The sequence below is a fragment of the Yersinia sp. J1 genome (genome assembly GCF_050586585.1).
GTDB lineage: Bacteria > Pseudomonadota > Gammaproteobacteria > Enterobacterales > Enterobacteriaceae > Yersinia > Yersinia entomophaga.
The window spans coordinates 922,747-1,038,089 of the sequence record NZ_JBOBDP010000001.1; the positions used below are offsets into that span (position 1 = coordinate 922,747).

The window sequence follows — 115,343 nt, forward strand, 5'->3', positions numbered from 1 at the left end:
CACCTTGCCCCTGCGCCACTTTACAACCGTCGTAAATGGTTTTATGGGCCCGACTGTCCAGATAAATTGCGCCAGTACCGCTGAGGAAAGGAATCACTGAAAGATGGATATGAGTGATAGTCGGAAAGGCCAATATATCCGGCGCTTGGGTCAAGGCCGCTAACTCGCGCTCTATATCCCTATAAGGCGTGGGCGTACCAAGCATTCTCGACCAGCTCGGATGAGTACCCCATTGACGCACCAGAGGTAATATTGACGCCTGAACCTGCGGATTTAGATCCAAACCCAGATAGTTACAGGAGGCAAAATCAATCAGTTCACGTTCGCCAATCACTATCTTGCGTCCGTCAATACCCTCAATAACGGCATCAACCATAGGGTGAGCGGGAGGTGTAAGTGGAGAATGAGCGAAATGTGTGTCCAACCATTTCGCCATCCAGGATGGGACGGTTTGCTGATTCATCATTAATTCCTATAGTGATGCGTTCAGAATTATTCACCTTGATACGATGAGAGTGCCCACTAGTATTGTGATAACCAAAAACTATAGGAAAGGACGGTAAAAGCAGCAATTGCTCAATTATCGTGCAACGTAAAGCTAGAATGACACAATGAGTAATGGGGTTATAATTGCTGTTATTTCCCCCCAATCGGTATAAACACAAGAGCCGCGAACGATGGCACGATTTGCGATCGAGCTGTAGCCGCCTCTGGTCACTGCGGCCCCACGTCTAGAATGAATCACCATGCCATCCTGAATGTTAGAATGCGCACCGATCTGATCTGAGGTCACTGGCCGAAAGGATTTTTACGCCGCATGATTAATACCCTCGCTACTGATAACGGCGACGGCGTTGTGGGCATGCAGGCTTTCCTGATGCTCCACCCTAACTGAAAATGCCGAATAGCGGCATTGCTTACGCAACATGGCGTACAAACGGCGCGCCGCGTCCTCGCAGAACATCAGATTTTGTCCATTAGCCAATGCAAACGCCTGCTCATCCTGACGTTTCACTAAAGTTTGTACCGGTGTTCCCAGCGTATTTTCAATTTGGTTAATTAATTCCAGTACCGGAAAATTCATCTCAGTGGATTTAAGTGACACCGTCACTCTTGCCCAGCTGCGTTGACTGTGCGGCGTTGCTGGCATTCCCTGCGTTCCAAGCCAATCCAGCACCTGTTGCTGGGTCAGATTTTCCTGCTGTTCAAAATCCAGTTGAAACTGCTGCTGAGCAGACTGAATACTCAACGCTACCGAGCTGGGACAAGTGGAAGAATAAGGTACGGACAGAGATAGCCGGAGCTGAAGCTGTTGTTCGAGCTGGGCGTCAATCGTCAGTGGGTAGGCCTTCCAGCCTCTTTGCGGGGATAACATCGCCGGTCGCGAGATAAAAATATCGCTGGCAATATGCAAGCTAGCGCTGGCGGCTAGATCGGGTTGAGAAGCTAAAAATGCGGCTAACGTGGTGTGAATGCGCTGGGGCGTTAATTCCCCTTGAGTCAATTCATCTAATGCCAAGTATATACGGGACATATGAATTCCCTTGCTCTGCCCTTTAGCTTTGACACCAATCCCGGCATTCACTTTTGCAGATAGCGGCCTGCCAACGATGTCTAACGGTAACGCAATGCCTTCCATGCCGACCCAATCCAGCTCCATATTGCCAAAATCAATGTATGAAGATTGTACATCTGGTAACGCCGTTAGCGATTGATTCGCAGCTATTTTCATGTCGTCCTCTATGTGTGCTTTATTAATATCAAATAAAGGTAACATGCAATTGTTATAGTATAACATATCGAAGTTGCGTTTTTTTGCTCTCTTTCGGCGCTTTTGCGCATAATTACAGCAATATCCCTGAGATCAGTGAGTTGTTTTGCTCAATGGATTGGGGGGATAACCAGTTTACGGTACACTAAGTCTATTGCTTACTTACAGTTGAAGCGTTTTATGCGTGGTTTACTCATTTGGCTGCTGTCGCTTGGCTGTCTAGCGACACCAGCGCTGGCACAAACTCAGCCAGCCCCCCAAGCGATTCAACCGCCGCCGGATATCCGCCAGCGGGGTTTCGTCTATTGCGTCAGTGGCGTGTTGAATACTTTCAACCCACAGATGGCCAGCGGTGGCTTAACCATCGATACGTTAGCGGCACAGCTTTACGATCGCCTGCTAGACGTTGACCCTTATACCTATCGTTTGGTGCCGGAGCTTGCTGATAGCTGGCAAGTACTGGACAACGGTGCTACTTACCGTTTCCATTTGCGTAAAGATGTGCCTTTCCAAACCACCGAGTGGTTTAAGCCGACGCGCATGATGAACGCCGACGACGTTGTCTTTAGCTTCCAACGGGTATTTGACCAAAACCATCAGTACCACAACGTTAACGGCGGGGATTATCCCTACTTTGATAGCCTGCAATTTGCCGACGCAGTACAGAGCGTGAAAAAACTGGATGATTACACGGTAGAATTCCGCCTAAAAGCGCCAGATGCCTCTTTCCTGTGGCATTTAGCCACCCATTACGCGCCGGTGCTTTCCGCTGAATACGGCGATATGCTGGCTGCCAAAGGCAAAAAAGAGCAGATTGACCGCGAACCCTTAGGTACCGGACCATTTATGCTCAATGAGTATCGTTCTGGTCAATATATTCGGCTTTCTCGAAACAGTAATTATTGGAAGGGCTTGCCGCGTATGCCGCAGGTCATTATCGATCTGGGCGCTGGTGGCACCGGTCGCTTGTCTAAATTACTGACCGGCGAATGTGACGTACTGGCCTATCCGGCGGCCAGTCAGTTGTCCATTTTGCGAGATGACCCGCGTTTACGCCTGACACTGCGACCGGGCATGAATATCGCCTATTTGGCATTTAATACCCGTAAACCGCCGTTGAACGATGAACGCGTTCGTCAGGCCGTCGCTTTGTCGATTAATAATCAACGGCTGATGCAGTCGATTTATTACGGCACCGCAGAAACCGCCGCATCGATTCTGCCGCGCGCCTCCTGGGCTTACGATAACCACGCGCAGGTAACCGAATACAATCCCGGCAAAGCCAGAGAAATACTGAAAGAGTTGGGGATCAAACAGTTACAGCTGAATCTGTGGGTGCCAACTGCTTCGCAGTCTTATAATCCCAGCCCGTTAAAAACCGCCGAACTGATACAGGCGGATTTGGCGCAGGTTGGCATTACTGTGAATATCGTGCCGGTGGAGGGACGTTTTCAGGAAGCGCGGTTGATGGAAATGAACCATGACCTCACGCTCACCGGGTGGTCAACGGACAGTAATGATCCCGACAGTTTCTTCCGCCCGTTATTAAGCTGCGCTGCAATACGCTCGCAAACCAACTATGCTCACTGGTGTGACCCAGCTTTCGATGAATTACTGCAAAAAGCTCTGCGATCGCAGCAGATATCGGAACGCATTGACTATTACCAACAGGCGCAGCGCATTTTGGAGCAACAGTTGCCACTGCTGCCTCTGGCTTCCTCCTTGCGGCTACAGGCGTATCGTTACGACATCAAAGGTCTGGTGCTCAGTCCCTTTGGCAATGCGTCCTTTGCCGGGGTGTTCCGCGAAAGTGACGAGGGTAAAAAACCATGATTATCTTTACCTTACGTCGCCTGTTGTTATTAGTTATCACGCTAATCATGCTGTCGCTGGTGAGTTTTAGTCTGAGCTATTTTACGCCCCACGGCCCATTGAGCGGCGCTTCCCTGTTCGATGCCTACCGTTTTTATTTGCATAGCCTGATGCAATGGGATTTTGGCGTTTCCAGCATTAACGGCCAGCCGATTAGCGAACAGCTGCGGGAAGCTTTTCCCGCCACGATGGAACTCTGCGTATTAGCATTCAGCCTCGCGCTATTCATCGGTATTCCTTTGGGTATTATTGCCGGTGTAATGCGAGGAAAATGGCCGGATGTCGCTATCAGTTCTCTGGCACTGATCGGTTTTTCCATCCCCGTATTCTGGCTGGCGCTGCTGCTGATGCTTTTTTTCTCTCTGCATCTGGGCTGGCTGCCGGTCTCCGGGCGTTTCGATCTGTTATATCAGGTCAAACCCGTGACTGGGCTGGCACTGGTAGATGCCTGGCTATCCAATTCCCCTTATCGCAAGGAAATGATATATAGCGCCTTGCAGCATATGATCCTGCCGATAACCGCGCTGGCCGTGGCGCCAACCACGGAAGTCATTCGTTTAATGCGCATCAGTACCGATGATGTGATCGGGCAAAATTATATCAAAGCCGCTGCGACCCGCGGGCTGTCGCGGCTGACCATTATTCGTCGTCATGTGCTGCACAACGCCCTGCCGCCGATTATTCCCAAATTGGGCTTGCAGTTCTCCACCATGTTGACGCTGGCTATGATTACCGAAGTGGTATTCAGCTGGCCGGGGCTGGGACGCTGGTTGATTAACGCCATCCGTCAGCAAGATTATGCGGCGATTTCTGCTGGCGTAATGGTGGTGGGAACGTTGGTGATCGTGATTAACGTGTTGTCGGATATTTTGGGGGCGATGATGAGCCCGTTAAAGCATAAGGAATGGTATGCCCTTCGATAATGTCTACCGCGAAAAGAAAATGCCTAGCCCCCTGCTGTATACCTGGCGCATTTTCTACGCCGACACTTTGGCAATGACCGGATTTTATGGGGTTATTGCCCTGATTTTGCTGTGCCTGTTTGGCAATATGCTGGCACCCTATGCTTTGGATCAGCAATTTCTCGGCTATCAATTGCTACCGCCGTCCTGGTCTCGCTACGGGAATGTTTCCTTCTTCCTCGGCACCGACGATCTCGGCCGCGATATTCTTAGCCGTTTATTGACCGGCGCAGCCTCCACCTATGGTTCAGCGCTGCTAGTGACCGTTGCCGCCGCCCTGTGCGGCGTGGTGTTAGGCGTGCTGGCGGGCGTCACTCACGGTTTTCGCTCCGCGATTTTGAATCATATATTAGATACCCTGCTTTCTATTCCGTCTCTACTGCTGGCGATCATTGTGGTGGCCTTCGTTGGCCCAAGCCTGCAACACGCCATGTTTGCGGTCTGGTTAGCATTGCTGCCGAGAATGGTTAGAACGATTTACAGCGCAGTTCATGATGAGCTGGATAAAGAATACGTGGTTGCGGCGCGGCTGGACGGCGCTTCAACGCCTTATATTTTGCTGTATGCCATTTTCCCCAATATTGCCGCCGTGCTGGTGACCGAGTTTACCCGCGCCCTCTCGATGGCGATTCTGGATATTGCCGCTCTGGGCTTTTTGGATCTCGGCGCGCAGTTACCTTCGCCAGAATGGGGCGCCATGCTGGGGGATTCGCTGGATTTGGTCTACGTTGCACCTTGGACCGTGATGTTACCGGGCGCGGCGATTTTGGTGAGTGTGCTATTGGTTAACCTGTTAGGTGACGGTATGCGCCGGGCGATTATCGAGGGAGTGGAATAATGCCGTTACTGGATATCCGCAATCTCACTATTGAATTTATGACCGCCGAAGGGCCGGTAAAAGCCGTCGATCGCGTCAGCATGACCTTGACAGAAGGCGAAGTTCGCGGCTTAGTCGGCGAATCAGGATCGGGAAAAAGCTTGATTGCCAAAGCAATTTGCGGCGTGAGCAAAGATAATTGGCGAATCACCGCCGACCGCTTCCGCTTTGATGATATCGACTTGCTCCAGCTCAGCCCACGCCAACGGCGTAAGGTGATCGGCCATAATATTTCGATGATTTTTCAAGAACCACAGTCCTGCCTGGATCCTTCGGAAAATATCGGTAAGCAGCTCATTCAGGCCATTCCGGGTTGGACCTATAAAGGCCGCTGGTGGCAACGATTTCATTGGCGTAAACGCCGGGCTATCGAGCTGTTACACCGCGTCGGAATTAAAGATCACAAAGACATTATGCGCAGTTATCCCTACGAATTAACCGAAGGGGAATGCCAAAAAGTGATGATTTCTATTGCGCTGGCCAATCAGCCACGGTTATTGATTGCCGATGAGCCGACCAACGCCATGGAACCCACTACGCAGGCGCAGATTTTCCGATTGCTGGCACGATTGAATCAGAATAACAACACGACCATTTTGCTGATCAGTCATGATTTACAAATGATGAGTAAATGGGCAAACCGGGTAAACGTACTTTACTGTGGGCAAACGGTGGAAAGTGCAGTCTGCGAAGAATTACTGGCCGCCCCGCACCATCCTTATACTCAGGCGCTGATCCGCGCCATGCCGGATTTTGGCCGCTCTTTGCCCCATAAAAGCCGTTTGAATACCTTGCCCGGCGCGATTCCCTCGCTGGAACATCTGCCTATCGGCTGCCGCTTGGGGCCGCGTTGCCCTTACGCGCAAAAAACCTGTATTGAAACCCCGCGTCTGCGGATGGCAAAAACTCACGCCTATGCCTGCCACTTCCCACTGAATCTGGAGGAACCGTGATGACCGAAACCTTGCTTGAAGTGCGCAATCTGAGCAAAACCTTCCGCTATCGCACCGGCCTGTTTCGTCGTCAACACGTTGAAGCGGTGAAATCCGTCAGTTTTACCCTGCGGGAAGGCCAGACGCTGGCGGTCATCGGTGAGAACGGCTCCGGTAAATCTACGCTGGCGAAAATGCTGTCCGGTATGATTGAACCAACCGAAGGCGAGCTGCTCATCGACGATCATCGATTAAGCTACGGTGATTACGCTTATCGTAGCCAACGAATTCGCATGATTTTTCAGGATCCCAGTACCTCGCTGAATCCCCGTCAGCGGATCGGCCAGTTGCTGGATGCACCGCTGAAACTGAATACTGATCTGGACGCCAACGCCCGTGAACAGCGTATTTATCAAACGTTGCGGCAGGTCGGTTTGTTGCCAGATCACGCTAACTATTACCCGCATATGTTGGCCTCCGGGCAGAAACAGCGTATCGCTCTGGCTCGTGCCCTGATTTTACAGCCGAAAGTGATAGTGGCGGACGAAGCCTTGGCGTCGCTGGATATGTCCATGCGCTCACAAATTATCAACCTGATGCTGGAATTGCAGGACAAACATGGCATAGCGTATATCTACGTGACGCAGCATTTGGGCATGATGAAGCACATCAGCGATCAGGTGATTGTGATGCATGAAGGCGAAATCGTTGAACGTGGCAGCACCGCCGAAGTGCTAGCCGCCCCGCTACACGATTTGACCAAGCGCCTGATTGCCAGCCACTTTGGCGAGGCGCTCACCGCCGATGCCTGGCGACGTGACGGCGGGCGCTTTTAGGCGTCCCCACTGCTCGGAGCAGTGGAAAAGCACCATATTCAGTCCGGGCGTGATAGAATCGCTCGGTTTATTAACGCAAAACGCGCTGGTTAAGTCGATGTTTCAACAAATTGTTTTAATATTCGTCACCACTCGCGTCAGCACGCAACAATGACCACAAGGATTACTGCTATGGGTTTTCTAACCGGCAAACGCATTCTGATTACTGGCGTCGCCAGCAAACTGTCTATTGCCTACGGTATTGCACAAGCAATGCACCGCGAAGGCGCTGAACTGGCTTTCACCTATCAGAACGAGAAACTTAAATCCCGCGTTGAAGGCTTTGCGGCAGAGCTGGGTTCTACCCTGATCCTGCCTTGTGATGTAGCTGAAGATGCCAGCATCGACGCCATGTTTGCTGAACTGGGAAAAGCCTGGCCTAAGTTTGATGGTTTCGTTCACTCTATCGGTTTTGCTCCAGCAGACCAGTTAGATGGCGACTATGTTAACGCCGTGACCCGTGAAGGTTTCGGTATTGCTCATGACATCAGCTCTTACAGCTTCGTGGCGATGGCCAAGGCTTGCCGTTCTATGCTGAACCCGAATTCCGCGCTGTTGACCCTGTCTTATCTGGGCGCTGAGCGTGCGATCCCTAACTACAACGTTATGGGTCTGGCGAAAGCCTCTCTGGAAGCGAACGTGCGCTACATGGCTAACGCTATGGGTCCTGAAGGCGTTCGCGTTAACGGTATCTCTGCTGGCCCAATCCGTACTCTGGCGGCATCTGGTATCAAAGATTTCCGTAAAATGCTGGCTCACTGCGAAGCCGTAACCCCCATCCGTCGCACCGTAACCACCGAAGACGTGGGTAACTCCGCCGCTTTCCTGTGTTCCGATCTGGCGGCTGGCGTTTCCGGTGAAATCCTGCACGTTGACGGCGGTTTCAGCATCGCTGCGATGAACGAACTGGAATTGAAATAACCCGCAGCGGATTTATTCGCTCAAGGTTATCCGAATCCGCTGCCTCATCGCAGCGGATTTTTTTTGGCTTCGATGAGTTCTTTGCTCAGATTAATTCCATCAATTAATCGTTTTTTGGCAAAGTTATGGCCATTTTTGTTATATCAATCCATATGTTATTACTTTTGGTTATGGAATATGGTTTAACATTATTTTATCTCACTAATCCGATCGGCAATGATATCCACTGCGTTTACCTCATCGAACCACAGGATATCTTACCGATGTCGATGCCAACTCCGGTCTTCTGCTATTTATCCGGCAACGGCTTAGCTGGCAACGTTCATTTGTTGTTCTTCTGTGTTTGCTCAATTGATTCGGCTACAGCCCCTGCTGTTGCTGCCGTTTTTATCAGTAAAACAAGGAGATCTTCATGGTGCAGTTTCGACGTCAGGATAATGCCCACTGGTATCACGAGACTCAACGTAGCGTAACAGACGACGCATTACGGGAGGGCGTTTGTACCAGCGGCCATTACGGACACGATGATTTCTCGGCCTTAAGCAATAGTGAGAATCTGGCTAATGCTTTTTCTGATAAAAGCCCTTTCTTATTGGGATTAGAAGCGCAGGTCAATCCGGACTTACAGGATTTGTTACAGCAGCGCGACGAAACGCTACGAGCCTCGCACCGCATGTATCAAACGCTGTTCCCACCCCAGGTTTCCCTCTCTACCGAGCTGACTCTGTCTCTCTACGATCGTTTAAGCAGCGCCTTAATCGTGGCTCAGGTCACCGGTGTTCAACGTTTGTGTAATCACTATGCCGAACGTCTGATGCCGTTATCCAGCGATGACGCTTCGCGAGAAAGCAATATTCGCCTCACGCTACTCACCCAGTACGCCCGGCAGTTAGCCAGTCAGCCGACGCTGATAAACCGCCGCGCATTGCAGCAGCTCAGCGATTCTGGGCTAACATCACTGGATATTATTCTCTTCTCGCAAATTATTGGCTTCGTCGGCTATCAGGCGCGAGCCGTCGCGGCAGTTTCTGCGTTAGCGGGTTATCCCACGGTGCTGTTGCCCGGTTTTCCTCGAATGGAAGATGCGGAAAGCGCGAATTTTAGTGATGAAGTGACGGGCTGGCAGGCCTGGCTGCCGGATCTGTCTTTAGAAACGGAATCGCAGGAACAGGAACAAAACCTGACCTTAACCGATGTGTTAAACAAGCATCCTCATAGCCAGCAGGTTTACGCTGATATTCTTTTGCGCATACCGGATCCCGACCATCACCCGCAGCCGGCGTTACTGGAATTGGCGGCTCTGGTCAGTGCGCGAATCAACGGCAGCGCCTGTTGCCTGGTTCACCATCGTCAGCGCTACTTGCAATTAAAACCAGACATTACTCTCATCAATAAATTACAGTCAGGCATTAGCCAGAATTTGAGCCAAAGTTCGACGGAATCAGTGGAAAGCTCGGTGATTCATCTAGCGGCGGAACTCACCCGCGCGCCGGAAAGGTTTGGTCCGCCGATACTGGCTCCGTTGCAAGAGCGCGGTTTTTCACCGCTGCAACTGATGGACACCTTATTCAGCGTAGCGCTAGCAGGCTGGACCAATCGATTAGTACAAACATTGGGGTCGCCTCGCGGCGCATTGCAGCAGGCCTGGACCGATTAAACCGGTGCCAACCACTCTCTGGCGGCGTCAAAGAAATGCTGAGCCAACGGCGTCACGCGCCCCGGCTCGGCAACCACCACGGCCGCACGGCGACTCATACTGACAATATTCACCGGCCGTCGCATCAGCGCCGGTGACATATCCTCCAACAAGCTTCCACGTGGAAACAATCCGCAGCCTAAACCGACGAAGATCCCCTGTAATAACTGAAATATTGAGGTAGTTTCCAAGCGCGCATGCAGAGAGAAACCCGCGTCGCGAAAGCTGTTATCCAGATAACGACGGAAATAACGCGTCGGCTCCGCTAGACACAGTGGTAATTCCGCGACCTGAGCCAGTGACAACGGAGTTTCATCCACCAAATCAGGGAAGTGCTGAGGGTGAAAAATCAAATCTACACCGCTGTCTTCCAAAGGCTGAGACTGAAAATGCAGCTCATTCAGCGTGGAAAGCTCGAAAAAACCTATTCCCACATCCACTGAGTGACCGGTTAACGCCTCCAATAGCTGATCGGCACTCAGTACCGAAACCCGATAATCCAACTGCGGATAGCGCTCGCTGACCCTTTTAAGCAAATCTGACAGGGAAATGCTGCACTGCGGCACCACGCCAATCCGCAGAGTCCCGTTCAAACCGTGTTTGAGAGACTCAACTTCCAGCTTCAACCCTTGATAAACCGAAACAATCTCCCGCGCCCAGGCCAGCACGCGTTCCCCTTCTGGAGTAAAACCTTCGAAATTATTGCCCCGATTGATCAGCGAAACACCCAGTTCTCGTTCCAGATTTTTCAGGCGCATCGACAAAGTCGGCTGACTGACAAAACTGGCCTCGGCTGCCCGCCCAAAATGACGAGCCTGTTCCAGATTGCACAAATAGATCAGTTGTTTGATATCCATTACTGCGCTCAATATCGCGTTATTTATTCCAGTATATCATTTTGCTCCCCTATCTCAGCGGCCTGAGGCGGTTTTGCAGCAAAGCCTGTCTGAACTGCGCTATCCGCGCTCAGCGACTCTTTCTACACTTGCTCAATCCAATCAAGCAGCTCTCACCCAACATTAAAAACCATTTGGCAGACAAATAAGACTTTCTGCAATTTTTAGCCGATTTGTGAAGTTCATGGCGATTAACCCGGTCAAAAAGATGGGTTTCAGGCTGAGAGTCAGGAACAGAGAGTTTGCAAGACAAAATTTTACTTAAATTTGATAACTGGATCACATTTCGTTATCAGGTTAACCGCATTCTGTTGCATAACAATTCACTCAATTTTGGATAATTATGGAAAATCCTGTATATGCACAACATTTAGCGGGTCATTTAACCATGTACAATGTGATGAGCTATTGATGAGCCAAATAGCAGAATATATCACTAAATAAAATCCGCTCAGCTTTTAATCAAAATAAAAAATCGGTAAACCGCGAAAACATAAACGTTAATACTGCATAACATTTGTAACATGGGTTTATTCCCCTGCCTCGCTTATATGTAACAGAGTATTACAAAGCGCTTGTCTCATTGACAAAGATAGTGAACATTAACCGCCGCCATTCATCTTATAACAACGCAAAAGGATGCCGTTCCGCGCATCACATTTGCAAATTCCTGTCATTTTATGGCCGGTAGTAAAAATTAGAGGTCCCTGTGACAACTGCAAACAACAACAGCAACGAACCTGAAAGCATCAGTATGAATGCTTTCAAACAGCCGAAAGCTTTTTACCTAATATTCTCCATCGAACTTTGGGAACGTTTCGGTTACTACGGCCTACAAGGGATCATGGCCGTCTATCTGGTGAAAATGCTCGGGATGAGCGAAGCCGATTCTATCACCCTGTTCTCATCATTCAGCGCACTGGTCTATGGCTTCGTCGCCATCGGCGGTTGGCTGGGTGATAAAGTGCTCGGCGCAAAACGCGTTATCGTGTTAGGCGCGCTGACGCTGGCCGTGGGTTACACCATGGTGGCCTATTCTGGACACGATATTACTTGGGTGTATATCGGCATGGCGACCATCGCCGTAGGTAATGGTTTGTTTAAAGCCAACCCGTCCTCCCTGCTTTCAACCTGCTATAACAAAGACGACCCGCGTTTGGACGGTGCATTCACCATGTACTATATGTCCGTCAACATCGGTTCGTTCTTCTCCATGTTGGCCACTCCGTGGTTAGCAGCAAAATACGGTTGGAGCGTGGCATTCTCTCTGAGCGTGGTCGGTATGTTGATCACCTTGGTGAACTTCTGGTTCTGCCGTAAGTGGGTGAAAAACCAAGGTTCTAAACCAGATTTCGCGCCACTGCATTTCAGAAAACTGCTTATGGTGCTGATTGGTGTGGTTGCGCTAGTGACGCTGTCTACCTGGTTGCTGCACAACCAAATCGTGGCTCGCTGGGCGCTGGCGCTGGTTTCCCTAGGTATCATTATTATCTTCGCCAAAGAAACCTTCTCTCTGCACGGTACTGCTCGTCGTAAGATGATCGTTGCTTTCCTGCTGATGCTGGAAGCCGTGGTGTTCTTCGTGCTGTACAGCCAGATGCCAACTTCCCTGAACTTCTTCGCGATTCATAACGTTGAGCATTCCATTTTTGGCCTGGCGTTTGAACCTGAACAGTATCAGGCTCTGAACCCGTTCTGGATTATGGTTGCCAGCCCGATTTTGGCGGCGATCTATAACAAAATGGGCGACAAGTTACCGATGCCGCACAAATTCGCCTTTGGTATGATGCTGTGCTCCGCAGCCTTCCTGGTTCTGCCTTGGGGCGCCAGTTTTGCCAACGAACACGGCATTGTGTCAGTTAACTGGTTGATTCTGAGCTACGCCCTGCAAAGTATCGGTGAGCTGATGATTTCAGGTCTGGGCCTGGCGATGGTTGCACAATTGGTTCCGCAACGTCTGATGGGCTTCATCATGGGTTCATGGTTCCTGACCACCGCCGCTGCCGCACTGATCGCCGGTAAAGTTGCCGCGCTGACAGCGGTGCCAAGCGATGTGCCTGATGCCCATGCTTCCCTGGCTATCTACAGCCATGTATTTATGCAAATCGGTATCGTCACCGCCATTATCGCTATTCTGATGATGCTGACCGCGCCAAAACTGTATCGCATGACATTAGATCTGCAAAAGAAAGATAAAGACGCGACTCCGGTCACTGCTGCATAAGCAACCCATTAGTTTCGTTAGTCAAAACGCCTCGTTATGAGGCGTTTTTTGTTTTGATGCAAACCCTGTGGATCACACATCAAAGTCGATACTCGCAAGGTGACAATCAGCTAACGGCGAACACTGCAGATACAGGATGGGCAGTACCGCTAGCATTTAATTTCGTATTAACTTCCGCGATTGTGCAACGTAATCCTCATATTCAACCCTACCGGCGAAATCTCTACGATAACAGGACGAAACGATCCAGCCGCCGACGTAATTGCGCGTTTTCTTTCTTGAGTTGCTCAACTTGCTTCAGTAGCGTCAAGGTCATCGCCACGCCGTGCCAATCCAGATCCAACTCATTTTGCAATCGACGGGCGCGCTGGAGATACATTAACGCTTCCGCGTCAAATACCCAGAGAGAATCACCGGGATCTAGCGGAACAATCACTCCCAGCTCAACCACTTCTACCAATTCGTCCTGCAAAATGCCCGTTGTCTGGCATAATTCAGTCAGCGTATAAGTAATCTGTACTTCGGCCATAATCTGTTACTCCCATCCAGTCCGAGGATTAAATGCAGCCTGTTCAGACAGTTGTTGCCACAGTGCCCGTGCCTTCTCGTCCGGTTTTGGCGGCATAACCACCTTGAGAACCGCATACAAATCGCCAGTGCCTTTTTTGCTCGCCAACCCCTTACCTTTCACTCGTAACCGCTGACCGCTCTGACTGCCGGAGGGAATAGTCAGATTGATTTTCCCTGTAAGAGTGGGAACTTCAACGCTGGCTCCCAGCGCCGCTTCCCAAGGTGCGAGCGGCAACACGATTTGTAAATTCTGCCCGTCAATATCAAACAATGGATGCGGAGCGATACGAATGACCAGATAGAGGTCACCATTGGCGCCGCCACCGAATCCCGGAACGCCTTGCCCTTTCAAACGAATACGCTCGCCATCCCCAACGCCGGCAGGAATTTTCACCTTCAGCGTTTTGGTTGAATCGGTTCTGCCAAGGGCATCATAAGTTGGGATTTGAATTGCGCGCGTCTGCTCGGAAAGCGTTTCTTCCAAGAAGATTGGCAACTCCATCTCAATGTCCTGCCCGCGCATACTCTGAGAAGATTGATGGGAGGAATAATGAGCAGAGGCGCCGCGATTGCCGAAGAAAGAGTCGAAGAAGTCGGAAAAATCATGGGTATCACCGCCACCTGCACGACCCTGCCACTGTTGCCCGCCGCCATGATAACCTGCCTGCTGGCCAAAATGAGGATCGTTGCGATGTAACCTCAGTTCGTCATATTCAGCTCGCCGTTCAGCGTCTTTTAACACTTCGTAAGCCTCGGCGATTTCCTTAAACTGACTTTCCGCATCTGGCTCGGTGCTGACATCTGGGTGATATTTCCGCGCTAACCTGCGATAAGCTGTTTTGATCTCTTTCTGCGAGGCCGTTGGCTCAACGCCCATAATCACATAGTAATCTTTGAATTCCATACGGCAATATCCTTAAGTTTAATGTGCCATAGATATAAGATATCCCCATCTAACTTTTATAAAACAAATTTATGCATATTTCTATCCGTACTCCCACGCGCCAATCCACCTGTAAACTATAGCGCTGACCTGGGTTTACGGACTCCCCTCAAGACATTTGGCGGGAACAGCCCTTGTTCATCCGTATCAAGCGCTCAACAGATGCCTGTTAATGCATAAAAAGAACGTCACTGACATGGAAAACCACCGAGTAAGGTGACAATCTGCCAGGTCAATTGCCCTTTCAACCTTATGTTATTAAATGAATTACGTGGTAAAGTGAGCGCCAAAATAAGCGATGCAATCACAATTTAAGCAACGGATAAGTCATGAATTTAAGAAACCGGACATTTCTTTTTTGGGGAGTGATGGATCTCTACGCGGTGTTATATATCGGTTTACAGTATTTCCTACAGGAAAGAATTCCTTTGGTAGCTGAAGTGCAGTACCTGCTGGATACCGGTTTTGATAAGTATCCGCTGATTTACACAATGATTACCCTATCGATCATTTTTAAAATATCGCTGGTAATGACCACAGTTCTGTTTCTGACTCGCAGCCAATATGCCATTAAAGCGGCATTTATTCAGGAGCCTTTACGCCTACTGTTAGTTATTCCCTCTCTCTCGATGATTACGCCGGTTCTGAAAGAATTCAACATTAAAATTCTTACCGTGAGCCTAACGCTATTGCTGATATCTGAAGTATTCAAAATCGTTTCTTTATATAGAGTGCAAATAAAGACCGAGCCCAATAAAACCACTCCCTTCATCGTCTGATTCGGGGGAAAACAGCATTTTCGCGCTATTGGCAAAACGAGTCGCTCAGTGGGAGCCAGGCCAATGCCCTGTTATGCCGCAGTCTGAGTCATTTCACCACGAGTACCGCCGCCAGGTTATCTCGCTATTTCGCTAATCACTTAGAATCAACCCAACCCTAGTCAGCTCAATATTGATTACATGCCCGTTTGGCGGGCATGCGGATGACCGTAATTGACTGACTCATAGAAGATAGCTTTACTTACTCCGCCGACCATACCGCTAACTGGTAGCCATCCGGATCGAGAAATTGAAAGCGACGACCACCGGGGAAGGAAAATATCGGTTTAACCATCACGCCGCCAGCTTCAACGACTCGCCGTTCGGTTTCTTCCAGATTATCAGCATACAAAATGACCAACGGCCCACCGGCTGCTGTCACGACCCCATCTGTGGTGAAACCGCCAGTCAGGCGACCATCGGTGAATTCGCAATAGGTTGGGCCATAATCGGTAAAGCGCCAGCCAAACAGGTTACCGTAGAAATTTTTTGAGCGAGTGATATCTCCCACTATAAATTCAATATTATCAATTTGACCCTTCTTGCCTGATACAGCCATAACACCTCCGGAGAAAAATGCACACCGCGTATTTTGCAAATAGACGCCCGCTGAGCCAGCCTGTTTGGCTGGAAAACCATACCATTAATCCTATACGTGAAATCCGTAATATTCTCAGAACTGTCGCCCATATCGCTTATCGCCGCCAGAACCCAAAGCGTGATAAGGAATAAGTAAAATTCACCCTATCGCACCGAAGCAGAAATAATCCTGTATAAGAAATAAACTATACTGTGATCACGGCTGCAAAATATGTCGGTAGTTTCAGACATAACATAATTTTCAGCCTTGGCAGAAGAAGTATGGCATAGAGGTTAAATCAGCCCGTGAGAGAGAGTCGGTAACGGGCAAGGAGGTATCTCATGGTCAATCATGTTTGGGGACTTCTGGTGCATCCCAGTCAGGAAATGAAACAAATCAAAAGTGAATCGGAAAGTATTCCCCACTTTTATACTCACCACGTCCTGTTGATGGCTGCAATTCCCGTGATCTGCGCATTTATTGGCACCACCAGAGTGGGATGGAATTTTGGTGAGGGTCAGGTGATTAAAGTCTCCTCGCTTACCGCTTTCTACGCCGCCGTAATTTTCTATGTGATGATTCTTGCCGCCGTGGCTTTAATGGGGCGAGTGATTTACTGGATGGCACGCCGCTATGAAAGTCGCCCAAGCTGGCAAAGCTGCACCTTGTTCGCCGGTTATGCCGCCACACCGATGTTTCTGAGTGGGATTGTGGCGGTTTACCCTTTGCTCTGGCTGTGCTTGTTCGCCGGGATTGTCGGGCTGTGTTACGCCGGTTATTTGATGTACCTCGGCATTCCAACCTTCCTGAATATCGACCGTAGCGAAGGTTTTATCTTCTCCAGTTCAACGCTGGCCATCGGTGTGCTGGTTCTGGAGCTATTACTCGGTTTCACCGTTCTGTTATGGGGTTATGGCGTCAGGCTAATCTGAGCAATTCTTATACCAACACCCTGCACCGTAGATCTCCTACGGCGTAGGGTGTATCTCTATTTCATCTTCCATGTTACTGATAATAGAGAGATTAACCTTATGAATAGACAGCGAACATTCGTTATTGCACTTATTTCCCCCCTTCTCTGCAATTCCTTCCCTGCTATGAGCGCTATTCCTATACAGGATGGGATTACTGAGCAAACTCTGATTTTCGTTCGTCATGCAGAGAAACCTGAGGCAGGTTTTGGGCAGATAAATTGTCAGGGTTTAAATCGTTCCCTGGCATTACCTAAAGTGATAAAAAATAAGTATGGCAAACCTGACTTTATATTCGCCCCAGATCCAACGCGAAAAAAAGCGGATTTCGGCCACTTCTTTTATTATCTCCGCCCGTTGGCGACCATTGAACCGACGGCTATCTACTTCAATATGCCGATAAATATCCGTGTGGGTCAGTCAGAAAGTGGCTGGCTTATCAACCAATTAGAAAAACCAAAATATTCAAGCGCTAAAGTGCTTATTTCCTGGGCGCATCATGAAATCATGGCTATCACTAAGGCACTAATGACCGAATATAACGGCGAGCTTGGACAAATACCCGAATGGGAAAATACTGATTTTGACAGTATTTACGTTCTTAAAATCGTGCGAAGTGAGGGGGCAAACCAGATTAGTTTTACCCATGACCAACAGGGGCTGAATGGATTACCGCTTGACTGCCCTGAAATTTCCCTGCCGCGATCTAATTCATTACCGGGCCGAGTTCCCGACAATAGCTGATAATAATAACTCTTTTTTATCTCGATTTTTTAACACTGGATAGCAAATTCTCTGTTTTTGGGTCATTAACAGCCTTTGAATCATATTAATGTCGGTGAGATCGCAATCTCTTACATCACCCCGACAAATAAGGTTGTACACTAATTGGGAAAAATAAAAATAAGGCGACGAAAATGAAAAAGCTGACTGTAAAAGAAATGACCGCAAGCGAACAACGCGACGTGAAAACCCAACTTGATAGAGCCAGGATCAACATGGGACGCGCACTCACCAATTCAGAACAAAACAAAGTGAAAGACGAAGCCATCGAAAAAATCATGCAAGCCCGAGCACTGGTCGCCAAAGCCAACCGCCCTGAGAAAAAAACCAAAAAAACGGCACCGAGCACCACCACCTTTAGCTGGTCCTCTTCCATCAGCAGCCGTCCACCACGTTGAGTCTTTCCCCCGTCAGGTTTTTGCCTGACTGGGCACCCAATTTCTAGTAGCGGAGGTCATCCTCCGTCACTATCGGATTGTTATGATTCCTGCCGTTAAATATGTTAATTCAATAGCTGATTTTCCCTCACGACTGTCCTAGTATGGCTAATGCTGTATTCCGTTAGTCCGCCCCGTGCACTATTAAGGAGTTTGTTGATGAAACTGTTTTATAAACCTGGCGCTTGTTCCCTCTCACCACATATCGTCCTGCGTGAGACCGGGCTAGATTTCAGCGTTGAACGCGTTGATTTGGCAACCAAAAAAACTGAAAGCGGCAAAGACTTCTTAACCATCAACCCCAAAGGACAGGTTCCTGCACTGGTGTTGGATGATGGCAGCCTGTTAACCGAAGGCGTCGCCATTGTGCAGTATCTGGCCGATCAGGTGCCATCGCGCAATCTGATCGCCCCCGCAGGCACCCTTGCCCGCTATCATGCTATTGAATGGCTAAACTATATTGCCACCGAATTGCACAAAGGATTCAGCCCACTCTTCAACCCGAAAACACCGGACGAGTACAAAACCATCGCCCGCGAGCGTTTAGACAAACAATTTGCTTATGTCGATAGCGTGCTGGCGAAGCATCATTTCCTGCTGGGTGATAAATTCAGCGTAGCGGATGCCTATCTGTTCACTATTCTGGGTTGGGCAAAAGCCATGCAGTTCGATCTGCCGCAGTATAAAAATCTGACGGCCTATATCGCCCGGGTTGCGGCACGCCCAGCGGTAGACGGCGCTCTGGTTGCGGAAGGTCTGAAGTAAGAAACGTAAAGAAAGAATGATATCCCCCGGCAATGGCAGACTTGCGCTTTTGACCGGGGGAAAATGATTAGAGTTTTACTGCCGTAAACTGATGAACCGGATTGACGATAAGATCCTGTGCAGCCACGATTTGTAATTCATACTCGCCCATTTGCTGGGTAGTCAGCATCACGTCATAAACTGCGGCGGTGACGTGCTCCAGCGCTTTATCTAACGCTTCGCCTTTTAGCAAATTCACCAACAGTAGGCCGCTGGTTAAATCACCGACGCCCACCGGCTGACGGCTGCCGAAATCCACCAACGGACGGCTGATATGCCAGGCATCTTCCGCTGTTACCAGTAGCATTTCAAAGCTGTTCAGGTCATAACCCGCGCGGCTAAGATGCTTAACCAGCACCACTTTCGGCCCTTTAGCGCACAGGCCGCGAGCTACCGTCACGGCTTGCTCGACGTTTTCCACTCGCGTTCCGCTCAGCTCTTCTAACTCAAGCAAGTTCGGCGCGATAATATCGCTGGCCGGCAATGCCTGCTTACAGAAGAATTCCGCCACGCCCGGCGCGACGATGCAGCCTTTTTCCGGATGGCCCATGACCGGATCGCAGAAATACCACGCCTGCGGATTGGCTTCCTTCACGCGTTTCACCGCAGCCAAAATATGGCCGCCCTGCTCCGGCGAGCCAATATAGCCGCTCAGCACCGCATCACAGTCTTTCAAACGGTCAACATCGGCAATGCCCTGCACAATTTCAGTCAAATGGCTGGCTGGCATCACGCAGCCAGTCCAATGACCATACTGAGTGTGATTGGAGAATTGAACGGTGTTCAACGGCCAGACATTAACGCCCATGCGGCGCATAGGAAATTCCGCAGCGCTATTGCCTGCATGACCAAAAACAACGTGGGATTGAATGGAAAGTATATTTTTCATCGGTACGGCCTAAAGTTAGGGGCTGCTCGGCCCTTTCAGTAACACCATTATCACTGCGTGTTTGCCCGCAGTTAATCGTTGACCATAAAAAACAAGGGACACCAGGCCCCTTGTTTTCGCACCGATTTAGATCCAGCTCACCAGGCAGTAATGTTTTTTGCCCCGGCGCAGTAAGGTAAAGCGGCCAAACAGACGATCCGCATCGCTAAAGGTGTATTCCGGGTTCGCCTGTTTCTCGCCGTTAATGGTCACGGCATTGGAACCAATCAGGGTACGCGCCTGACCGCGGGACGGAGCCAATTCCGCATTCACCAGTGCCTGTTGCAGATCGGCATCGCGGGTTAACTCAATCGCCGGCATACCGTCTTGGGCCAGTTGGGCAAAGTCGGCTTCGGTCATGTCGTTCAGATTGCCGGAGAATAGGCTGGCCGTAATACGTTTTGCCGCCGCCAGACCTTCAGCACCGTGAACCATACCGGTCACTTCTTCAGCCAGCACGTACTGAGCGCGCGGCGCTTTGCCGCTGTTTTTATCTTCTTCTTCCAGCGCATTGATCTCTTCCAGACTCATAAAGGTGAAGAATTTCAGGAAGCGATACACATCCGCATCGGCGGTGTTAATCCAGAACTGGTAGAACTTGTACGGGCTGGTTTTTTTCGGGTCTAACCATACCGCGCCACCTTCGGTTTTACCGAATTTGGTGCCGTCAGCTTTGGTAATCAATGGCACAGTCAGGCCGTACACTTGCTGCTGATGCAGACGACGAGTTAAATCTATCCCGGAGGTAATATTGCCCCACTGATCGGAACCGCCGATTTGCAGAACCACATTATGCTCTTTATTCAGGCAGGCGAAATCATAGCCTTGCAACAGATTGTAAGAGAATTCAGTGAAGGAAATACCGCTATCATCGCGATTTAGACGTTGTTTTACCGCTTCTTTGTTAATCATTTGGTTAACAGAGAAGTGTTTACCGATATCACGCAGGAAAGTCAGCACATTCATGCCGCCGAACCAATCGTAATTGTTGGCGGTAATCGCGCTGTTCTCGCCGCAGTTGAAATCCAGGAACGGGGAAACCTGATGACGGATTTTCTCGACCCATTCATTAACGGTATCCGCGGTGTTCAGCTTACGTTCCGTGGCTTTGAAGCTAGGATCGCCGATCAAGCCGGTCGCCCCACCCACCAGCGCCACCGGGCGGTGACCCTGTAACTGAAAACGCTTCAGGCACAACAACGGAACCAAATGACCCAAATGCAAGCTGTCTGCGGTAGGATCGAAACCGCAATACAGTGAAATTGGCCCTTGCGCCAGTCTCTCTGCTAACGCGTCTTCATCCGTAACCTGGGCAACGAGGCCCCGCTCTTGCAATTGTTTAATCAGGTTGCTGCTAGTCATTAACGACTCCATTGTCTTATGCAATATATTTATCTGGTTAACGTTTAACGGGAACACTTGCCATCGGGAAATGTTGTCGTTTATCGGCGTAATGCCTGCGTGCCAGATGGCACCCCATCAGGATGCGTTCAAGGAAGGGTATAGAATAAAGCGCCCGCCCCGCGAGCGCTAGGTTTAACCTCAATATTTCATCGTTCTCAGGGGGCTAAACGGTCAATTTTCCACGTATCGGCGTCTCGTTGGTAGAGAAAACGGTCATGCAGGCGATGTTCGCCTCCCTGCCAGAACTCAACCGAGTCGAAACGAACGCGGAATCCGCCCCAGAAACTCGGCACCGGTACCTCTCCCTGCTGGAATTTTTGTTTCAACTCCAAAAATTTGCTTTCCAGCACGCCGCGCGCGGAAATCCGCGAGGATTGCTGAGAAACCCAGGCACCTATTTGGCTATCTTTAGGACGGCTGTTGAAATATTTAAGTACTTCGAAGGTCGACAAACGTTCGGCTTTGCCGAGGAAAATCACCTGGCGATCCAGCGTATGCCAAGGGAATAGCAGGCTTATATGGGGGTTTTCAGCCAATTGCTGAGCCTTTCGGCTGCCTAGGTTGGTGTAAAACACCATGCCTTCGTCATCGAAATGCTTTAGTAATACAATACGTTGAAAAGGTTGACCATTGGCATCAACGGTCGCCACGCACATCGCCGTCGGGTCTGCGAGACGCGCTTCACAGGCTTGTTTCAGCCAGCGCTCAAATAAATCCAGCGGGTTAGCAGTCAGGTCCTTGCGGCGCAGACCGCCACGGGTATATTCACGTCGTAGGTCTGCAACATCAAACTCATTATTTTCAGTCATATACACTCTGTAACGCGCTGAAACTCAGTGGATTATTATTGTGCCTCTGTGACGCCAAGATCTCAATCGCCCTGACGTCACTGCCTGTTTCTAGTAGTCAATCACTTCGAGGGCACGAGCACGCAATCATTCATCACGATTTTATCGCCCCGCTCGATAAAGGCGCTGTCACCTTTCGACCAGAACGTATAATAACCGTCACTGTATCGGGTGCCCGAAGCAGCAACTACCTGCGGCAGATTCAGTTGCTTGCCATCCATCACAAACCTAACTTTGTCCTGCTTATTATCCAGCGCTACCGTCAACTGGGTACCCCCGCATTGATAGTGCAAAGTTTCACTTTTCTGTGAAAACTGGCTACATCCAGCCAAAGTCAGTACGGCAATCGCCGTGAAAACGGATTTCATTGCCTTATCTCCTGTCATGAGCTTCTCCCGCAGCCTATCACCCGTAGGCTGGACTTACCGAATATATTGAATTGCAGAATAAATTGAATCACCTAATATCCTAAAAGCGTCGCCTTATCGCCCTGGCTGTATGACCGGGTAAATCGCGCCCAAAACGGTTTCACAGCTGGCTCCGGTAACCGACGGTAAATTGCCCGGCAGGCCTGAAAGCGTGCGAAATGCTAGCCAGGCAAAAGCCAGGGCTTCCATATCGTCGCCACTGACGCCAAAGCTGTCGGTGGTCGCGACTTCAGTGCCCGGCAACATCGTCGACATTCGCGCCATCAATAGTGGATTCCGCGCACCGCCGCCGCACACCAGCAAACGCTCGCAACCTCCCGCCAGTTGAACCTGTTCGGCAATGGTCACCGCCGTCAGCTCTGCCAGCGTCGCCTGCACGTCTTCAGGCGCTATTCGCGGCATAATCTTCAGCTGCTGTTCCAGCCAGGCGGCGTTGAAATACTCCCGCCCAGTGCTTTTCGGCGCAGGTTTGGCAAAGTAAGGATCGGACAACATTTGCTTCAATAGCGGCTGATTGACCTTACCGCTCAACGCCCATTCGGCATCGCGGTCGTAAGGCAACGAGCGATGACGCCAAATCCACGCGTCCATCAACATATTTCCGGGGCCGGTATCAAAACCTCTGACCGGAGAATCAGGGATCAGCATGGATAAATTAGCGATACCGCCAATATTCAGCACCATCCGCCGTTCGGCATTATGCGCCAGCAATGCGTGGTGGAAAGCTGGCACCAGTGGCGCCCCTTGGCCGCCATAGGCCATATCCCGTCGCCGAAAATCCCCGACGGTAGTAATCTGCGTTATCGCCGCAATGCGATTATTGTCCCCTAACTGCAGAGTAAAACCTGGCTCTCCCATCGGTTCATGCCAGACAGTTTGCCCGTGACAACCAATTGCGGTGATGTCCTGCGGCGACACGCCGGTTTTTTTCATCAGCGCCAGCACCGCTTCGGCAAACAGCGTGCCCAACTGCGCATCTAGCCTGCCCACCGCCGATAAGGTGGTTTCTTGCCCCTGACACATCGCCAGAATATCTTTTTTCAACTGAAGCGGTATCGGGTGGCTATAAGTGGCCTGCTGCGCCACCATTCGCTCATTGATCGCAGCCAGAACCACATCGATTCCATCCAGGCTGGTACCCGACATCACCCCAATAAAGCGGCCTGATTTCATAGCAATGACCTTATCTCCCGCTGCGGGAGTACAATGACAAAAAAAAAACAACAACCCCCAATGAGGTTACTAAACCAGAATAATAAAATTAACACCATGAAAAGATGTAGTTTTTAGAGTGTATCCCGCGCTGTCTTCCCCTATATAATGCAAGGCTGGTTTTGCCAGGCAGCTCACAGAAAATGGATGATTTTTTTCTTTTTCATTTCCTGCTTTTAGAAATTTAAACCACCGTTTAATATTGATTAAGGGAATACACGTTAGGCTAGCGATCAACTAACCGACAATGTGCTTCAATACAGTGTGGTGCGATAACTACAATGTGATGCAATAACTGTTGGGGTCAGCCATACTTTTATCTATACCCGAAATTAATTGGTTTCGCGTATAGGTAGACAGGACATAGTGAACCGAATATCGGTTATGCACTTTAAACTAGGAGTTTTTATGATTAAGCCTTTCCTCGTCATTGCTATCGCTGCGGTTACTCTGACCGGTTGTGCGAACAACAGCACGCTGTCTGGTGATGTATTCAGCGCGTCACAGGCCAAGCAAGTGCAAACCGTAACCTACGGTACATTGGTTTCTGTTCGCCCGGTAACCATTCAAGGCGGTGACGGCGACAACGTAATTGGCGCTATCGGTGGTGCTGTGCTGGGTGGTTTCCTGGGTAACACCGTTGGCGGTGGTACCGGTCGTAGTCTGGCAACCGCAGCGGGTGCCGTAGCCGGTGGCGTTGCTGGTCAGGGCGTACAGGGCGCGATGAACCGTACCGATGGCGTGCAACTGGAAGTACGTAAAGACGACGGCACCACTATTCTGGTGGTTCAGAAACAAGGCCCGACTCGCTTCAGCGTTGGCCAGCGTGTGATGCTGGCAAGCAGCGGCAGCACCGTGACCGTCAGCCCACGTTAAGTTTGGCGCGGACATAAAAAAACCGGGGATCACATTGATCCCCGGTTGTTTTCTTTTGCTGTGAATAGATTATTTGAACTTTATTATTTTTACTTACTGTGTAATTGATTAATATTTTGTTCAAGTTTCATTAGCACACCTGTTAACAAAATAACCTCCGCATCCGTGATATTCAACATGACTTCGCCTTGGATTGATTCAATGACGTGTTCGAGTTTTTTGATGGTCGAACACGACTCTTCCGTTAATTTAATCCGCTTAGCGCGGCGGTCGTTAGCACAAGTCTGCCGTGTGATTAATCCCTTATCCTCCAGTTGGTCCAAAGTCCGAACCAACGATGGCTGCTCGATACCAATCGCTTTTGCCAGTTGAATCTGCGATTGCTCCGGTGGTAAACGACTAATGTTATGGAGCGTAACCCAGTGTGTTTGGGTCAGTTCCAACGGTTTTAATCGATGATCGATTAAAGCGCGCCAAACGCGAACTAATCGTGCTAAATCAGATCCTAATGTCGATTCCAATTGCCCCTCCTTTTAATTAGCGTGCTAGCATAACTCCCAGAGTCCAGTCTATTTTGGGTAATTAACATTAAAAATACAAATGTATATATACCGCCGATGCAGTGTTAATAGCAATAAATACGAGAAATCCTTTAGAAAAGGTGAAGATTTCTTTAATTCTAACCCCAAAGGATTAACCCAATGCAAGTAACTCCTGTACCAATGGCATCACCCTTAACGGACTGGGTACTGGGTGCCTCGATCTATTTCCCGCCTCTCTTCAAGGCGGTTATGCTAGGTTTGATATTTTGGCTATTGATCCATCATTTACTACGGAATTGGATCTACTCTGGCGAGATCTGGCATCCAATGTTAATGGATTTGTCTATTTTTGTCATTGCCGTCAGCATTTCTTTGTGGATTTTAGTCAGTTGGTAAATTGAGATGAAATATCAATCGATAAAATATTTTTCCAGCGTGATCGTTTTTGCTATCGCTATGTTCGCCGGTGGGTGGATGTGGAATTATTATATGCAATCCCCTTGGACGCGAGACGGAAAAGTCCGCGCAGAATTAGTCAACATCACTCCAGAAGTGTCCGGCAGGCTTATTCAAATTGCGATACACGACAACCAATTAGTAAAATCCGGTAGTCTGTTATTCGAGCTAGACCCGATGCCGTTCCAACTGGCGTTGGATAACGCGCAGGCCGCATTGGATAAAGCGCAGTCCGATATGGATAAGGCCAATCATGAATTGGCTCGACGTCAAAATTTACCTAAAAACCTCATATCAGGCGAAGACCTGGATATTGCCAATTTAACCGCTCAAGCAATGAAAGCGGCATATCAGGGCGCGCTGGCTAATCTGGAACAGGCTAAATGGAACCTGAGTAAAACCCATATTCATGCACCGACTGAGGGATATATAACCAATCTACAAACGCGCATCGGAAATTATGCTACCGCGGGGACTCCATTAGTGGCTTTGGTTGATATTCATTCCTTTTACGTAATGGGTTATTTCGAAGAAACCAAATTACGACATATCAAAGAAGGCAACCGGGCAAATATTGTTTTATATAATGGAAATATACCCCTTCAGGGTGTAGTAGAAAGTATCGGGCGCGCCATTTACGATCAAAGTGTCGATACAAATAGCGACTTGCTCGTCGATGTTAAGCCGAATGTCCCCTGGGTTCGTCTGGCACAGCGCGTGCCGGTACGTATCAAACTGATCGATGTTCCGCCGGACGTAACCTTAGTGGCCGGCACCACCTGCACCATTTCTCTGGCTGACTGACAAAAATGCACTGGCTACCGCTGCAGTGGAAACGCACGCCCTGGGGGAAGGCCAGCGGGGCGCAGTGGCGCTATGCCTTGCGTAATTCGCTGGCGATGTGCTTGTCACTGTGGGTTGCTTTTACTCTCAATCTGGATGAGCCTTATTGGGCGATGACTTCCGCGGCGGTTGTGAGTTTCCCCACCGTCGGCGGTGTAATCAGCAAAAGTATTGGTCGGGTGATTGGTAGTCTGATGGGTGCCGCTGCCTCGGTTATTATTGCAGGTCACTGCCTGAATGATCCTTGGCTGTTTACCTTCGCTATTGCCGCCTGGATCGGCTGGTGTACTTTCGTATCCAACCATTATCAAAATAACGTTTCCTACGCCTTTGCTCTGGCCGGTTATACCGCAGCAATCATCGCTTTTTCAACGGTCAACACTACGGATACTCAACAAATTTTCGATATCGCTCAGGCGCGAGTCTGCGAAGTGATTACCGGTATTTTGTGCGGTGGCCTGATGATGATGCTGTTGCCCAGCACCTCAGACGGCGAAGCGCTGCTGACCTCGCTGCGGCGTATGCATTCCCGCCTGCTGGAACACGCCATGCTGCTGTGGCAGACCGAAGACGACCCGCAGATTCGTACCTCACACGAGGGCGTGATCGGGCAGATTCTGACGCTCAATCTGTTGCGCATTCAGGCTTTCTGGAGCCACTACCGCTTCCGGCGACAAAACAATACGCTCAATTTTATGCTGCATAATCAATTACGAACCACCAGCGTCATCGCCAGTCTGCGACGTATGTTGCTCAACTGGCCCAATCCGCCTGGCAATCTGAAAAAGGTTTTGCAAACGCTGATTACCGAGCTTCAGCAGCCAGATTGCGATAAATATCGAGCCGCCAAAATTTTGCAACAAATTATCCCGCGAGATAAAGATGATTACCGCCACCGCGCATTCTGGCTGCGTTTACGTCATTTCTGTTGGTTGTATCTGGAATCTGGCCATTGGTTACGCCAATTGGAACAACACAGTGAACGAACTACATTGCCCCTCCCCAAGGTTGCCACGCTGGCGCGTCACACCGATACCTACGAAGCGGCTTACAACGGGTTACGCACCTTTGTCTGTATCGTTATTGGCTGCGCATTCTGGATAAACACCCAATGGAGTGCAGGCAGTTCGGCGCTGGCTTTGGCCGCCGTCAGTTGCGTACTGTATTCCGCCAGCCCGTCCCCGACGGACAGCATCATAACGTTGCTGAAAGCCATCGTGTTGTTATCCATCGGCTGCTTTATTTTAAAATTCGGCGTCATGATTCGAATCGACGACTTTTGGTTGTTTGCTGCCGTACTCTTACCGATCCTGGTTACCATGCAGATGTTTAAGCAGCAAAATCCGCCCTACGCGGCGCTGTGGGGGCAGCTTATCGTTTTTATGGGTTCTTTCCTCAGTGTGACCAATCCGCCCAGCTACGACTATCAGGGCTTCCTTAATGACAACCTCGGCAAGTTGGTGGGCGTGATGCTGGCGGGCGTGGCTTTCCAGATTTTGCGCCCCAGTTCGGATAAACGAAAAGGCCAACGAATTATTCGCGCCCTGCGGCGAGACTTTATCGACCAGCTCAGCCCTTATCCGCAACAAAGTCAGCCACGATTTGAATCGCTGATTTATCATCGCATCAGCCAGTTAAATCTCAGTCAGGATCAGGAAGCGCGCATCTGGCTGTTACGATGGGGCATGGTCTATCTGAATTGCAGTCATGTGGTATGGCAGTTACGGGACTGGCAAACCACTGCGCCGCCGCTGTCTGCGGTGCGGGATTTGTGTATTCATTGTCTGAAAGGCAGCGTAACGGAAAAAGGCGTTGAGCCTGAAGCGTTAGCGGCAACGCTGCAAGAGCTACTGCGCATCAGCGAAACTCTGGCTCATCATCCGGACTCGTCGGGGCGAGAACTGGCGGGGCTGGTTTGGCGTCTGTACTGCTCGCTGACGCAACTGCAGCTCGCCCTCACCCCGCCGGCTATTTCTTCCCCTGCCTAAGGATTAGTCAGGGGAGATCAATCATCAAGGAACGTCATAACCCAAAGCGGCGCGGCGAATGCGGAACCACTGCTGACGGCTGAGCGTTAGGGATATCGATTTCCACGCGGCGGCAACGCGCTCAATCTTGCCTGAACCAATAATCGGCAGCGGCACAGAGGGCAAACGCATCACCCAGGCATAGACCACTTGCTCGATATTCTCCGCACCGATTTCTTCCGCCACGGCCTGTAATTCATCACGTAATGGCTGGAACTCCCCATCGTTAAACAAACGCCCACCGCCTAAACATGACCAAGCCATCGGTTTAATACGCAATTGCTGACACATATCCAGCGTGCCGTCCAGAATGGTAGGCTGATGCAACGGCGATATTTCCACCTGATTGGTCACTAGCGAGAAAGGCAGGCGAGATTGCAGCAGACTGAACTGAGCCGGTGTGAAGTTAGATACGCCAAAATGCTTCACTTTGCCGCTTTTGTGCAACTGAGTGAAAGCCTCGGCAACGTCGTCAGCCTCCATCAGTGGATCAGGGCGGTGAATCAACAGCAGATCCAAATAATCCGTGTGTAAATGAGTCAATGATTGCTCGGCGCTGCGGATAATATGATCGCCATCGGTATTGTAGTGACCCAAGGCGTGCTCTGGCTTAGCCGTCGTCGCGATGCCGCATTTGCTGACGATTTCCATCTTATCTCGTAGTGATGGTTGTAAACGCATCGCTTGTCCAAAAGCCTGCTCGCACTGGTAGCCACCGTAGATATCCGCGTGATCCACCGTGGTAATCCCCATATCCAGATGCTGCTGAATAAAACCCTGTAGCTGGGCGGGCGTCATGTTCCATTCGATCAAACGCCAGTAACCGCAAATCATGCGGGAAAATTCAGGGCCTTGCGGCGATAATTGGCTACGTGTATGCATTTTGACCACCTATATATGTTGAATGACCTTCAGCATACACAAGCGACAGAAAGGATCATCATCCTGACGCAAGGAAATGGCGGTTGATCGGTATCAAAAGATGAAATTTAAAATAATGACGGTTGTTCCGGTAGCGGTTCTTCCGGTTTTTTGTTGGCACGTAGCTGACGCAACAAACGTTGACGACACAGGCGCAGAACGTCGTGTTTTTGCATGTCGGTCATTTGCATCCAGCCAAAGCGCTCTTCCCGGCTGCGGAAACAGCCACGGCAAAAACCACGGTCATCTGCTTGACAGATACCGCGACAAGGACTGGGAATATCAAAAAACTCAAGCTGCTGAGCCACACAACCTCCTCGGATTACCCTTTCATTGAAGACGGCTTAACGGCGGCTGGCAAGTACAGATTCGCGATGTCGCTGAAAATAATCCCGCAGATAACGTATCACCTGACGATTTTTTTCCGGCATCGCCCTTTCCAGCGTCAACGCATGTAACCGCAGCGGCGTTGATTGCCACTCCGGTAGCAGCGTGATTAATTCTCCGCGTTGCAGCTCATCACCAATTTCATACAAAGGCAGCACGGAAAGCCCCATCCCTTCGCGAGTAAAATCGCGGATAACCGGCATACTACCGCTAATAACCTGCCCGTGATTCAGACGCAAAACCATCGTTTCTCCCGATGTGTGATGCAAATCTAAATGAATAGCCGAGGGATTATTCACCGAGGACATCCAGCGGTGCGCCAGTAAGTCCTGCGGCGTTTCTGGCACACCGTGCTGACTGAGATAGCGCGGTGCAGCGCAAATCACCATCGGCCACTCCGCCAACGGATGGGCAATCATATTGGCGTCCGCCAGCTGTCGATTGACTCGCAGAGCGATATCAACCCGCTGTTCGATCAAATCCACCACTTCGTCATTGGCCAGAATCCGCAGGGTTAATTTGGGATGAGCGTTTAGCAAAGGGGACAACGCTTCCGCCAGCGGGCGACCACCGATACCTACGGTAGTGGCAATGCGAATTTCGCCCACCAGCGTATCTCGTAGCTCCGCCAACCGCTGCTCGGCCTCTTTCGCCTGCTGCAACATGGCTTCGCAGCCGGGATAAAAAACCTGCCCGGCTTCCGTTAACGTCAGCCTGCGGGTTGAGCGATGCAACAAGGGGACGCCGAGCGCTTTCTCTAAAGAGCGCATATGCTGACTAATAGCGGATGCGGTCATACCCAACCGTCGCCCCGCTGCGGTTAGCGAACCTTCGGCCACTACGGTGGCAAAAATCGCCATTCGGTTGAGTTTATCCATGATTATGAAGTTTTACTTAAAGAAGAAAGCACAAATATGGCACTTATCAGCCAGTTTGTTAAGTATTAGAGTTAGCCCCGTCAACCCAACTTGAGGAATTAAACGATGAAACTGGCAATTATTGGTGCAACTGGTTTTGTAGGCCGTAAAGTCATCGACGAAGCTCTGGCTCGCGGTCATCAGGTTACGGCGATTGCCCGTCAGCCTAAAGATTTACCTAAAACTGATAACCTGACCATCGCATTAGGTGACATTGCTGATACTGACTGGTTAGCCCAACAATTGAGCGGTCAGGATGCGGTTATCAGCGCTTATAACCCTGGTTGGACCGAAGAAAATCAGTTTGAAAAATTCACGGCGGGAAGCCAGAAAATTCTGGATGCGCAGCAAAAAGCCGGCGTGAAACGCCTGTTGGTGGTCGGCGGCGCGGGCAGTCTGGAAGTCGCCCCTGGCGTGGAGTTGGTCGATACGCCAGACTTCCCGGATGCCTACAAGCAAGGCGCCTTGGGCGCCCGTGCGTTACGTAACAAGTTACGCGCTGAAAACACGCTGGATTGGACCTACCTGTCACCGGCGGCCTTGCTGGAACCAGGAAAACGCACCGGCCAGTTCCGTTTGGGTACCACTTCGTTGCTGATGAACGGCACGGCGCCAGCCAGCATCTCCGTGGAAGATTTAGCGGTGGCTATTTTAGACGAAATCGAAAATCCGCAGTTTATTAAAGCGCAGTTTACCGCCGCATACTAAGGACGAACCCGTTCTGCATCAGCCTCGCGCATGGCAGTCAAACCTACCCTCATAGGTGTGCCGTGCGCGGGGCTTTTCTTCTTTCCGCTTGTGTCACGTCTTTCCGCTTTTGTCACGTTTTGTTTCCAAACGCTAAGGTTATCTTAAGTTTGCTACTGTATCGTGCCAATCATTAATGAATAATTGGTTCTGATTAGCAATGAATGGACGATTCAAGTTACAGTGTAACGCAATCACCTTTATCTTAAGCTGCGCGCTATTTTTCACGCTGTTTCTCAATGCTCTTTTTATACACAAAGCCTGGTCGCTGATCGCCTTCGGCAGCCTAGATAGTTATGTGTTCGCCGCCACGATTCCGCTGGTGATATTCTGCGCGTTGAATATTACTTTCAGCCTGCTGTGCGTGCCATATCTGCGGAAGCCAATCATTATCACACTGCTGCTGGGCAGCGCGGCTGCTAACTATTTTATGTTTAGCTATGGCGTGGTGATCGACGGCAATATGATGCAAAACGCCTTTGAAACCAATGCGCAAGAGGCAACCGCCCTGCTCACGCCACGCATGGGCTGGTGGTTGCTGGGGCTGGGCATATTGCCCGCCGTCGCCATTTGTTTCACCCGGATTGAGTCCACCAAGCCTTGGTGGTACATGCTGGGTCTGCGGGCGGCCAATATTCTGTTATCCATGATGATTATTCTGCTGATCGCCGCGTTATTCTATAAGGACTACGCTTCGCTGATTCGCAATAACAAAAGCATCGTTAAAATGCTCACGCCGTCCAACTACGTTAGCGGTGTGATTGAGTATGCCAAACACAAATATTTCACCAATAACCTGCCACTCATTCGTATCGGTGAAGACGCGCATAAAGGCCCGCAGATTTTGGCGCAACAGAAAAAAACGCTGATGATACTGGTGGTCGGCGAAACTGCGCGCGCAGAGAACTTCTCCCTCGGCGGTTACGAACGGGAAACCAATCCGCGTCTGAAGCAGGATCAGGTGATTTATTTTAAAAACACCGCGTCCTGCGGCACCGAAACCGCCGTGTCCGTCCCCTGCATGTTTTCTAATATGCCCCGTAAAGAATACGATGCGACCCTCGCCAGCCATCAGGAGGGTTTACTGGACATTGTGGCGCTCGCCGGGGTGAATGTGCTGTGGCGGGAAAACGACGGCGGCTGTAAAGGTGCCTGCGATCGCGTTCCTCATCAGGATGTGACGCAGTTAAATCTGACACAGTACTGCGAAGGTGATGTTTGTATGGATGACGCACTGCTGCATAATCTAGACAATTATATCAATGGGTTAAAAGGCGACAGTGTAATTGTTTTACATCAAATGGGGAGCCACGGCCCAGCCTATTATCGCCGTACCACGCCGGAATTTCGCAAATTCACGCCAACCTGCGATAGCAATCAGATTCAGGATTGCAGCCCGCAAGAGCTGGTAAATACCTATGATAATTCCTTGCTGTATACCGATGCGACGCTGGATAAAACCATCAAAATTTTGCAGCAACACAGTGATACATTTAATACGGCAATGGTTTATCTGTCCGATCACGGGGAATCTTTGGGTGAAAACGGCATGTATCTGCACGGAACGCCCTACCTGTTTGCCCCAAGCCAACAAACGCACGTGCCTATGTTGCTGTGGATGTCAGCGGATTATGAAAAGAATTTCGCCATCAATCGCAACTGTTTAAACCAAATGGCGCAGCAGGCTGAGGTTTCTCAGGATAATCTGTTCCATACCATTTTAGGGATGATGAATATTCAGACCAAAGAATATCAGCCTTCATTGGATATACTGCACTCTTGCCACTCACCTGCCTGATGGAAAGAGATTAACGCTTAAAATGATGACCGCTGATGTTCGCCATCGGCGGTTTTATCTGAATAGCGGGACAAAGACCTTTTATCAAACCTATGAATGATAAGGTGATTATTTAAAATCACCTTATTTACAGCCTCGAAAAGCTCTCGGTGTATCTTTTTTTCTTGACCTAGACCAGTCGGTCTATTACGCTAATGGTCATGAACAAGATATTGCACTCTCAAACTGATACCCGCGAACATCTGTTAGCCACCGGCGAGCACCTGAGCTTACGTCTGGGCTTTAACGGGATGGGACTCAGCCTGCTGCTGACTACCGCTGGCGTACCAAAAGGTTCGTTCTATCATTACTTTAAGTCGAAAGAAGCTTTCGGCGAAGCCATGCTGCAACGCTATTTTGATCGCTACGATACTCAAATGCATAACCTGTTTTCCAATCCGCAGGGGGATCAGCGCCAGCACCTTCTGGGCTATTTTGCTCAGGGAATTGGCAATTTTTGCAACAGTGAGTGCCACAACGCCTGTCTGGCGGTCAAACTTTCTGCTGAAGTGAGCGATTTATCTGAGCCTATGCGCCACGCACTGGATACCGGCACCGCTCGGGTCATCCGTCGCTTACAGGACGCGATTGAAAAAGGCATTGAGGAGAAATCCCTGCGGGTGGTTTTATCCGCATCCGCCACGGCAGAAACGCTCTATGCCCTATGGCTCGGCGCCTCGCTGCGCGCCAAAGTGAAACGCTCCGTCGCCCCACTGACCTGTGCGTTAGAAAGTATCGAATTGCTATTACAACCGACAGCCTGATTTAACAGCCACTCATCTCGCCTGCGAGGTAAGTGTCTTACACAAACACTAGACGACTGGTCTATTATTACAGGAATTCTCATGAAGACAGCAAAATTGTTCTCTCCGCTAAAAGTTGGCGCTGTGACGCTGCCAAATCGCGTGTTTATGGCACCGCTGACCCGTTTACGCAGCATGGAACCGGGTGATGTTCCTACGCCGTTAATGGCGGAATACTACGCTCAGCGTGCCAGCGCCGGCCTGATTATTACCGAAGCGACGCAGGTGTCTTTCCAGGCCAAAGGCTATGCGGGCGCACCGGGTCTGCATACTCAGGAACAAATGGAAGCGTGGAAAGAGATTACTCAGGCGGTGCATGATAAAAAGGGTCATATCGCGGTACAACTGTGGCACGTAGGCCGCATTTCACACAGTAGCCTGCAACCGAATCAACAGGCACCGGTCGCCCCTTCGGCTATCGCTGCGGATTCTCGTACCACGGTGCGGGATGAAAACGGTGCTTGGGTGCGCGTTCCTTGCTCAACCCCGCGCGCGCTAGCCTTAGAAGAAATTCCAGGTATTGTGGATGATTTCCGTAAAACCACCGCCAATGCTCGCGAAGCTGGCTTCGATTTCATCGAAATCCACGCTGCTCACGGTTATTTGCTGCATCAATTTATGTCTCCGGCGTCCAACCAACGTACCGATGCCTACGGCGGCAGCATTGAAAATCGCACTCGCCTGACACTGGAAGTGGTAGATGCAACCGCCGCTGAATGGGGCGCGGAGCATATTGGCATCCGCATTTCACCGCTCGGCCCATTCAATGGTCTGGATAACGGGGAAGATCAGGAAGAAGCAGCGCTGTATCTGATCGATGAACTGAACAAACGTAAAATTGCCTACCTGCACATTTCCGAGCCTGACTGGGCGGGGGGTAAGCCTTATTCAGACGCCTTCCGCGACGCCGTGCGCGCTCGTTTCAACGGCGTTATTGTAGGCGCTGGCGCTTACAGCGCTGAAAAAGCTGAAGCGTTGATCGAAAAAGGCTTTATTGACGCCGTTGCCTTTGGCCGCAGTTATATTGCCAACCCGGATCTGGTACAACGTTTGCAGCAGCAAGCGCCCTTGAATACGCCGGACGGTGACACTTTCTATGGCGGCGGCGCTAAAGGTTACACCGATTATCCAACCCTATAATGCCGCGATTTAGCTAAACATCTTAATGCCGGTGAGCGTTTCTCTTACCGGCATTGCTGTATTTAACCGCCATTTGCGATTTCCTCTCGAGCAGCACGCTCATCGATTTACGCCGCGAACGCTGCGCCCCAATGTTAGAGTGTAGAGAAATTTGCCAGCGCTGTGCGGTATTTGACCAACCCGCGCCTGACTGGGCTTATCGGGGTATCTGTGGCGTTCAGGTGACGAGTATCGCGCAACAGCCCATGGAAGAAGCTCTGTCGCAACACATAGTATTGGTGTTTGGTTCAAAGAGTATTCAGAGTCGCGACGGAGGTATCCCCAGCCAGATTGCAGAGTGGATGAATCACCGTCGTAACAATTAAACGCCCTGCATGACGGTATGCCCATCCCTTTCCCGACCCGTGGAGTCAGCTGCTGGGGAAGTCATGGGCAAAGACGACGCTGACCGTCTGATGGGGCGCTTAGCGCCCTTTCTTCTTGCGACCGGGCTGGGCAAAACGCTTGCGGGAAGCGGTGTTATCCGCGGGTTTTTCGACGCTTTTCGGGCGGTTAACGCTCGGTTTTTTCGCGGCAGCAGGCTTGGCCTGCGCTTTTTTTGCCGGTTTCTCGTCAGAGGAGGAATTTTCAATCAGCTTGAATAATTCAATCAACTCATCGTCGGTCAAATCTCGCCACTCGCCCTGCGGCAACCCTTTCAGATTGACGTTCATGATGCGAGTACGCTCAAGTTTGGTGACTTCATAGCCAAAATGCTTACACATACGGCGAATCTGGCGGTTAAGCCCCTGCACCAGCGTAATACGGAACACAAAAGGCGCTTCTTTTTTCACTTTGCACTTTTTGGTTACCGTTCCCAACATCGGCACGCCGGCAGCTAAACCAAGAATAAATTCGTCAGTCACCGGTTTGTTAACGGTCACTACGTATTCTTTTTCGTGATCGTTCCCCGCCCGCAGGATTTTATTGACCAAATCGCCGTGATTCGTCAGGAAAATCAACCCTTGGGAATCTTTATCCAGCCGACCGATAGGGAAAACACGTTTGCTGTGATTCACAAAATCAACAATATTGTCGTGCTCGCCGTCTTCCGTAGTACAAATAATGCCAACCGGTTTGTTGAGTGCGATCAGTACCAAATCATCTTCATTACGCGGCTCAATCAGCTGACCGTTAACTTTCACCACATCCCCGACATAAACCTGATCGCCAACTGAGGCTCTCTTGCCGTTAATAAAAACATTTCCCTGTTCGACGTAACGATCGGCGTCGCGACGAGAACAGATGCCGCTCTCGCTAATGTATTTGTTAAGACGAATGGATGAGTTGGTCAGCATAGTTCTTCCGAAAAGGGCGGACTATACCTTATCCGCGCCGGGTTGCGAAGCCTGTAAAGCCCGATAATTTAAATGGTGCAGGCCCCGTCAAGTAGTGCGGTGCCATAAGAATTGTCGATAGTACATAACCAACGTCCGTCCGGTTCATGGCGAAAAACGTAAGTCGCTTATCGGGACGCTGTCACCGATCCTCCCTGTCCGTCAGGAAAATGCAACACCGTTTCCATCATCACCAATGTATCGCCCGATCCTGCAATAACCTGCATTTCACCCTGCTCAACCACCAGCCGATCCTGAAAACAATCGGAAATAGCAATAAAAGCCCGACGAATATTGTCCGTTCCTCTAGCAATCATGCCGGGTTTCGCCACCAGCGCCGTATCTTCCGCATAGTGCTGCATCAGTGCGTCAAAATCTCGGTTAGAAATCGCCTTATCGCAGGTTTCGATGATTAAGCGTATGGGATGCGTGGTCACGGATTTCGTCCTTATAAAGATAAAGGCTGAGCATTCCCTTACCTTGGCACCCTTCCGGCATCATAGCTCCGTCAACTACCCGCCTGCAGGACAGCAACATCGCCTGAACGCAAAAATACTGATTACAGCGTAGGCAAAAGAAATATCGGCTGCCCCACCAGGGTAGTGAGCAGGAAGATATTGCTATATCATTGATGACTAAGTTTGATTCATGATCACTTATTATTAATTAATTGATAAAAGAGGTATTTCTATGCGCTTACTTCATACCATGATCCGCGTCGGTGATTTGCAACGTTCCATCGATTTCTACACCAAGGTATTAGGGATGCGCTTACTGCGTACCAGTGAAAATACTGAATATAAATACTCGTTGGCTTTCGTTGGCTACAGCGATGAAAGCCAAGGTTCAGTCATTGAACTGACCTATAACTGGGGCGTAGACAGCTACGAAATGGGCACCGCATTCGGTCATTTGGCGCTGGGCGTAGACGACGTAGCGGCCACCTGTGAGCAAATCCGTCAGGCCGGTGGCAAAGTTACCCGTGAAGCCGGCCCGGTAAAAGGCGGCAACACCGTTATAGCCTTCGTTGAAGATCCCGATGGCTATAAAATCGAGCTGACCGAAAATAAAAGCGCCGGTCAGGGTTTAGGCAATTAATCGAGCTGCCCCGTGCTAAAAGCGCCCGAAAGCAATTTCGGGCCGTTGACGTGCAATAGCCGCGAATAGGAAATAGAAGGTCACTGGCGTTAAATCTGATGAGAGTTCCCGCTCGCACGTTCATACTTGCAGCTAACGCCTTTACTTCCCTGATTTTAGAGCAGGTTTTGATCGCGATCCGGCTTCAACCTTGGCGTCTCCCCCTCTTCTGATGATTCCTCCTGCATCGCGCGGAAAAGTTTGACATAATGCGCGCAATATTCGAATGAAGATAAGAAACTAATGGCAGAAAAAAGTGATGTTAACGCCCTGAGTGGCCGTTTTCGTGGGTATTACCCGGTAGTAATCGACGTCGAAACCGCCGGATTTAATGCCAAAACCGACGCATTGTTAGAAATTGCTGCGGTAACCTTACAAATGGATCAGGACGGTTGGCTAAAGCGGGATGAAACTCTGCATTTCCACGTTGAACCTTTTGAAGGCGCTAATTTGCAGCCTGAAGCGCTGGCGTTTAACGGCATCGACCCAACCAATCCGCTGCGCGGCGCCGTGCGGGAATATGATGCATTACACGCCATTTTTAAAGCCGTGCGCAAAGGGCTGAAAGATCATGGCTGTAATCGCGCTATCATCGTGGCTCACAATGCCAATTTCGATCATAGCTTTGTGATGGAAGCCGCCGAGCGTGCCAAACTGAAACGCAACCCTTTCCACCCTTTTGCCACCTTTGATACCGCCGCCCTCAGCGGTTTAGTATTAGGGCAAACCGTGTTGGCTAAAGCCTGCCTGACTGCGGGAATTCCCTTTGATAGCTCACAGGCGCATTCCGCACTATATGACACAGAACAAACCGCAGAACTCTTCTGCGAATTGGTTAACCGCTGGAAACGCTTAGGCGGCTGGCCGCTGGCTATCGCTGACGAATCTTGAGTACAACGGCTCCTTCCCCGAGACGAACGCCCGACTAACCGTCAACTGCCTCTTTAAACGAGGCAGTTTTGCGCGGATTGATTCAATATCAAACGCTCATCGCTTTAATCAATTCGAGCCAAATTCTCTTCGCTTTTTTGTTTGCTATGACTTGTCCAGATGACTCAATAGATTATCTCTATTACATTCAGTATCCATAAAAAATTTTAATTTTTTCTACTCACTTTATATCCGCTACTAGAAATATTTTATTTAATCTATTAAATATCGCTTTAAAATAAATAAAACTCACATATGGAATAACAAAAAAATATCAAATTAGAACTCATAAATTAGATCAAAAAATGATGGAAATAAGAAAAGAATTAAAAGTCACCACCACAACATCACAAACAAAGATCCCTCCTAGACAACAAAATAATAGCGTGATAATTTTGGCGGGATATTATTCATTAAGATAGCAGGATGTTATTCATATAAGTTAATACAATACATCACACAGATAGCATTCTTGATATCAACTAAAACAGCTCCAACGCCAATAAAGCGCAGTACAGTGAACTCAAGCCGGTTACAACTACAGCGCAGATGCACCACAACCTGTGGAACTCCGTAGTCTTACGGTCATAAACGTTTCTTCACGAGGAGGCATACGTAAGCAGGATATATGCTGGGAAATAGTGATAATTAATCAATGAATAAATCTGTGGAAATCATACTGGCAATACCAAAACAATAATCAATTGGCGCCGAGAATAGTAAAAACACGATTACCTCAGCGTGACTCAATATCTTGAAGAAACATTAACCAATAGAATTCACCTCTACCGGGTGATTTTTATTTCCCTGATACGACACAGTTAATCTATTTAATGGATCATTTAATTCTATGGATAAAAAACATATTAAAAATCAGATTTTCTCATGCAATGAGACAACGGCAATAACCCACTCCCCTTTAGCTAAAATATCGGCGTTTATTATTCTTACCTGCGGCGTTTCTGGCAGCACCTCCGTTCTGGCCGAATACGCGGAATTGGTTAGCGGTGATCAGGTTGTTAGAACAGGAGATGTTATTGATTCAGGCGATCGGCAAGCAGTGGAAAATGGCGGTAAAAGCCAAGACGCGACAATAAATCAACGGGGCGTACAAATTGTTCGCAAACACGGTACAACATATGGAACGACTATAAATAAGGATGGAGTCCAGAGCCTGTATGGCAATGGAATCGCCGACTTCACCACCATTAATCCCGGTGGAGAACAAGAGATTGGGTTCAGAGGTCTGGCTAAAAAAACCAAAATAAACGGCGGCACACAAACAATCCATGATGCGGGATTTTCCGCATATGCGGTGATCGAGCAAGATGGAACGCAGTCTATCCAAAATGAAGGGTTAGCCTACGGTACGACCATTGAAAGCGGAAATCAGCATGTGGCAAAAGGAGGTACAGCCGCTCACAGCACGGTAAAAGGCCGCGGCAGACTGAACGTAAGCGCCGGTGGCCGGCTTACGGGTAAAACACTCATCCTTGAACAGGGAACGTTAAACTTTACAGCCGAAAGCCCAGAGGATGTTTTACGCAATGACGGGCAACTGATATTTCAACGCGATGATTACACACTGGATTTTGGCTTAGGCGGGAGCGGCTCCAGCGCTGTGGTACAAAATAGTCCCGGCAACACATTAACCCTGACCCAACCGAGCCACTACTTCTCGGAAACAATAATCAAGCAAGGTACCGTTAAAGCCGCAGAAAAACATGTACTCAGCCCAAACTCTCAGTTTGCAATCCATTCTAATGCGACTCTGGACTTAGGCGGTTTTGATCAAAAGCTTATCGCCCTAAATAATAACGGGACAGTCAATTTCGGCCATTCAGATAAAAGGGGGACGACATTAATCGTCACCGGTGACTACAGCAGTCACTTTGGTCTGTTGCACATGAACGCGACGTTGGCAGGCGACAGCTCCCTTGGCGATAAGCTTATTGTGGAAGGTAATACGTCAGGCCATACGTACGTACAGGTGAACAATCTGGGCGGCAGTGGCGCAAAAACGCTTAATGGCATTGAGTTAATTACTGTAGCGGGCATGTCTGACGGTGTATTTGTTAAAAACAGCCGTATTGTGGCAGGCAGTTATGAATATGACTTACACAGAGGTTCGGGGGATAACCAATCGAATTGGTATCTCAGTAGCAACATGACTGATGACCATACGATAGGAGTCGACGACGTCGAAGCTGAAGAAAGTAGCCTCGATACCCCGCTGGCCCCCATTCCCACACTCACCGATGACGATGAGCTAATCGATGACAATGAGCTAACGGACGAAGAGCCAGAAACAAGCAGCCCAGACACCCCGCACGTTGTCGATCCTGAAATAAGTGTCTCTGAAATAAATGATAATGATATTGACGCATTACCTATCACAGATCCGGAAATAAACAATCCCAATACCACTCCCGTGTCAGAGATACCCAGCATTCCCGCCGGGTCTGATGCAGATCCTGATGTGGATACGAATGTCATGACCTTACGCCCGGAAGCCGCAGCCTACGGCGCCAATCTGTCTGCAGCGAATAATCTGTTTATAACGAGTCTGAATGACCGTTTAGGCGAAACACACTACACAGACGTACATACGGGAGAACGGAGAGCCACCAGCATGTGGCTGCGTAATGAAGGCGGACACCAACGCACCCGCGAATCGCAGGGGCAACTGAGCAGCCTGACTAATCGCTATGTTGTGCAACTGGGAGGCGATATTGCCCAATGGAGTGATAATGCCTGGGGGCATTTCCGGTTGGGGATTATGGCTGGTTACGGCAACAGCAAAAGTAAAACCGAATCCCGAGTCTCCGGTTATAACGCTCGTTCCTCCATCGACGGCTATAGCACCGGTTTATACAGCACTTGGTATGCCAACAGCGAAGAAAAAAGCGGTTTGTATTTAGACAGTTGGGTCCAATATAGCTGGTTTAACAACAGTATTAGCGGGCAGGAACTGGCAACCGAAAGGTACAAATCCAAAGGTCTGACCGCATCAGTGGAAAGCGGTTATACCTTCAAGCTCGCGGGAAACATGGCCAGAAATGCCGCGTACTTTATTCAGCCCAAAGCACAAATGATCTGGATGGGCGTCAAAGCCGATGAACACAAAGAGGAAAACGGCAGCTATATATCCGGTGTCGGTCAGGGGAACATCCAAACCCGTCTGGGGGTGAAAGCCTTTATGAACGGCTACAGCGATTTGGATAAAGGTAACAATAGGATTTTCCAACCTTTTATCGAAGCCACCTGGCTCCACAATACCAAAAGCTTCGGTACGACCTTGGATAGCATGACGGTACAACAGAGTGGAACAGCCAATATTGGCGAGCTGAAATTGGGCGTTGAAGGTCACATCAGTGAAAAGCTTGGCCTGTGGGGGAATGTTGGCCAGCAGATAGGTGGACAGGGATATAGCGATACCGCCGTCATTTTAGGCGTCAAATATCAATTTTGATCCATGAGTCACTCATCAACATTCTGGTAATCAAACCAATATCGGTTGTTCAGTATAGAACTCTCTAATCAGCGGCAATAAAAATGGGTGGCCTTGGCCACCCATTTTTTACGTTCTAACTTATCAGATAATCGCGCGCTTATTCAGCCGCCTGATCTTCCTGTGAACGGTATTTGTCAGCGGTTTCTTTTAATAATTGCTGCAATTCGCCACGTTGATACATTTCGATCATAATGTCGCAGCCGCCGATTAACTCACCGTCGACCCACAGCTGTGGGAAAGTTGGCCAGTTAGCGTATTTTGGCATTTCAGCGCGAATATCCGGGTTTTGCAGGATATCCACATAGGCAAAACGTTCACCACAGGCAGACAGCGCCTGTACGGCCTGAGCGGAAAAACCGCAGCTAGGCAATTTAGGCGAGCCTTTCATGTACAGCAGGATTGGGTTCTCTGCTACCTGGCGCTGAATTTTTTCAATCGTTGTCATCTCTTGCTTCCTCAAGCCATATTATGGCTAACACTGACGTCATTGCGCTTAGCCGTAATAACAATCTATTTGTTGCGTTCAGGTTATTGTAACGACTGTGGCGCCCCGAATAAAACGCCATTTTTTGCAGGGTTTTATCACATCGCGCCTATCTGAATAGGCTCCGCTACATAAATACTCATTGAGAATAACATTTTTACTTCAGCAAATTCAGGAATATCTTTTATAGCCCCCGATTCCAGGATGAAAGCTAACACTATGACAAATGGTTATTTATGACGCATTAGCTGCATAAAAAGGCGGCAATTGACAAGCCATTAACGTTTTCTCACAAAATCTATTAGAATCATATAGCTCTCCGCTTTTTTATACGGCGAGTTTCAGCAATACTGTGAGTCTTCCATCATCCATTTCAGGGTCAAGGTTGGTAGCGTTATTATGCGTTTATTCTTCACGCTCTTTGTGCTGCTGTTTACCCAGCTATTTTTAAATCTGGCACATGCTTCGCCGCAGGCGCGCGTATCTGCCGACCAGAAAAAAAGCCATGTGAGTCAGGCTAGCCCTGACGATCGCAAAAAACGGAAAGTCGATAATAAAAGCAGCAGTAAGAAAGTTAAGCCAGTGACCCAAATTAAAAAGAAAGTTACGGCTAAAACCGCGGCTAAATCGACGACGGGTAAAGTAAGCAAAACCAAAACAACCGCCAACGCGAAAACCTTAACCCAAAAGAAAAGCGTTACGGCTAAAAAAAGCGTTACCCGTAAAGAAACGAAAGTGGCTTATGGGCGACATCGAAATAGCACGAGCAAAAAAGCAGCGGCAGAATTACTCGCGAATAACAAACTAAAACTCAGTCCGGCACATAAAAAGCGCTATCAGCACGCCAAACAGACGGCGATGAGTAAGCTGATGAAACAAGTTGGGAAACCCTATCGCTGGGGGGGATCTTCGCCGAATACCGGGTTTGACTGTAGCGGACTCATTTATTATGCCTACAAAGATGTGGTCAGAATAAAAATGCCGCGCACCGCGAATGAAATGTACCACCTGCGCGATGCCGCGCCGGTTAAACGCGCAGAGCTGGAAAGTGGCGATCTGGTGTTCTTCAATATTGCTAATCGCGGCGTCGCCGATCACGTTGGAGTTTATTTAGGCAACGGGAAATTTATCCAGTCTCCGCGTACCGGCGAAGAAATTCGCATCAGTATGTTAGATAACGATTACTGGCAAGGCCATTACGTTGGGGCGCGCCGCGTCGTGACCCCTAAAACTATTCGCTAAAACTATTTGCTAAACGTACTCGTTAAAATCATGCTCTCAAACTTTCGCTCCGCCGGTTTATTGGCCGTCGGAGCGTTTCTACCCGGCTCTCAGCCCCTGTGTTCCACCAATCGAATAACCCATCGCCAATCACTTTAACTCTGTGTGGTTAAACCTGGTTTTCCAGTGGGAAATTGATAATATTGATACCCATAACAACTATATGACAATTATTTATCCGCTCGTCGCCACCGGGATCGCCCTGGCGCATCCGGTGATTTGATGGGCAAACACCCTGAGTCATCCCGAAAGGAGAAAGCAATGTCTTTTGAATTACCTGCACTGCCTTATGCAAAGAACGCCCTTGAGCCTCATATCTCGGCAGAAACGCTGGATTATCACTACGGCAAGCACCACAACACCTACGTGGTAAACCTGAATAATTTGATTAAAGATACCGAGTTTGCTGGTCAATCGCTGGAAGAGATCGTAAAAACCTCCACTGGCGGTATCTTCAATAACGCCGCTCAAGTATGGAATCACACCTTCTACTGGAACTGCCTGGCGCCAAACGCCGGTGGCGAACCGAAGGGCGCAGTAGCCGAAGCGATCGCCGCATCTTTTGGGTCTTTCGCGGAGTTCAAACAACAGTTTACCGATGCTGCCGTGAAAAACTTTGGCGCGGGTTGGACCTGGCTGGTGAAAAAACCGGACGGCTCGCTGGCGATCGTGAGCACTTCTAATGCAGCAACGCCGCTAACCACTTCGGATAAACCATTGCTGACTGTCGATGTGTGGGAGCACGCTTACTATATCGATTACCGCAATGCGCGGCCGACTTATCTGGAAAACTTCTGGGCGCTGGTTAACTGGGCGTTCGTAGAGAAAAATCTGGCCTGATTAGCTGGCTAATATCAAGGGCGGATAACGGCTCCGCCCTTCTCGCTCAAAATCTGTACAGTTCTAAAACAGTCAGGGTTTAGTTCATTACCGCTGTAAAGCTAAAGATCATAATCACTGCCAACGAACCAATAGTAGTAATCAATGACATTTTCAGATCAGTATCCATATAAACTCCTCAGTCGGTTAATTTGGGTGGATAAAGGCACATAGTTAGTGTGTAAAACGATTTTCCCACAGTTCGAGAATAAAATCTTGTTATCATTACTCACTTTATAACGTTGATTAGATCTTTCACTTTTTCTTTAAATCGGCCAAAATCCGCAGTTCATTACTGCGTACCGACCAATAACGCCTAAAAACCCCTTTCAGACTAGCGCGCTGACGAAAATAACCAGCGGAACTGATGATATCTGTCTGAAAGGGTTCGAACAACGCAGGCAAACGATTAACATAATACTTACCTGCTGTAACAGGTCAGTTTAGGAGTCATTCTTTTTATGGCAACGATTAAAGATGTGGCCAAACGCGCGGGCGTTTCCACCACCACCGTTTCGCACGTCATCAATAAAACACGTTTCGTCGCCGAAGACACCAAGGCCGCCGTGTGGGCCGCCATTAAAGAGCTGCACTATTCGCCCAGTGCCGTCGCACGAAGCCTGAAAGTCAATCACACTAAATCGATTGGTTTGCTAGCCACTTCCAGCGAAGCACCCTATTTTGCGGAAGTGATCGAAGCGGTAGAAAATAGCTGCTATAGCAAAGGCTATACGCTGATTTTGTGTAACTCTCATAATAATCTGGATAAGCAGAAAGCGTATCTGGCTATGCTGGCGCAAAAACGCGTCGACGGTTTGCTGGTAATGTGTTCCGAGTATCCAGAGCAACTGTTGGGCATGCTGGAAGATTATCGCAATATTCCGATGGTAGTCATGGATTGGGGCACCGCGCGCGGCGATTTTACCGACTCCATTATTGATAATGCCTTTGAAGGCGGTTATTTGGCTGGCCGTTATCTGATTGAACGCGGTCATCGCGATATTGGAGCCATTCCGGGGCAACTGGCTCGCAATACTGGCGGTGGGCGTCATCAGGGCTTTATCAAAGCGTTGGAAGAAGCCAATATTAAACTGCGTGATGAATGGGTGGTTCAAGGGGATTTTGAACCGGAATCCGGTTATAAAGCCATGCATCAAATCCTAACGCAGAAACATCGCCCAACCGCGGTATTCTGCGGCGGCGATATTATGGCTATGGGCGCTATTTGTGCTGCCGATGAATTAGGTTTACGCGTTCCGCAGGATATTTCGGTGATCGGATATGACAATGTGCGAAATGCGCGCTATTTCTCACCGGCACTGACCACTATTCATCAGCCAAAAGAACGTTTGGGCGAAAGCGCCTTTGCAATGTTGCTGGATCGCATTGTCAGCAAACGTGAAGATCCCCAAACCATTGAAGTACATCCAAAACTGGTTGAACGCCGTTCTGTTGCTGATGGTCCTTTCCGCGATTATCGTCGTTAAAACCGCTGTGGGAAGCCGTTTAGCCCGTTGAAACGGCTTCCCGCGTGTTTTCTACACCGTCCCCCGCTCGCAGCCATTCGGCATTCAGCGTTTCCGTATCCCCAAGGTACTCCAGCAGCCACGCCATAGCGGGCGAATGGTTGTTTTGCTCCCAGCTCAGGCAGCAAGGGCTATCTGGCAAGGGCTGAGCCAGCGTAATAATCACCAGTTTCCCCTGTTTGGCCAGCGGCTCGACGCGATGCGCCGGAACCATACCAATACATAAACCGTCACACAGACAGTCAATGCCCGTTTGCCAATCCGGTGCCACCAGCCGTCGCTGGTTGTCCAGCGTCCAGGTATCGCGCTTCGGCAGATTACGGGCAGTGTCCTCAATGCAGAGCGAAGGGTAAGGCCGCAGCTGATCGTCGGTCAAAGGGCCGCTCTGAGATGCCAGCGGATGAGTGGCACTGACCACGCAGTGCCAGTTCATAAACCCCATATCACGGAAGGTAAAGCGCCCACCGACTGGCACCGCACGCGTCGCACCAATAGCCACATCGGCACGACCATCCGCCAGCGCATCCCACACGCCGTTGAATACCTCAAAATGCACCCGCAGTTCGATATCGGGGAAATGACGATAAAAATCCAGCACCAACTGACGGCTGCGTAACGGCTTCACAATAATGTCGATAGCAATATCCAGATGGCCGCGCCAACCGTTAGCGACCTGCTGACATTGACGACGCGTATCAATCATTTTTTTGATAACAGTTCGCGCTTCTTTAATAAACAGCGCTCCCGCTGCCGTCAGTTCCACATCGCGGTGTCGTCGTTCAAACAGTGGCACTGCCAGCCATGTCTCGAGTTGTCTGACCGTATAGCTGACGGCAGAAGGCACGCGATGCAGTTCTTGTGCAGCAGCGCTAAAACTACCGGTTCTGGCAACCGCATCAACCACTTCCAATGAATATTCCGACCACATTGCCTTGCCTTCAATTATTTTCACACCAGTATGCAAATATTACCGTTTCACAGGGGAATAGCCAGCCGGATAGAATGCCCCCCGCATTAATTCTCCTGCAAAGATAACCTGCTTTCGGATTGTAGCCAGGCGGCAACGCCGCGAATCCCAAGGAACCGAGCCACTAAGTGACTGGGGTGAGCGAAGGTAGCCAACACCGCTGCGGTTCGAAAGATAACGGGTATACAGATAAACGAGATAAATAACGAAAATGAAAACATCCACTAGCTTTATGTTCTACCTCGCCGGTCTGAGCATGTTGGGATACCTTGCCACGGATATGTACTTACCCGCTTTTGGCGCCATGCAACAAGATTTGCAGGCTTCGGCTGGCTCGATCAGCGCCAGTTTGAGCATTTTTCTCGCCGGATTTGCCATTGCACAATTAGTCTGGGGACCTTTATCCGATAAATTGGGGCGGAAACCTGTGTTGTTGCTCGGTTTAAGTCTGTTTGCCTTCGGCTGTTTGGGAATGGTTTGGGTGCAAACGCCGGTACAACTGTTAGCATTACGTCTGGTTCAGGCCGTGGGAGTTTGTTCCGCTGCGGTGACCTGGCAAGCGCTGGTGATTGACCGTTATCGCGATGGCAAGGCCAATCGGGTCTTTGCCACTATTATGCCTTTGGTCGCCCTTTCTCCTGCGTTAGCACCCCTGCTGGGCGCCTGGTTACTGAACCACTTTAGCTGGCGCGCCATTTTCGTGGTGCTATTGGCGATTACTCTGCTGCTGTTGATTCCGACTGCTTTATTAAAAGAAAAGCAAAAGAATGCGCAAAGTAGTGAGAGCGAGAAAGATAATCTTAACTTCTGGCAGATTATTAAATCGCCGCTATTCAGCGGAAACGTGATGATTTTCGCCGCTTGCAGCGCTGGTTTCTTTGCCTGGCTAACCGGCTCACCCTTTATTTTGGGCGATATGGGCTATAGCCCGAATGTGATTGGCCTGAGCTACGTCCCGCAAACCCTGGCTTTCTTGCTGGGTGGTTACGGCTGTCGCAGCGCACTGAATTACATGAAAGGCAATACTCTATTACCGTGGCTTCTGGTTGGTTACGCTTTAAGCATGATCGCCCTGTATCTGGTGGCGACCCTAACAGAACCTAACCTGCTGACTTTATTAATTCCATTCTGCGTGATGGCGCTGGTCAACGGTGCCTGTTACCCGATTGTGGTGTCAAATGCATTAATTCCTTTTCCCAATAACACCGGGAAGGCCGCCGCATTGCAGAATACCCTACAGCTGGGAACCTGTTTTATTGCCAGCATGTTGGTGTCAGCCTTTATTACTCAACCGTTATTAGCCACCGTGACTGTCATGGTGTTGACGGTATTATTTGCAGCGCTGGGTTATTTCATACATTTATATGCCACAAATAAGGATGACTCTGATAATCAAAGAGAATTAATCTCAGAGAGTCATCATTCCTAAGGGAAATTATTACAGCCTTTCTAACGCGCCGAGACAGATTTATTATTGAGAAACCTTTCCGGCGCGCCTATACTCGATCCCAGTTATAAATAAAGCCGTTAGAAAAAAGTCATATTAGTTTCATATTTTGTACACGTTGATCGCGTTACATTTATCCTTAAGGATGAGTGAACCTAGTGCCAAACGCAGTAGATTTACTTCTTAATCTTCCTCTGTCCGTAGTTGGATATCAGACACCAAGGTAGCCAATACCTATTCGGTATGCGCCTGCAATTTTTTCGTTTATTGCGGGACATCAGTCAGAAGAAAGTGATGGAGAAACTATGAGTTCATCCTGTATAGAAGACCAAAGTATTCAAGAAAATCCGTGGTATCGCATTGTGAATGAGATGTTGAGCCAGGCCGATATTGAAATCAATGGTTCAAGACCTTTCGATATTCAGGTTCATAATCCTGATTTCTTTAAGCGCGCATTGCAGCAAGGCTCGCTGGGACTCGGGGAAAGTTATATGGACGGATGGTGGGACTGTGAACGACTGGACATTTTTTTCCAGCGCGTGCTACGAGCCGGTCTGGAAAAGAAACTCCCCCGCCATTTCAAAGATACCTTACGCGTCGCAACCGCCCGCCTGACTAACCTGCAATCGAAAAAACGCGCCTGGATCGTCGGCAAAGAACATTACGATCTCGGTAACGATCTGTTTAGCAGAATGCTAGACAGCCACATGCAATATTCCTGCGGATACTGGAAAGACGCCGCCAATCTGGAACAAGCGCAGGAACATAAACTGCGCATGATCTGTGAAAAACTGCGGCTGAAACCCGGCATGAAACTGCTGGATATCGGCTGTGGCTGGGGGGGATTATCCGCTTTTGCCGCCCGTCATTATGGCGTTTCCGTTCAGGGCGTCACCATTTCTGCCGAACAGCAAAAACTGGCGCAAGAGCGCTGCGCCGGACTGGATGTCACTATCCTGCTGCAAGACTATCGAGATTTGCATCAACAGTTTGACCGCATTGTTTCCGTCGGTATGTTCGAACACGTTGGGCCAAAGAACTATCCAACCTATTTTGAAGTCGTCGAACGCAATCTAAAACCCGATGGTCTGTTCTTGCTGCATACTATTGGCGCGAACCGTAGCAATCTGAGCGTTGATCCGTGGATTGACCGCTATATCTTCCCTAACGGCTGCCTGCCTTCGATTCGACAAATTGCCGACGCCAGCGAGTCGCGGCTCATTATGGAAGACTGGCACAATTTTGGCGCTGACTATGATCGCACGCTGATGGCGTGGTACGAAAAATTCCGCGCCGCGTGGCCAGTTTTGTCTGAAAAATACTCGGAACGATTTGAGAGAATGTTCAGCTATTACCTGAATGCCTGCGCCGGTGCGTTCCGCGTCAGAGATATTCAGCTATGGCAGGTATTGTTTAGCCCGCGCGGCGTTGATGGCGGTCTCCGCGTTCCTCGCTAACGTCTGATTCACGGGATCAAAAAAAGGGATACGGCCAAGGCTGTTATCCCTTTTCTTTTTTTCAGGCCGATTAAAGCAGCATTTGCTCCACAGCGCGGCGCTTGCTTCGATTCAGCGCTGTAATGTTAAGATTGCGCTTTAGCCGCCATGTCACTGGCCAAATGCGCCGCCGCGCCGGCGATATCCCGCTGAGCCAATATACGTTCTACCGTTTCGACCACCGCCTGGGTTTGCGGATCGATTTCAATATTGACGGTCTGCCCCAAACGTTTTTTGCCCAAAGTGGTGCGTTCCAGCGTTTCCGGAATCAAATGCACGCAGAAACGTTTCCCTTCTACTTCGCCAATGGTCAGGCTGATGCCGTCGATACCGATAAAGCCTTTGTGCAACACGTATTTCATCAAATCTTCACTTGGCATACGGAACCAGATCTGGCGATTATTTTCAGACGTGTAGATTTTGGCAATCTCGGCGGTGCAGGTAATGTGGCCAGACATCAGGTGCCCACCAATTTCATCGCTGAATTTAGCCGCGCGCTCCAGATTCACCATATCGCCAACCTGTAGCTGACCCAAATTGGTAATGCGCAGCGTTTCTTTAATCAAATCAAAGCTGACCAAATCGCCTTCCACCTTGGTCACCGTGAGGCAGCAACCGTTGTGAGACACAGATGCGCCTAAAGCCAGCTCTGGCAACATATCCGTAGGGAATTTGATGACGTGGGTGCGAAAATTGGCCTTTTCATCGATGGCCACAACTGGCGCGGTGGCCTTAACAATACCAGTAAACATAGGCAATGCCTCTTATTCGTTATCTATAGCGAGGAAAATTATCTTGATTGACCTCAGTTTGCCCTAGAAAAACCGGAAAACCAATTCGCGAAAGGTAAAAATCTGCAAGGTTATCTACTTCGTTGATAATAAGTTACAAATGATTGCTTAAGCTTTTAGAGACGGTACAATATTTGCCCTCAAGGACGATATTTTATCATCGTAACTATTAGCCTGCTTAATCCCAACATTATTAGAAAGGTGTGTACTTGCAAAAGTATCTAACAGAAGTCCGCTGCTTATTAGCGCTGGCTATTCCGGTGGTGATCGCCTCGGTATCCCAAACTGCCATGGGGGTGGTCGATACTATTATGGCCGGCTCGGTCAGTGCCACCGACATGGCGGCCGTCGCCGTCGGTACCTCAATCTGGCTCCCCGTTATCCTGTTCGGTCACGGCCTGCTCTTGGCATTAACGCCAACCGTAGCTCAATTAAATGGCTCAGGTCGCCGTGACCAAATCGCTCATCAGATTCGCCAGGGCTTTTGGCTGGCGTCGATATTATCGGTGCTGATTATGACTCTGCTGTATCACAGCGACCATGTCATCACCCGAATGCATAACATCGATCCGGTCATGGCAGAAAAAGCCGTGGGCTTCTTGCACGCGATTCTGTGGGGCGCGCCGGGTTATCTGTTCTTCCAGGTTTTGCGTAATCAGTGTGAGGGATTATCCAAAACCAAACCGGGGATGGTGATTGGTTTTCTTGGCCTGCTGGTCAATATCCCCATCAACTACATCTTCATCTACGGTAAGTTTGGCGCACCGGCGCTGGGTGGCGTGGGCTGTGGCGTGGCGACCGCCAGCGTGTACTGGGTGATGTTCCTGATGATGCGTTGGTATGTGACCAAAGCCCGTTCACAGCAGGATATCAAGCTGGAAAAAGGCTTCGCACCACCGGATTGGCATGTAATGAAACGCCTGAGCGGCCTCGGTTTGCCGATTGCTCTGGCGCTGTTTTTTGAAGTGACGCTTTTTGCCGTCGTGGCGCTGTTGGTCTCCCCCTTGGGGATTGTGCCGGTAGCTGGACATCAGATCGCACTTAACTTCAGCTCACTGATGTTTATGTTACCCATGTCTCTCAGCGTAGCGGCAACGATTCGCGTAGGACATCGTTTGGGCGAAGGCTCTGTTGCAGCCGCGCAGGTTTCGGCTTATACCGCCATCGCCGTCGGCCTGTGTCTGGCGATGATGACGGCGATATCGACCGTGATATTCCGCGAACAAATCGCCCTGCTCTACAACAAATCGCCGGAAGTGGTGATTATGGCGTCTCATCTGATGCTACTGGCGGCAATTTATCAGCTGTCTGACGCGGTACAAGTGATCGGCAGCGGCGTACTTCGCGGCTATAAAGATACCCGTTCTATCTTCTTTATCACCTTTACATCTTATTGGGTGTTAGGTTTGCCGAGCGGCTATATTCTAGCCCTGACCGATTATGTGGTCCCGGCGATGGGGCCAAGCGGTTTCTGGACCGGTTTCATTATCGGTCTGACCGCTGCGGCGATTCTGATGACATTGCGAATTCGTTGGCTGCAAAGGCAACCCGCCGAGTTTATTTTGCAGCGTGCCGCACATTAAACTCGTCGCAGTTATGATTCGGGAAATAAAGTTCTAAAAAAACCTGCGCCGGGTTATTCCGCCCGGTGCAGGAAAATCCGAATCAAAGCTGGAGAAAAAAACGTCGCAATGAGCGAAAGCTCAGCAATCGCGTGAAATTACGAATAAAATTGCGTTTTTCTCCTTGCCAGAGGACGGGCTGCCCGTTAATATTCGTCCCCGCCGTCACCTTTGATGGCCGGTAATAATCGATGCGTCCGTAGCTCAGTTGGTTAGAGCACCACCTTGACATGGTGGGGGTCGGTGGTTCGAGTCCACTCGGACGCACCAACATTATTATCAAGCATTGGCAGTAGATTGAATGATATGCGTCCGTAGCTCAGTTGGTTAGAGCACCACCTTGACATGGTGGGGGTCGGTGGTTCGAGTCCACTCGGACGCACCATTCAAACATCAGATTGACAAGATTATTCAGTGCGTCCGTAGCTCAGTTGGTTAGAGCACCACCTTGACATGGTGGGGGTCGGTGGTTCGAGTCCACTCGGACGCACCAAATCTTGATTCTTACCGCGCTTTCTCATTCATTCTTCTCATTCTCAACCGCTATTCTCATGACCCGCAAAATGCTTCAATTCGTTTTTCCAAGTTCCTGACGATCCAGCGCATTCACCTCGATTTTATTCGCTGTATAGCCCCTAATGTCACATAAAATTTACACTCTGTATGCTTAATCACTGACTGTTGCGCAACAAATCGCGCCGAGCGCCTCAGTTTGCGCTACATTTGCGTGATTTTTATCAAAACTGGTGATGAGAATTTGATTTTCATTTCATTTCCGGTCACTTACGCCGTATAATACGAACCGTCGTTTCAGTTGAATGGTTTCAGCATCTTGATCTATAGATACGCTAAAAAAATACAACTCCTCAATTGGCTGTCGCAGACAGGCCCAGCGCGAAGTCCTGCGCAAAAGTTTTCCGCTCGATCTCTTCAACTGTCACCTATTCTTAGTATTGTTTCATTACACCAGACACGCCCCACATTCCGTTCCGTCAGCCTAGCTGGCGGATTCTTTCGCTTTTTATCCATCACAACTTGTAGAAAAATCCGTCATGAAAAAGACTAAAATTGTTTGTACTATCGGGCCAAAAACCGAATCTGAAGAAATGTTGACCAACCTGCTGAAAGCAGGAATGAACGTCATGCGTTTGAACTTCTCCCACGGTGACTATGCTGAGCACGGTCAACGTATCAAAAATATCCGTGCGGTTATGGAGAAAACCGGTCTGAAAGCGGGCATCCTGCTGGACACCAAAGGCCCGGAAATCCGCACCATGAAACTGGAAGGCGGTAAAGACGTGGCGCTGGTTGCTGGCCAGACCTTCACCTTCACCACTGACCAGAGCGTGATTGGTAACAACCAAACTGTCGCCGTTACCTACGCTGGCTTCGCCGCTGACCTGAAAATCGGTAACACCGTGCTGGTTGATGACGGTTTGATCGGTATGGAAGTGATTGAAGTCACTGAAAGCACTGTCGTTTGTAAAGTACTGAACAACGGCGATCTGGGCGAAAACAAAGGCGTTAACCTGCCGGGCGTTTCCATCCAACTGCCTGCACTGGCTGAAAAAGACAAAGGCGACCTGATCTTTGGTTGTGAGCAAGGCGTTGACTTCGTTGCGGCTTCCTTTATTCGTAAACGTTCTGACGTGCTGGAAATCCGTGAGCACCTGAAAGCCCACGGCGGCGAACACATTCAGATCATCTCCAAAATTGAAAACCAGGAAGGCCTGAATAACTTCGACGAAATTCTGGAAGCGTCTGACGGTATCATGGTTGCTCGTGGCGACCTGGGCGTTGAAATCCCGGTTGAAGAAGTTATCTTCGCGCAGAAGATGATGATCGAGAAATGTAACCGCGCGCGTAAAGTGGTCATCACCGCCACCCAAATGCTCGATTCCATGATCAAAAACCCGCGCCCTACCCGCGCAGAAGCCGGCGACGTAGCTAACGCCATTCTGGACGGTACCGACGCAGTGATGCTGTCCGGTGAAAGCGCCAAGGGTAAATACCCGCTGGAGTCCGTGAGCATCATGGCGACCATCTGTGAGCGTACAGATCGCGTTATGCCTAGCCGCATCGAATCACTGAACGACAACCGCAAAATGCGTATCACCGAAGCCGTTTGCCGTGGTGCAGTTGAAACCGCAGAGAAACTGGGTGCTCCGTTGATCGTCGTTGCAACCGGCGGCGGCAAGTCAGCCAAGTCGGTACGTAAATACTTCCCAACCGCGACTATTCTGGCGCTGACCACCAATGAAGTGACTGCGCGTCAGTTAATTCTGACCAAAGGCGTTATCCCTTCCGTCGTGAAAGAAATTGCTTCTACCGATGATTTCTACCGTATTGGTAAAGAAGCGGCATTGGCAAGCGGTCTGGCGCAGAAAGGTGACGTAGTCGTGATGGTTTCTGGTGCACTGGTACCAAGCGGCACGACCAATACTTCTTCAGTACACGTTCTTTAATCCAACTCGGGTTGTTCTGCTGAATATATTTAAACGCCGCTTATTACAGCGGCGTTTTTCTTTTATCTTTTTGTTCCCGTCCTTTCTCAAAAAACATTTAATCCCGCCCCGGTTACAGGCTGTTTTATAAATAAGACTTGTCCCATGGAGTACATTGGTTTTGTTTTTATTTTTTAACGATTTTTTAAAACCAGACGCTTCTTTGAGCGAACGATCAAAATAAAGCTCATTAACATAAAAAATTTATTCTCTTTCGAAAAAAGTTTGTGTAATACTTGTATCGCTACATGGAGATTAACTTAATCTAGAGGGTGTTAATAATGAATCGTACTAAACTTGTACTGGGCGCGGTAATTCTGGCTTCTACTATGCTGGCTGGTTGTTCAAGCAATGCTAAAATTGATCAACTGTCTTCAGACGTTCAGACTCTGAACGCTAAAGTTGACCAACTGAGCAACGACGTGAACGCAATCCGTTCTGACGTTCAAGCAGCTAAAGACGATGCAGCACGTGCTAACCAACGTCTGGACAACCAAGCTCACGCTTACAAGAAGTAATATTACTTCAATGAAAAATGGCGCACATTGTGCGCCATTTTTTTTACCCCGAACAATCCCCTCACCTTCGTCATTTGCACTTTATCCTTATCCGGTAAGTCGATTTATTTATCTGCTGGAACAATGAAAGCATCCTTGCTTTCATCTTGTCCCGCAACGTCGAGGCGTTTATTTGCGGTGATTAGTGGGACTCAGAATAGATTGGGCCTGGCTGAGTAAGCTTAGGGATAGTCTGTTCTTCAGCCTGTGACGCTTCCAGAGGGGCTACAGCAGCCGGAGCGGCATCAGAGGCTACCATTCCTTTGCTGGCTAATACTGGCATCCCAGAACGGCGTACAATCGCACTTTCAACCACTGCGGTATCTGTCTCGCCATCGGCCATAAAGGCTTTCACACCGGCACTCAGCGCGATTGGCATGGTTTGCGGATCGTCATTGTCTGTACGGGACAGCGGCTGGTGAACTTCTACGTAGCGTTTACCGTCCGGTTCAACAGAATATTTGATCGGCTCATTGATAATCTGTACGCGGGTGCCTTTAGGTACCGAGTTGAACAGCGCCTGAATATCGTCAGGACGCAGACGGATACAGCCAGAGCTAACGCGCATGCCGATACCGAAGTTAGCGTTGGTACCGTGAATCAGGTACTCACCGGCACCGGCAGACAGACGCATCGCAAACAGACCCATAGGATTTTCCGGACCGGCAGGAACAACGGCCGGTAAAGTCACGCCTTGCGCCAGATAGTGCTTACGAATATTCGCCGTTGGCGTCCAGGTTGGATTCGGGATTTTCTGACTGACGGAGGTCGTCATAATTGGGGTGTTACGCCCTAACTGGCCGATACCGATTGGATAAACGATGACTTTATCCTGACCTTTTGGATAGTAGTACAGACGCAGTTCTGCCAGGTTAATCACAATGCCTTCACGCGGGGTGTCTGGCAGTATCATTTGCGTTGGAATGGTTAACACTGAACCCGGCTTAGGTAAGTACGGATCGGTGCCTGGGTTGGCTTCCAGCATACCCAATAGACCGATTTTATAATCGGCAGCAATAGCCTCCAGCGGACGGCCATCGTTTGGAACGGTAAAGGTAGTATTTTCACCAATAAGACGACTATTGGCCGGTGGCAGAGGATATTCAGTTGCATTGGCCGCAGTGATACTGCCTGCCATACAGGTGGCGAATAACATACCTATCAAAGTTAATGCACGTTTCATGCTTAGTTCCTACATCACTTCTTCAAATTCGGTTTATACGGCGAGCTAGTTCGTGTGATTTTCATAGCCAATAATTGGCAAAACTATACTAACAGTAATGATTCTAAAGGCAATTTATTTCTCTAAAAATCAAGGTGTTAGAAATTAATTTTTCTTTGCCTTTTTCGCCCCCCAGACAAGATTTAACCTGCTGAAATATCACCGTTTTAACACTGTGACTGACTTCGCAAAAATATTTTTATAACAATTATGGGTGAATAGATTAATAAATGATTAAGAAGGTTCTGAGAGGCAGACACGCTGCCTCGGAAGAAAGGTCACTCAGACTAATAATGATGCTTTATTACGAATTGCGCGAATCATTGCTTCCAATCCCTGGGATCGAGATGGCGTTAAATGCTGGCTTAGAGCCAAATCGGCAAAATAAGGGCGAACGTCCAGATCGATAATTTGCTGCGGAGTTAACCCCTGATACAGAATAAAGACGACCGCAACTAACCCTTTTACGATAGTCGCATCGCTGTCACCGGCAAAATGAATAGTGCCCTGCTCGGTCAAGGTCATGCTGATCCACACCTGGCTCTGGCAGCCGCTAATCAGGTTTTCTGGCTGGCGCTCGGTGTCGCTCAACGGCGGCAACATAGCGCCCAATTCGATCACGTACAGGTATTTTTCTTCCCAATTATGGCAGCGGGAAAAATTGCGAATCAATTTTTGCTTATCTGGCAACGTGGCCATGGAGAGGCTTCCTAATACGGTAAAAAATAAAGCTGACCAAGACGCTAGCCAGCTTTGATAACGGCAACGCTCTGACCAACAGGCGCTGCGGAGTTTGGCTTTACTTAGCCTAGCAAACGCTTGACCCGTTGTAACCCCGCCACCAGCCGGTTGATATCCTCTCGGCTGGTATAAACCGCCAGAGAAGCGCGGCACATGCTCGGCACGCCGTAGTGCTGCATCAATGGCATCGCACAGTGATGGCCGGTACGAATGGCAATCCCGTACTGATCGAGAAAACTTCCTACGTCAAAGGCATGATGTTGCCCCAGATTAAAGGCAATGACTCCCGCCCGTGACGCTGGACCGTACATGATTACCCCTTCAACCTGCTGCAGTGCTTCGACGGCGTAGGCCATCAGCTCATGCTCGTAGCGCTGTATGTTATCCAGCCCCAGTTCGCTCAGGTAGCTCATTGCCGCGCCTAACCCCATCATACCCGCGGTGTTCGGCGATCCGGCCTCAAAGCGCCCCGGCGCATCAGCGTAGGTGGTTCCTTCGGTCAGGCTGACGGTTTTAATCATCGCCCCACCGCCTTCCCACGGCGGCATTTGCTGCAACAGTTCGCTTTTTCCGTACAGAATACCAATACCGGTCGGTCCATACAGTTTGTGGCCGGAGAAAGCATAAAAATCACAGCCCAGTTTCTGTACGTCCACCGTCTGATGCATCACCGCCTGAGCGCCGTCCACCAGCACCAGCAAACCGGCGGCCTTGGCCGTTGCCACGATTTGCTCAATCGGGTTAACCGTACCCAATACGTTGGAAACGTGAGTCATGGCCAGCAAACGAGTCGAATCATCGATCAGGTGCGGTAGAACGCTCAGATCCAATTCGCCGCTCGCGGTAATCGGCCAGACGCGAATTTCAATGCCGCGCTCCTGAGCCAGCATCTGCCAGGGAACGATATTCGCGTGATGCTCCATTTCGGTGATGATAATACTGTCACCAGCTTTGAGGAAATGTCGCCCGTAGCTGTTTGCCACCAGATTAATAGCTTCGGTGGTGCCTTTCACAAAAACGATTTCATCCGGCGAGTTGGCATGGATAAATTCTGCCGCATGGCAGCGGACTTGTTCCATCGCCTGAGTCGCCTCAGCGCTGAGGGTGTGAATTCCCCGATGCACCGCCGCATAGCCGCTGCGGTAAAACTCTAGCTCGCGCTCAATCACCGCATTGGGTTTCTGCGCGCTAGCCGCGCTGTCCAGATAGGCCAGCGGCTGGCCGTTGACTTCCCGGGCAAGCAATGGAAAATCGGCGCGAATGCGTTCCAGCGGGTAACTCATAGTTGTTCTCTCATCATTATTCTCCCGCCAGACGCTCGGCAATCCGCTCCATCACCAGTTTACGGATGGTTTCGTTGCTCATCGCTTCGGTCAATTCCGCAGCGAAAGCAAAGATAATCATTTGCTGAGCATCGGCCTGACTGATACCGCGGGACTGTAGATAGAACAGCTGTTCGGCGTCAATCCGCCCGACGGTCGCACCGTGGCTGCACTTCACGTCATCGGCGTAAATTTCCAGCTGCGGTTTGGTGTCCACCTCTGCCAGTTTGCTCAACAACAGGTTGTTATTGGTCATCTGACCGTCGGTTTTCAGCGCGTGCTGTGCCACCTTGATCATGCCGTTAAACACGGCCTTGCCCCGCTCCCGCACCACGGTTTTATGTAGCTGACGGCTTTCGCAATAGCCTTTATTGTGTTCCAGATAGGTTCGGGTATCACAAACTTCGCGGCCAATAGGTAACAGCAGGCTGTTCATCGATAAACTTGCGCCCTCGCCGTTAAGCTGGGCGCTGGTGTTATGGCGAGTCAGGCCGGCACCCAGCAAGAAACTGTAGCTTCTGGCGCGAGCGTCACGTCCCATCACCACGTCATTATGAGCAAAGTGATAGCTTTGCGGCGTTTCAAAGGCCAGCTTGCAGTGGCTCAGTTGGGCATTGTCGCCGACAGAAATGGTCAGCCGCGCGCCGGTAAAGTGAGGCAAATCATTCAGGCTGACATAATGCTCGACAATATCAGCCTGAGTATTCGCTTCCAGCATCACATGGTGGCGATAGTGGCTGGTATTCACCAGCTCAGTATCTGCACCAGAGCTGATATGCAGCAGATATAGCGGTTTTTCCGCCTGTTTTCCCGCTGGCAGACGAACCACTGTGCCCTCCTGCGCCAGACTTTCCGTCAGATGCAGGAATACCTCAGATTGCACCGGGGCAGGCAATTCGGAGGCAGCAGTCAGTGGGCTAACCAGATAAACACCGAATTCGGTATCGCTCAGGCTGGCGTCGAAACGGCCGTCCACAAAGACCAGACGATAGGCGTCTAGCGGCAGCGCCAGCGCGGTTAACTGCTGTGAGCTAACCTGTGTCTGAGCAAAGCCAAAACGTTGTTCAAGCAAGTGGTTAATCGGAGTATATTTCCAGTCTTCATGCTTTGCGGTTGGGAAACCCAACCTCTGAGCCTGCTGCCAATGGCTATCGGCACGCCCACCGCGAGCGCCTTGCTGTACCAATTGACTCAGTTGCTGCAGTACCGTAGCACTGTTCTGATGCGGGTTATTACTGTTGGTCGGTAAGCCAGCCATAGCCTTGCTCCTCCAACTGTTTGACTAGCGAGAAGTCACCGGACTTGATAATTTTGCCCTGATACAGCACGTGTACGAAGTCGGGCTTCACGTAATCCAGAATACGTTGATAGTGGGTTACGATGATGAAAGCACGTTTTTCATTGCGTAGAGAGTTCACCCCGTTCGCCACGATTTTTAACGCATCGATGTCCAGACCGGAGTCGGTTTCATCCAGAATGCACAGATCTGGCTCCAACGCCGCCATTTGCAGGATGTCATTACGTTTTTTCTCACCGCCGGAGAAACCAACGTTCACCGAACGAGTCAGCAAATCTTCCGGCATCTTCAACAGTTCAATTTTTTCTTCAATGAAATCGGAAAAATCGAAGCGATCTAAAGGTTCTTCTTCACGGTATTTACGTACCGCATTCACGGCCGTTTGCAGGAAGAAATGGTTACTGACACCGGGAATTTCTACCGGATACTGGAACGCCAGGAAAACCCCTTCACCGGCGCGTTCTTCCGGATCCAGCGCCAACAGATCCTTATCTTTAAAGATCACTTCGCCTGCGGTGACTTCATATTCTTCACGGCCGGCCAGCGTGGCGGACAAGGTACTTTTACCCGAGCCGTTCGGCCCCATGATGGCATGAACTTCACCGGGTTTGATTTCCAGATTCAGGCCTTTGAGGATCTCGTTGCCTTCTACGCTGACTTTTAAATTCTTGATGCTTAACATGCTGTTTCCTTTGTGCGCCGTGGCGCAACGCTGTGCGGTGCAAATGCCACGGGATTAACCCACGCTGTGTTCCAGGCTAATGGCGAGCAATTTCTGCGCTTCGACGGCAAATTCCAGCGGTAATTCCGAGAAGACATCTTTACAGAATCCGTTGACGATCATCGAGATAGCGTCATCTTCGCTGATGCCCCGCTGCAGACAATAGAACAGTTGGTCATCGCCAATCTTGGAGGTGGTGGCTTCGTGTTCCAACTGAGCGCTGTTGTTGCGCACTTCCACATACGGGAAGGTGTGCGCGCCGGAATCCGGCCCAATCAACATCGAGTCGCACTGGGTAAAGTTACGGGCATTTTCCGCACTCGGTAGGATTTTCACCAGACCACGATAGGTATTCTGGCTATGGCCGGCGGAAATCCCCTTGGCGATAATGGTGGATTTAGTATTTTTGCCAATGTGGATCATCTTGGTGCCGGTATCGGCCTGCTGATAACCGTTGGTCAACGCCACGGAGAAGAATTCGCCGATGGAGTTATCACCCTGCAAAATCACGCTCGGGTATTTCCAAGTAATGGCCGAGCCGGTTTCCGACTGAGTCCACGACATTTTTGAACCTTCCCCTTCACACAGAGCGCGCTTGGTAACAAAGTTGAGAATGCCGCCGGTGCTGGCCGTACCGGCAAACCAGTTTTGCACCGTGGAATATTTCACTTCGGCATTTTTGTGCAGAATCACTTCCACCACCGCCGCATGCAACTGATAGGTATCACGCACCGGCGCAGAACAGCCTTCGATATAGCTTACGTAGCTGTCTTCATCGGCAATCAGAATGGTGCGTTCGAACTGGCCGGTTTTCGCCGCGTTAATACGGAAGTAGGTAGAAAGCTCCATCGGGCAACGCACGCCTTTCGGCACGTATACGAAGGTGCCGTCCGAAGCCACGGCGGCGTTCAATGCGGCAAAGAAGTTATCTTTGGCGGGCACTACACTGCCGAGGTATTTGCGAACCAGATCCGGGAATTCCTGAATTGCTTCACCAAAAGAGCAGAAAATAATCCCGTGGCCAGCCAGTTTTTCACGATAAGTGGTGGCGACCGAAACCGAATCAAAAATCGCATCTACCGCCACTTCCGCCCCTTCACGAACCGGAACCCCTAACTGGGCAAAGGCGTTTTCCACTTCTGCGGTGAGATAATCATTGGCGGCGGTGCCGAGATCTTCGCCGTCGGTCGGCTGCTGCACTGCGCCGGGTTGGGAACCGCAGTTGTCATCGCAGCTACCGCAAGATGGTGCCGAGTAATAGCTGTAATCCTGATAATCCAGGCTTTGATAGTGGGCTTTCAGCCAATGCGGTTCTTCCATCTCCAGCCAGCTTCGATAAGCACCGAGACGGAATTCCAGCATCCACTCAGGTTCGTTACGTTTGGCCGAAATCGCTCGCACCACATCTTCGTTGATGCCTTTGGCCAACTCATCGGTGGCTAAATGGGTAAAGAAGCCTTCTTTGTAACGACCATCACTGACCCAAGCCTGCACATCATCTGGAACTTCTACATTGCTTCGTGTCATTTCGTTTACATCACTCAAACGCCAAAACTCTCGCCACAACCGCAGGCATGCTGAGCTTTAGGATTATTAAATTTAAAGATCTGATTCAGCCCTTCGCGGACATAATCTACTTCCGTGCCATCAATAAAAGGCATCGCTTTTAACGGTACAAAAATTTTGGCTTCGCCATGCTCGAAAACCAGATCGTCATTGGCAGGGTTTTTTGCCATGTCCATCACGTAGGCAAACCCGGCGCAGCCGGATTGTTTAACGCCCAGATGCAGCCCTTTCACTTCGGGATCTTGCTGCATTAAGCGGGCAATCTGCGCGGCGGCACTGTCAGTAATGGTGACGCCCTGCCAATCATTGTCGTCGAGTGAAAATGTACCAACTGTATCCTGTTGCATATGACCTACCTTATCTATCTCAACAACCTTATTAGTTGTTATTATGCTGGTTGAACCTCACTCGGCGTCAACACAGATTGTTCACAATGGTAGTGATAATAATTATCACTTCAACCGTTTGTTTTGCAGGGATATTAAGAAAAGTGCCTTTTTAACCCCGGGTGAGGCGGCAACCTATAAGGAACGCTGCGATGGCCAGAAAAAACGGAAGAGAGTCGCACAATATTATCATTATGAAATCACACAATATATTTCATAATAATAACTGAAAACCCTGCATTATTAGAGGCCAATTTCCCTTTACTTCTAATAATTTTAAACATTCATAGGAAATACCTATTTCTACGCTAACTTTAGCCGAAAATCCCCCTCGGAGGAAACCTCTACGGCAAAAAGTGACCGATTTGATCGTGAAAAAATAAGCCGTTCGCGGGTAAGGGATTGAATGAAAGGAAACTGTGTCTGACAAGGATTAAGAAATATTCAGAACCGGCGCTGTCCGGTTCTGAAAATACCGCTTCAGATTAGGCAAAATGAAGACAGACGCTAGCTGCCTAAAATTGCCGTAGTGAGACGTGATGTACAGCAAAGCCGATCCTGCTGATCGAAAATCTCGATCTGCCAAACCTGATGAGTACGGCCAGCGTGAACCGCCCGACACACGCCGCGAACCACCCCTTCCCGCACCGCTCTCAGGTGGTTGGCATTAATTTCCAACCCTACCACCTGTTGATCACATTCGGTGGATAGATAACCCGCCATTGAGCCCAGCGATTCCGCCAACACCACAGACGCCCCGCCGTGCAGTAGGCCAAAAGGCTGGCGCGTGCGGTGATCCACCGGCATTGTCCCTTCGATTTCATTGTCCCCGATGCGGGTAATTTCGATGCCCAAATGGGACACCATGCAACCTTCACCCACTTGATTCAAGTCTGCCAGCGTAGCTGCTCGTTTCCAAAGCATTAAACTATCTCCAATAGAGCCTGTAACGGATGCCTGAGGCTATTTCCTTCCATTCGTTTTACCTGGCTACGGCATGAATAACCCGTTGCCAGACAGCGTTTTTCCGGCAATTTCTGCAATGCCTGCTGCCATGATAGTTCATAAATTCCGATCGAGTTATGGAGATTCTTCGATTCGTGACCGTAGGTGCCCGCCATACCGCAACAGCCAACGCTGACGTTTTCCAGCCGCGCGCCGTAGCGTGAAAATATCCCCGCCCACTGCTGCCCGCTGGCCGGTAGCGCGGTGCTTTCAGTACAGTGGCCAAACAAATACCAAGGTTCATCGTTCAATGGCTGCGCTGGGCTATCCGGCAATGTCGTCTGTAACCATTCATGTACCAGTTGCACCTTAAAGTGACCGCGACGCTCTCCAAGCATTTCCTGATATTCATCGCGATAGCACAGTACCAAGGCCGGATCGACGCCCACCAGCGGCATGCCTAATAAGGAAATTCGATTAAGGAACTCGGCGGTTTTAGTCGCAGTTTTAGCGAATCGCTGTAAAAAACCTTTGATATGTTGGGCTTTACCATTAGGCGAAAACGGCAGCAAGACCGGATTAAAACCGAGTTTTTCTACCAATCGAACAAAATCAGCCACCACCTGTGCATCGTAATAACTGGTAAAAGGATCCTGTACAATTAGCACATGATGGCTACGTTCTTCATCACTCAGTTTTTCCAACTGTTCCAACGTCATCGTGCTGGCATAGTGGCCGGACAGCGCCTGTTTCAGGGTCGGCGTCGAGAGCAGCGGTAAATCCACCATCCCAATACTCCGGCGACTCAGTTCGCTCACCCACGGCTGTTTCAGGAAGAAATTGAACAGGTTGGGCGCCTTGGCCATCAGCGGCGTATAGCTTTCCACGCCAGCGACCACGTAATCACGCAACGGACGGTGATAACGGGTGTGATACAGCTGCAGGAAGCGCGAACGGAACCCCGGCACGTCAATTTTAATCGGGCATTGAGTCGAACAGGCTTTGCAGGCCAGACAGCCTGACATCGCCTCCTTCACTTCGTGGGAGAAATCGTAGTCCCCTCGATTGGCGCGCCAGCTATGTCTGGTTTTTTCGATCAGTCCACGCAGGCTAGGCCGGCGATTAGCCAGGCCGTTTTCCAGTACCAGAGGATCGACGCCCTGTTCGCTCAGCAAACGCAGCCATTCCCGCACCAATGTGGCGCGACCTTTCGGGGAATGAATGCGGTTGCCGCTGATTTTCATTGAAGGACACATCGGGCTGCGAGCATCGAAATTAAAGCATAATCCGTTGCCGTTACATTCCATTGCGCCGCGGAATGACGTGCGCACCGTCAGCGGAATTTGTCGATCCTTTATGCCGCGTTTTGCCGAGGTATCGACTTTCATCATCGGCGCATCACTGTCTAACGGAGAACAGATTTTCCCCGGATTCAGGCGATTGAGCGGATCGAAAGCAGACTTAATGCGCCGCAGCTCGTGATACAGTTTTTCACCGAAGAAACCCGGGCTATATTCAGCGCGGAAACCTTTTCCGTGTTCTCCCCACAGTAAGCCCCCGTAACGCGCAGTCAGCTCGACTATCCGATCGGAAAGCTGTTTCATCAGCATTTCCTGCTGCGGATCGCACATGTCCAAAGCCGGACGCACATGCAGCACGCCGGCGTCTACGTGACCAAACATGCCATAACTCAGGTTATGGCTATCCAGCAACTGACGGAATTCGACGATATAGTCCGCCAGATTTTGCGGCGGAACGCAGGTATCTTCGGCAAAAGGAATGGGTTTAGCCTGACCCTTACTGTTTCCGAGCAATCCTACGGCTTTTTTACGCATACCGTAGATGCGCTCAATACCGGCCAGATCGTCACAAATCTGATAGCCAATCACACCGCCCTGCTGCGTAGACATCAATTCATCTAACCGCTGACACAACGAGGCCATTTGCTCGTCGATAAGTTCCCGATCATCTCCGGCGAATTCGACAATATTCAGTCCCAATAGCGTCTTATCTGGCACATCGGTGATCAATTCTTTAACTGAATGCCACACAATGTCTTCTCTGGCCAGATTCAGCACCTTAGAATCCACCGTTTCCACCGACAGCGCCTTGGCTTCCACCATGAAAGGCGCATTGCGCAAGGCCGAATCGAAGGAATCATATTTAACGTTCACCAACCGCCGCACTTTCGGCAGACGGGTAATGTCCAGCTTGGCTTCGGTAATAAAGGCCAGCGTGCCTTCCGACCCGCATAGAATACGTGTTAAATCAAAAGATTGCAGATCATCACTCAAAACATGGCGCAGATCGTAACCGGTCAGGAAACGGTTCAGTTTGGGGAATTTTTCCAGAATCAGCGCGCGGTTATCCCGACAACTCTCCAGCACGCTACGATAAATACGCCCAATTACCGACTCCTCGGCGGCGATCGCTTCGGCCTGAGCAGTTGGCAGCGCGCGAGTATCCAGCAGTTCGCCCCCCAAAAGCACCGCTCGCAGACCTAAAACATGATCGGACGTTTTGCCATACACCAACGAGCCTTGCCCGGAAGCATCGGTATTAATCATGCCGCCTAACGTGGCGCGGTTGCTGGTAGAGAGTTCGGGAGAGAAGAAATAGCCGTGCGGACGCAAATATTGATTAAGTTGATCTTTAATCACACCGGCTTCAACTCGCACCCAGCCTTGCTCAGTGTTGATTTCCAGAATGCGATTCATATGGCGGGACATATCCACCACAATACCGGTATTCAGTGCTTGACCGTTGGTGCCTGTGCCGCCGCCACGTGGGGCAAAGGTCAAAGATTGAAACGTCGATTCTCCGGCCAAACGACCAATCAGGGTGACATCGGCGGTGGATCGCGGGAATACCACCGCATCGGGCAGCAATTGGTAGATACTGTTGTCCGTTGCCATCGTCAGGCGGTCGGCGTAATCGGTGGCGGTGTCGCCGGTAAAACCGTGTTGCTTCAATGCCTTCAAAAAGTCCAGCACCAGCGGTAAGACGCCAGGGGCCTGAGAAATCCGTGGGATCATTATGGTTGACCCTATCTATGTTGTTTTCACACACGCCATCCGCCGCGCATCACCCTGTCACATCAGCGAATATACGTACTCCAGTGGCAGAAAGGTTAGCCGCTTGTTAATGCTCTTGTCGAATCATTTATGACAATTCAGAATGATGAGAAAGGCTTGGCTCATTGCAGGGAGGAATAGAATAATAATTGATTAACGATCAACATTTTATATTGCCCTGCCAACGAACAGATCAACTCGCATAGAGTGTAAAAAAGCCCACGTCAGAAACTTTCAGGCAGCAAACGTCGCGGTAAAACCGGCGTTGTAAAACACGAATACGGGGTTGGCATAAGAAGATGTAAACCATTCCGCGCCGCTGGTGCCATTAGCGTCGAGTCTAGCTCTGCGGCATTCTCTCTCTATAACGCGATACCTCTGTGATATTTCTCTCAATAGAACGACATCGCTGTAACACCGGCTATTCCCCGAACCAAATGATTCGCGAATGAATCTACCTCACAAAATAAGCGTGCTTTTATTACTCAGCTCCGTCAGTAAAAATGCTATGAATCTGTTAAATTACGCAAAAATACACCATGATTAGACAGTCAGTCCGAATACGGCGACCTTGCCCTACTTATCGAAACGAGAACTCACCGATGAATTACCCGCAACAACATCGTTACGACTTACCCAAACTCATATTTGGCGTGATATTCATTTTGATAATGATCATTGCCAGCTTCTGGGTGGTTCAACCCTTTATTTTGGGGTTCGCCTGGGCGGGAATGGTGGTTATTGCTACCTGGCCTTTATTGATTCGTTTGCAGGGGTTACTTTGGGGACGGCGCTCATTAGCCGTTGTCATTATGACACTGCTGTTAATTCTGCTGTTCGTTATCCCAATTGCGCTGTTGGTCAGTAGCGTTTTGGAAAATAGCGCTCCGTTAATTAAATGGGCCAGCAGTCCGGCGAATTTACAGATACCGGAAATGGCATGGCTAAAATCTGTTCCGATGCTCGGTAACAAACTCTACAGCAGCTGGCATACCCTGATAGCCGGCGGCGGCAATGCGCTAATGGCGAAAGTTCAGCCTTACGTGGGGGAAACCGCCACCTGGTTTGTGGCTCAGGCCGCTCACGTTGGCCGCTTCCTGCTGCATCTGACTCTAATGGTGTTATTCAGTATCCTGCTGTATTTCCACGGTGAAAACGTCGCACTGGGGATTCGCCATTTTGCCGTTCGTCTGGCAGATAAACGCGGCGATGCTGCCGTCATACTGGCGGCGCAAGCCATTCGGGCCGTAGCGTTGGGCGTGGTTGTTACCGCGCTGGTGCAAGGGATTCTGGGCGGAATTGGACTGGCTATCGCCGGCATCCCCTACGCGATGTTATTGACGGTAGTGATGTTTGTTTGCTGCGTCGCGCAACTTGGCCCCTTACTCGTACTGGTTCCGGCGGTTATCTGGCTGTACTGGAGCGGGGACAATACTTTTGGCACTCTGCTATTGGTCTGGAGCTGCGTAGTCGGAACGCTAGACGGCGTGCTGCGGCCAGTGCTGATCCGTATGGGCGCAGACCTGCCTATGATCCTGATTCTGTCTGGCGTTATCGGCGGTTTGCTCTCCTTCGGCATGATTGGCCTGTTTATTGGCCCGGTGGTTCTGGCCGTCTCATATCGCCTGGTGAGCGCCTGGATTCATGAAGCGCCTGAGCCGGTAGAAGATGTCGCCGAAGTCGCTAAACACTTAGATGAACTCTAATAGCACAATGGCTCGTTGGTAATACTGGCGAGCCATTATTTTCTCATTCCCTCCTTGCCCAAATAATAGATAAAGCTTTAGGTTCAACACTCTCCATTCTTTTTTCACGTTAAGAAACTCAAGTTTATTAAAACAGCATTGTTATTCACTATAAAACCGCCCACACTCTTTCATTTAGTCACTGATAAACAACCGTTTTTATTAGGATGATTCTTAATGACTATCTAACTTATTTTATTTAAGATTATTATTAATCGACAACTCATTTGAGATGTTTAAATAAATCAGTAGATTATTGCTTTATCGCAATATCAGCACCGAATACCCTAATTGCTGTGTGTAGTCTTTGCCTATCTCCTATGATGGGCTTTTTTTTGTCTTCCGCGCCAAATAATGAATTATTGCCTCTCACCCTTATATTCCCAATCAAAAACAGTTTCTAAAGGTTATAAAATTCCAGAAAAAAATCCGCAGCCTAAGCTACGGATCTTCAAAGAATGACGTACCTTAGATATTAATGGGTTACAGGTTTAACCTGCCCCAAATCCATCCAGGTTTGCACTACGGTATCCGGGTTCAGAGACAGACTATCAATGCCCTGCTCCATCAGCCACAGAGCAAAATCGGCGTGATCTGACGGGCCCTGCCCACAAATCCCGACGTATTTACCCTGCCGTTTTGCCGCCTGAATCGCCATCGACAGCAAGGCTTTCACCGCCTCGTTGCGCTCATCAAACAGCTCAGATACCACGCCGGAATCACGATCCAGCCCCAACGTCAGCTGCGTCATATCGTTCGAACCAATGGAGAATCCGTCGAAATGTTGGAGGAATTGATCGGCCAATAATGCGTTCGAGGGGATTTCACACATCATAATGACTTTCAGGCCATTCTCACCACGTTTCAGCCCTTGCTTAGCCAGTTCGGCTACCACCGCCTCCGCCTGCGCCACGGTACGCACGAATGGCACCATGATTTCAACGTTGGTTAACCCCATTTCGTTACGCACACGTTTGACAGCTTCACATTCCAAGGCGAAACAATCACGGAAGCTATCGGCCACGTAACGACCGGCACCGCGGAAGCCCAGCATCGGGTTCTCTTCATGAGGTTCGTAGGCCGCGCCGCCCACCAGATTGGCGTATTCGTTGGATTTGAAGTCAGACAGACGCACGATCACGCGTTTTGGCCAGAAAGCCGCACCCAACGTCGAAATGCCTTCGGTCAGGCGGCCGACGTAAAACTCAACCGGATCGTCGTAGCCGTGCATCAGCGCTTTAATTTCAGCCTGCAACGCCGGTTCCTGCTTATCAAATTCCAGCAGCGCCCTTGGGTGCACGCCTATCATGCGGTTGATAATAAACTCCAGACGCGCCAGACCAACCCCTTCGTTTGGCAAACGGGCGAAGTCAAAAGCACGATCAGGATTACCGACGTTCATCATGATTTTTAACGGTAACTCAGGCAGTTCGGTCACTTCGGAGCTTTGCACTGAAAAGTCCAGTAGATCCTGATAGACAAAGCCGGTATCCCCTTCGGCGCAGGATACGGTCACCTTCTGGCCTTCACGCAGACGATCGGTGGCATCCCCACAACCCACAACCGCAGGAATCCCCAGTTCACGGGCAATAATCGCTGCATGACAAGTTCGCCCCCCGCGGTTGGTGACAATGGCCGACGCCTTTTTCATGATAGGTTCCCAATCAGGATCGGTCATATCTGTCACCAGAACATCACCGGGCTGAATGCGATCCATCTCGCTAATATCATGAATGACTTTGACCGGACCTGAACCGATTCGGTGACCGATAGCTCGCCCTTCAACCAGCACTTCGCTCTGGTTGTTCAACAGGTAGCGTTCCATCACTTGTTCATTGGAACGAACGGTTTCCGGACGCGCCTGTACGATAAACAGCTTGCCGGTGTGACCGTCTTTGGCCCACTCGATATCCATCGGGCGACCATAATGCTGCTCAATCAGTAAAGCCTGATGAGCCAAGGATTCGACTTCTTTATCGGTCAAAGCGAAACGATTGCGCAGATCTTCTGGTACATCTTCAATACACACCTGTTTGCCGTGTTCTTGGCTATCGGCATACACCATACGAATTTTTTTCGAACCCATATTGCGACGAACAATGGCCGGTTTGCCATTACGCAGCGTAGGTTTGTGAACGTAGAATTCATCAGGATTAACCGCGCCCTGCACCACCATCTCACCCAAACCGTGGGCGGCGGTGATAAATACCACCTGATCAAAACCGGATTCGGTATCGATGGTGAACATCACGCCGGACGAGGCCAGATCGGAGCGCACCATCCGCTGAACGCCGGCAGACAGCGCCACGCCGCGATGATCGTAACCCTGATGCACCCGGTAGGAGATGGCGCGGTCATTAAACAGGGAGGCAAACACATGTTTAATCGCCACCATCACCGCATCGATACCCTGAACGTTGAGGAAGGTTTCTTGTTGACCCGCAAAGGACGCATCGGGCATGTCTTCCGCCGTCGCCGAGGAGCGCACGGCAAAGGAGGCTTCCGGCTCGCCGTCGGCAAGCTGTTGATAAGCTTCATGAATAGCTTGTTCAAACTCAGGATGGAACGGCGTATCAATCACCCATTGACGAATCTGGGCACCGGCGTTAGCCAACTGCGCGATATCATCAACGTCGGTGTTATCCAGCAGCTCATAAATACGTTGGTTAACGCCACTTTGCTCGAGAAAGTCGTTAAACGCCTCGGCCGTGGTGGCAAATCCGTTGGGAACAGAAACGCCCAGTTCAGAAAGATTGGTTATCATTTCACCCAGGGAGGCATTCTTACCGCCCACACGGTCAACATCGTGCATACCAAGCTGGTTGTACCAAAGCACATTACGCAGGGTTCGGCCATTGTTCGACATCTAAACAATCCTTTTACATTCAGTAGGGTACGAATAAAAGTTATCTTTGCTGTTAAACAGCAGGGATCAGACTAGCACAATGCTCCGTTAGCTATGGACAGGTGAATCGATCAACCCAACACAAAAAAATTTTTTAAGGGCAATTCTGCGGCAAAAGCTTTACCCAAAACGGGAATAAGGCACACTATCAGACAGATCACAGATGATTATTCGGGCAGTGGCTTAAAGGAGTCAGGGTGGAAAGAAGCGTTTTTTATATTTCAGACGGTACCGCCATTACGGCGGAAGTCTTGGGGCACGCCGTGCTATCGCAGTTTCCGGTTGATGCCACGACCTTTACCTTACCTTTTGTCGAAAGCGCCGCCCGTGCTGAAGCGGTTTGCCAGCAGATAAATGAGATTTATCAGTCTACCGGCGTCCGCCCGCTGGTGTTCTATTCGATTATTTCGTCGGAAGTCCGCGAGATAATCCAACGCAGTGAGGGATTCTGTCAGGACATCGTCCAGTCGCTGGTTGCGCCACTCCAGGACGAACTGGGCGTTGCGCCTCAGCCGGTGCTCAACCGCACCCACGGCCTGACCGAAAGCAATTTGGGAAAATACGACGCCCGTATCGCCGCTATCGATTATGCGCTGGCTCATGATGACGGCATTTCGTTGCGCAATCTGGATCAGGCGCAGGTGATTTTGCTGGGCGTATCTCGTTGCGGTAAAACGCCCACCAGTCTGTATCTGGCGATGCAATTTGGCATTCGTGCCGCCAACTACCCTTTTATTGCCGATGATATGGATAATCTGCAGTTACCTGCGGCGCTTAAACCCTTTCAGCACAAACTGTTCGGTTTAACCATAAACCCCGAGCGGCTGGCAGCAATTCGTGAAGAGCGGCGGGAAAACAGTCGTTATGCCTCTTTACGACAGTGTCGTATGGAAGTCGGCGAAGTCGAGGCGCTGTTTCGCAAGAATCAAATCCGCTATCTAAATTCCACCAATTATTCCGTTGAAGAGATATCGACCAAAATCCTGGATATTTTAGGAATGAGTCGCCGGATGTTTTAAGGCTGCATTCATATAAATGATTGAATATACCGAATTCGATATAAATTCTATTAATCTCCTCTGCGGCGGTTGAATTCGTCTGGTTTTGGTTTATTGTGATCGCCATCACTTCCCGGTATTCCTGCCGCAGAGAAGAACATTTTTAGAGAATATCCATGCATAAAACAGATGAACTGCGGACCGCGCGCATCGATAGCCTGATCACGCCACAACAGTTGGCGGATAAGTTGCCTATCTCTTCCGGCGTAGCCAATAACGTGACCGCGTCACGTAAGCGCATTGAAAAAATCCTGACCGGTGAAGATCCTCGTCTATTAGTGGTGGTCGGCCCCTGCTCTATTCACGATCTGGATGCTGCCATTGATTATGCTACTCGCCTGAATGTGCTGCGGGAACGCTATGCAGATCGACTGGAAATCGTGATGCGTACCTATTTCGAAAAACCTCGCACCGTGGTGGGCTGGAAAGGTTTGATCTCCGATCCGACGCTAGATGGCTCCTGTCAGGTCAATCTTGGCATAGAATTGGCACGTAAGCTGTTGCTGAGCGTGAATGAACTGGGATTACCAACGGCCACCGAGTTTCTGGATATGGTGACCGGGCAATATATTGCCGATTTAATTAGCTGGGGTGCCATCGGCGCTCGCACCACGGAAAGTCAGATCCACCGTGAAATGGCGTCGGCGTTGTCCTGTCCGGTTGGCTTTAAAAACGGCACCGATGGCAACACCCGTATCGCTATTGACGCCATTCGTGCGGCTCGGGCCGGTCATATGTTCCTGTCGCCGGATAAAACCGGCCAGATGACCATCTACCAAACCAGCGGTAACCCTTACGGCCACATTATTATGCGCGGCGGTAAACAACCTAATTATGGCGCTACGGACATTGCCGCTGCCTGTGATAGCCTGCGTGAATTCGATTTACCCGAGCATTTGGTGGTCGATTTCAGCCACGGTAATTGCCAGAAAATGCATCGTCGCCAGTTGGAAGTCGCCGAAGACATCGGTCAGCAAATTCGCGCCGGTTCTACGGCAATCGTGGGTGTGATGGCGGAGAGTTTCCTGGTCGAGGGCACGCAAAAAATCGTGGCCGGACAGCCGTTAACCTACGGCCAATCCATCACCGATCCTTGCCTGAACTGGGTCGATACCGAACATTTATTAGCAATTCTGAATGACGCCGTGAATACCCGTTTCTAACCTGCCCCAACCGACAATCCGCGTTAATCATTAATGCTTCAAATTTAGCCAGCTCAGATGTCATCAGGCATCTGAACTGGTTGATTTTTTCTGAATTCCCTCAGGCTTCAGCGCTGACTTTTACATGAAATAATAACCCCAATTGTTAAATAAATTGGGCTATTCGGCTGTCGCCTCGTCTTTTGCATCAGAAGCGTTATTTTGTATATAATTTTTTCTTTTTGTAATTAATGAGATAGACCAGAGACAGCAGGAAATCAAAAAAGTTGTCCAAGGCAATATTTTGCTTGATGTAACCTCCCATTCACATGATAATGATTATCAAATTGATAACCATTTCCGTTTGCATCTAATGAATAACCCTACTTACAGCGATTTGTACCCTGCAACGGCTAGCGGAGCAGAAGATTCTCTCCCGCTGGTGGAGCAACCTGCTTGCATCAATAGCGAGCAACTGCTTGGTAGACATGGACTCGTCATCATCAACCATCAAGGACAATTTTATCAGCTGCGGCAGACCAAATCCGGCAAGCTGATATTGACCAAATAATAACTGCTCCTTGAGATACTTTTTCGCGAGCCACCCAGATCGTTCGATCGAGGCAGCCAGCAATCTAATGATTATGTTTAACTACATATGGAGAATTGCCAGATGTCTCGTGCTTCATCTACGTTGTTCCGTGCGTCATCGCTGAGTTTGGCTATCGCCTGCGCCATTCCTTCGCTGGCCTACGCCGCGCCTACCGCACCGAGCGAATCCGCTGCCACAACAGAAACAGCCAAGAAAAAAGCGGTCCATTCCAGTGAAACCATGACCGTTGTCGCCACGGGTAACCCGCGCAGTAGCTTTGACGCACCGATGATGGTGACGGTTATCGAAGGGGATTCGCCGCTCAGCCAGACGGCCAGCACCTCAGCCGATATGCTGCGTCGCGTGCCAGGCATCCTGATTTCAGGCACGGGACGTACTAACGGTCAGGACGTCAGCCTGCGCGGCTATAACCGTAACGGCGTATTGACACTGGTCGACGGCATCCGTCAAGGCACCGACACCGGCCATATCAATAGCACCTTCCTCGATCCTATGCTGGTCAAACAGATTGAAATCGTGCGTGGCCCAGCGGCCATGCTATACGGCAGCGGCGCATTGGGTGGCGTAATCTCCTATCAAACCGTTGATGCCGCCGATCTGCTGGAGCCGGGTCACAGTAGCGGTTACCGCGTATTTGGCTTAGGTGCCACCGGTGATCACAGCTTGGGCATGGGGGCTTCTGCCTTCGGTAAAACCGATGATTTGGACGGTTTGATTTCCTTTGGCACTCGCGACGTAGGTAATCTTCGCCAAAGTAATGGTTTCAGCGCGCCCAATGACGAAGCGATTAGTAACGTTCTGGCAAAAGGCACCTGGATCATCGATGATAACCAGTCTCTGAGCACCAACCTGCGCTATTACAATAACCGCGCCCGGGAGCCAAAGAATCCCCAAACGCCCGCCGCTTCCGCCGGTAACCTGATGACCGACCGCTCGACCATTCAGCGCGATGCACAGTTGAGCTATAAGCTGCATCCGCAGGGTCAGAATTGGCTGGACGCCACGGCAACGGCCTACTACTCCGATGTCAATATTGATACCACCACCAGGGGCACCGGCTTTGAAGGCCGCGAGCAGAAAACCCACGGCGCGAAACTGGAAAATCGCACTCGCCTGTTCGCTGACAGCGCTGCATCGCACCTGTTGACCTACGGCACCGAAGCCTATCGTCAGGAACAAACGCCTAGCGGCGTCACCACCAGCTTCCCGCAGGCTAAAATCAACTTTGCTTCCGGCTGGGCGCAGGACGAAATTACTCTACGCGATCTGCCGGTGACCGTGCTGGCGGGTACGCGTTTCGACAGCTACAGTGCCAGCAGCCAAAGCAATGCCGATGTTGACGCAGATAAATGGTCGTCGCGCGGTGCTGTCACCGTAAACCCAACCGACTGGCTGATGGTTTTCGGCTCTTATGCCCAAGCCTTTCGCGCTCCTACAATGGGCGAAATATATAATGATTCCAAACACTTCTCGATGGGGCCATTTAATAACTATTGGAAACCCAATCCGAATCTGCGCCCCGAAAGCAATGCTACGCAGGAGTTCGGTTTTGGCCTGAACTTTGATGGCGTATTAGCCGAGAACGACAGCCTGAAATTCAAGGCCAGCTATTTTGATACGCAGGCCAAAGATAAAATTGAGATGAAAGTCGATAACCTCACGACCACCTCTATTAATATTCACCGCGCCAAAATATGGGGTTGGGATGCCACTATGGATTACCAAACCGATTGGTTTAACTGGAATCTGGCCTATAACCGTACCCGTGGCAAAAATATGGATACCGGCGGATTCCTCGACAGCACCAATCCAGACACCGTCACCAGCGCATTGGATATCCCGATTGCCTCGACAGGCTTCTCTGCGGGTTGGGTCGCCACTATGGTTGAACGTAACAATATCGTGACCCGCAACACCAAACAGCAAGCCGGTTACGGCGTCAATGATTTCTACATTAGCTATAAAGGCCGCGATCAGTTCAAAGGGGTGACGACCACCGCCGTGCTGGGTAACGCCTTCGATAAAGAGTATTACTCACCACAAGGTATTCCGCAGGATGGCCGCAACGCCAAACTGTTCGTTAGCTATCAATGGTAATTCATACCCAGGTATGAATTACCCCGTCTAAATTACCTGAGCCAGACTCGATTCTGGCTCAGGTATTTCTCAACAGGAGAGAATGAATGTCAGCAATACTGTTTACCCAATATGAGCAAGCTAAACTCGACAATCCAGGCAAATTTGCACGCGATCTGGCAGAGATCCTTGGTATCAGCGAAGCGGAATTGACCCACGCTCGCGTAGGCCACGGTGCAGAGCGCCTGAAGGTGGATGCTCGGACTCTGCTGACCGAACTGGAAGCGGTTGGCGTGACCAAATCTATTACTCGCAATAACTACGCGGTACACGAGCAAATGGGTCGTTACCAGAATCAGAGCCTGAACGGCCACGCCGGTTTGATCCTGAATCCGCGTGAGCTGGATCTGCGTCTGTTCCTCGGCCAATGGGATACCGTTTTCGCTCTGCGTGAAGCGACGAAGCACGGCGAACGCTTTAGCTTCCAGTTCTTTGATCTGCAAGGTAATGCGGTTCATAAAGTGTATAACACTGATGAGACCGACATGGCTGCATGGCATGCTTTAGTCGAGAAATACGGCACCGCTAACAACCCGGAGATCGTTATTCAGCCTAAGGCTGATTCCGCTGAAGTGACACCGAATGACAATCATCAGCAAATCGATCAGGAATGGCGGGCAATGACCGACATTCACCAGTTCTTCCAGTTGCTGAAACGTAACAACCTGACGCGCCAGCAGGCTTTCCGCGCCGTCGGCGACGATTTGGCTTATCAGGTAGATAACAGTGCGCTGGAGCAAATCCTGAACGCGGCTAAAGAACAACAAAATGAAATCATGATCTTTGTCGGCAACGGCGGCTGCGTGCAGATCTTCACCGGTCAGATTGAACGTGTCATGCCACACATTGAGAAAGAAGCGCCTTTCCAAGAATGGATTAACGTTTACAACCGTCGCTTCACCCTGCATTTGATTGCCAGCACTATTGCCGAAAGCTGGGTAACGCGCAAACCGACTAAAGACGGTTTCGTTACCAGTCTTGAACTGTTCGCCGCAGATGGCACCCAAATTGCGCAATTATTTGGTCAGCGCAGCGAAGGTCAGCCAGAGCAGAACCAATGGCGCGAGCAGATTGCCGCAGTGGCAACCAAGGACATCGCCGCATGAAAAACTGGCTTCTGACATTAACATTGGCGCTGCCACTGACCAGTGTCGCGGCCGACCGCATCGTTACCATCGGTGGCGATGTCTCTGAAATTACCTACGCCTTGGGCGTAGGTTCAAAAATGGTCGCCCGCGACAGTACCAGCCTGACCCCTGTAGCCATTCGCAGCCTACCGGACGTAGGTTATATGCGCCAACTCAATGCCGAAGGGATTCTGGCGATGCAGCCAACGCTGGTGCTTGCCAGCGAACTGGCTGAACCCTCTCTGGTGCTTAAACAGTTGACCGACAGCGGCGTGAAAGTGGTCACTATTCCCGGTGATACCACGCCAGAAGCCGTACCGGAAAAAATTGCCCTGATCGCCACTGCGGTCAATCAGGCAGATAAAGGCCAGCAGCTTAGCCAAACTTATCTGCAAAAACTGGCCTCGGTTAACACTACCGCCCTGCCGGTCAAAATGCTGTTTGTGATGAGCCACGGTGGCGTTGCGCCTATGGCCGCTGGCCAGCAGACCGCTGCGGACGCGATGATTCGCGCTGCGGGTGCGCAAAATGCCATGCAGGGTTTTAACCGCTATCGCCCGCTGTCGCAGGAAGGCGTGATCGCCAGCGCACCGGATTTACTATTACTGACCACCGATGGCGTGAAATCCCTCGGCGGCCTCGATAAAGTCTGGCGGCTTCCCGGCCTGTCCTTAACGCCTGCCGGTAAACACAAGCGTGTGTTGATTCTAGATGATATGGCGCTGCTGGGCTTTGGCCTGGAAACGCCTAATGTGCTGCTCAAGATACGCGCGGCGGCGGAGCAGAGTAAATGAGACGATACTTGCCACCCGGTTATGCGCTGGGCGGCCTGCTGACGCTATTGGTTCTACTGGCTCTGGGTTCCGCCAATATGGGGGCTTTAACGCTGTCGTTTCACACGCTGTGGAACAGCTCGCTGGACGACGCCTCTTGGCAGATTTGGCTGAATATTCGCTTGCCTCGCGTACTGTTGGCTATCGTGGTGGGTTGTGCGCTGGCAACCTCAGGCGCAGTGATGCAAGGTTTGTTCCGCAACCCGCTGGCCGATCCCGGGTTACTGGGCATCAGCAGCGGCGCGGCGTTGTTCGTCGCTATGGTTATCGTTCTGCCTTTCAGTATTCCCAGCGTACTGGCTTTTTACGGGCATATTATCGCCGCGTTTATCGGCAGTGTGCTAATTTCGCTGCTGATTTTCTCCCTCAGCCGCTTTGGCCACGGCAATCTGTCCCGATTGCTGTTGGCCGGTATCGCCATTAACGCGTTGTGCATGGCGGCAATTGGGGTTCTCAGCTATCTCAGCAGCGATCAACAGTTGCGTCAATTTACCCTATGGATGATGGGCAGCCTGAGTCAGGTTCAATGGCCAACCTTGCTGATCGCCGCTTCGTTAGTGCTGCCAGCCTGCGCTGCCACGCTATTCCAGGCGCGCAAACTCAATTTGCTGCAATTAGGTGACGAAGAGGCGCATTATCTTGGCGTTAACGTTAATCGCACTAAGCTATTGCTGTTACTCCTCAGCGCATTACTGGTAGGCGCCGCCGTGGCTTTGAGCGGCGTAATTGGCTTTATCGGTCTGGTGATCCCTCATCTGATTCGGATGCGTTTAGGTGCCGATCATCGCTGGCTGCTTCCCGGTGCGGCCTTGGGCGGAGCCTGTCTGCTGCTGACCGCCGATACTATCGCCCGCACTCTGGTTGCGCCTGCGGAAATGCCGGTAGGGTTGATTACCAGCCTGATCGGCGGCCCTTACTTCTTGTGGCTGGTATTACGTCAACCGGAGCGCGCCCGTGGATAATTCAGCGTACTCATCTCATTCGAATCAACCGCTATTACTGGATGCGCAAAGTCTGTGTTTCTCTTTAGGTGGACGTCAGCTCATTCAAGACGTGTCATTACAGATTCGCAGCGGCGAAATGGTCGCCATTATCGGCCCTAACGGGGCGGGCAAGTCCACGCTGATGCGATTGCTCACCGGCTATTTACCCGCCAGCAGCGGCGATTGCCATATGTTAGGCAAATCGCTGGCCAGTTGGCCACAGCAGCAATTGGCTAAAACCCGGGCAGTGATGCGCCAATACAGCGACCTGAAATTCCCGTTTAGCGTAGAAGAAGTGGTGACGATGGGGCGGACGCCCCACGGAAAACTACAGGAGCACGAGGCAGTACAACAGGTTATGGAACAAACCGGCTGTACCAGCCTGGCTAAACGCGATTATCGCCAGCTTTCCGGCGGTGAACAGCAGCGCGTTCAGCTAGCGCGCGTGCTGGCCCAGCTCTGGCAACGCGCGCCATCACCCCGCTGTTTGTTCCTCGATGAACCTACCTCGGCGCTGGATTTACACCACCAGCAACACAGTTTGCGTTTGTTGCGGCAGCTCACGCAGGAACAACCGTTGTCGGTATGTTGTGTCCTGCATGATCTCAATTTGGCTGCGCTGTATGCCGATCGAATTTTGCTGCTGCATCAAGGCCGATTGGTCGCCGCAGGTACGCCGCAGGACGTCCTGCATACTGACATACTAACCCGTTGGTATCAGGCGGATTTAGGCGTGTACAGTCATCCTGAAAATCAGTTGCCACAGGTTTATTTGCGACAGTAATCCCCTTCCCGTTATCTAACCTGCGCATATGATTTTCAGAAACTCATACTGCGCAGGTTAGCTTAGATATTCGCAAGCCAACACCATTCCCCGTATGTGTTCAGATGATTTTTACCACACGCTCAAGGGGTAACGAATTAAAACTTAACGGTTAAAACCAAACGGGTAACGGTGTAACCGCCGCGTTGCAGATAAACAGGCATAAAAAAACGGAGGCTAAGCGCTGCCACTTTGTCCTCCGTTCGACTCTCAACCGGCCATATTTGAAATATCCATATTCGCGGTTCTTCTAGCTGGAGCAGGATATCTCCAGATGCTTTCCCCAATCTGGCGGCAAAGCGGCCAGATCGTCATATTCGGCATTATCAGCAAATGGCCGTTGCAACGCCAAATGCAGCCTGTGCAACGCGCTGATATCGTCATTTTCTGCCAGCTCAATCGCTTGCTGAGCCAGATAATTACGTAAGATCAGCTTAGGATTCACTGACTTCATCGCCTGCTGCCGTTGAGCGTCATCAATAGTTTCTTGCTGTAGCCGCGTCCGATATTGCGAATACCATTTATCAAAGGCATCCCGATCGACAAAGTCATCCCGCAGTGGCGAATGAGCGGAAGATTGCTCCGTTTCACTGAGGCGACGGAACGTACGGGTGTAATCCTGTTTTTCTTTCATCATCAGACTCAATAAACCAGTCAACAAATCGTTATCCTGTTTATCGGTAGTGAAAAAACCCAGTTTGGCGCGCATTTGCTGCCCGTAGGCCGCCATCAACGCCGGTTCGTAGGCATCCAACGCCTGCTGTAGCTCTTCCGCCATCAGTAATCCGGATAGAGACTGCCCCAAACGATGTAAATTCCAGTAGGCCACCGCCGGTTGGTTATCAAAAGCATAGCGTCCCTGATGGTCGGTATGATTACAAATATAGTCCGGCTGGTAATCATCCAGAAAACCGAACGGGCCATAATCCATGGTGATACCAAGAATTGACATATTGTCGGTATTCATTACACCGTGAGCAAAACCTACCGTTTGCCAGGACGCAATCATTCTCGCCGTGCGCTCTACCACGTCGGTGAACCAAGCCAGATAAGGCCTGGCTTCGTCAGCTAAATTCGGCCAATGGCGGGCAATGACGTAATCAGCCAATTGTTTAACCTGTACTGGCTGCTGGCGATAATAGAAATGTTCGAAATGACCGAAACGAACATGACTTTCCGCCACTCGCAACAACATCGCACCGCGCTCAGGCTGCTCACGGAATACCGGATTCTCGCTGGTCACAATGGTTAGTGCACGACTGCTGGCAATCCCTAAATGATGCAGCGCTTCAGAGGCCAGAAACTCACGCACTACCGAGCGCAACACCGCCCGCCCATCTCCCATGCGCGAATAAGGCGTCAGCCCCGCGCCTTTCAGGTGCCAATCCAGCTGACGACCATCGCTCAGTTGCTGTTCACCGAGCAAAATCCCCCGACCATCACCCAGTTGTCCCGCCCATACGCCGAACTGATGACCGCTATATACCTGAGCCAGCGGATCCATTCCCGGCAGCAATTGTTCCCCGGCCCAAACCTTGGCTTTATCACCGGAGAACCAACTGTCATCCAGCTCAAGTTCTGCTGCCAGCGATGCGCTGTGATACAGCAAACGCGCGCCTTTTAACGGCGTTGGCCGCAAACGGGTATAAAATCCGGGCAACGCCCGGCCATAGCTGTTATCAAAATCCGGCATTACATCAGTTCCTCAACCAGCCAACGGCGTAGTTCAACTAATTCAGCCTGTGAATCAGGGAAATCAGCGATCAGCGTCTGACATAGGGCGTCCACCGCTTCAGGACGATAAGCTACACCCGGTAACCGTTCGGCCAATGTTTCCAGCGGGGTTGGATTCAGGCTATCGGTAAATACTTGGCTGCGTTCGATAGAACCTCGCAATACATCTAAATGCACTTCAACACCGCCCCACTGAAAACGAGTGTCCATTTGATGATTAAAGGCTGGCGCCTGGCCAAAATTCCATTCCCAGCTACTTTGGCGGGCAAACTGCTCGCTAAAGCCGGGTAAATCCGGCAAGGCTAGTGGAGAAATAATTTCTGCCTGCGCCCGTTCGTCGTAGTAATCAAAGTAGGATTGCTCTATGGCTCTGCAAATCTGCTCATGATCGATACCCGGTATCAGCTCGACCAGATTGGCGACCCGCGACCGAACCGAGGCAATGCCTTTCGCCTGTAGTTTCTTAGGATCGGGATTAAGATAATCAACCAGACGCCCTAAATTGGCGTTTATCAATAAGGTACCATGATGGAAGCCGCGATCTTTGGTTTCCCGATAAGCAGAGCCAGAAACTTTACGCTCGCCACCTTCCGTGACAACGACCAGATCATTACGACCAGAAGCCGTGGCGTCGATCCCCAATGTCTTGAGGGCATTAAGAATAATTTGAGTGGAAACCGTTTTATCGTATTCAGGTTTGCCTGCCATAAAGGTAAAGCAGGTGTTGCCCAAATCGTGGAATACCGCCCCACCGCCGCTGCTGCGACGCGCCAGTTTAATACCGTCTTCAGCCATACGCCGCGTATTACACTCTTTCCACGGATTCTGAGCGCGACCAATGACAATGGTATTATCGTTTCGCCAGAGAAAAAGTACCCGCTGATCCGGCGACATTTGGCGGAAAATACAGTCCTCTACAGCCAGATTAAACCAAGGATCATAGGAATCAGAAATGAATAAACGAAGGGATGGCATAAAGGGCTCCGCACCAAAATAAACAGCCGTTAAGATAACACAGTTGCGGCTGTTTATCGGCGGTTAGATGCGGCGCGCCTGCCAGTAAACGCGTTTCCAGTACACGTTTTCTAACGAAGAACGGATGACGCCTTTACTGGTGGATGCGTGAATGAATTCATCATTAGTATCGTAAATACCAACGTGCAATCCATTCCCTCCACTGCCCGTTTTGAAGAACACTAAATCTCCCGGCATCAGCTCATCGCGAGAGACTTTGGTGCCCAGACTGGTTTGCGCTTCAGTGGTTCGGGGCAACTGCATATCAAAACGATCGCGGAAAGTGCGATAGACAAAGCCGGAGCAATCGACGCCGCGCTGGTCCATTCCGCCATATTGGTAAGGCGTACCCTGCCATTGACGCAATTGCTCTTTTAACTGTGCGACCACCACAATCGGGTCAGATAGGTGTCCGCTGGGTGCCGGAGCTCTGCTACTACACCCGGCAAGAATAAGACAGGCCAGAAAAATCCAAAAACGCATCCGCATAGATCTCTCACCGAATAATAAGCCCGGTTGGCTTTCCTTGAGCGGAAACCATAAGAAAACCAAGCTATCATGCTGAATTCATCTGGCTAATCTATATTTCGTGCGCGCAAAAAACAAGTTATCTGAATAAGATAATAGTGCTAAAGCTATTTAATCGGCTTCGAATGTATTAACCAAACGCCAAACAGGATAATGGCGGCTCCCAGGGTCTTTAATAACGTGGCGCTTTCGTGGAACCAAGGCAAAGTCACCGCCGCCAGATAAACCAGCGCATAACTAATACTTAAGAGTGGATAAGCCTGATTTAATGGCAAATAACGCAAAGCGAAGAACCAGCACAGCATCGAAAGCGCATAGCCGAATAAACCCGCAGTGACGGCGGCAAGTGGCGACAGATGATCGGTGAAGAATTGCAGATCCATGCCAGCCCAGCTAATCAGCGGTAAGTGAATCACACCCCATTTCAGTAATAGCTGCGCCAACGTCACCAACAGCACGCTACCTATTCCCCAACCGTAACCTTTCATCGCGGCAAACTCATCAGCAAAATACCCAACATAATGGCGACAATACCTAGCCAATGGCGCAAGCCAACGGCTTCACCGAAGAAAAAGCGTGATGCCAGCGTAACCAAGACAAAATTAAAACTGAGCATAGGGTAAGCGATGCTTAAAGGCAGGTGTTGCAGCAGCCGAAGCCACAGCAACATCCCCAATCCGAGCAACAGCACCGCCGTAGCTAGCCACCTAAAGGTGTGAGTACGACGGCTCGGTTGTTCTGTAGCCCAAATCTGAGCCGCCTGCTTTTGACATAGCTGTCCGGCGCAGGTCAGCAGACTCACCATCAATAACAGCAGGTAACTCATCATGGAATTTGCTTATACCACAGCAACGCCATTCTGCTGTTTTGCGTAACCTGATCCGCCGCAGGCAGGCTTTCTGGCAAGGTTTCACCTCGGGATAACTGTAAGACCAGCGAAACATTCCCCTGTTTACGCGCCTTAGCCAGCCATTGAGGGAAATCTTCAAAACTGACGTAACGATCCGCCGCATCCGGATAGGCTAAACCATAATTCACTTCGCCTTTTTCGCTAAACATAATGATATCACTACGTTTCAACTCCCAGGCCAGACCCGAAGCCACGCCGACGCCATCCGAGAGTACGTAGCGGCTTTGTTCAAGCTCCGCGCGGTTCTGCTGGATAAAATACTGAGGCAGCTTGGAGTTAATCACCTGTTGCGGAATGACATACGCCACCAGCAACGCAAACAGCAGCGGGCAAACGGCCGCCCAGCGCCAATGGCGAGCATTTTGTCGCAGGCTGAAATAGCCAACGCATCCCCATGCAGCAAATGACAGAGTCCCGAGAATCACTTTGATTTTCTCATCGGCGGCGTACACCACCAGGTGAGAAAATACGCCCAAACCGATCAACAGTACGGCCAACGCGCAGACGGTGCCGAAAATCAGATTGATATAGCCGTTTACCTTCAGCGCGCTCATCTGCAATTTAGCCACACAATCCTGCGCGTACGCTGCCATAAGCAATGATATCGGCGCAATACACGGCAGAATATAGGTTGGCAATTTTCCTTTGGCGATGCTGAAAAATATAAACGGCATCACTGCCCAGCTCAGCAGGAAGAAGAGTTCCGGTCGAGCCACTCGCTCACGCCAGCCTTTGAGTAATGCCCCCGGCAACAGTCCTAACCAAGGTAATACGCCCAGACAAATCAGCGGTAGGTAATACCAGAATGGCGCTTTATGCTGCGCGTCTTTCTCGGCAAAGCGCTGAATATGCTCCACCCAGAAGAAATAATGCCAGAAATCAGGTTCACGCTGCGCAATCGCTAACGCCCAAGGCAGGCTCAGCAAACAGGCACTGACGATAGCTATCGGGCCAAACAGCAGTAGCTCTTTGGTTCGACGTTGTTGAATTACAATGGGAATAACCGCAATCACCGGAACGGCCAATGCCAAAAAGCCCTTGGTCATAAAGCCCATGGCACAAACCAGCCCCAAAAATGCATAGGCGGTCATTTTCTGTCGGGAAGTTTTGGCTCTCAGCGTCAGATAAAAACACAGCATCGATGCTGTCAGCCACAGCGTAATCATAGGATCGAGAACGCTATAAGTCCCGATACTGAATACCAGCAGCGAAGAGATATAAATCAGGCTAGCCAGCAGCGCGGTATTACGATTACGCCACATTAATGTCGCTAGCCAAAATACCAAAATGGCGCTGAGTCCAATACTGAATACTGAACCAAAACGCACCGCAAAGTTATTATCACCGAAGATCCACTGGCTGATATTATTAAACCAATATCCGGCAATAGGCTTTTCAAAATAACGAATACCCAATAAATGCGGCACGACCCAATCACCCTGCTGTAGCATTTCTCGGCTAATTTCCGCATAACGGGTTTCATCCGGTTGCCACAGTAAACGGCCGTTCAAGGGCACGATATATAACACAGCAAAAAATACCGCCAGTAGCGCTACGCCACCCTTTTTTAACGCGTCGCTCATGAATTTGTCACCTCAGACTGACAGCCTAACCACCCCTCTCTGCCTGGGAAAGCAGAACGCACGACCTTGCCTAGCGGCAAGTTTGAACGATTTTCCGGTAACAATGAGCTTAAAGCGCAAAATTCAATTCCCTGCTTCTGCGCTTTCACTAATAGATTTTCAAACATCGCTGCCTGTGACATCCCTTCAACTTCGGCGTGAATGGTATAAACCGGCACTCCGCTATCTCGCAGAATGGCATCCAGAATAAAATCGTTAAAATCCTGCGGACGAACTTCACTGCCGACGACTTCATCGTAAGTCGGTAATGTCACGGGGATTTGTACGCTGCCTTCACTGCCATCAGGTAATATTGGCCGGAAAGGACGCGTGCCGCGGCAATCGCTGTTATAGCTGAAGTTAAACGGCTGTTTCGCTTCTAATACTCGCTCGTCGGCGCGCCACCCGGCGACCGCAGAGCAACTAACCGGCCCGTGGATACTGTCTTGCAATGCATCCACACCACGCTGAATCTGATCTTTGAGCTGTGCTTTCGACCAGGTGCCGACTTTCGCCTGCCAGCCCTGATGATCCCAAGCGTGCAAGCCAACTTCATGACCGGCAGCCTGCGTTTCTTTCATCACGTCGCCTAAATGTTTGGCAATTAACTTGCCCGGCCAGGCGGTACCGGCCAGCAGAATCTGCCAGCCGTACAGCGAAGCTGCGTTTGAGCGCAACATTTTCCATAAGAAACGGGGACGTAGCAGGCGCCATAAATGGCGCCCCATGTTGTCCGGCCCAACGCTAAAAAAGAAACTGGCCTGAATACCGTGTTTATCTAACACATTCAACAGTGAAGGCACCCCATCGCGGGTGCCACGGTAAGTATCGACGTCAATCCTCAGGCCCACTCGTTTCATTTAGCCTTCCCATCATCCTGTTCAATGGATTTATCGTCCAGCGCGCTGCGCAGGAAGAAGTCCAACGTTTCGGCGACAGTTTGCTGCATGGCGATTTCAGGCTGCCAGTTCAGCAAACGGCGGGCGTTTTCAATGCTCGGCGTACGATGTTCAACGTCCTGATACCCTTTGCCATAGTAAGCGCTGCTTTCGATGGTTTTCATGCCAGCAAACGGCGGGAATTGGTCGCGCAATTCATGTTTCTCAAAGCTGGCCAACAGCATTTCAGCCAGTTCACGAATGCTGGCTTCGTTAGTCGGGTTACCGATATTGATAATCTGACCGTCGCAACGTCCTTCGCGGTTTTCAATGATGCGGAATAAAGCTTCAATACCGTCGTTAATATCAGTAAAGGTACGTTTTTGTTCCCCACCGTCAACCAGTTTGATCGGCGAACCTTCCACCAGATTCAATATCAACTGAGTAATGGCACGGGAACTACCGATACGAGCAGCATCCAGATTATCCAAACGCGGCCCCATCCAGTTAAACGGACGGAATAAGGTAAATTTCAGACCTTCTTTTTCGCCGTATGCCCAAATAACTCGATCCAATAATTGCTTGGAGACAGAATAAATCCAGCGCTGTTTATTAATCGGCCCGACAATCAGACGAGAATGGTCTTCATCAAACTCTTTGTCATCGCACATACCGTAAACTTCAGAGGTCGACGGAAAAACAATACGTTTGTTGTACTTCACGCAGTCACGCACGATTTTGAGGTTCTCTTCAAAATCCAGTTCAAAGACTTTCAGCGGATTACGGGTATATTCAATCGGCGTGGCAATAGCGACCAGCGGTAATATCACATCGCACTTCTTAATATGATATTCAATCCATTCCGAGTGAATACTGATATCACCTTCAACAAAATGGAAGCGTGGATTATCCATAAAGCGACCCAGCGCATCGGAACCGATATCCAGTCCGTAAACTTCGTAGCCGTCATCACGTAATAAACGTTCAGTCAGATGGTTACCGATAAATCCATTGACGCCCAAAATCAGGACTCGGGTGCGTCTTTTCTTTTTATTTAGCGGTTTAACCCCTAAACGGACATCGGCTACCATCCCCATTTCCAATGCCAGACGGCTGCCCTGCACGTACAGTCCGGATTCGCCCTGACCGGCGATGATTTCAAGCGCGCCCTCACCGCAGGCTACCACCAATGGATTGGTGCCAAGTACGGTTCCTGGCAATTTTTGGTGCTCGATGTCCAGTGGCCTGGCACGCCATACAATCAACTTGCGCTGTCCCAAATGGCTGAATGCGCCTGGGTAAGGTTCTGTCACCGCGCGTACCAGATTATGTAATTCGCGAGCGGATTTAACCCAATCGATTTCGCCATCGGCGGCGGTACGGCGACCAAAATAGCTGGCGTCCGCTTCATTCTGAGGCGTTAGTGTTAACGGGCCACGCTTCATTTTTGGCAATAAATCCTGCAACAGAGCCTGCGCGGCATCGCGCATTTTTGCATGTAAGGTTAAAGCCGTATCCGTATCGCTGATAGCCACTTTACGCTGACCTGCGATGTCGCCCGCATCCGCTCGCTTCACCATTTTGTGCAAGGTTACGCCAGTTTCGGTTTCACCTTTGACCAACGCCCAGTTAATCGGCGCGCGACCGCGGTAGCGAGGTAACAATGAACCGTGCAGGTTAAATGCGCCCTGCGGAGCCAGAGATAAAATCTCATCGCTCAACAAGTTACGATAATAGAATGAAAAAATGACGTCCGGCTGCATTTCGCGGATCTGCTCAACCCATAAAGGATGGTTGACGTCTTCGGGGGCAAACACCGGCAATTGTAGATCGGCGGCAACCCGCGCAACGGAAGAGAAAAAGTGATTCTCATTCGGAGAATCAGTATGGGTAAACACTGCCTGAACGTCATAACCCGCTTCAACCAGTGCATTAACGCCCACGCAGCCAATATCGTGATAGGCAAATACAATCGCTTTCATCATTCTTCTTCCTGAGTTTTTTTGGCCTGCTGAGACTCGACCACTTTTTGCACAAAATATCGGGGACGCGCGCGTACGTCGTTGTAAATTCGTCCGATGTATTCACCGAGTAAACCCATACCAACGAATTGTGCCCCAATAAACATAAATAACACCGCGAACAGCGTGAACACGCCGCCGCCAGCCCATTCCGGGCCAAAAATCAAACGTAATGCCACCAGCAGTACCGAGAGGGTGAAACCTGACAGTGCAATGACGCTGCCAACCAGACTGAGCAAACGCAACGGCGTAGTTGTCAGGCAGGTGATCAGGTCGTACATCAGGTTAATCAGCTTCATCAGACTGTATTTGGAGTCGCCAAACTCGCGCTCGGCGTGATGAACCTTAATTTCTGTGGTTTTTCTGGCAAAGGTGTTGGCGAGTATCGGAATAAAAGTACTGCGTTCGTGACAGTGTAACATCGCATCAACAATATGCCGACGGTAGGCACGTAGCATACAGCCGTAGTCCCCCATCGATTTCCCTGTCGCTTTTTGGATCATCATGTTGATCATCTTGGAGGCCGTTTTACGGAACATAGAATCCTGACGGTTGGCACGCACTGTACCGACCACGTCATAACCCTCTTCGGCAACGCTCACTAAACGGGGAATTTCTTCCGGCGGGTTTTGCAAATCCGCATCTAACGTAATAACCAGATCGCCACTGACCTGATTAAAACCCGCCATAATGGCAGAGTGCTGGCCATAATTACGGTTTAGCAAGACGGCAATAATGCAGCTATCCGGTTTTTCTGCCGCAGCGGTTAGCATTTCTGCCGAATTATCGCTGCTGCCGTCATCCACAAAAATAATTTCATAAGGCTGGCGTAATAACTGGCAGGCAGCCGAGGTTCTCTCCAATAATGCGGGTAAACTTTCCTGTTCGTTATAAACAGGAATAACAATCGAGACTTTATTAATTTCTTCAGGCTGTGACACGGCGAGGCCCTATAATAGTTGCTAATGCGTTGACCACCCGGTCAACATCGCTATCTTGCATATCGGGGAACAGAGGCAAAGTACAAAGCCGGGCTGAATTCCACTCGGTATTTGGCAAAGTTAAATCGGGATAACGTTCGCGATAATATTTTTGCGTATGAGCCGCACGGAAATGCAAACCAGAGCCAATGCCCAAGGCTTTTAATTCAGCCATAAGTTGATCTCGGCTTATGCCGCACTGCTCGGAATCTACCCGAACCATAAATAGGTGCCAGGCGTGATGATGAGGATAATCAGGCAATGCCAAAGGTTGTAACGGTGAACCTGCCAATGCCTGAATATAACGTTCAGCCAAAGCCTGACGGCGAGCGTTTATTTCCGGTAGCCGTTTCAGTTGCACCACAGCAATAGCCGCGTGAATATCGGATAAATTATATTTATATCCCGGTTCGACCACTTCTGCCTGCGGGCTACGCCCTTTTAACTCACGGTCAAAAGCATCAACGCCTAATCCATGAAATTTTAAGCGACGTACTTTTTCAGCCAGCACGTCATCATCGGTTGCGATTAATCCGCCCTCGGCGCAGGTCATATTCTTAATCGCATGGAAAGAGAAAATCGCCGTTCCTTGCTGCCCTATCCATTCATCGCCGTAGCGTGTTCCTGCCGCATGCGCCGCATCTTCAATCAGCGGAATCTGATGCTGACGGGCAACTTGCCTAATGCTGTTTAAATCACAGGGCGCGCCAGCATAATGCACCGGAATAATCGCCTTGGTTTTAGGGGTGATAGCAGCGGCAATACTTTCAGCGCTAGCCATCAGCGTGTTCCAGTCAACATCGACCATCACCGGAACGGCACCCAATAACTCAATCATATTAAGGGTAGAAACCCAGGTTTGAGAAGGCGTTATCACCTCATCGCCCGGCCCAACGCCCAGTGCCATTAAAGTAATATGCATTCCCGCCGTGGCAGAACAGACCGCTACGGCATGTTTGCAGCCAAAAGCCTGGCAAAACTCGCGTTCTAATTGTTGATTCTTCGGTCCGGTGGTAATCCACCCTGATGTCAGAACTTCTGTAACAGCAGCAATTTCTTCACTGCCAATAGCAGGAACAGAGAAAGGTAAGAAATTTTCCATGAATGTACCCAGTAGGACACAACAAATTTAACGCCACTATAAGTCGAAGTAAGTTAACGAAAACTAAACGCGGCCACGATTGATCTCACTGCACACCACTGATAAATGTAGACAATGAACCTTAATCCAACCTTAAGAACAGGAGAAAAAAACATTATTTTGTGGCGTGTGCACAAAATTTAGCCAGAGTTGGCTTAATGTAAATATTCTGATGAATCAAGAGAATAAACTTCATTTTTGCGACACAACAGCAGACGAAGGTGAATGTTTACCGATTTACGCTCAGTTTCAGTATAGAAATAACCGAAACTCAGAAATAATCATAATCGTATAATTTATAAAAATAGTTTAGCTAAAATAATTAATTTTTGAGTGACGTGCAGGGTTAATCGAATGATCCTATCTCCGTCATTCATTGCAGTATCGCGTTATTTAGAGATAAGAAGTAAAGATGGCGTGAATTAAGGGACAGAAAATAGAGAAAAAGTCTGTTCAACATCGGATTAACGCAAAATGTATAGGAGCAGCAATGGCACTTCTCCCCCATCATCTGCCAATAACGATCCGTTTGAATGCGTTTTCACTACAAATCAAAATATCAATGAACAGCCAGAATTAACGCTGGCTGTTCCTATTTCACTTGAAATTTCATGTTACTTACTACATATGACTAATTTTACAAAGGTAGACGTGCCTCTGTATGTTAAGTGATAAGCTGACTTTTTAAACGATGACCGTTACTGATTTTATCAAAAACGCCCCCAATCTCGTACTCGTTATGGGATAAATTCTTCGCCTGACGAATCACGTCGTTATAAGTTATCTTCGTTCCTTTGATATTAACTCCATACTCGGTTTTTTGAGCTTCAACTAAAAATCTTTTAACCTGATGTGGATGTAAATAGGCAGAGAAGCGACCAAATGTTACACACTGGCCTTTTTTATCCATACCAAACACACGATTTTTTTCGCTTGCAAGACCCAATCCAATATTTAAATAATCAGTATTTCCAATTGGTTTACCCACCATACCAGCCTCCTCATAACAACATGAAAAAAAGACATTTACAGAGGAAAATCAAGACCTATTCGTTCAATACACGCATCTGAAATAAACCGTTCCATTATGGATAACAAACTTGGTATATCCATTCCATATAGCGGGAGACGTAGCCAACAGATCACATCATTTTTTTCATCAAAGGCAAAAACCGGCTGCCATAAATAATCTGTTGGCCTATTTTTATTCAACAGATCAATCATTTCCTCTAACGATAAACTGTTCGCCATACCTACTGAGGTCTGAAGCATCCAATATTCTTGATCTATCGCGCATAGATTCAATTGCAAAGCATCATCGATGGTCAACGTAATGGTATCTTGATTTTCAGCTATCTCGGGAGCTTCAAATCCTATAGCAACCAACAATTCATAACTAATAAGATGAAATTGCCTTAAATGGCTCACCGGTAGCAGCCCTCTTGAGAAATTTGACGGAGTGACCCCCTTACTAAGCAATAATTGCATTAAACATAGAATCCAATCTATAAAATATCGATACTACCATTGAGTTATTATAGTGAATTGAGTGGAAAAATTGAGTTAACCTCTCCTAATAATGGCTAGGTTAACTTCATTTATATACGATATAGAAATTAGGGAGTAATTAATAACCAGAATAGTTTAATGCAATAACTATTAATTCTGGCAAACAATCCAATTCTGCTGATTAAAACGGTGTAATTGAAAATTCACCTCAAAAATCGGTGATAATATCTCTGGTCGCATCACTTCCAGCGTTTCACCCTGCGCAACCAGTTTTCCCTGCGCCAGTAGCCAGATTCTGTCGGCCTGTTGCAGGCTATGATTCAGATCGTGAGCGCTGACAATAACACTGCGACCGCTGGCGCAAAACTCCCGTAACAGCGCATCTAACGCAACTTTTTGCGCCACATCAAGGCTATTGGTTGGCTCATCCAGTAGTAATAATTGGCTATGATGATTCACCGTTGGCCATACCTGTAACAAAATAGCCGCCAGCCTGACCCGCTGCCATTCTCCGCCGGAAAGTTGAGTGAGAGAACGCGGCAGCTTATCGGCTAAACGTAATTTTTCACAGAGATAACCGATGGCTATCGCCACGGATTCCGAATCCGCCCCTACGGGCTGATGCAGAGAGAGGTATTGAAATACTGGCATCAGGCTAACCGACGTTTGCTGCTGACTGAGATAAGCCCGATACCGTGCTAATTCAGCGCCGGAATACTGCGTAAGAGGCGTTGCGAGCAGAGAAATATCCCCCGTAGTCGGTAATACACCCGCGGCGCAGGCTAGCAAGGTGCTCTTCCCCGCACCGTTCGGGCCAATAAGATGAATTTGCAACCCAGCATCAACCTGCGCTGAAAACGGGGCTAATCGGCCCGCGACACTGACATCGTTGAGTTGCAATAACGTCACAATAATCTCGTTAGCTAATAAGTTAAGTGAAAATCAGTGCTGAGCCAGCGCCTGAACGATCGCGGCAATGATTGCCGGATCTTCTGGCGTCATATCCGGTGAGAAACGCTGAATAACCGTACCGTCCCGGCCAATCAAAAATTTTTCGAAGTTCCACAATATATCGCCGATCTGTTTTGGTGCACGCCCCTTACTGCTCATCCGCTGGACAAACTCGCTGTCCGCAGGCGTCAAAGCCTGTGGCTTAGCGGAAATTAAGTGTTGATACAACGGATGACGGCCTGAGCCATTAACTTCGACTTTACTGAACATGGGGAATTCTACGCCAAAGGTGCCCCGGCAAAATGCCTGAATCTCTTCATCGCTGCCTGGCTCCTGACCGGCAAACTCATTGCTCGGAAATCCTAAAACTTCAAAACCTTGTTGATGATAGGTTTTGTACAGTTTTTCCAGACCTGCGTATTGTTTGGTCAGTCCGCACTCGGAGGCAACGTTCACCACCAGCAGCACGGAGCCTTGATAGGCCTTCAGCGACGTCGTTTGATGATCGATAGTGTGTAGTTGAGTAGCATAAATCGGAGCGGTCATCGGATGTCATCCTTATTATAGAGAGTGAAACTTTTATTATAGAGAGCTAAACTTTTACCGAGTTAACCCTGAGCGATATTGATGCAAAGTCCTCTTAAAGCGACTATTAGCAGGTTTTCCGTTCACGACTCTACGCTTTTCACCCTAATCAGTAACCAGATAAATAGCGGAGCTCCCAGCGTTGCCGTCACCACGCCAATCGGCAATTCTGCGGAAAACAAGGCAACACGAGCAATCACATCGGCTAACAGTAGCACTCCCGCCCCGGCCAAAGCGCAGCCTGTTAACAGGAATCGCTGATCGGTCAGCCCGGTTAATCGCAAAATATGTGGGATTACCAGACCGACAAAGCCAATCACACCGGCTAATGCAACGCTGATGCCTACCAGCAGACCAATAGCCAAAACCAATAGATTACGCCACCTATGGAGTGAGACCCCAAGCTGTCGCGCCTGCTGCTCTCCCAGCGCCATATAGTTCAGGATTCTACCTTGCAGGCAAAGCCAAATCACCACTGGCAATAACAGCAACACCAGCAACCACTGCCGCCAATCTATCCCGCTAAAACCGCCCATCATCCAATACATCAGCTGACGTAGATCCAGACTGGTACTGAAATAAACCGCCCACGTCATCACAGCACTGCATACAATCCCCAAAGCTACGCCAACCAGCAGCAATCTGGCATTGCTTAAACGTCGGCGTCGGGCAAAAGCCAGCAGCAGCGAGGTCATGACCAACGCGCCGATAATTGCACTCAGACTCAGCACCCACACCGGCAGCAAGCCGTGCCCTAATAAAACCGCCAGCACCAGCGTAACGCCAGCTCCGTTCGCCACGCCTAACAATCCCGGCTCGGCCAATGGATTTTCGAACAGGCTTTGCATTATGGCTCCCGCTACCGCCAGACTGGCACCAACCATCATTACGACTAATGCTCTAGGTAAACGCAGTTGCCATACAAATAATTGTCCATCGGCGCTTAGCCACCGATTGGGCCATATCCAAACCTCCCCTGCGCAAAGAGCAAGTGACAGAGCCAGTAACATACCGCAGGCGAGGAGTCCGAGATAACGACGATCCCGCCGCAGCTGATGCTGCTGGAGTAAGATAAATGTCTGACTTATCTGCATAATATTCTGCAATCCGGCTGACAGAACATGACTGGGAAAACAGGATCATGATCCGAGATAGAAAAAGGCTTATTGCCTGGGTTTGAGGACAGATATTAGGGGGTTAGCAGGATAAGTGAAAGTTTTGCGTAGCAAGGGCAAGGATTTTATTCGTAAATACATTAATTGGCATCTTCCTATATGAGAGACACGGCAGCAAAGCGTAGAAACTCATTAGCGAGTTCGGCGAGAATAAAACGAACGCGGAAGACGGGGCGGAAGCAGAGAAAATCGCGTTTCTGGCTATGCTAGCTATAAGATTACAAAAGAAAAAGGCCGCTTGCGCGGCCTTTTTTGTCGGATTACTCACTCTTTGGGAGTGGCATTCTCTACCCGGCTTTTTAGCTTCTGCCCAGGACGGAAAGTCACCACACGGCGCGCCGTAATAGGAATGTCCTCACCGGTCTTCGGATTACGGCCCGGACGTTGGTTTTTGTCTCGCAGATCAAAATTGCCAAAGCCAGACAATTTGACCTGTTCGCCATTCTCCAGAGCACGACGTACCTCTTCAAAGAATAACTCTACCAGGTCTTTGGCATCCCGTTTGCTAAGCCCAAGCTTTTCAAACAGATGTTCTGACATTTCAGCTTTAGTAAGCGCCATAGGTTCAATCCCTCAAGGATGCTTGGAATCGCTGTTTTAACGCCTCTACACATTTTGCAACGGTAGCGGCGATCTCCTCTTCTTCCAGTGTACGGGCGGTATCCTGCAACACCAGACTGATAGCGAGGCTTTTATAACCCTCGGCTACGCCCTTGCCACGGTACACATCAAACAAGTTTACGCCAACTACCTGATTTGCGCCAACTTTCTTACACTCGGCCAAAATATCTTCTGCGGGAACGTTTTCAGCCACCACAACAGCGATATCTCGACGGTTTGCCGGGAAGCGCGAAATCTCGCTGGCCTGAGGCACGGCGCGGTCTGCGACCTTATTCCACAACAATTCGAACACCACAGTTCGGCCGTTCAGATCGAGCTTACGCTCCAGTTCAGGATGAACTACACCAATGAAACCAATGTGTTCTCCCGCTAAATAAATTGCGGCACTTTGACCCGGATGCAGTGCGGAATGCGATTCTGCACGGAACTGAACGTCAGATAATTTGCCGGTAAGTTCAAGAATTGCTTCCAAATCACCCTTCAAATCATAGAAGTCCACCGGCTGACGCGCCAAATCCCAATGCTCATCATAACGGTTACCGGCAATCACACCCGCTAGCATTACGTCCTGTCGAATACCCAAATCTGCTTTATTATCAGGAACAAAGCGTAAGCCACTCTCAAACAAACGCAGACGAGATTGCTGACGATTCTGGTTATAAACCACTGCTGCTAGCAGACCAGTCAGCAAAGACAAGCGCATTGCTGACATATCCACGGAAATGGGACTTGGCAAAATCAGAGGCTCTTGACCCGGATGCAATAAAGCCTGGATTTTTGGATCAACAAAACTGTAAGTAATTGCTTCCTGATAGCCGCGATCGACCAATAATGCCTTCACACGCTTCAATGGCAGGTCAGCTTCGCGATGTTTGGTCATCACCAAATCTGCTTTTACCGGCACATCAGGGATATTGTTGTAACCGTAAATACGGGCAACTTCTTCCACCAGGTCTTCTTCGATTTCCATATCGAAACGCCAGCTCGGCGCAACTGCCTGCCAGTTATCACACTGCACAGTCACCTGGCAACCCAAACGACGCAGGATATCGGTAACCTGTTCACTTGGCACATGGTGGCCAATCAGGCGATCCAGTTTTTCACGACGCAGAGTAATAGTGGCGCGTTTCGGCAAATCCGCTTCTGAAGTGACATCAATAATCGGGCCAGCTTCACCGCCGCAAATATCAATCAGCAAACGGGTTGCTCGTTCCATCGCCTTATGTTGCAACGCAGGGTCGACACCACGCTCATAACGATGTGAAGCATCAGTATGCAAACCTTGACGGCGCGCTCGCCCGGTGATCGACAACGGATTGAAGAAAGCACATTCCAGCAAGACGTTCTGGGTTGCTTCATTCACGCCTGAATGTTCACCACCAAAAATACCGGCCATAGCTAGCGCTTTCTGCTTATCGGCGATAACCAGCGTATCTGCGCTCAGTTTGGCTTTAGTACCGTCCAGCAGCGTCAGCTCTTCCGCTTCTGCGGCCATACGAACAATGATTTCACCGTCGATACGATCCACGTCAAACGCATGCATCGGCTGGCCCAGTTCTAACAATACGTAGTTAGTTACATCAACAACCGGATCGATAGAGCGGATACCACAACGACGCAGTTTTTCACGCATCCACAGCGGCGTAGCGGCCTTAACGTTAATCCCCTTCACTACGCGTCCCAGATAACGTGGACACGCCTGCGGCGCATCAACGCGAATTGGGAAGGTATCGCTGAGGGTTGCAGCAACCGGGCTCATATCCGGTTCGGTCAGAGCTAACTGATTCACTACCGCGACATCGCGAGCGACACCCAGAATACACAGACAGTCGGCACGATTTGGCGTCACGCTGATTTCGATAGTTTTATCATTTAGTTGCAGATATTCGCGGATGTCGGTGCCAATTGGCGCATCCAGCGGCAACTCGATAATTCCGTCGTGATCGTCAGAAATACCCAGTTCAGAGAATGAGCACAGCATCCCTTCCGAAGGTTCACCACGCAGTTTCGCAGCCTTAATCTTGAAATTACCCGGTAAAACCGCGCCCACGGTCGCTACGGCAACCTTCAGCCCTTGACGACAGTTAGGTGCACCGCAGACGATATCTAGCAGACGATCGCCGCCGACATTGATTTTCGTTACTCGCAGTTTGTCTGCGTTGGGATGCTGCCCGCACTCCACAACTTCACCAACGACCACGCCGTGGAATACACCAGCAACGTCATCAACGCCGTCAACTTCCAGTCCGGCCATGGTGATTTGGTGGGCTAATTCGTCACTGCCAATGGTTGGGTTTACCCATTCGCGTAACCAAAGTTCACTGAATTTCATGAGATATACCCGCCTTACTTAAACTGTTTGAGGAAACGCAGATCGTTTTCGAAGAATGCACGCAGGTCGGTCACGCCGTAACGCAGCATGGTTAAACGCTCCATGCCCATCCCGAATGCAAAGCCGGAGTAGATCTCTGGATCAATACCGACGTTACGCAATACGTTAGGGTGAACCATACCGCAGCCTAATACTTCCAGCCATTTACCGTTTTTACCCATCACATCCACTTCGGCAGAAGGTTCGGTGAACGGGAAATAGGAAGGACGGAAGCGGATCTGTAGATCTTCCTCAAAGAAGTTTTGCAGGAAATCATGCAAAGTACCTTTCAGATTGGTAAAGCTGATATCGCGGTCGACAATCAAACCTTCCATCTGATGGAACATAGGAGTGTGCGTTTGGTCGTAGTCATTACGATAAACCCGGCCAGGAACAATAATACGGATTGGCGGCTGCTGGCCCTGCATGGTACGAATCTGCACACCTGAAGTCTGGGTACGCAACAAACGCGTTGCATCGAACCAGAAGGTATCATGATCGGCACGCGCCGGATGATGAGCCGGAATATTCAGCGCATCAAAATTATGATAGTCATCTTCGATTTCCGGGCCTGACGCCACGGAGAAGCCCAGCTCACCAAAGAAGGTTTCGATGCGATCGATGGTACGGGTAACCGGATGCAGGCCCCCGTTTTCCATTCGGCGGCCAGGCAGCGAGACATCGATAGTTTCTTGAGCCAACCGCGCGTTCAGAACCGCTGATTCCAGCAGTTCCTTGCGCGCATTCAACGCTTCCTGAACCTCTTGTTTTGCCTGATTAATCACGGCACCTGCTGCTGGGCGATCTTCGGCTGGCAGCTCACGTAGCGACGTCATTTGGAGGGTCAAATGGCCTTTTTTGCCTAGATATTCGACGCGCACCAAATCCAACGCGGCAACATCCTGGGCCTCTTCTACGGCTGCTTTAGCTCTGGCAACCAGCTCTGCGAGATGTGGCATTGTTTTCCTCTTCCTCTGGCCGGTATGGCCCGCTTGTAGTTATTAAACTGCTATTTAAACCGCTGGATAAAACTGTTTTGTGTAAAATTCGCTCTATTGCGCCCTGTCCTACAACGGCCAAGACGTTATCGAACAACAAGATATTGATCTTCTGGCACATATTTTACTGCGTGCTGCCAGAATTGGAAACCTTGGTTCAATAGGATCAAACACATACTTGAGTTATAGAAACAAAAAAGCCTCCACGGTGGGAGGCTTCGGCGCTACTTTTCGTTTCTTTTCTTACGCGCAAGCCTCCTAAAATCAGGTGCTAAAGTAAAAAAAGAAACGGAAAATAACTGATTGCATCATTATCTAACCTTACGAATAACAAAACGCTGTTGAACGATAAATCTGTTGACTGATTAGTTATCCTGACAAAATTTGCCAAGGTTACAAAGATCAAAAGAGGGAGCAAGCTCCCTCTTTCATTCTGACTTACGCCAGAGCTGCTTTCGCTTTTTCTACCAGAGCGGCAAATGCCACTTTGTCGAATACTGCGATGTCAGCCAGGATCTTACGGTCGATTTCAACAGAAGCCTTTTTCAGACCATTGATGAAACGGCTGTAAGACAGACCGCTCTGACGAGCAGCTGCGTTAATACGTGCAATCCACAGTTGGCGGAATTGACGCTTCCGTTGACGGCGGTCACGGTAGGCGTATTGGCCTGCCTTGATCACTGCCTGGAATGCAACACGATAAACGCGCGAACGGGCACCGTAGTAACCTTTCGCCTGCTTTAAAATCTTTTTGTGACGTGCACGTGCTACCACACCACGTTTTACGCGAGCCATGTACTTCTCCTATCGTCTTAATTCAAACCAAAAATACTTATGCGTACGGCAGACATGCCACGACCAGACCCAGATCGTTCTTAGATACCAGGCCTTTAGGACGTAAATGACGTTTACGCTTAGTAGCTTTTTTGGTCAAAATATGACGCAGGTTAGCATGCTTACGCTTAAAACCACCGTTGGCGGTCTTTTTGAAGCGCTTAGCGGCGCCGCGTACTGTCTTAATCTTTGGCATTGAATATATCCACTTCGCATTGTTAATTACAACGAGCTAGCTAGGCGAACAGGATCATAGCGCACAAGGTGCCATGAAACCTGTTACTTGAATGCCTTACTGTCTCTTCTTAGGTGCGAGCACCATGATCATCTGACGGCCTTCGATACGAGTCGGGAAGGACTCGACAACGGCCAGATCAGAATCTTCACACAGGTCTTTACGGACGCGGTTAAGCACTTCCATACCGATCTGCTGGTGCGCCATTTCACGCCCACGGAACCGCAGGGTGATTTTGGCTTTATCGCCATCTTCCAGAAAGCGAATCAGGTTGCGTAGTTTGACCTGATAGTCGCCATCATCGGTACCAGGACGGAATTTGATTTCCTTGACCTGAATAACTTTTTGCTTCTTCTTCTGTTCTTTCGTCGATTTGCTCTTCTCGTAGAGGAACTTGCCGTAATCCATAATACGGCAAACCGGCGGCTCGGCATTCGGACTGATTTCTACTAAATCAACACCAGCTTCCTCGGCTTTTTCAAGAGCTTCATTCAGACTGACAATGCCAATCTGCTCACCATCAACGCCTGTTAAGCGAACTTCTGTGGCGCGAATCTCTTTGTTAATGCGATTAGGACGCGCCGGTTGAACTCGTTTTCCGCCTTTAATACTTTATTCCTCCAGTTGATGAAGACTACGGCTGCGAATCTCTGTTAGCAGCTTGTCTACGACCACGTTGACATCCACGCTTCCCAAGTCTTTACCGCGACGAGTACGAACGGCAACTTTGCCTGATTCGATCTCTTTATCGCCGCAAACCAACATATAGGGAACCCGACGCAACGTATGTTCACGAATTTTAAAGCCAATCTTCTCGTTTCTCAAGTCCGCTTTCACCCTAATCCCTGCATCTTGCAGTTTTTTGGTTACTTCTTGGACATATTCAGCTTGGCTATCAGTGATATTCATCACTACAACTTGTACCGGAGCAATCCAGGTAGGGAAGAAGCCGGCATATTCTTCGGTTAAAATACCGATGAAGCGCTCCATTGACCCTAAAATTGCCCGGTGAATCATAACCGGAACCTGGCGATCGTTGTTTTCGCCGATGTAAGACGCACTTAAGCGACCCGGTAATGAGAAATCGAGCTGTACGGTACCACACTGCCACGCACGATCCAAACAATCATGCAGAGTAAACTCAATTTTTGGCCCGTAGAACGCCCCTTCACCCGGCTGATAATCAAACGGAATACCATTTTCAGTCAGCGCGGCGGCCAAATCTTCTTCAGCCCGAGTCCAGAGTTCGTCGCTACCGATACGTTTTTCTGGGCGAGTAGACAGTTTCACCACGATTTTTTCAAAGCCGAAGGTGCTGTACATATCGTACACCATCTTAATACAGCTATTTACTTCATCGCGAACCTGTTCTTCAGTACAGAAAACGTGAGCATCGTCCTGAGTAAAGCCACGCACGCGCATCAGGCCATGCAAAGCACCGGACGGTTCGTTACGGTGACAGCTACCAAATTCTGCCATACGCAGCGGCAGGTCACGGTAAGATTTCAACCCTTGGTTGAAGATCTGTACGTGCCCTGGGCAGTTCATTGGCTTAATGCAGTACTCGCGGTTTTCCGATGAAGTGGTAAACATATGCTCAGCATAGTTTTCCCAGTGACCGGTTTTTTCCCACAGTACGCGGTCCATCATGAATGGGCCTTTAACTTCCTGATATTGATACTCTTTGAGCTTCATCCGCACAAAGGTTTCCAGCTCGCGGAAGATAGTCCAACCGTCGTTATGCCAGAACACCATACCAGGCGCTTCTTCCTGCATGTGGTAGAGGTCAAGCTGTTTGCCGATTTTACGGTGGTCACGCTTGGCAGCCTCCTCCAGACGCTGCAAATAGGCGTTTAGCTGCTTTTTATCACCCCACGCGGTGCCGTAGATGCGCTGCAACATTTTATTTTTACTATCGCCGCGCCAGTAGGCACCGGAGGTTTTTTGCAATTTAAAATGATGGCAGAAGCGCATGTTCGGTACATGTGGACCACGGCACATATCGACATATTCTTCATGATGATACAGTCCAGGGCGATCGTCGCGGCTGATATTCTCATCGAGAATCGCCACTTTATATTCTTCACCACGGGCTGCAAAAATATCGCGAGCTTCCTGCCAGCTCACTTTCTTCTTGATCACATCATAATCTTTGTCAGCGAGCTCATGCATCCGCTTTTCCAGCAGATCCAGGTCTTCCTGCGTCAGGGTCTGTTCCAAATCGACGTCATAATAGAAACCGTTGTCGATAGTCGGACCAATCGCCATTTTGGTGTTTGGCCACAGCTGCTTGATAGCATGTCCCAACAAATGCGCACAGGAATGGCGGAGAATTTCCAGCCCTTCGGCGTCTTTGGTGGTAATAATGGCTAATTGCGCATCGGATTCGATCAGATCGGTGGCATCCACCAACTCACCGTTTACACGGCCAGCGATACAGGCTTTTGCTAACCCGGGGCCGATATCCATAGCGACATCAAGCACAGAAACAGCTTTGTCAAAATGACGTTGGCTGCCATCAGGAAGGGTAATTACGGGCATTCTAATTCCTTATTTACAGTGGTGACCCACACGACAGATCACATGTAACAGTATAATTTAGTTTAAATTCAATTTGTTATGTGCGCTATCCGACTTTACCTTGCCTGATATATACACTCATATGTACACAACTCGTTTTGTATCTATGGTGTGACGCAATAACTGACAAAACATAGTAACACTCACAATATGTGATTATCCACCCGCAGAAGTGGGAATGTTGATATCCCTGCCCTTTAGTTTCTCAAACGCTCTGCCCCACATGCGTTTTTGTGATAGCGGGTTAAGATTAAATGCATTTAATTCCCTATTTTGACGTAGGAAGATTCACACTAAAGCCAAATAAAGGCTAAATCTCCGGTTCTGAATCATTGATTTGTTTGGCAATGAGCAATAGCATTTCAGGGTTAAAAGAGGCATTGAATATGATAAATATCCCCCTACTGTTACAACCTCGAATTGCTTAACCGGCGGTGATGATTTGAACGTGTAATCACTGCCACTGACTTACGTTCGTGGCTCGGATGTTTTTGAAAAAGGAATGAGACCATGCAAGATAAACATTGGTCGAAAACAGAGCTACTTCACCAAACGGTGAAAAATCCTAATATCATCATCAAAGGTACGCACAGCTATTACAGCCATTGCTGGGATGAAGGTTTTGAAAAATCGGTTGTTCGCTATCTGCACGGTGATGCCATTAGCCAACAGTGGGAACCTCTCGGAAAGATTGACCAACTGATCATTGGCAATTATGTATGTATAGGCGCGGAAGCCGTTATTTTAATGGGTGGAAACCATACTCACCGCATTGATTGGTTCAGCTTCTATCCCTTTATGGAATCTATCAGCGAATCTTATCAGCATCGAGGTGACACAATATTGAGCGATGGCTGCTGGATTGGGATGAGAGCTATGATCATGCCCGGAGTTACCGTTGGTGAAAGTGCCATTATTGCCTCAGGCAGCATAGTCACCCGCGATGTCGCCCCTTATACAATCGTTGGAGGAAATCCAGCTAGCGCAATAAAGACCCGCTTTTCTGAGGATATTATTCGCCGCCTTTTAGCACTGCAAATTTATGACCTGCCAGAGCAGGAAATTAACAAAATCATACCGTTGCTATCAGGCAATGATATTGACTCTTTGGAACGAGCGATTGAAGCGCTACGAGATTCTCACAACTAAGATAATCATGATTAAATAGCCTTGTTTATGGCTCAGCGGTGAAGCATTTTCAACCTTCACCGCTGCTTTACCTTCGTCGCTTATTTATTTTAAATCTGACAAATTCTGCACCACTAAAATCTACATTGCAGCCGACTGGATGTGAGAACACCCACGGCCAGTATTTAGGGCTATACTGAAGACGCTTCCCGCGCCCGCGGTGACAAGGGAAAACGGCCTACTATTCAGGGAGTAACCCAATAATGAACATTCATACTTTCATCATGTTGGCAGCCAGTGGGCTAAATATTGTTAGCGTTTTAGTTTTGATTTATGGCGTGGTTAAATGCCTATTCGCATTTATAAAAAACGAACTGCAGCGCGGCGAATCAAATATTCAACGTATTCGACTGGATTTGGGTGGTTATCTGTTGCTGGCACTGGAAATATTAATCCCGGCAGACATTTTGAAGACGATCATTGAACCCGATTACAAAGAATTAATCATTCTAGCTTCTATTGTCGTGATTCGAATCGTACTTTCGATTTCTCTCAGTAAAGAGCTGAAATCCTTGAATACTGAAGAATAGTTAAGTATTCGGCGATATTTCAAACAACAGAGCCGGTAGTTTACCTTGGGTTTTAGCGGTTACCTAAATGACAATTCGCCGACTGAAAAGCGGGCCAAAAGCAGCCAAGGGGGAGTATTTCTTCCTAAATAATCCCCCTGCGCTTTCAACTAACGATAGACAGAAAATTTCTTGGTTAAGGGTTTCAACATCTCTGCATCCCCGTATAAAGCTACAGCGACAAAATCCAATTTTTCAAAGTCTGTGTTCGCCGTATCAGAAATTTGCTGTTCCGCTGAATGCGAAAGCATCGTCGTGGTGAAGAAATTATACAAAACACCTTGCTCCTGGCATTTCAAAATTAAGTTGCTCAGTTGGCTACTGTTTTTTGCCTGTAATACCACCATAGGATAGTGGCTCATATTTGCGCTGATTCCCTCTATAGTGCTGGGATAAGAATGAAATTCACGTTCTTCGATCAAATCTGTTATTCCTGCGGTTAAATGGCAAGCCGCGTTAAACAGAGTCGGAGTCTCGCAATTGCGGTTTAAAATAACGTAAAATTTCTTTTCATTGTCGTTGTACATATATTCCCTCGTTTAACCCAAAACCCGCGACCAATCTGCATATTCAATAAACCATACCCAAGATATCAGTGATGCTTTGCAGCTGCCAAGTGCCGTCGAGCTGGAATTTTGCGGTTATATACTAAAATAACCTTCCTGTGGTTGCGCTCTGTCAAAGCCACGGGCATTAAAGTACTTACCTTTTTAATTCATAAGCCCATACAATAGCTTTAGCCACAATGAGTTATACATTCACAAATGTATTTATGACTCATATCGATTCAGCGAGTATGATGTACTTAGGACGCACACACTTAAGACACGATGTGTTTTTTTCAGGGACGTTTACCTCACCTAGGAGGACTATTTCTTGCAGCGACAGTCGGTTTCATCTTCGAGAATTCACTCAATTGGGTATGACCCAGAGAGTCATGTATTGGAAATACAGTTCTGTGGTAATGACATTTATCAGTATGTTAACGTGCCAATACGGGTTTATAACGATTTTATGTCTGTGGTGTCTAAAGGGCGTTTCTTTGATGGCGTGATCAAAGATAAATACCTTTGTCGAAAGATTGCCTAGCCTAGAATGATTGCCAGTGGAAGTGCCCGCCCTTCCACTGTTTGTATTTTTATACCTAACCATGTGCCCCGGTTGTTACGTAGCTAAAAACATATATGTTTGTGCGACGTTTTTTCTCTGCGAAAATGAGAAACAACAAACCGATAAATCAAAGTCAATCGCTATTTTTACTACGTAATCACTCGCCACTGAGCTTATTCCTTACGCTCGTTTAGTTGCCAATAGTAACGAATGACGATTCCCACCTTGCGTTTGTGGCAGGTTATCAGCCTTCTATTTGCGAGTTTTTTCAACCGATATTCTATTTTATAGCGGCTAATTTCCTGTAGGCTCCTCATTACATCCTGCACGCTATATTTGTTCTGTGGATACTTCTGAAAGAGTTGTAAAATAGGTCGTTCAATTTCTTCTGGTGTATTAGTCATAATAAATAAAGATAATGTTTTGCCTCTAACGGGCATAATACAGTCCATTGCTACACTCACAATGTCAGTAAGTACGGGACTTACCTTGAGTCGCTGTCAATCCCGATCCAATATTAGCGTGAACTAATAATCAGAATTAATGACAACCTTCTCACCAAAATCACCATTCTTAGGCATAGGTTTATTGGTAGAATTTAATGGCCGTAACACTCTAATACCTTCTGCTCCTGCAGCTCTAGCATCAGCAATATCATTATCGGAATCTCCATAGAATATCGAGATATTTTTTTCCTTCATATGGCTCACTTTGGCTCCATCGCCAATCCCGGCAAATATCACTTTATTTAACTGTTCATCAGGAATATTAAAATCCTGTTGTAAGATTTTTGTCACCGTTTCCTTCCCGGAAGATGGCATTGGTCGACCGGTGATAAAGTACACCCGGTCACCTCGCGATAAGTGCATGTTTAGCAAGGCTGCGCCTGAAATTTTTGGCACAGAGAATTTGTCCCATCCGTTACTGACTTCGTCCCAAAATTTAGGATTCTTTAAAAAATCAAAACTATCAGGTGAGTAAATCATTTTCCCGTAGAAAAACGCCGGGCTGGAATAGAGCAAAGTGTCATCAATATCAAAACCTACACTAATTGGCTCTTTCCCTTTCAAACTCGCAGAAATTTGCTCTACAGAGACCCAATGAATAGGGTATTGCGACTGTAATTGGGTCAGCGTTGCCCCGGGGAAAATATCGGTCGACGGTGCCGATATTGCGTGCTGAATACTAAAATAGCTGCTGAAAATTAATGCTAATGCACTCAGCGCCTTTGTTCTGTTTTTCATCTTAGCTGCCTTACCGTTGTTTTAAGAATTAATTCATCCCTTACCAGTTCTATTATCTTCAGTCAGTGAGATTAAAACGCGAGCAGCTTCAAGTTTTTGTGGTGTACATATTTGTTGCATAAGGATAACTGTGAGCGTCATCGCATAAAAATATATCACGCTTGGTTAATTTACTGCGGAAATAATTTTGTATAACAAAAACCAGGGAAGAAGATGAAATCGCAATTATTCAATTTGAAATTATTTGCAGTAATAGTACCTTTGGCATGTATGGTGCAACCCGCTGGTGCGGCAGAGCTCTACAATAAAGATGGCAACCGTATTGCACTTTCCGGTTCTTTTAAGGTTCGCCATTATTTCTCCGATGATAAGGGTTTTGCTGGCGACCAGTCTAAAGTTAAATTTACCTTAACCGGCGACACCAAAATTAACGATACCCTATCTGGCTATGCCCGATGGGAATATAACGTCAAAATGAATCAGGCAGAAAGTGCGGGCACTAAGAAAGATACTACCCGTATTGCTTTTGCCGGATTGAGCTTCGGTGAATATGGATCTTTTGATTACGGTCGTAATTACGGAATATTAAACGATATTAATGGATGGACCGGCGCGGTTATTCCTGTATTTGGTGGACAGAGTTACGATAATACCGATAACTTTATGACCTATCGTACCAACAATGTGGGAACGTACCGTAACCGCAATCTATTCAATTTGGTAGATGGACTAGATATCGGACTTCAGGTCCAAGGCAAAAACGACGGTTGGAATAATACTGAAGATCAAACAGGTCCACGTACCAATAACCCGCGTAGCGTAGCTAACCAAAACGGCGATGGTATGGGATTATCCGCAGTGTACACGCTGGATAATGGTCTCAGTTTCGGCGCATCTTATGCCGCATCGAAACGCACCGATGAGCAACAGTTGGATCATCGCGGTAAAAAAGCCGACGGTTGGAATGCAGGTGTGAAATATGACGCCAACAATATTTATCTGGCCGCCATGTACGCGGATGTGCGAAATATGCACTATGTCGGTAGAAAAGATGGCTTTGCCAACCAGACTCAGGCCATAGAGTTTGTCGCGCAATATCAATTTGACTGGGGTTTACGTCCATCGATCGCCTATTTGCAGGGACGCGGCAAAAATCTCGAAAGCGAATTTGGCGACAACAAAAATATGGTGAAGTTTATCGATCTTGCCGCAACTTATGATCTGAACAAGAATATGGCTGTGATCGTTGAATACAAACTTAACTTGTTGAAAGAAAATGAATTTACTCGTGCTAACCGTATCAGCACCGATGATGTGTTAGTGACTATGTTAAATTACCGTTTCTAACGCATTTCATCTTCCTGTAGCTATCAATCGCCGCCTATATTTACGCTCTGAAATACAGGTGGCGATTTCTTATCTGATGCGAGTCCAATAGTTTTCAAATACGAAGCGAGTCGAAGGCGATAGCGTTATTGAGTTAAAATAACTAACAGTTCTTCGCCATCCAAACGGGTAATACGTTCACCTTCCAGAAAACCGACTAATTCACCATTATCGCCATGAGTATAAACTTCATAGCCATCAATACGGTAAACTGGAGATCCTTCTAGTAAACGAATATATACATCACCTTCGATGAAATATTCACGTTCACCGCTCGCATTTTCGATTTCATAACGTTGGTCGAAAGGAAACTGCTTCATAACTATCCATCCTAAAAAGTGATTTCTAACGCAATGATGCCAATTTGAGTCTCATTTATAAAGACACAGGCTGCGATTATTATCATAAGAAGTGGAATCAGCCTGAATTACGTACAAAAAAATTCAATTTTGTGGTGATGACAGACAGATTTCCTCGACTTAAATCAATCGTTCAGATAATCATCAATAACTCAACGATTGATAAACGTACTCAATTGTCATTTGCATTACTGATGCCTTATTTATTACTCTCCGTTCCTTACTCGTGAATGAGAACCGTGAAACGGATTCTTCGCGTATTCTTCCGAAAACTTTTGCTGACATAATGATGAAAAATTTTAACTCACTTTTTGTTCTTTTGATCCTTGCTCTTTCTGGTTGTACCCAATGGGAAAAAGGTGGTGCTACACAGTTAGACCGCGAAAGAGATTCTGCGGAATGTAAGGCTATTGGCTACGAGAGACACAGTCCCGATATCGTGACTGATTTTGAATTCTCTTATCAGGATAAATACAAATCCTGTGAAAAGGGTAAAGATGGCTGTGACAAGGGATATCGCTACGAGAAAGAACCTGAATTTAAAACGGTTCAGAAAGATCGTAATGCATCAGCTCGCAATGCCGTTATTGATGCCTGTATGTATAAAAGAGGCTGGCATGAGCAGACCCACTACTGGCCTCCTTTCTGATCATAGTTAATCGCCTAGGTTCATCACCCCATCAAGCCCTCTTTGGGAGGGCTTCGATATAAGAAAATTTGCAATTTAATCACTTAAGCTTCCCATCATCCATATTGCTATTCCAGAAAAAGCTGCTCATAATGGGTTTCCGTTTCCGTGTAGCAATGGTTACTGGAACGCCGCCTCGACTGTTTATGCAGCCGAGGCGTTTTAATATTATAGCGTCTAGGCTTTTTATCAGCTCATCACTTATCGGTATGTTCGTTTTGATGACCCATGTCGCTTGTCACCAAATCATTCACTTATCTATCGCCCTTCCCCAATGCAACCGCTCTATCTATCAGCAAATTACTGAACGCTTATCCTAACCACCTTTACCCATATCATAACGAAACAGCTTTTAGCACGCCTAATCATGGCGAAGTATGCTATATGCAAATAATCAATCGGATAAAAAGTAAAATTAGCACGCTCATTTAAACCGATGCTGGAAAATAAATTTATTTCAATCCCATTAATAAACATTAAATTTAATAGATACTTATTATTGAATGTCGCTCAAGGGCATCACCAAACGTTACCATTCACTTATTCATCTAAATTTATCACAACAAATTAAGTGTACGCGAGATAAACAATAGCTTTCACCGATCAATCATGGCCTATTGATCTGAAGAACCGATTTTTATCTTATTTATTTATTTGTCATCATTATTCTGATTACACAAGGAAGTGAAAATGTTTAAACGTTTATGGAGTGAACTATCGGGAATTTGCATTCCTTTATCGTATTTAGCTATTGGCCTCACCTTAATTATAATAGGATGCTTATATGCCATTGGTTATCAGATAATGGCGTGCTTTTGATTTTCATCCAGAATACCAGGTGTGATGTTTTCAGAAGAAATGAACCTCCTGCACCACGCCTTTAAAGAAACAAATTAAATGCATGTATTTCAATTATTTAGAAAACATGAACAAAAATAACCAATATCATCAGTGTTTATTCCCTATTTTATTGTTTAGTATTAAATGAATATCTTAGTAAAAGGAATAAATCATGAGTAACATTGAAGATGACCTAAAAGTATTTCACCGATATTTCTTACGGACACAAGTAAAAAATAAGGAAATAAAAGGTTGGTTTTGTCGTTTTATCTACATCCCTGTGGGTGAAAGAATGGAAATATTGGATGAGTTACTTAGACCTTATTCAGGGAAAAAATCGTAGTTATCTATGCATTTAACTAATAGGTATTTAACTAATAGCCATTTAACTATAACATTAAACGCCGTGATATCTACGGTTTATTGAAACGCAGATATCAACGGCGAGATTGCTTCATCATTCTATTTATAGAAAAACCAAGCTGTTACAATCAAACTTTCAACCACCTCGAAGATAGCTACGCTTTCGATTGGCTCTGCGCTTAAACCATAGATTCTTTCATAATCAAAAACTTTATTCCCCAAAACCGACCGCGAAATTAACTCTGCTCTTAACTCGGCCTGATTAAAACGCTGGGTACGATAGAAGGCCTCCAGCTGCATTTTACCAACAATTGATGGTTCTAAAGACGGCATACGGTAGGCAATAAAATCCTCACTAAAGTTGGCTGAAAATGCAGCTAAATCGTGAGCGTTATAAGCATAAAACTGGTTTTCTACCGGTGTTAATGGGTTAGACATCACAAATACCAACTGAATTATTATTCTCGATATTTGAAATTATATTCAACAGGCGCGGGTGTCAATCAACCGTTTAGGATCTGGCAAAATAGCGCTTTCTTTTCTCAGAAAAATCGTCAGTAAAGGTTATTTATTCAATTACGTAAAAAACGCCACCATAAGAGGCGGCATTTTGGGGGTTGATTGGAGCATTGGGTCAGACAATTGAAATGTCCAAACGTACATTTCTATATATTATAAGCGTTTACGCAACGCACTTTCAGCACTGAAGAACCACAGTTCAGGTAATCGCTGAGGATAAAAACGGATTTCATAAGTGTCTTTTAATGGAGCCAGACGCCAACGAGGACGAGGCTCTCTTTTCGGTTTCAGGAAACGCAAACGCCCACGGGAACGAGCAGCCTGGCGATCCAAAACCCAAGCTGCCGAGGCTGAGAGTGGCTGGCGAACATATTCATCTTCGACGCTGATATCACAAATACACACAAAAGTACCCTTCCCCGAAATTGATACAATCTTATGATTATTCGATATTTTTGGCGGTGAACCAACTACCGGACTGTCGAGCTATGATCCGGATCACACAACACCAAACACCGATCTTCTCCCTCTATCTTCTTTATGCGCCTTTACTCATAGAGAACATCAATGCAAGATGGGTTTCTTATGCATTTTTTGTCTTATTTGAGACAAAATAGCAAGGTAATGCCCAATTTGGTTTTCAGGGATATGACTAAGTTTGTGGAGTTTGATTGATGTTAAGTATTTTTGAGTTATTTAAGGCCATTGGTTTAGGGTTAGTGTTGCTGCTTCCCTTAGCTAACCCATTGACTACTGTAGCCTTGCTCTTGGGACTATCGGGCAATATGACCACAGAGGAACGGAATAATCAGTCTAGAATGGCCTCGATATACGTCTTCTTTATTATGACTATTTCGTTCTATGCCGGTCAGGTCGTGATGAGCACCTTCGGTATTTCTATACCCGGATTGCGAATTGCCGGTGGATTAATCGTAGCATTTATTGGTTTCCGTATGCTGTTCCCTCAGCAATCGACCGAAGATACCCAATTGGAAGCCAAATCACAGGATTTAAAGAAGCGTAACTCCGTTAACATCGCCTTTGTCCCACTGGCTATGCCTAGTACCGCCGGGCCAGGTACTATCGCCATGATCATCAGTTCCGCCGCGACGATGAAAGACCATACCGATTTTACTCCTTGGGTATTGGCCGTGGCTCCGGTATTAACCTTCCTCGTCGTATCCCTTATCCTGTGGGGATGCTTGTTGAGCTCAGGTGCCATTATGCGTTGGGTAGGGAAAAGCGGCATCGAGGCTATTTCCCGCTTGATGGGATTCTTATTAGTTTGCATGGGCGTGCAATTCATTATTAATGGTGTGCTGGAAATTGCTTCAACTTTCCATCCGGCTATGTAAAACGTCAAAGCCCCTAAATTGAGTGCCCAACCTAGTAAGGCGCAGTCCAATCAGGGGCTATTTTTAAAAATGTGTTTATTTTATTAAGGCTTCACCGCCGAAGCCTGCGCCCCCAAAATAGCAGGTTCTGTCGGAATTTGAGTAAATTTGGCAATAATTTCGTTATAAGTATCCTGTGGCTGCAGCTGGGTAAATTGTACCGGATAGATAAATTTCGCCAGATACTCCATCCCTACAATGTTATAAGGGTGATTGTAAAAATTGTGATAAACCCCGTATAGCCGATTTTCTTTAACCGCCGAAATTTGCGCAAAAGCAGGACGCTGTTTTAATTTGGTAAAGGCAACATCTACCTGATTTTGTGTCACCCCATAGCCGAAAGGTACTGCCGCATTATTCTTACTTGCCCACTGCGAACCGGAGACAATATAGGCCGCAGGTTTCAGCGCGATGACCTTTTCTAGCGAGACATCCCCTGTGGCTCCCGGTAATAAATCTGAACCGATATTATGTGCCCCGACAGCTTCAATCAGCGCTCCCCAGCCTACATGTCCGTGAGTAAAGCAGCATGATTCGACCCCGCCCAAACCCGCCTTAGCTTCCACAAACACCAAGGGTTTTGGCTCAAAGCTGCGAGTTTTGTTGATAATGTTTTGGTAATGCTGTTGATAGAAATCAGTATACTGCTGAGCCTCAGCTTCGCGATTAATAACTTCACCTAACAGCGTGATACTTTTAGGTGTATTTTCCAGTGGCTTGAGGTTGGTATCAATAAAAAGCACAGGGATGTTTAGCTGTTTGAGTTTATCTAACACCCCAAGGTTAATTAATGAACTCTTAGAACGAAGCTGAGCCACCATTAAGTCTGGTTTTTGCGCAATAACGGCCTCCAGATTAACTTCGCCTTTATCGCTAAATCCCATATCCATTATTTTTTCGGCCTTAGGCCATTTGCTACTAAGCAGATTCCAGGTCGTGCCATCGCTTTTTCTCAGCAAATTATTCCAGGCCACCAGCCGCTCAAAAGGATCGCTGCGATCCAGCAAAGCCAATGTCAGAATGTCCCTTCCGTCTTGCATCACAATACGCTTAGGCTCTTGCTTGAAAGTGAGCCTCTGCCCATCAGTATCAGTAATCGTCACCGGATAAGTTGTTGCCAGGGATGAAGTAGAAAACAGCGAGGCACATACCAGTGCCGTCAGGGAAAGCGTTAATCGCACGTTATGGCTCCTTGGCAAAACACAGCAAATTTATTATTTCAGTGAGGAAAACACTAAATGATAACGTGACGCATTAGCAATAAATTAATGAATGCAATAAGGGATAAAGTGCAAAGGAGTGTAAATATCAGAAATTAAGGCGCGGGATGAGACAGAAACATTTGACCAATGAAGATAAACGCTAACCGATGAAATACTGCCTGCAAGATGCATCGGTTAGCGATTTAATCTGTTATTCCGTCATCGCTCGGTAAGCCGTGTCCACCTTCCATAAATAACGCGGGGCCTGCGGTGCTGGGTGCTTAGTTTGAATATGTTGATAGAATTCGTTTGGGCTGAGGCGGTTTATTTTATTGAGCGCCAGCTTTTTGTCTGAGGAGAAGGTTCTCAGCATCGCGCCTGCACCGTTAGCGTAAGAAACAATGGTGGCATAACGTAATGTCTGCGGATCGCTGATGCCGACCAACTGCTGGTTTTGCAGAATATTAATATAGGCGGTGCCAATATCGATATTGACCGCCGGGTCTTTCAGCTCGCGGGAACTGGGTTGCCCGTTGCGCCCTTTCATACGGTAGGCATCGCGCCCCGCGGTAGAGGCTTTAATCTGCATCAGCCCTATCGCATTGGAGGTGCTAACGACCTCAGGGTTATAGCCGGACTCAACCTGAATAATGGCTTTGATCAAGGTTTCATCAACGCCGTAATGGCTGGCGGCCTGCTTTATGTATTCGTTATAAGCTACGGTTCCACTATCAGTTCTGGAACTCGGATTGAACTTCCCCTGTTGCGGGGGCTTCAACCAACCATTTTTCGACTGTGTTGGAGGGGTCTGTTTAGCACACCCAGCCAACAATAATATTGCCATAAGGCAACCTAGTTTTGGATTCACAGTATTCCCCACTTTGGTAGGCCGTTTTGTAGCATATACAACTTGTCATCACGCCAAAATATATTTTTGGTACATTTTGCCGATTATAAACATAATAATCAGGTGATATAACGTAACTATCAGTAAACTTAGCTTTATTGTATGGTGATACTTGACTTAAAACCAAATGATATTGATAATCATTTTCATTTATAAAAGGGAGCATCGCAATGTTATATCAGTATAAAAAAACCTCTCTGCCTGCTTTGACTTACACCGGGAACATGTTTTTACGCCGTTTTACCCTGTTTGCGCTATTGGCATTATTCTCATTTGTCAGTACTACCGCGTTCGCCACAAATAATCCGACCTCCCAAAAGAAGTTTAAGGTCGTAACGACATTCACGATCATTCAGGATATTGCGCAAAACGTTGCCGGTGACGCCGCTATCGTCGAATCCATTACCAAACCGGGCGCTGAAATTCATGATTACCAGCCAACGCCAAAAGATATCGTCAAAACTCAGTCGGCCGATCTAGTGCTCTGGA

General features: G+C 48.9%; 109 protein-coding genes, 3 tRNA genes, 1 other RNA gene, 4 pseudogenes and 1 other annotated feature (2 of these 118 only partly in view). Of the genes and pseudogenes, 55 read left to right on the forward strand and 62 right to left on the reverse strand.

Going from position 1 to position 115,343, the window contains the following annotated elements; genetic code table 11:
- The 3 genes and pseudogenes from ACQ4OC_RS03915 to folE2 all read right to left on the reverse strand — a co-directional run.
- Positions 1-466, reverse strand: partial view of an aminotransferase class I/II-fold pyridoxal phosphate-dependent enzyme gene (locus ACQ4OC_RS03915; protein WP_084414294.1) — the beginning only. 809 nt of this gene lie to the left of the window's left edge; only the first 466 of its 1,275 coding nucleotides appear in the window; its start codon is at positions 464-466; the stop codon falls past the left edge of the window.
- 183 nt (positions 467-649) lie between these two features.
- Positions 650-778: pseudogene (locus ACQ4OC_RS03920) on the reverse strand (carbonate dehydratase); the annotation flags it as partial.
- Between the two features lie 30 nt (positions 779-808).
- Positions 809-1,732: a GTP cyclohydrolase FolE2 gene (folE2, locus tag ACQ4OC_RS03925; RefSeq protein WP_120805539.1), complete on the reverse strand. Its 924-nt coding sequence runs from the start codon at positions 1,730-1,732 to the stop codon at positions 809-811.
- A 219-nt stretch (positions 1,733-1,951) separates the two neighbouring features.
- On the opposite strand from folE2, the gene sapA reads away from it, so the two are divergent.
- The 7 genes from sapA (at position 1,952) to ACQ4OC_RS03960 (ending at position 9,867) form a co-directional block, all read left to right on the forward strand.
- On the forward strand, positions 1,952-3,604 hold the full coding sequence (gene sapA, locus ACQ4OC_RS03930) for an ABC transporter substrate-binding protein SapA (protein WP_430970950.1): 1,653 nt from the start codon (positions 1,952-1,954) through the stop codon (positions 3,602-3,604).
- Entirely contained in the window at positions 3,601-4,566 is a 966-nt protein-coding gene (gene sapB, locus ACQ4OC_RS03935) for a putrescine export ABC transporter permease SapB (protein ID WP_064513907.1), read from the forward strand. The genes sapA and sapB overlap by 4 nt, the downstream gene beginning before the upstream one ends.
- Positions 4,553-5,443, forward strand: a complete 891-nt coding sequence (gene sapC / locus ACQ4OC_RS03940) for a putrescine export ABC transporter permease SapC (RefSeq protein WP_064513909.1) — start codon at positions 4,553-4,555, stop codon at positions 5,441-5,443. The genes sapB and sapC overlap by 14 nt, the downstream gene beginning before the upstream one ends.
- Positions 5,443-6,435: a putrescine export ABC transporter ATP-binding protein SapD gene (sapD, locus tag ACQ4OC_RS03945; protein WP_049600234.1), complete on the forward strand. Its 993-nt coding sequence runs from the start codon at positions 5,443-5,445 to the stop codon at positions 6,433-6,435. Before sapC ends, sapD begins: the two co-directional genes overlap by 1 nt.
- On the forward strand, positions 6,435-7,250 hold the full coding sequence (sapF, locus tag ACQ4OC_RS03950; protein WP_049600232.1) for a putrescine export ABC transporter ATP-binding protein SapF: 816 nt from the start codon (positions 6,435-6,437) through the stop codon (positions 7,248-7,250). Before sapD ends, sapF begins: the two co-directional genes overlap by 1 nt.
- 171 nt (positions 7,251-7,421) lie before the next feature.
- Positions 7,422-8,210 (forward strand): enoyl-ACP reductase FabI, encoded by a 789-nt coding sequence (gene fabI / locus ACQ4OC_RS03955; RefSeq protein WP_064513913.1) that lies wholly within the window; start codon positions 7,422-7,424, stop codon positions 8,208-8,210.
- A 412-nt stretch (positions 8,211-8,622) separates the two neighbouring features.
- Positions 8,623-9,867 (forward strand): CMD domain-containing protein, encoded by a 1,245-nt coding sequence (locus ACQ4OC_RS03960; RefSeq protein WP_430970951.1) that lies wholly within the window; start codon positions 8,623-8,625, stop codon positions 9,865-9,867.
- Here ACQ4OC_RS03960 and ACQ4OC_RS03965 read toward each other — a convergent pair.
- Entirely contained in the window at positions 9,864-10,763 is a 900-nt protein-coding gene (locus ACQ4OC_RS03965; RefSeq protein ID WP_064513917.1) for a LysR family transcriptional regulator, read from the reverse strand. The two genes, ACQ4OC_RS03960 and ACQ4OC_RS03965, sit on opposite strands and share 4 nt — an antisense overlap.
- Positions 10,764-11,511: 748 nt before the next feature.
- Between ACQ4OC_RS03965 and dtpA the strand changes: the two genes are divergently transcribed.
- Positions 11,512-13,026 (forward strand): dipeptide/tripeptide permease DtpA, encoded by a 1,515-nt coding sequence (gene dtpA, locus ACQ4OC_RS03970; protein ID WP_064513919.1) that lies wholly within the window; start codon positions 11,512-11,514, stop codon positions 13,024-13,026.
- A gap of 223 nt (positions 13,027-13,249) precedes the next feature.
- Here dtpA and cbpM read toward each other — a convergent pair whose 3' ends face one another.
- Both cbpM and cbpA read right to left on the reverse strand, forming a co-directional pair.
- Positions 13,250-13,555, reverse strand: a complete 306-nt coding sequence (cbpM, locus tag ACQ4OC_RS03975; protein WP_064513921.1) for a chaperone modulator CbpM — start codon at positions 13,553-13,555, stop codon at positions 13,250-13,252.
- Between the two features lie 6 nt (positions 13,556-13,561).
- Positions 13,562-14,500 (reverse strand): curved DNA-binding protein, encoded by a 939-nt coding sequence (cbpA, locus tag ACQ4OC_RS03980; protein ID WP_064513922.1) that lies wholly within the window; start codon positions 14,498-14,500, stop codon positions 13,562-13,564.
- A 368-nt stretch (positions 14,501-14,868) separates the two neighbouring features.
- Here cbpA and ACQ4OC_RS03985 point away from each other — a divergent pair, with 368 nt between their 5' ends.
- Complete coding sequence (locus ACQ4OC_RS03985; RefSeq protein ID WP_128821841.1) at positions 14,869-15,318, forward strand: hypothetical protein; 450 nt, start codon at positions 14,869-14,871, stop codon at positions 15,316-15,318.
- Between the two features lie 241 nt (positions 15,319-15,559).
- On the opposite strand, the gene ACQ4OC_RS03990 is transcribed toward ACQ4OC_RS03985, so the two are convergent.
- Complete coding sequence (locus ACQ4OC_RS03990; protein WP_064513926.1) at positions 15,560-15,916, reverse strand: VOC family protein; 357 nt, start codon at positions 15,914-15,916, stop codon at positions 15,560-15,562.
- A 362-nt stretch (positions 15,917-16,278) separates the two neighbouring features.
- Here ACQ4OC_RS03990 and ACQ4OC_RS03995 point away from each other — a divergent pair, with 362 nt between their 5' ends.
- From ACQ4OC_RS03995 to gstA, 4 genes are all read left to right on the forward strand, one after another.
- A complete protein-coding gene (locus tag ACQ4OC_RS03995; protein WP_064513928.1) occupies positions 16,279-16,869 on the forward strand; it encodes a Yip1 family protein in 591 nt (196 codons plus the stop codon).
- Between the two features lie 48 nt (positions 16,870-16,917).
- Complete coding sequence (locus tag ACQ4OC_RS04000) at positions 16,918-17,652, forward strand: hypothetical protein (protein ID WP_430970952.1); 735 nt, start codon at positions 16,918-16,920, stop codon at positions 17,650-17,652.
- Positions 17,653-17,825: 173 nt separating this feature from the next.
- Entirely contained in the window at positions 17,826-18,089 is a 264-nt protein-coding gene (gene yjbD / locus ACQ4OC_RS04005) for a DUF3811 domain-containing protein (RefSeq protein ID WP_049600203.1), read from the forward strand.
- A 198-nt stretch (positions 18,090-18,287) separates the two neighbouring features.
- Positions 18,288-18,893: a glutathione transferase GstA gene (gene gstA, locus ACQ4OC_RS04010; RefSeq protein ID WP_049600201.1), complete on the forward strand. Its 606-nt coding sequence runs from the start codon at positions 18,288-18,290 to the stop codon at positions 18,891-18,893.
- 67 nt (positions 18,894-18,960) lie between these two features.
- Here the strand turns inward: gstA and pdxY are convergent, their stop codons facing one another.
- From pdxY to anmK, 5 genes are all read right to left on the reverse strand, one after another.
- Positions 18,961-19,821 (reverse strand): pyridoxal kinase PdxY, encoded by an 861-nt coding sequence (pdxY, locus tag ACQ4OC_RS04015; protein ID WP_430970953.1) that lies wholly within the window; start codon positions 19,819-19,821, stop codon positions 18,961-18,963.
- 126 nt (positions 19,822-19,947) lie between these two features.
- Entirely contained in the window at positions 19,948-21,222 is a 1,275-nt protein-coding gene (gene tyrS / locus ACQ4OC_RS04020) for a tyrosine--tRNA ligase (protein ID WP_049600196.1), read from the reverse strand.
- 197 nt (positions 21,223-21,419) lie between these two features.
- On the reverse strand, positions 21,420-22,073 hold the full coding sequence (pdxH, locus tag ACQ4OC_RS04025; protein ID WP_049600193.1) for a pyridoxamine 5'-phosphate oxidase: 654 nt from the start codon (positions 22,071-22,073) through the stop codon (positions 21,420-21,422).
- A 101-nt stretch (positions 22,074-22,174) separates the two neighbouring features.
- Positions 22,175-22,480: an MliC family protein gene (locus tag ACQ4OC_RS04030; RefSeq protein ID WP_064513934.1), complete on the reverse strand. Its 306-nt coding sequence runs from the start codon at positions 22,478-22,480 to the stop codon at positions 22,175-22,177.
- A 114-nt stretch (positions 22,481-22,594) separates the two neighbouring features.
- Positions 22,595-23,713, reverse strand: coding sequence for an anhydro-N-acetylmuramic acid kinase (anmK, locus tag ACQ4OC_RS04035; protein WP_064513936.1), 1,119 nt, complete (start codon positions 23,711-23,713; stop codon positions 22,595-22,597).
- A 447-nt stretch (positions 23,714-24,160) separates the two neighbouring features.
- On the opposite strand from anmK, the gene ACQ4OC_RS04040 reads away from it, so the two are divergent.
- Positions 24,161-24,628: a glycine zipper 2TM domain-containing protein gene (locus ACQ4OC_RS04040; RefSeq protein ID WP_064513938.1), complete on the forward strand. Its 468-nt coding sequence runs from the start codon at positions 24,161-24,163 to the stop codon at positions 24,626-24,628.
- A gap of 89 nt (positions 24,629-24,717) precedes the next feature.
- On the opposite strand, the gene slyA is transcribed toward ACQ4OC_RS04040, so the two are convergent.
- Positions 24,718-25,149, reverse strand: a complete 432-nt coding sequence (gene slyA / locus ACQ4OC_RS04045) for a transcriptional regulator SlyA (protein WP_430970954.1) — start codon at positions 25,147-25,149, stop codon at positions 24,718-24,720.
- A gap of 180 nt (positions 25,150-25,329) precedes the next feature.
- Between slyA and ACQ4OC_RS04050 the strand changes: the two genes are divergently transcribed.
- From ACQ4OC_RS04050 to ACQ4OC_RS04060, 3 genes are read left to right on the forward strand one after another with little or no spacing between them, the layout of a single operon-like run.
- Positions 25,330-25,566, forward strand: a complete 237-nt coding sequence (locus tag ACQ4OC_RS04050) for a DUF1656 domain-containing protein (RefSeq protein WP_064513942.1) — start codon at positions 25,330-25,332, stop codon at positions 25,564-25,566.
- A gap of 6 nt (positions 25,567-25,572) precedes the next feature.
- Positions 25,573-26,430 carry an efflux RND transporter periplasmic adaptor subunit gene (locus ACQ4OC_RS04055; RefSeq protein ID WP_064513944.1) on the forward strand — a complete coding sequence of 286 codons (858 nt, stop codon included), beginning with the start codon at positions 25,573-25,575 and terminating at the stop codon, positions 26,428-26,430.
- Positions 26,431-26,435: 5 nt separating this feature from the next.
- Entirely contained in the window at positions 26,436-28,457 is a 2,022-nt protein-coding gene (locus tag ACQ4OC_RS04060; RefSeq protein WP_064513946.1) for an FUSC family protein, read from the forward strand.
- A gap of 24 nt (positions 28,458-28,481) precedes the next feature.
- On the opposite strand, the gene ACQ4OC_RS04065 is transcribed toward ACQ4OC_RS04060, so the two are convergent.
- The 3 genes from ACQ4OC_RS04065 to ACQ4OC_RS04075 form a co-directional block, all read right to left on the reverse strand.
- Positions 28,482-29,378: an aldo/keto reductase gene (locus ACQ4OC_RS04065; protein WP_064513948.1), complete on the reverse strand. Its 897-nt coding sequence runs from the start codon at positions 29,376-29,378 to the stop codon at positions 28,482-28,484.
- Between the two features lie 107 nt (positions 29,379-29,485).
- Positions 29,486-29,725: a DUF1289 domain-containing protein gene (locus ACQ4OC_RS04070; RefSeq protein WP_049600166.1), complete on the reverse strand. Its 240-nt coding sequence runs from the start codon at positions 29,723-29,725 to the stop codon at positions 29,486-29,488.
- Between the two features lie 36 nt (positions 29,726-29,761).
- Positions 29,762-30,682 carry a LysR substrate-binding domain-containing protein gene (locus tag ACQ4OC_RS04075; protein WP_064513950.1) on the reverse strand — a complete coding sequence of 307 codons (921 nt, stop codon included), beginning with the start codon at positions 30,680-30,682 and terminating at the stop codon, positions 29,762-29,764.
- 105 nt (positions 30,683-30,787) lie between these two features.
- On the opposite strand from ACQ4OC_RS04075, the gene ACQ4OC_RS04080 reads away from it, so the two are divergent.
- From ACQ4OC_RS04080 to ACQ4OC_RS04100, 5 genes are all read left to right on the forward strand, one after another.
- Entirely contained in the window at positions 30,788-31,429 is a 642-nt protein-coding gene (locus tag ACQ4OC_RS04080; protein WP_064513952.1) for an NAD(P)-dependent oxidoreductase, read from the forward strand.
- A gap of 199 nt (positions 31,430-31,628) precedes the next feature.
- Entirely contained in the window at positions 31,629-33,266 is a 1,638-nt protein-coding gene (gene eptA / locus ACQ4OC_RS04085; RefSeq protein ID WP_430970955.1) for a phosphoethanolamine transferase EptA, read from the forward strand.
- A 200-nt stretch (positions 33,267-33,466) separates the two neighbouring features.
- Complete coding sequence (locus ACQ4OC_RS04090) at positions 33,467-34,069, forward strand: TetR/AcrR family transcriptional regulator (protein WP_064518278.1); 603 nt, start codon at positions 33,467-33,469, stop codon at positions 34,067-34,069.
- A gap of 81 nt (positions 34,070-34,150) precedes the next feature.
- A complete protein-coding gene (locus tag ACQ4OC_RS04095) occupies positions 34,151-35,248 on the forward strand; it encodes an alkene reductase (protein WP_064513955.1) in 1,098 nt (365 codons plus the stop codon).
- A 131-nt stretch (positions 35,249-35,379) separates the two neighbouring features.
- Positions 35,380-35,613, forward strand: a complete 234-nt coding sequence (locus ACQ4OC_RS04100) for a hypothetical protein (RefSeq protein ID WP_430970956.1) — start codon at positions 35,380-35,382, stop codon at positions 35,611-35,613.
- A gap of 99 nt (positions 35,614-35,712) precedes the next feature.
- Here the strand turns inward: ACQ4OC_RS04100 and rluF are convergent, their stop codons facing one another.
- Together rluF and ACQ4OC_RS04110 are read right to left on the reverse strand one after the other, a co-directional pair.
- Entirely contained in the window at positions 35,713-36,585 is an 873-nt protein-coding gene (gene rluF / locus ACQ4OC_RS04105; protein ID WP_120805551.1) for a 23S rRNA pseudouridine(2604) synthase RluF, read from the reverse strand.
- Positions 36,586-36,653: 68 nt separating this feature from the next.
- A pseudogene (locus ACQ4OC_RS04110) lies at positions 36,654-37,061 on the reverse strand (YybH family protein).
- Between the two features lie 253 nt (positions 37,062-37,314).
- Between ACQ4OC_RS04110 and gloA the strand changes: the two are divergent.
- The 3 genes from gloA (at position 37,315) to ACQ4OC_RS04125 (ending at position 42,163) form a co-directional block, all read left to right on the forward strand.
- On the forward strand, positions 37,315-37,722 hold the full coding sequence (gene gloA / locus ACQ4OC_RS04115; protein WP_430970957.1) for a lactoylglutathione lyase: 408 nt from the start codon (positions 37,315-37,317) through the stop codon (positions 37,720-37,722).
- A gap of 282 nt (positions 37,723-38,004) precedes the next feature.
- Positions 38,005-38,652, forward strand: coding sequence for a ribonuclease T (gene rnt / locus ACQ4OC_RS04120; RefSeq protein WP_064513959.1), 648 nt, complete (start codon positions 38,005-38,007; stop codon positions 38,650-38,652).
- An 889-nt stretch (positions 38,653-39,541) separates the two neighbouring features.
- Positions 39,542-42,163 carry an autotransporter outer membrane beta-barrel domain-containing protein gene (locus ACQ4OC_RS04125; protein WP_430970958.1) on the forward strand — a complete coding sequence of 874 codons (2,622 nt, stop codon included), beginning with the start codon at positions 39,542-39,544 and terminating at the stop codon, positions 42,161-42,163.
- A 139-nt stretch (positions 42,164-42,302) separates the two neighbouring features.
- Here ACQ4OC_RS04125 and ACQ4OC_RS04130 read toward each other — a convergent pair whose 3' ends face one another.
- Complete coding sequence (locus tag ACQ4OC_RS04130; RefSeq protein ID WP_049600144.1) at positions 42,303-42,650, reverse strand: Grx4 family monothiol glutaredoxin; 348 nt, start codon at positions 42,648-42,650, stop codon at positions 42,303-42,305.
- 438 nt (positions 42,651-43,088) lie between these two features.
- Between ACQ4OC_RS04130 and ACQ4OC_RS04135 the strand changes: the two genes are divergently transcribed.
- Positions 43,089-43,931 carry a C40 family peptidase gene (locus ACQ4OC_RS04135; RefSeq protein ID WP_430970959.1) on the forward strand — a complete coding sequence of 281 codons (843 nt, stop codon included), beginning with the start codon at positions 43,089-43,091 and terminating at the stop codon, positions 43,929-43,931.
- A 300-nt stretch (positions 43,932-44,231) separates the two neighbouring features.
- Positions 44,232-44,810 carry a superoxide dismutase [Fe] gene (sodB, locus tag ACQ4OC_RS04140; protein WP_064513968.1) on the forward strand — a complete coding sequence of 193 codons (579 nt, stop codon included), beginning with the start codon at positions 44,232-44,234 and terminating at the stop codon, positions 44,808-44,810.
- A gap of 79 nt (positions 44,811-44,889) precedes the next feature.
- Here sodB and ACQ4OC_RS04145 read toward each other — a convergent pair whose 3' ends face one another.
- Positions 44,890-44,979 (reverse strand): YnhF family membrane protein, encoded by a 90-nt coding sequence (locus tag ACQ4OC_RS04145; protein WP_120805555.1) that lies wholly within the window; start codon positions 44,977-44,979, stop codon positions 44,890-44,892.
- Positions 44,980-45,310: 331 nt separating this feature from the next.
- Between ACQ4OC_RS04145 and purR the strand changes: the two genes are divergently transcribed.
- Positions 45,311-46,336, forward strand: coding sequence for an HTH-type transcriptional repressor PurR (purR, locus tag ACQ4OC_RS04150; RefSeq protein WP_049600138.1), 1,026 nt, complete (start codon positions 45,311-45,313; stop codon positions 46,334-46,336).
- A 19-nt stretch (positions 46,337-46,355) separates the two neighbouring features.
- Here purR and punR read toward each other — a convergent pair whose 3' ends face one another.
- Positions 46,356-47,303, reverse strand: a complete 948-nt coding sequence (gene punR, locus ACQ4OC_RS04155; protein WP_064513970.1) for a DNA-binding transcriptional activator PunR — start codon at positions 47,301-47,303, stop codon at positions 46,356-46,358.
- Between the two features lie 250 nt (positions 47,304-47,553).
- Between punR and punC the strand changes: the two genes are divergently transcribed.
- Positions 47,554-48,771, forward strand: coding sequence for a purine nucleoside transporter PunC (gene punC, locus ACQ4OC_RS04160; RefSeq protein ID WP_064513972.1), 1,218 nt, complete (start codon positions 47,554-47,556; stop codon positions 48,769-48,771).
- Positions 48,772-49,094: 323 nt separating this feature from the next.
- A complete protein-coding gene (gene cfa, locus ACQ4OC_RS04165) occupies positions 49,095-50,246 on the forward strand; it encodes a cyclopropane fatty acyl phospholipid synthase (protein ID WP_064513974.1) in 1,152 nt (383 codons plus the stop codon).
- A gap of 125 nt (positions 50,247-50,371) precedes the next feature.
- Here the strand turns inward: cfa and ACQ4OC_RS04170 are convergent, their stop codons facing one another.
- The gene (locus tag ACQ4OC_RS04170; protein WP_064513976.1) at positions 50,372-51,037 is read right to left on the reverse strand and encodes a riboflavin synthase; all 666 of its coding nucleotides are present in this window, start codon (positions 51,035-51,037) and stop codon (positions 50,372-50,374) included.
- A 248-nt stretch (positions 51,038-51,285) separates the two neighbouring features.
- Between ACQ4OC_RS04170 and ACQ4OC_RS04175 the strand changes: the two genes are divergently transcribed.
- From ACQ4OC_RS04175 to ACQ4OC_RS04200, 6 genes are all read left to right on the forward strand, one after another.
- The gene (locus ACQ4OC_RS04175) at positions 51,286-52,659 is read left to right on the forward strand and encodes an MATE family efflux transporter (protein WP_064513978.1); all 1,374 of its coding nucleotides are present in this window, start codon (positions 51,286-51,288) and stop codon (positions 52,657-52,659) included.
- A 232-nt stretch (positions 52,660-52,891) separates the two neighbouring features.
- Positions 52,892-52,968 (forward strand) — tRNA-Val (locus ACQ4OC_RS04180).
- A 38-nt stretch (positions 52,969-53,006) separates the two neighbouring features.
- Positions 53,007-53,083 (forward strand) — tRNA-Val (locus tag ACQ4OC_RS04185).
- Between the two features lie 31 nt (positions 53,084-53,114).
- Positions 53,115-53,191 (forward strand) — tRNA-Val (locus ACQ4OC_RS04190).
- 559 nt (positions 53,192-53,750) lie between these two features.
- The gene (pykF, locus tag ACQ4OC_RS04195; protein ID WP_049600123.1) at positions 53,751-55,163 is read left to right on the forward strand and encodes a pyruvate kinase PykF; all 1,413 of its coding nucleotides are present in this window, start codon (positions 53,751-53,753) and stop codon (positions 55,161-55,163) included.
- 320 nt (positions 55,164-55,483) lie between these two features.
- Positions 55,484-55,720 (forward strand): major outer membrane lipoprotein, encoded by a 237-nt coding sequence (locus ACQ4OC_RS04200; RefSeq protein ID WP_005165631.1) that lies wholly within the window; start codon positions 55,484-55,486, stop codon positions 55,718-55,720.
- A gap of 181 nt (positions 55,721-55,901) precedes the next feature.
- On the opposite strand, the gene ACQ4OC_RS04205 is transcribed toward ACQ4OC_RS04200, so the two are convergent.
- The 9 genes from ACQ4OC_RS04205 to ydiJ all read right to left on the reverse strand — a co-directional run bounded on the left by ACQ4OC_RS04205 (position 55,902) and on the right by ydiJ (position 66,994).
- Positions 55,902-56,942, reverse strand: a complete 1,041-nt coding sequence (locus ACQ4OC_RS04205; RefSeq protein WP_064513980.1) for a L,D-transpeptidase family protein — start codon at positions 56,940-56,942, stop codon at positions 55,902-55,904.
- A gap of 321 nt (positions 56,943-57,263) precedes the next feature.
- On the reverse strand, positions 57,264-57,680 hold the full coding sequence (sufE, locus tag ACQ4OC_RS04210) for a cysteine desulfuration protein SufE (RefSeq protein WP_120805557.1): 417 nt from the start codon (positions 57,678-57,680) through the stop codon (positions 57,264-57,266).
- Positions 57,681-57,784: 104 nt separating this feature from the next.
- Positions 57,785-59,005, reverse strand: coding sequence for a cysteine desulfurase SufS (gene sufS / locus ACQ4OC_RS04215; RefSeq protein ID WP_430970960.1), 1,221 nt, complete (start codon positions 59,003-59,005; stop codon positions 57,785-57,787).
- A 16-nt stretch (positions 59,006-59,021) separates the two neighbouring features.
- Positions 59,022-60,302, reverse strand: coding sequence for a Fe-S cluster assembly protein SufD (gene sufD / locus ACQ4OC_RS04220; RefSeq protein ID WP_430970961.1), 1,281 nt, complete (start codon positions 60,300-60,302; stop codon positions 59,022-59,024).
- Positions 60,277-61,023, reverse strand: a complete 747-nt coding sequence (gene sufC / locus ACQ4OC_RS04225) for a Fe-S cluster assembly ATPase SufC (RefSeq protein WP_120805561.1) — start codon at positions 61,021-61,023, stop codon at positions 60,277-60,279. Before sufC ends, sufD begins: the two co-directional genes overlap by 26 nt.
- 54 nt (positions 61,024-61,077) lie before the next feature.
- Entirely contained in the window at positions 61,078-62,589 is a 1,512-nt protein-coding gene (gene sufB, locus ACQ4OC_RS04230; protein WP_064513990.1) for a Fe-S cluster assembly protein SufB, read from the reverse strand.
- A gap of 14 nt (positions 62,590-62,603) precedes the next feature.
- A complete protein-coding gene (gene sufA / locus ACQ4OC_RS04235) occupies positions 62,604-62,975 on the reverse strand; it encodes a Fe-S cluster assembly scaffold SufA (RefSeq protein ID WP_064513991.1) in 372 nt (123 codons plus the stop codon).
- Positions 62,976-63,521: 546 nt separating this feature from the next.
- A complete protein-coding gene (locus ACQ4OC_RS04240; RefSeq protein ID WP_064513993.1) occupies positions 63,522-63,938 on the reverse strand; it encodes a hotdog fold thioesterase in 417 nt (138 codons plus the stop codon).
- The gene (ydiJ, locus tag ACQ4OC_RS04245; RefSeq protein ID WP_430970962.1) at positions 63,938-66,994 is read right to left on the reverse strand and encodes a D-2-hydroxyglutarate dehydrogenase YdiJ; all 3,057 of its coding nucleotides are present in this window, start codon (positions 66,992-66,994) and stop codon (positions 63,938-63,940) included. The genes ACQ4OC_RS04240 and ydiJ overlap by 1 nt, the downstream gene beginning before the upstream one ends.
- Positions 66,995-67,635: 641 nt before the next feature.
- Here ydiJ and ydiK point away from each other — a divergent pair.
- The gene (gene ydiK / locus ACQ4OC_RS04250) at positions 67,636-68,739 is read left to right on the forward strand and encodes an AI-2E family transporter YdiK (RefSeq protein WP_064513996.1); all 1,104 of its coding nucleotides are present in this window, start codon (positions 67,636-67,638) and stop codon (positions 68,737-68,739) included.
- Between the two features lie 273 nt (positions 68,740-69,012).
- Positions 69,013-69,117: antisense sRNA RprA (gene rprA / locus ACQ4OC_RS04255), an RNA gene on the forward strand.
- Between the two features lie 136 nt (positions 69,118-69,253).
- Here rprA and ppsA read toward each other — a convergent pair.
- On the reverse strand, positions 69,254-71,644 hold the full coding sequence (ppsA, locus tag ACQ4OC_RS04260) for a phosphoenolpyruvate synthase (protein ID WP_064513998.1): 2,391 nt from the start codon (positions 71,642-71,644) through the stop codon (positions 69,254-69,256).
- A gap of 236 nt (positions 71,645-71,880) precedes the next feature.
- Between ppsA and ppsR the strand changes: the two genes are divergently transcribed.
- The 9 genes and pseudogenes from ppsR (at position 71,881) to ACQ4OC_RS04305 (ending at position 80,359) form a co-directional block, all read left to right on the forward strand.
- Entirely contained in the window at positions 71,881-72,702 is an 822-nt protein-coding gene (gene ppsR / locus ACQ4OC_RS04265) for a posphoenolpyruvate synthetase regulatory kinase/phosphorylase PpsR (protein WP_064514000.1), read from the forward strand.
- A 155-nt stretch (positions 72,703-72,857) separates the two neighbouring features.
- The gene (locus ACQ4OC_RS04270; protein ID WP_064514002.1) at positions 72,858-73,904 is read left to right on the forward strand and encodes a 3-deoxy-7-phosphoheptulonate synthase; all 1,047 of its coding nucleotides are present in this window, start codon (positions 72,858-72,860) and stop codon (positions 73,902-73,904) included.
- Between the two features lie 352 nt (positions 73,905-74,256).
- A complete protein-coding gene (gene hemP / locus ACQ4OC_RS04275) occupies positions 74,257-74,454 on the forward strand; it encodes a hemin uptake protein HemP (protein ID WP_120805601.1) in 198 nt (65 codons plus the stop codon).
- 102 nt (positions 74,455-74,556) lie between these two features.
- Entirely contained in the window at positions 74,557-76,593 is a 2,037-nt protein-coding gene (locus ACQ4OC_RS04280) for a TonB-dependent hemoglobin/transferrin/lactoferrin family receptor (protein WP_064514004.1), read from the forward strand.
- 86 nt (positions 76,594-76,679) lie between these two features.
- Positions 76,680-77,139: pseudogene (locus tag ACQ4OC_RS04285) on the forward strand (ChuX/HutX family heme-like substrate-binding protein); the annotation flags it as partial.
- 95 nt (positions 77,140-77,234) lie between these two features.
- A pseudogene (locus ACQ4OC_RS04290) lies at positions 77,235-77,738 on the forward strand (ChuX/HutX family heme-like substrate-binding protein); the annotation flags it as partial.
- Entirely contained in the window at positions 77,735-78,553 is an 819-nt protein-coding gene (locus ACQ4OC_RS04295; protein ID WP_064514008.1) for a heme/hemin ABC transporter substrate-binding protein, read from the forward strand. The pseudogene ACQ4OC_RS04290 and the gene ACQ4OC_RS04295, both read left to right, overlap by 4 nt.
- Positions 78,550-79,554, forward strand: a complete 1,005-nt coding sequence (locus tag ACQ4OC_RS04300) for a FecCD family ABC transporter permease (RefSeq protein WP_064514010.1) — start codon at positions 78,550-78,552, stop codon at positions 79,552-79,554. The genes ACQ4OC_RS04295 and ACQ4OC_RS04300 overlap by 4 nt, the downstream gene beginning before the upstream one ends.
- Positions 79,547-80,359, forward strand: coding sequence for a heme ABC transporter ATP-binding protein (locus ACQ4OC_RS04305; protein ID WP_179207941.1), 813 nt, complete (start codon positions 79,547-79,549; stop codon positions 80,357-80,359). Before ACQ4OC_RS04300 ends, ACQ4OC_RS04305 begins: the two co-directional genes overlap by 8 nt.
- 289 nt (positions 80,360-80,648) lie before the next feature.
- On the opposite strand, the gene ACQ4OC_RS04310 is transcribed toward ACQ4OC_RS04305, so the two are convergent.
- The 23 genes from ACQ4OC_RS04310 to thrS form a co-directional block, all read right to left on the reverse strand.
- Entirely contained in the window at positions 80,649-82,091 is a 1,443-nt protein-coding gene (locus ACQ4OC_RS04310) for a protein adenylyltransferase SelO (protein WP_064514012.1), read from the reverse strand.
- Positions 82,091-83,107 (reverse strand): lipoate--protein ligase A, encoded by a 1,017-nt coding sequence (locus ACQ4OC_RS04315; RefSeq protein ID WP_064514014.1) that lies wholly within the window; start codon positions 83,105-83,107, stop codon positions 82,091-82,093. The genes ACQ4OC_RS04310 and ACQ4OC_RS04315 overlap by 1 nt, the downstream gene beginning before the upstream one ends.
- 63 nt (positions 83,108-83,170) lie before the next feature.
- Positions 83,171-83,635 carry a C40 family peptidase gene (locus ACQ4OC_RS04320; RefSeq protein ID WP_064514016.1) on the reverse strand — a complete coding sequence of 155 codons (465 nt, stop codon included), beginning with the start codon at positions 83,633-83,635 and terminating at the stop codon, positions 83,171-83,173.
- A gap of 146 nt (positions 83,636-83,781) precedes the next feature.
- On the reverse strand, positions 83,782-84,162 hold the full coding sequence (arnF, locus tag ACQ4OC_RS04325) for a 4-amino-4-deoxy-L-arabinose-phosphoundecaprenol flippase subunit ArnF (RefSeq protein ID WP_064514018.1): 381 nt from the start codon (positions 84,160-84,162) through the stop codon (positions 83,782-83,784).
- Complete coding sequence (arnE, locus tag ACQ4OC_RS04330; RefSeq protein WP_064514019.1) at positions 84,159-84,503, reverse strand: 4-amino-4-deoxy-L-arabinose-phosphoundecaprenol flippase subunit ArnE; 345 nt, start codon at positions 84,501-84,503, stop codon at positions 84,159-84,161. The genes arnF and arnE overlap by 4 nt, the downstream gene beginning before the upstream one ends.
- On the reverse strand, positions 84,500-86,167 hold the full coding sequence (gene arnT / locus ACQ4OC_RS04335) for a lipid IV(A) 4-amino-4-deoxy-L-arabinosyltransferase (RefSeq protein ID WP_064514021.1): 1,668 nt from the start codon (positions 86,165-86,167) through the stop codon (positions 84,500-84,502). The genes arnE and arnT overlap by 4 nt, the downstream gene beginning before the upstream one ends.
- A complete protein-coding gene (gene arnD / locus ACQ4OC_RS04340; RefSeq protein WP_064514022.1) occupies positions 86,164-87,066 on the reverse strand; it encodes a 4-deoxy-4-formamido-L-arabinose-phosphoundecaprenol deformylase in 903 nt (300 codons plus the stop codon). Before arnD ends, arnT begins: the two co-directional genes overlap by 4 nt.
- Positions 87,063-89,066 (reverse strand): bifunctional UDP-4-amino-4-deoxy-L-arabinose formyltransferase/UDP-glucuronic acid oxidase ArnA, encoded by a 2,004-nt coding sequence (gene arnA / locus ACQ4OC_RS04345; protein WP_120805603.1) that lies wholly within the window; start codon positions 89,064-89,066, stop codon positions 87,063-87,065. The genes arnD and arnA overlap by 4 nt, the downstream gene beginning before the upstream one ends.
- Positions 89,066-90,046, reverse strand: a complete 981-nt coding sequence (gene arnC, locus ACQ4OC_RS04350) for an undecaprenyl-phosphate 4-deoxy-4-formamido-L-arabinose transferase (RefSeq protein ID WP_430970964.1) — start codon at positions 90,044-90,046, stop codon at positions 89,066-89,068. Before arnC ends, arnA begins: the two co-directional genes overlap by 1 nt.
- Positions 90,033-91,187 carry a UDP-4-amino-4-deoxy-L-arabinose aminotransferase gene (arnB, locus tag ACQ4OC_RS04355; protein WP_064514026.1) on the reverse strand — a complete coding sequence of 385 codons (1,155 nt, stop codon included), beginning with the start codon at positions 91,185-91,187 and terminating at the stop codon, positions 90,033-90,035. Before arnB ends, arnC begins: the two co-directional genes overlap by 14 nt.
- A 703-nt stretch (positions 91,188-91,890) precedes the next feature.
- A complete protein-coding gene (locus tag ACQ4OC_RS04360) occupies positions 91,891-92,217 on the reverse strand; it encodes a hypothetical protein (RefSeq protein ID WP_430970965.1) in 327 nt (108 codons plus the stop codon).
- A gap of 35 nt (positions 92,218-92,252) precedes the next feature.
- Positions 92,253-92,714, reverse strand: a complete 462-nt coding sequence (locus ACQ4OC_RS04365) for a CesT family type III secretion system chaperone (RefSeq protein ID WP_430970966.1) — start codon at positions 92,712-92,714, stop codon at positions 92,253-92,255.
- A gap of 171 nt (positions 92,715-92,885) precedes the next feature.
- Complete coding sequence (gene btuD / locus ACQ4OC_RS04370) at positions 92,886-93,644, reverse strand: vitamin B12 ABC transporter ATP-binding protein BtuD (RefSeq protein ID WP_430970967.1); 759 nt, start codon at positions 93,642-93,644, stop codon at positions 92,886-92,888.
- A 33-nt stretch (positions 93,645-93,677) separates the two neighbouring features.
- Positions 93,678-94,232: a glutathione peroxidase gene (locus ACQ4OC_RS04375; RefSeq protein ID WP_430970968.1), complete on the reverse strand. Its 555-nt coding sequence runs from the start codon at positions 94,230-94,232 to the stop codon at positions 93,678-93,680.
- 122 nt (positions 94,233-94,354) lie between these two features.
- Positions 94,355-95,365: a vitamin B12 ABC transporter permease BtuC gene (gene btuC / locus ACQ4OC_RS04380; RefSeq protein WP_120805575.1), complete on the reverse strand. Its 1,011-nt coding sequence runs from the start codon at positions 95,363-95,365 to the stop codon at positions 94,355-94,357.
- 345 nt (positions 95,366-95,710) lie between these two features.
- The gene (ihfA, locus tag ACQ4OC_RS04385; RefSeq protein WP_004717732.1) at positions 95,711-96,007 is read right to left on the reverse strand and encodes an integration host factor subunit alpha; all 297 of its coding nucleotides are present in this window, start codon (positions 96,005-96,007) and stop codon (positions 95,711-95,713) included.
- 4 nt (positions 96,008-96,011) lie between these two features.
- Positions 96,012-98,399: a phenylalanine--tRNA ligase subunit beta gene (pheT, locus tag ACQ4OC_RS04390; protein ID WP_430970969.1), complete on the reverse strand. Its 2,388-nt coding sequence runs from the start codon at positions 98,397-98,399 to the stop codon at positions 96,012-96,014.
- A 14-nt stretch (positions 98,400-98,413) separates the two neighbouring features.
- Complete coding sequence (gene pheS / locus ACQ4OC_RS04395) at positions 98,414-99,397, reverse strand: phenylalanine--tRNA ligase subunit alpha (RefSeq protein WP_064514040.1); 984 nt, start codon at positions 99,395-99,397, stop codon at positions 98,414-98,416.
- A gap of 229 nt (positions 99,398-99,626) precedes the next feature.
- Positions 99,627-99,749, reverse strand: a sequence feature (Phe leader region).
- Complete coding sequence (gene pheM, locus ACQ4OC_RS04400) at positions 99,701-99,748, reverse strand: pheST operon leader peptide PheM (RefSeq protein ID WP_157045533.1); 48 nt, start codon at positions 99,746-99,748, stop codon at positions 99,701-99,703. (Overlaps the previous feature by 48 nt.)
- A gap of 125 nt (positions 99,750-99,874) precedes the next feature.
- Entirely contained in the window at positions 99,875-100,231 is a 357-nt protein-coding gene (rplT, locus tag ACQ4OC_RS04405; RefSeq protein ID WP_004717737.1) for a 50S ribosomal protein L20, read from the reverse strand.
- 37 nt (positions 100,232-100,268) lie between these two features.
- Positions 100,269-100,466 (reverse strand): 50S ribosomal protein L35, encoded by a 198-nt coding sequence (gene rpmI, locus ACQ4OC_RS04410; protein WP_002211834.1) that lies wholly within the window; start codon positions 100,464-100,466, stop codon positions 100,269-100,271.
- Between the two features lie 96 nt (positions 100,467-100,562).
- On the reverse strand, positions 100,563-101,114 hold the full coding sequence (infC, locus tag ACQ4OC_RS04415; RefSeq protein WP_002227898.1) for a translation initiation factor IF-3: 552 nt from the start codon (positions 101,112-101,114) through the stop codon (positions 100,563-100,565).
- Between the two features lie 3 nt (positions 101,115-101,117).
- Positions 101,118-103,046, reverse strand: coding sequence for a threonine--tRNA ligase (gene thrS, locus ACQ4OC_RS04420; RefSeq protein WP_064514041.1), 1,929 nt, complete (start codon positions 103,044-103,046; stop codon positions 101,118-101,120).
- Positions 103,047-103,595: 549 nt separating this feature from the next.
- On the opposite strand from thrS, the gene ACQ4OC_RS04425 reads away from it, so the two are divergent.
- Positions 103,596-104,234: a CatB-related O-acetyltransferase gene (locus ACQ4OC_RS04425; protein ID WP_064518116.1), complete on the forward strand. Its 639-nt coding sequence runs from the start codon at positions 103,596-103,598 to the stop codon at positions 104,232-104,234.
- Positions 104,235-104,476: 242 nt separating this feature from the next.
- Positions 104,477-104,803, forward strand: a complete 327-nt coding sequence (locus ACQ4OC_RS04430; protein WP_064518114.1) for a DUF1622 domain-containing protein — start codon at positions 104,477-104,479, stop codon at positions 104,801-104,803.
- 149 nt (positions 104,804-104,952) lie between these two features.
- Here the strand turns inward: ACQ4OC_RS04430 and ACQ4OC_RS04435 are convergent, their stop codons facing one another.
- Complete coding sequence (locus ACQ4OC_RS04435; RefSeq protein ID WP_064518113.1) at positions 104,953-105,369, reverse strand: DUF2000 family protein; 417 nt, start codon at positions 105,367-105,369, stop codon at positions 104,953-104,955.
- A 349-nt stretch (positions 105,370-105,718) separates the two neighbouring features.
- Here ACQ4OC_RS04435 and ACQ4OC_RS04440 point away from each other — a divergent pair, with 349 nt between their 5' ends.
- Complete coding sequence (locus ACQ4OC_RS04440; RefSeq protein WP_071925623.1) at positions 105,719-105,931, forward strand: KTSC domain-containing protein; 213 nt, start codon at positions 105,719-105,721, stop codon at positions 105,929-105,931.
- Between the two features lie 548 nt (positions 105,932-106,479).
- Here ACQ4OC_RS04440 and aphA read toward each other — a convergent pair.
- The gene (gene aphA, locus ACQ4OC_RS04445) at positions 106,480-107,196 is read right to left on the reverse strand and encodes an acid phosphatase AphA (protein ID WP_064518109.1); all 717 of its coding nucleotides are present in this window, start codon (positions 107,194-107,196) and stop codon (positions 106,480-106,482) included.
- Between the two features lie 270 nt (positions 107,197-107,466).
- On the opposite strand from aphA, the gene ACQ4OC_RS04450 reads away from it, so the two are divergent.
- Positions 107,467-108,543 carry a porin gene (locus ACQ4OC_RS04450; RefSeq protein ID WP_235601051.1) on the forward strand — a complete coding sequence of 359 codons (1,077 nt, stop codon included), beginning with the start codon at positions 107,467-107,469 and terminating at the stop codon, positions 108,541-108,543.
- Between the two features lie 125 nt (positions 108,544-108,668).
- On the opposite strand, the gene ACQ4OC_RS04455 is transcribed toward ACQ4OC_RS04450, so the two are convergent.
- Positions 108,669-108,902: a hypothetical protein gene (locus ACQ4OC_RS04455; RefSeq protein WP_064518105.1), complete on the reverse strand. Its 234-nt coding sequence runs from the start codon at positions 108,900-108,902 to the stop codon at positions 108,669-108,671.
- A gap of 325 nt (positions 108,903-109,227) precedes the next feature.
- Here ACQ4OC_RS04455 and ACQ4OC_RS04460 point away from each other — a divergent pair, with 325 nt between their 5' ends.
- Positions 109,228-109,590: a hypothetical protein gene (locus tag ACQ4OC_RS04460; protein ID WP_306423399.1), complete on the forward strand. Its 363-nt coding sequence runs from the start codon at positions 109,228-109,230 to the stop codon at positions 109,588-109,590.
- Between the two features lie 1,051 nt (positions 109,591-110,641).
- Positions 110,642-110,812, forward strand: a complete 171-nt coding sequence (locus ACQ4OC_RS04465; protein WP_158513776.1) for a hypothetical protein — start codon at positions 110,642-110,644, stop codon at positions 110,810-110,812.
- A 119-nt stretch (positions 110,813-110,931) separates the two neighbouring features.
- On the opposite strand, the gene ACQ4OC_RS04470 is transcribed toward ACQ4OC_RS04465, so the two are convergent.
- Positions 110,932-111,270, reverse strand: a complete 339-nt coding sequence (locus ACQ4OC_RS04470) for a nuclear transport factor 2 family protein (protein ID WP_064518104.1) — start codon at positions 111,268-111,270, stop codon at positions 110,932-110,934.
- A 234-nt stretch (positions 111,271-111,504) separates the two neighbouring features.
- A complete protein-coding gene (locus ACQ4OC_RS04475; protein ID WP_049600658.1) occupies positions 111,505-111,756 on the reverse strand; it encodes a hypothetical protein in 252 nt (83 codons plus the stop codon).
- A gap of 269 nt (positions 111,757-112,025) precedes the next feature.
- On the opposite strand from ACQ4OC_RS04475, the gene ACQ4OC_RS04480 reads away from it, so the two are divergent.
- On the forward strand, positions 112,026-112,706 hold the full coding sequence (locus ACQ4OC_RS04480; RefSeq protein ID WP_064518102.1) for a MarC family NAAT transporter: 681 nt from the start codon (positions 112,026-112,028) through the stop codon (positions 112,704-112,706).
- 83 nt (positions 112,707-112,789) lie between these two features.
- Here ACQ4OC_RS04480 and ACQ4OC_RS04485 read toward each other — a convergent pair whose 3' ends face one another.
- Together ACQ4OC_RS04485 and ACQ4OC_RS04490 are read right to left on the reverse strand one after the other, a co-directional pair.
- On the reverse strand, positions 112,790-113,926 hold the full coding sequence (locus ACQ4OC_RS04485) for an ABC transporter substrate-binding protein (RefSeq protein WP_120806812.1): 1,137 nt from the start codon (positions 113,924-113,926) through the stop codon (positions 112,790-112,792).
- A 232-nt stretch (positions 113,927-114,158) separates the two neighbouring features.
- A complete protein-coding gene (locus tag ACQ4OC_RS04490) occupies positions 114,159-114,815 on the reverse strand; it encodes a transglycosylase SLT domain-containing protein (RefSeq protein WP_071925622.1) in 657 nt (218 codons plus the stop codon).
- A gap of 209 nt (positions 114,816-115,024) precedes the next feature.
- Here ACQ4OC_RS04490 and ACQ4OC_RS04495 point away from each other — a divergent pair, with 209 nt between their 5' ends.
- Positions 115,025-115,343, forward strand: partial view of a metal ABC transporter substrate-binding protein gene (locus ACQ4OC_RS04495; protein ID WP_430970970.1) — the 5' end (the start) only. The gene runs 647 nt beyond the window's last position; 319 of the gene's 966 nt are visible here — the first part of the coding sequence; the start codon lies at positions 115,025-115,027; its stop codon lies off the right edge, out of view.

What these genes read in the sequence shown, in the direction of transcription:
- ACQ4OC_RS04300 (WP_064514010.1), top strand. Translation starts at nt 78,550, where the DNA reads ATGAGACGATACTTGCCACCCGGTTATGCGCTGGGCGGCCTGCTGACG.
- ACQ4OC_RS04095 (WP_064513955.1), top strand. Translation starts at nt 34,151, where the DNA reads ATGAAGACAGCAAAATTGTTCTCTCCGCTAAAAGTTGGCGCTGTGACG.
- arnA (WP_120805603.1), bottom strand. Translation starts at nt 89,066, where the DNA reads ATGAAAGCGATTGTATTTGCCTATCACGATATTGGCTGCGTGGGCGTT.
- ACQ4OC_RS04295 (WP_064514008.1), top strand. Translation starts at nt 77,735, where the DNA reads ATGAAAAACTGGCTTCTGACATTAACATTGGCGCTGCCACTGACCAGT.
- ACQ4OC_RS04270 (WP_064514002.1), top strand. Translation starts at nt 72,858, where the DNA reads ATGCATAAAACAGATGAACTGCGGACCGCGCGCATCGATAGCCTGATC.
- pheT (WP_430970969.1), bottom strand. Translation starts at nt 98,399, where the DNA reads ATGAAATTCAGTGAACTTTGGTTACGCGAATGGGTAAACCCAACCATT.
- sapA (WP_430970950.1), top strand. Translation starts at nt 1,952, where the DNA reads ATGCGTGGTTTACTCATTTGGCTGCTGTCGCTTGGCTGTCTAGCGACA.
- ACQ4OC_RS04375 (WP_430970968.1), bottom strand. Translation starts at nt 94,232, where the DNA reads ATGACCGCTCCGATTTATGCTACTCAACTACACACTATCGATCATCAA.
- sodB (WP_064513968.1), top strand. Translation starts at nt 44,232, where the DNA reads ATGTCTTTTGAATTACCTGCACTGCCTTATGCAAAGAACGCCCTTGAG.
- pykF (WP_049600123.1), top strand. Translation starts at nt 53,751, where the DNA reads ATGAAAAAGACTAAAATTGTTTGTACTATCGGGCCAAAAACCGAATCT.
- ACQ4OC_RS04125 (WP_430970958.1), top strand. Translation starts at nt 39,542, where the DNA reads ATGGATAAAAAACATATTAAAAATCAGATTTTCTCATGCAATGAGACA.
- ACQ4OC_RS04465 (WP_158513776.1), top strand. Translation starts at nt 110,642, where the DNA reads ATGAGTAACATTGAAGATGACCTAAAAGTATTTCACCGATATTTCTTA.
- sapF (WP_049600232.1), top strand. Translation starts at nt 6,435, where the DNA reads ATGACCGAAACCTTGCTTGAAGTGCGCAATCTGAGCAAAACCTTCCGC.
- sapD (WP_049600234.1), top strand. Translation starts at nt 5,443, where the DNA reads ATGCCGTTACTGGATATCCGCAATCTCACTATTGAATTTATGACCGCC.
- ACQ4OC_RS04030 (WP_064513934.1), bottom strand. Translation starts at nt 22,480, where the DNA reads ATGAAATCCGTTTTCACGGCGATTGCCGTACTGACTTTGGCTGGATGT.
- rluF (WP_120805551.1), bottom strand. Translation starts at nt 36,585, where the DNA reads ATGCTGACCAACTCATCCATTCGTCTTAACAAATACATTAGCGAGAGC.
- ACQ4OC_RS04060 (WP_064513946.1), top strand. Translation starts at nt 26,436, where the DNA reads ATGCACTGGCTACCGCTGCAGTGGAAACGCACGCCCTGGGGGAAGGCC.
- ACQ4OC_RS04065 (WP_064513948.1), bottom strand. Translation starts at nt 29,378, where the DNA reads ATGCATACACGTAGCCAATTATCGCCGCAAGGCCCTGAATTTTCCCGC.
- ACQ4OC_RS04240 (WP_064513993.1), bottom strand. Translation starts at nt 63,938, where the DNA reads ATGCTTTGGAAACGAGCAGCTACGCTGGCAGACTTGAATCAAGTGGGT.
- ACQ4OC_RS04040 (WP_064513938.1), top strand. Translation starts at nt 24,161, where the DNA reads ATGATTAAGCCTTTCCTCGTCATTGCTATCGCTGCGGTTACTCTGACC.
- ACQ4OC_RS04480 (WP_064518102.1), top strand. Translation starts at nt 112,026, where the DNA reads ATGTTAAGTATTTTTGAGTTATTTAAGGCCATTGGTTTAGGGTTAGTG.
- sufB (WP_064513990.1), bottom strand. Translation starts at nt 62,589, where the DNA reads ATGACACGAAGCAATGTAGAAGTTCCAGATGATGTGCAGGCTTGGGTC.
- rpmI (WP_002211834.1), bottom strand. Translation starts at nt 100,466, where the DNA reads ATGCCAAAGATTAAGACAGTACGCGGCGCCGCTAAGCGCTTCAAAAAG.
- ydiJ (WP_430970962.1), bottom strand. Translation starts at nt 66,994, where the DNA reads ATGATCCCACGGATTTCTCAGGCCCCTGGCGTCTTACCGCTGGTGCTG.
- ACQ4OC_RS04310 (WP_064514012.1), bottom strand. Translation starts at nt 82,091, where the DNA reads ATGCCGGATTTTGATAACAGCTATGGCCGGGCGTTGCCCGGATTTTAT.
- arnD (WP_064514022.1), bottom strand. Translation starts at nt 87,066, where the DNA reads ATGAAACGAGTGGGCCTGAGGATTGACGTCGATACTTACCGTGGCACC.
- sapC (WP_064513909.1), top strand. Translation starts at nt 4,553, where the DNA reads ATGCCCTTCGATAATGTCTACCGCGAAAAGAAAATGCCTAGCCCCCTG.
- ACQ4OC_RS03960 (WP_430970951.1), top strand. Translation starts at nt 8,623, where the DNA reads ATGGTGCAGTTTCGACGTCAGGATAATGCCCACTGGTATCACGAGACT.
- sufS (WP_430970960.1), bottom strand. Translation starts at nt 59,005, where the DNA reads ATGAGTTACCCGCTGGAACGCATTCGCGCCGATTTTCCATTGCTTGCC.
- rplT (WP_004717737.1), bottom strand. Translation starts at nt 100,231, where the DNA reads ATGGCTCGCGTAAAACGTGGTGTGGTAGCACGTGCACGTCACAAAAAG.
- pdxY (WP_430970953.1), bottom strand. Translation starts at nt 19,821, where the DNA reads ATGAAAAATATACTTTCCATTCAATCCCACGTTGTTTTTGGTCATGCA.
- sufA (WP_064513991.1), bottom strand. Translation starts at nt 62,975, where the DNA reads ATGCAACAGGATACAGTTGGTACATTTTCACTCGACGACAATGATTGG.
- aphA (WP_064518109.1), bottom strand. Translation starts at nt 107,196, where the DNA reads ATGAAAAACAGAACAAAGGCGCTGAGTGCATTAGCATTAATTTTCAGC.
- ACQ4OC_RS04050 (WP_064513942.1), top strand. Translation starts at nt 25,330, where the DNA reads ATGCAAGTAACTCCTGTACCAATGGCATCACCCTTAACGGACTGGGTA.
- ACQ4OC_RS04280 (WP_064514004.1), top strand. Translation starts at nt 74,557, where the DNA reads ATGTCTCGTGCTTCATCTACGTTGTTCCGTGCGTCATCGCTGAGTTTG.
- ACQ4OC_RS03985 (WP_128821841.1), top strand. Translation starts at nt 14,869, where the DNA reads ATGAATTTAAGAAACCGGACATTTCTTTTTTGGGGAGTGATGGATCTC.
- ACQ4OC_RS04205 (WP_064513980.1), bottom strand. Translation starts at nt 56,942, where the DNA reads ATGAAACGTGCATTAACTTTGATAGGTATGTTATTCGCCACCTGTATG.
- ACQ4OC_RS04100 (WP_430970956.1), top strand. Translation starts at nt 35,380, where the DNA reads ATGTTAGAGTGTAGAGAAATTTGCCAGCGCTGTGCGGTATTTGACCAA.
- tyrS (WP_049600196.1), bottom strand. Translation starts at nt 21,222, where the DNA reads ATGACTAGCAGCAACCTGATTAAACAATTGCAAGAGCGGGGCCTCGTT.
- arnF (WP_064514018.1), bottom strand. Translation starts at nt 84,162, where the DNA reads ATGAAAGGTTACGGTTGGGGAATAGGTAGCGTGCTGTTGGTGACGTTG.
- rnt (WP_064513959.1), top strand. Translation starts at nt 38,005, where the DNA reads ATGGCAGAAAAAAGTGATGTTAACGCCCTGAGTGGCCGTTTTCGTGGG.
- fabI (WP_064513913.1), top strand. Translation starts at nt 7,422, where the DNA reads ATGGGTTTTCTAACCGGCAAACGCATTCTGATTACTGGCGTCGCCAGC.
- anmK (WP_064513936.1), bottom strand. Translation starts at nt 23,713, where the DNA reads ATGAAATCAGGCCGCTTTATTGGGGTGATGTCGGGTACCAGCCTGGAT.
- ydiK (WP_064513996.1), top strand. Translation starts at nt 67,636, where the DNA reads ATGAATTACCCGCAACAACATCGTTACGACTTACCCAAACTCATATTT.
- btuC (WP_120805575.1), bottom strand. Translation starts at nt 95,365, where the DNA reads ATGCAGATAAGTCAGACATTTATCTTACTCCAGCAGCATCAGCTGCGG.
- ACQ4OC_RS04200 (WP_005165631.1), top strand. Translation starts at nt 55,484, where the DNA reads ATGAATCGTACTAAACTTGTACTGGGCGCGGTAATTCTGGCTTCTACT.
- ACQ4OC_RS03995 (WP_064513928.1), top strand. Translation starts at nt 16,279, where the DNA reads ATGGTCAATCATGTTTGGGGACTTCTGGTGCATCCCAGTCAGGAAATG.
- thrS (WP_064514041.1), bottom strand. Translation starts at nt 103,046, where the DNA reads ATGCCCGTAATTACCCTTCCTGATGGCAGCCAACGTCATTTTGACAAA.
- cbpA (WP_064513922.1), bottom strand. Translation starts at nt 14,500, where the DNA reads ATGGAATTCAAAGATTACTATGTGATTATGGGCGTTGAGCCAACGGCC.
- yjbD (WP_049600203.1), top strand. Translation starts at nt 17,826, where the DNA reads ATGAAAAAGCTGACTGTAAAAGAAATGACCGCAAGCGAACAACGCGAC.
- purR (WP_049600138.1), top strand. Translation starts at nt 45,311, where the DNA reads ATGGCAACGATTAAAGATGTGGCCAAACGCGCGGGCGTTTCCACCACC.
- arnE (WP_064514019.1), bottom strand. Translation starts at nt 84,503, where the DNA reads ATGATGAGTTACCTGCTGTTATTGATGGTGAGTCTGCTGACCTGCGCC.
- sufC (WP_120805561.1), bottom strand. Translation starts at nt 61,023, where the DNA reads ATGTTAAGCATCAAGAATTTAAAAGTCAGCGTAGAAGGCAACGAGATC.
- eptA (WP_430970955.1), top strand. Translation starts at nt 31,629, where the DNA reads ATGAATGGACGATTCAAGTTACAGTGTAACGCAATCACCTTTATCTTA.
- cfa (WP_064513974.1), top strand. Translation starts at nt 49,095, where the DNA reads ATGAGTTCATCCTGTATAGAAGACCAAAGTATTCAAGAAAATCCGTGG.
- gloA (WP_430970957.1), top strand. Translation starts at nt 37,315, where the DNA reads ATGCGCTTACTTCATACCATGATCCGCGTCGGTGATTTGCAACGTTCC.
- ACQ4OC_RS04080 (WP_064513952.1), top strand. Translation starts at nt 30,788, where the DNA reads ATGAAACTGGCAATTATTGGTGCAACTGGTTTTGTAGGCCGTAAAGTC.
- ACQ4OC_RS04130 (WP_049600144.1), bottom strand. Translation starts at nt 42,650, where the DNA reads ATGACAACGATTGAAAAAATTCAGCGCCAGGTAGCAGAGAACCCAATC.
- sapB (WP_064513907.1), top strand. Translation starts at nt 3,601, where the DNA reads ATGATTATCTTTACCTTACGTCGCCTGTTGTTATTAGTTATCACGCTA.
- ACQ4OC_RS03990 (WP_064513926.1), bottom strand. Translation starts at nt 15,916, where the DNA reads ATGGCTGTATCAGGCAAGAAGGGTCAAATTGATAATATTGAATTTATA.
- gstA (WP_049600201.1), top strand. Translation starts at nt 18,288, where the DNA reads ATGAAACTGTTTTATAAACCTGGCGCTTGTTCCCTCTCACCACATATC.
- arnB (WP_064514026.1), bottom strand. Translation starts at nt 91,187, where the DNA reads ATGGAAAATTTCTTACCTTTCTCTGTTCCTGCTATTGGCAGTGAAGAA.
- ACQ4OC_RS04470 (WP_064518104.1), bottom strand. Translation starts at nt 111,270, where the DNA reads ATGTCTAACCCATTAACACCGGTAGAAAACCAGTTTTATGCTTATAAC.
- arnT (WP_064514021.1), bottom strand. Translation starts at nt 86,167, where the DNA reads ATGAGCGACGCGTTAAAAAAGGGTGGCGTAGCGCTACTGGCGGTATTT.
- folE2 (WP_120805539.1), bottom strand. Translation starts at nt 1,732, where the DNA reads ATGAAAATAGCTGCGAATCAATCGCTAACGGCGTTACCAGATGTACAA.
- cbpM (WP_064513921.1), bottom strand. Translation starts at nt 13,555, where the DNA reads ATGGCCGAAGTACAGATTACTTATACGCTGACTGAATTATGCCAGACA.
- ACQ4OC_RS04170 (WP_064513976.1), bottom strand. Translation starts at nt 51,037, where the DNA reads ATGTTTACTGGTATTGTTAAGGCCACCGCGCCAGTTGTGGCCATCGAT.
- ACQ4OC_RS04455 (WP_064518105.1), bottom strand. Translation starts at nt 108,902, where the DNA reads ATGAAGCAGTTTCCTTTCGACCAACGTTATGAAATCGAAAATGCGAGC.
- ACQ4OC_RS04055 (WP_064513944.1), top strand. Translation starts at nt 25,573, where the DNA reads ATGAAATATCAATCGATAAAATATTTTTCCAGCGTGATCGTTTTTGCT.
- ACQ4OC_RS03965 (WP_064513917.1), bottom strand. Translation starts at nt 10,763, where the DNA reads ATGGATATCAAACAACTGATCTATTTGTGCAATCTGGAACAGGCTCGT.
- sufE (WP_120805557.1), bottom strand. Translation starts at nt 57,680, where the DNA reads ATGGCCACGTTGCCAGATAAGCAAAAATTGATTCGCAATTTTTCCCGC.
- punR (WP_064513970.1), bottom strand. Translation starts at nt 47,303, where the DNA reads ATGTGGTCGGAATATTCATTGGAAGTGGTTGATGCGGTTGCCAGAACC.
- ACQ4OC_RS04425 (WP_064518116.1), top strand. Translation starts at nt 103,596, where the DNA reads ATGCAAGATAAACATTGGTCGAAAACAGAGCTACTTCACCAAACGGTG.
- ACQ4OC_RS04320 (WP_064514016.1), bottom strand. Translation starts at nt 83,635, where the DNA reads ATGCGGATGCGTTTTTGGATTTTTCTGGCCTGTCTTATTCTTGCCGGG.
- ACQ4OC_RS04090 (WP_064518278.1), top strand. Translation starts at nt 33,467, where the DNA reads ATGAACAAGATATTGCACTCTCAAACTGATACCCGCGAACATCTGTTA.
- sufD (WP_430970961.1), bottom strand. Translation starts at nt 60,302, where the DNA reads ATGGCTGGCTTACCGACCAACAGTAATAACCCGCATCAGAACAGTGCT.
- ACQ4OC_RS04460 (WP_306423399.1), top strand. Translation starts at nt 109,228, where the DNA reads ATGATGAAAAATTTTAACTCACTTTTTGTTCTTTTGATCCTTGCTCTT.
- hemP (WP_120805601.1), top strand. Translation starts at nt 74,257, where the DNA reads ATGAATAACCCTACTTACAGCGATTTGTACCCTGCAACGGCTAGCGGA.
- ACQ4OC_RS04315 (WP_064514014.1), bottom strand. Translation starts at nt 83,107, where the DNA reads ATGCCATCCCTTCGTTTATTCATTTCTGATTCCTATGATCCTTGGTTT.
- ACQ4OC_RS04365 (WP_430970966.1), bottom strand. Translation starts at nt 92,714, where the DNA reads ATGCAATTATTGCTTAGTAAGGGGGTCACTCCGTCAAATTTCTCAAGA.
- ACQ4OC_RS04135 (WP_430970959.1), top strand. Translation starts at nt 43,089, where the DNA reads ATGCGTTTATTCTTCACGCTCTTTGTGCTGCTGTTTACCCAGCTATTT.
- ppsA (WP_064513998.1), bottom strand. Translation starts at nt 71,644, where the DNA reads ATGTCGAACAATGGCCGAACCCTGCGTAATGTGCTTTGGTACAACCAG.
- pdxH (WP_049600193.1), bottom strand. Translation starts at nt 22,073, where the DNA reads ATGACTGAAAATAATGAGTTTGATGTTGCAGACCTACGACGTGAATAT.
- ACQ4OC_RS04435 (WP_064518113.1), bottom strand. Translation starts at nt 105,369, where the DNA reads ATGTACAACGACAATGAAAAGAAATTTTACGTTATTTTAAACCGCAAT.
- punC (WP_064513972.1), top strand. Translation starts at nt 47,554, where the DNA reads ATGAAAACATCCACTAGCTTTATGTTCTACCTCGCCGGTCTGAGCATG.
- ihfA (WP_004717732.1), bottom strand. Translation starts at nt 96,007, where the DNA reads ATGGCGCTTACTAAAGCTGAAATGTCAGAACATCTGTTTGAAAAGCTT.
- ACQ4OC_RS04075 (WP_064513950.1), bottom strand. Translation starts at nt 30,682, where the DNA reads ATGGATAAACTCAACCGAATGGCGATTTTTGCCACCGTAGTGGCCGAA.
- ACQ4OC_RS04450 (WP_235601051.1), top strand. Translation starts at nt 107,467, where the DNA reads ATGGTGCAACCCGCTGGTGCGGCAGAGCTCTACAATAAAGATGGCAAC.
- pheS (WP_064514040.1), bottom strand. Translation starts at nt 99,397, where the DNA reads ATGCCACATCTCGCAGAGCTGGTTGCCAGAGCTAAAGCAGCCGTAGAA.
- ACQ4OC_RS04360 (WP_430970965.1), bottom strand. Translation starts at nt 92,217, where the DNA reads ATGGTGGGTAAACCAATTGGAAATACTGATTATTTAAATATTGGATTG.
- ACQ4OC_RS04145 (WP_120805555.1), bottom strand. Translation starts at nt 44,979, where the DNA reads ATGGATACTGATCTGAAAATGTCATTGATTACTACTATTGGTTCGTTG.
- ACQ4OC_RS04430 (WP_064518114.1), top strand. Translation starts at nt 104,477, where the DNA reads ATGAACATTCATACTTTCATCATGTTGGCAGCCAGTGGGCTAAATATT.